The organism is Janthinobacterium sp. HH102 (assembly GCF_001758625.2).
Lineage (GTDB): Bacteria > Pseudomonadota > Gammaproteobacteria > Burkholderiales > Burkholderiaceae_D > Janthinobacterium.
Map to the genome: position 1 here is coordinate 3,132,664 of NZ_CP062062.1, position 115,343 is coordinate 3,248,006.

The 115,343-nt window shown below is 65.9% G+C and carries 89 protein-coding genes (2 of these 89 only partly in view); 45 read left to right on the top strand and 44 right to left on the bottom strand.

All coding sequences use genetic code 11. The annotated features are described in order from the left end of the window. The 4 genes from JAB4_RS14310 to JAB4_RS14325 form a co-directional block, all read left to right on the top strand. Positions 1-285 carry the 3' portion of a hypothetical protein gene (locus tag JAB4_RS14310; protein ID WP_139143613.1) on the top strand. Its footprint begins 81 nt before the window's first position, so only the last 285 of its 366 coding nucleotides appear in the window; its start codon lies off the left edge, out of view; it ends in the stop codon at positions 283-285. A 225-nt stretch (positions 286-510) separates the two neighbouring features. After that, positions 511-1,284: a hypothetical protein gene (locus tag JAB4_RS14315; protein ID WP_139142889.1), complete on the top strand. Its 774-nt coding sequence runs from the start codon at positions 511-513 to the stop codon at positions 1,282-1,284. A 176-nt stretch (positions 1,285-1,460) separates the two neighbouring features. Next, on the top strand, positions 1,461-1,856 hold the full coding sequence (locus tag JAB4_RS14320) for a hypothetical protein (protein ID WP_139143614.1): 396 nt from the start codon (positions 1,461-1,463) through the stop codon (positions 1,854-1,856). A gap of 381 nt (positions 1,857-2,237) precedes the next feature. Next, positions 2,238-2,771 (top strand): aspartyl/asparaginyl beta-hydroxylase domain-containing protein, encoded by a 534-nt coding sequence (locus JAB4_RS14325; protein ID WP_071650208.1) that lies wholly within the window; start codon positions 2,238-2,240, stop codon positions 2,769-2,771. A gap of 150 nt (positions 2,772-2,921) precedes the next feature. Here JAB4_RS14325 and JAB4_RS14330 read toward each other — a convergent pair whose 3' ends face one another. Both JAB4_RS14330 and JAB4_RS14335 read right to left on the bottom strand, forming a co-directional pair. Continuing rightward, the gene (locus tag JAB4_RS14330; protein ID WP_070221501.1) at positions 2,922-3,455 is read right to left on the bottom strand and encodes an ankyrin repeat domain-containing protein; all 534 of its coding nucleotides are present in this window, start codon (positions 3,453-3,455) and stop codon (positions 2,922-2,924) included. 39 nt (positions 3,456-3,494) lie between these two features. Beyond that, positions 3,495-4,694 (bottom strand): YbfB/YjiJ family MFS transporter, encoded by a 1,200-nt coding sequence (locus JAB4_RS14335; protein ID WP_070221500.1) that lies wholly within the window; start codon positions 4,692-4,694, stop codon positions 3,495-3,497. 307 nt (positions 4,695-5,001) lie between these two features. Between JAB4_RS14335 and JAB4_RS14340 the strand changes: the two genes are divergently transcribed. From JAB4_RS14340 to JAB4_RS14360, 5 genes are all read left to right on the top strand, one after another. Beyond that, on the top strand, positions 5,002-5,676 hold the full coding sequence (locus JAB4_RS14340) for a CsgG/HfaB family protein (protein WP_070221499.1): 675 nt from the start codon (positions 5,002-5,004) through the stop codon (positions 5,674-5,676). Positions 5,677-5,693: 17 nt separating this feature from the next. Continuing rightward, a complete protein-coding gene (locus JAB4_RS14345; protein WP_205602385.1) occupies positions 5,694-6,053 on the top strand; it encodes a DUF4810 domain-containing protein in 360 nt (119 codons plus the stop codon). Between the two features lie 47 nt (positions 6,054-6,100). Next, complete coding sequence (locus JAB4_RS14350) at positions 6,101-6,712, top strand: DUF799 domain-containing protein (RefSeq protein ID WP_227742175.1); 612 nt, start codon at positions 6,101-6,103, stop codon at positions 6,710-6,712. Between the two features lie 250 nt (positions 6,713-6,962). Beyond that, complete coding sequence (locus JAB4_RS14355; RefSeq protein WP_070221497.1) at positions 6,963-7,628, top strand: response regulator transcription factor; 666 nt, start codon at positions 6,963-6,965, stop codon at positions 7,626-7,628. Next, positions 7,622-8,932, top strand: a complete 1,311-nt coding sequence (locus tag JAB4_RS14360; RefSeq protein WP_070221496.1) for an ATP-binding protein — start codon at positions 7,622-7,624, stop codon at positions 8,930-8,932. Before JAB4_RS14355 ends, JAB4_RS14360 begins: the two co-directional genes overlap by 7 nt. Positions 8,933-8,988: 56 nt before the next feature. Here JAB4_RS14360 and JAB4_RS14365 read toward each other — a convergent pair whose 3' ends face one another. Both JAB4_RS14365 and JAB4_RS14370 read right to left on the bottom strand, forming a co-directional pair. Next, positions 8,989-9,627 (bottom strand): NAD(P)H-dependent oxidoreductase, encoded by a 639-nt coding sequence (locus JAB4_RS14365; RefSeq protein WP_070221495.1) that lies wholly within the window; start codon positions 9,625-9,627, stop codon positions 8,989-8,991. A gap of 108 nt (positions 9,628-9,735) precedes the next feature. After that, positions 9,736-10,734, bottom strand: a complete 999-nt coding sequence (locus JAB4_RS14370) for an aldo/keto reductase (RefSeq protein ID WP_070221494.1) — start codon at positions 10,732-10,734, stop codon at positions 9,736-9,738. A gap of 115 nt (positions 10,735-10,849) precedes the next feature. On the opposite strand from JAB4_RS14370, the gene JAB4_RS14375 reads away from it, so the two are divergent. Next, the gene (locus tag JAB4_RS14375) at positions 10,850-11,740 is read left to right on the top strand and encodes a LysR family transcriptional regulator (protein ID WP_070221493.1); all 891 of its coding nucleotides are present in this window, start codon (positions 10,850-10,852) and stop codon (positions 11,738-11,740) included. Here the strand turns inward: JAB4_RS14375 and JAB4_RS14380 are convergent. Beyond that, positions 11,737-12,819: an ATP-binding protein gene (locus JAB4_RS14380; protein ID WP_070221492.1), complete on the bottom strand. Its 1,083-nt coding sequence runs from the start codon at positions 12,817-12,819 to the stop codon at positions 11,737-11,739. The two genes, JAB4_RS14375 and JAB4_RS14380, sit on opposite strands and share 4 nt — an antisense overlap. Beyond that, the gene (locus JAB4_RS14385; protein ID WP_070221491.1) at positions 12,819-13,568 is read right to left on the bottom strand and encodes a response regulator; all 750 of its coding nucleotides are present in this window, start codon (positions 13,566-13,568) and stop codon (positions 12,819-12,821) included. The genes JAB4_RS14380 and JAB4_RS14385 overlap by 1 nt, the downstream gene beginning before the upstream one ends. 133 nt (positions 13,569-13,701) lie before the next feature. Here JAB4_RS14385 and JAB4_RS14390 point away from each other — a divergent pair, with 133 nt between their 5' ends. From JAB4_RS14390 to JAB4_RS14400, 3 genes are read left to right on the top strand one after another with little or no spacing between them, the layout of a single operon-like run. Further along, positions 13,702-14,859 carry an efflux RND transporter periplasmic adaptor subunit gene (locus JAB4_RS14390; protein ID WP_070221490.1) on the top strand — a complete coding sequence of 386 codons (1,158 nt, stop codon included), beginning with the start codon at positions 13,702-13,704 and terminating at the stop codon, positions 14,857-14,859. A 33-nt stretch (positions 14,860-14,892) separates the two neighbouring features. Further along, positions 14,893-18,039: an efflux RND transporter permease subunit gene (locus JAB4_RS14395; protein WP_070221489.1), complete on the top strand. Its 3,147-nt coding sequence runs from the start codon at positions 14,893-14,895 to the stop codon at positions 18,037-18,039. Next, entirely contained in the window at positions 18,039-19,412 is a 1,374-nt protein-coding gene (locus tag JAB4_RS14400) for an efflux transporter outer membrane subunit (protein ID WP_070221488.1), read from the top strand. Before JAB4_RS14395 ends, JAB4_RS14400 begins: the two co-directional genes overlap by 1 nt. Before the next feature lie 8 nt (positions 19,413-19,420). Here JAB4_RS14400 and JAB4_RS14405 read toward each other — a convergent pair whose 3' ends face one another. Continuing rightward, positions 19,421-20,107, bottom strand: a complete 687-nt coding sequence (locus tag JAB4_RS14405; protein WP_070221487.1) for a hypothetical protein — start codon at positions 20,105-20,107, stop codon at positions 19,421-19,423. 4 nt (positions 20,108-20,111) lie between these two features. Continuing rightward, positions 20,112-21,293: an MFS transporter gene (locus JAB4_RS14410; RefSeq protein WP_070300389.1), complete on the bottom strand. Its 1,182-nt coding sequence runs from the start codon at positions 21,291-21,293 to the stop codon at positions 20,112-20,114. A 136-nt stretch (positions 21,294-21,429) separates the two neighbouring features. Here JAB4_RS14410 and JAB4_RS14415 point away from each other — a divergent pair, with 136 nt between their 5' ends. Continuing rightward, positions 21,430-22,188, top strand: coding sequence for an IclR family transcriptional regulator (locus tag JAB4_RS14415; RefSeq protein WP_070224315.1), 759 nt, complete (start codon positions 21,430-21,432; stop codon positions 22,186-22,188). A gap of 200 nt (positions 22,189-22,388) precedes the next feature. Here the strand turns inward: JAB4_RS14415 and JAB4_RS14420 are convergent, their stop codons facing one another. Continuing rightward, entirely contained in the window at positions 22,389-23,864 is a 1,476-nt protein-coding gene (locus JAB4_RS14420) for a phage tail sheath C-terminal domain-containing protein (protein WP_227742157.1), read from the bottom strand. 193 nt (positions 23,865-24,057) lie between these two features. Here JAB4_RS14420 and JAB4_RS14425 point away from each other — a divergent pair, with 193 nt between their 5' ends. The 4 genes from JAB4_RS14425 (at position 24,058) to JAB4_RS14440 (ending at position 27,975) form a co-directional block, all read left to right on the top strand. Then, positions 24,058-25,338, top strand: a complete 1,281-nt coding sequence (locus tag JAB4_RS14425; protein ID WP_070224316.1) for an arsenic transporter — start codon at positions 24,058-24,060, stop codon at positions 25,336-25,338. A gap of 45 nt (positions 25,339-25,383) precedes the next feature. Next, positions 25,384-26,013 (top strand): NAD-dependent dehydratase, encoded by a 630-nt coding sequence (locus JAB4_RS14430; protein ID WP_070224343.1) that lies wholly within the window; start codon positions 25,384-25,386, stop codon positions 26,011-26,013. Between the two features lie 47 nt (positions 26,014-26,060). Then, on the top strand, positions 26,061-26,522 hold the full coding sequence (locus JAB4_RS14435; protein ID WP_070224317.1) for a GNAT family N-acetyltransferase: 462 nt from the start codon (positions 26,061-26,063) through the stop codon (positions 26,520-26,522). Between the two features lie 163 nt (positions 26,523-26,685). Further along, positions 26,686-27,975, top strand: coding sequence for a nucleotide disphospho-sugar-binding domain-containing protein (locus JAB4_RS14440; protein WP_070224318.1), 1,290 nt, complete (start codon positions 26,686-26,688; stop codon positions 27,973-27,975). Here the strand turns inward: JAB4_RS14440 and JAB4_RS14445 are convergent. From JAB4_RS14445 to JAB4_RS14475, 7 genes are all read right to left on the bottom strand, one after another. Next, on the bottom strand, positions 27,972-28,919 hold the full coding sequence (locus JAB4_RS14445; protein WP_083287111.1) for a DUF2145 domain-containing protein: 948 nt from the start codon (positions 28,917-28,919) through the stop codon (positions 27,972-27,974). The two genes, JAB4_RS14440 and JAB4_RS14445, sit on opposite strands and share 4 nt — an antisense overlap. Further along, positions 28,919-29,350 (bottom strand): hypothetical protein, encoded by a 432-nt coding sequence (locus tag JAB4_RS14450; RefSeq protein WP_070224319.1) that lies wholly within the window; start codon positions 29,348-29,350, stop codon positions 28,919-28,921. The genes JAB4_RS14445 and JAB4_RS14450 overlap by 1 nt, the downstream gene beginning before the upstream one ends. Positions 29,351-29,442: 92 nt before the next feature. After that, complete coding sequence (locus JAB4_RS14455) at positions 29,443-30,240, bottom strand: HDOD domain-containing protein (RefSeq protein WP_227741955.1); 798 nt, start codon at positions 30,238-30,240, stop codon at positions 29,443-29,445. A 150-nt stretch (positions 30,241-30,390) separates the two neighbouring features. Beyond that, a complete protein-coding gene (locus JAB4_RS14460; RefSeq protein WP_070224321.1) occupies positions 30,391-31,488 on the bottom strand; it encodes an acyl-CoA dehydrogenase in 1,098 nt (365 codons plus the stop codon). Between the two features lie 68 nt (positions 31,489-31,556). Next, the gene (gene gstA, locus JAB4_RS14465; RefSeq protein ID WP_070224322.1) at positions 31,557-32,171 is read right to left on the bottom strand and encodes a glutathione transferase GstA; all 615 of its coding nucleotides are present in this window, start codon (positions 32,169-32,171) and stop codon (positions 31,557-31,559) included. 185 nt (positions 32,172-32,356) lie between these two features. Beyond that, positions 32,357-33,076 carry an SDR family oxidoreductase gene (locus tag JAB4_RS14470; RefSeq protein ID WP_070224323.1) on the bottom strand — a complete coding sequence of 240 codons (720 nt, stop codon included), beginning with the start codon at positions 33,074-33,076 and terminating at the stop codon, positions 32,357-32,359. 60 nt (positions 33,077-33,136) lie between these two features. Beyond that, a complete protein-coding gene (locus JAB4_RS14475; RefSeq protein ID WP_070224324.1) occupies positions 33,137-34,000 on the bottom strand; it encodes a LysR substrate-binding domain-containing protein in 864 nt (287 codons plus the stop codon). A gap of 123 nt (positions 34,001-34,123) precedes the next feature. Between JAB4_RS14475 and JAB4_RS14480 the strand changes: the two genes are divergently transcribed. From JAB4_RS14480 to JAB4_RS14490, 3 genes are read left to right on the top strand one after another with little or no spacing between them, the layout of a single operon-like run. Next, positions 34,124-35,659: an MFS transporter gene (locus tag JAB4_RS14480; protein WP_227741956.1), complete on the top strand. Its 1,536-nt coding sequence runs from the start codon at positions 34,124-34,126 to the stop codon at positions 35,657-35,659. Positions 35,660-35,706: 47 nt separating this feature from the next. Continuing rightward, entirely contained in the window at positions 35,707-36,507 is an 801-nt protein-coding gene (locus JAB4_RS14485; protein ID WP_070224325.1) for a hypothetical protein, read from the top strand. Between the two features lie 28 nt (positions 36,508-36,535). Beyond that, positions 36,536-36,985, top strand: coding sequence for a VOC family protein (locus JAB4_RS14490; RefSeq protein WP_070224326.1), 450 nt, complete (start codon positions 36,536-36,538; stop codon positions 36,983-36,985). A gap of 127 nt (positions 36,986-37,112) precedes the next feature. Here JAB4_RS14490 and JAB4_RS14495 read toward each other — a convergent pair whose 3' ends face one another. Further along, the gene (locus JAB4_RS14495) at positions 37,113-37,358 is read right to left on the bottom strand and encodes a hypothetical protein (RefSeq protein WP_070224327.1); all 246 of its coding nucleotides are present in this window, start codon (positions 37,356-37,358) and stop codon (positions 37,113-37,115) included. Positions 37,359-37,419: 61 nt separating this feature from the next. Beyond that, a complete protein-coding gene (locus JAB4_RS14500; RefSeq protein ID WP_175444730.1) occupies positions 37,420-37,584 on the bottom strand; it encodes a hypothetical protein in 165 nt (54 codons plus the stop codon). A gap of 68 nt (positions 37,585-37,652) precedes the next feature. Between JAB4_RS14500 and JAB4_RS14505 the strand changes: the two genes are divergently transcribed. After that, positions 37,653-39,053 carry a PLP-dependent aminotransferase family protein gene (locus JAB4_RS14505; RefSeq protein ID WP_175444731.1) on the top strand — a complete coding sequence of 467 codons (1,401 nt, stop codon included), beginning with the start codon at positions 37,653-37,655 and terminating at the stop codon, positions 39,051-39,053. 42 nt (positions 39,054-39,095) lie between these two features. On the opposite strand, the gene JAB4_RS14510 is transcribed toward JAB4_RS14505, so the two are convergent. Further along, complete coding sequence (locus JAB4_RS14510; RefSeq protein ID WP_070224328.1) at positions 39,096-40,157, bottom strand: nitronate monooxygenase; 1,062 nt, start codon at positions 40,155-40,157, stop codon at positions 39,096-39,098. Between the two features lie 84 nt (positions 40,158-40,241). Here JAB4_RS14510 and JAB4_RS14515 point away from each other — a divergent pair, with 84 nt between their 5' ends. Continuing rightward, the gene (locus tag JAB4_RS14515; protein ID WP_275527857.1) at positions 40,242-41,120 is read left to right on the top strand and encodes a LysR substrate-binding domain-containing protein; all 879 of its coding nucleotides are present in this window, start codon (positions 40,242-40,244) and stop codon (positions 41,118-41,120) included. Beyond that, on the top strand, positions 41,117-42,247 hold the full coding sequence (locus JAB4_RS14520; RefSeq protein WP_070224330.1) for a YbfB/YjiJ family MFS transporter: 1,131 nt from the start codon (positions 41,117-41,119) through the stop codon (positions 42,245-42,247). The genes JAB4_RS14515 and JAB4_RS14520 overlap by 4 nt, the downstream gene beginning before the upstream one ends. Before the next feature lie 3 nt (positions 42,248-42,250). Here JAB4_RS14520 and JAB4_RS14525 read toward each other — a convergent pair whose 3' ends face one another. From JAB4_RS14525 to JAB4_RS14535, 3 genes are read right to left on the bottom strand one after another with little or no spacing between them, the layout of a single operon-like run. Continuing rightward, a complete protein-coding gene (locus JAB4_RS14525; RefSeq protein WP_070224331.1) occupies positions 42,251-43,297 on the bottom strand; it encodes a serine hydrolase domain-containing protein in 1,047 nt (348 codons plus the stop codon). Next, positions 43,288-44,088, bottom strand: a complete 801-nt coding sequence (locus JAB4_RS14530) for an alpha/beta hydrolase (protein ID WP_070224332.1) — start codon at positions 44,086-44,088, stop codon at positions 43,288-43,290. Before JAB4_RS14530 ends, JAB4_RS14525 begins: the two co-directional genes overlap by 10 nt. Next, positions 44,085-45,101: a M14 family zinc carboxypeptidase gene (locus JAB4_RS14535; protein ID WP_070224333.1), complete on the bottom strand. Its 1,017-nt coding sequence runs from the start codon at positions 45,099-45,101 to the stop codon at positions 44,085-44,087. The genes JAB4_RS14530 and JAB4_RS14535 overlap by 4 nt, the downstream gene beginning before the upstream one ends. Before the next feature lie 207 nt (positions 45,102-45,308). Here JAB4_RS14535 and JAB4_RS14540 point away from each other — a divergent pair, with 207 nt between their 5' ends. The 11 genes from JAB4_RS14540 to JAB4_RS14590 all read left to right on the top strand — a co-directional run bounded on the left by JAB4_RS14540 (position 45,309) and on the right by JAB4_RS14590 (position 70,313). Beyond that, complete coding sequence (locus tag JAB4_RS14540; protein WP_139143616.1) at positions 45,309-46,052, top strand: hypothetical protein; 744 nt, start codon at positions 45,309-45,311, stop codon at positions 46,050-46,052. Continuing rightward, positions 46,049-46,624 carry a sigma-70 family RNA polymerase sigma factor gene (locus JAB4_RS14545; protein ID WP_070224335.1) on the top strand — a complete coding sequence of 192 codons (576 nt, stop codon included), beginning with the start codon at positions 46,049-46,051 and terminating at the stop codon, positions 46,622-46,624. Before JAB4_RS14540 ends, JAB4_RS14545 begins: the two co-directional genes overlap by 4 nt. 8 nt (positions 46,625-46,632) lie before the next feature. Then, positions 46,633-47,607, top strand: coding sequence for a FecR domain-containing protein (locus tag JAB4_RS14550; RefSeq protein WP_083287078.1), 975 nt, complete (start codon positions 46,633-46,635; stop codon positions 47,605-47,607). A 153-nt stretch (positions 47,608-47,760) separates the two neighbouring features. Continuing rightward, complete coding sequence (locus tag JAB4_RS14555) at positions 47,761-60,384, top strand: filamentous haemagglutinin family protein (RefSeq protein WP_083287079.1); 12,624 nt, start codon at positions 47,761-47,763, stop codon at positions 60,382-60,384. Next, positions 60,381-61,106, top strand: a complete 726-nt coding sequence (locus tag JAB4_RS14560; protein WP_070224337.1) for a sigma-70 family RNA polymerase sigma factor — start codon at positions 60,381-60,383, stop codon at positions 61,104-61,106. The genes JAB4_RS14555 and JAB4_RS14560 overlap by 4 nt, the downstream gene beginning before the upstream one ends. A gap of 76 nt (positions 61,107-61,182) precedes the next feature. Next, positions 61,183-61,839: an aldehyde dehydrogenase iron-sulfur subunit PaoA gene (gene paoA, locus JAB4_RS14565; protein WP_070224338.1), complete on the top strand. Its 657-nt coding sequence runs from the start codon at positions 61,183-61,185 to the stop codon at positions 61,837-61,839. Then, positions 61,836-62,795 (top strand): xanthine dehydrogenase family protein subunit M, encoded by a 960-nt coding sequence (locus JAB4_RS14570; RefSeq protein WP_070300446.1) that lies wholly within the window; start codon positions 61,836-61,838, stop codon positions 62,793-62,795. Before paoA ends, JAB4_RS14570 begins: the two co-directional genes overlap by 4 nt. Before the next feature lie 4 nt (positions 62,796-62,799). Further along, a complete protein-coding gene (gene paoC, locus JAB4_RS14575) occupies positions 62,800-64,998 on the top strand; it encodes an aldehyde oxidoreductase molybdenum-binding subunit PaoC (RefSeq protein ID WP_070224340.1) in 2,199 nt (732 codons plus the stop codon). A 125-nt stretch (positions 64,999-65,123) separates the two neighbouring features. Then, on the top strand, positions 65,124-66,761 hold the full coding sequence (locus JAB4_RS14580; protein ID WP_227741957.1) for a response regulator: 1,638 nt from the start codon (positions 65,124-65,126) through the stop codon (positions 66,759-66,761). Beyond that, complete coding sequence (locus JAB4_RS14585) at positions 66,758-67,786, top strand: NrtA/SsuA/CpmA family ABC transporter substrate-binding protein (RefSeq protein ID WP_070300448.1); 1,029 nt, start codon at positions 66,758-66,760, stop codon at positions 67,784-67,786. Before JAB4_RS14580 ends, JAB4_RS14585 begins: the two co-directional genes overlap by 4 nt. Before the next feature lie 10 nt (positions 67,787-67,796). Further along, positions 67,797-70,313 (top strand): ATP-binding protein, encoded by a 2,517-nt coding sequence (locus JAB4_RS14590; protein ID WP_070217844.1) that lies wholly within the window; start codon positions 67,797-67,799, stop codon positions 70,311-70,313. A gap of 177 nt (positions 70,314-70,490) precedes the next feature. Here JAB4_RS14590 and JAB4_RS14595 read toward each other — a convergent pair whose 3' ends face one another. Continuing rightward, entirely contained in the window at positions 70,491-71,105 is a 615-nt protein-coding gene (locus JAB4_RS14595; protein WP_070217882.1) for a methyltransferase domain-containing protein, read from the bottom strand. Positions 71,106-71,271: 166 nt separating this feature from the next. Between JAB4_RS14595 and JAB4_RS14600 the strand changes: the two genes are divergently transcribed. The 3 genes from JAB4_RS14600 (at position 71,272) to JAB4_RS14610 (ending at position 75,238) form a co-directional block, all read left to right on the top strand. Further along, positions 71,272-71,790, top strand: coding sequence for a sigma-70 family RNA polymerase sigma factor (locus JAB4_RS14600; protein WP_070217884.1), 519 nt, complete (start codon positions 71,272-71,274; stop codon positions 71,788-71,790). Beyond that, the gene (locus JAB4_RS14605) at positions 71,787-72,761 is read left to right on the top strand and encodes a FecR domain-containing protein (RefSeq protein ID WP_070217847.1); all 975 of its coding nucleotides are present in this window, start codon (positions 71,787-71,789) and stop codon (positions 72,759-72,761) included. Before JAB4_RS14600 ends, JAB4_RS14605 begins: the two co-directional genes overlap by 4 nt. A 95-nt stretch (positions 72,762-72,856) precedes the next feature. After that, positions 72,857-75,238 (top strand): TonB-dependent receptor, encoded by a 2,382-nt coding sequence (locus tag JAB4_RS14610; protein WP_070217849.1) that lies wholly within the window; start codon positions 72,857-72,859, stop codon positions 75,236-75,238. Positions 75,239-75,289: 51 nt separating this feature from the next. Here JAB4_RS14610 and JAB4_RS14615 read toward each other — a convergent pair whose 3' ends face one another. From JAB4_RS14615 to JAB4_RS14625, 3 genes are read right to left on the bottom strand one after another with little or no spacing between them, the layout of a single operon-like run. After that, complete coding sequence (locus JAB4_RS14615) at positions 75,290-77,704, bottom strand: TonB-dependent receptor (protein ID WP_070217851.1); 2,415 nt, start codon at positions 77,702-77,704, stop codon at positions 75,290-75,292. Positions 77,705-77,756: 52 nt separating this feature from the next. Beyond that, positions 77,757-78,722: a FecR domain-containing protein gene (locus tag JAB4_RS14620; protein WP_070217853.1), complete on the bottom strand. Its 966-nt coding sequence runs from the start codon at positions 78,720-78,722 to the stop codon at positions 77,757-77,759. A gap of 1 nt (position 78,723) precedes the next feature. Continuing rightward, positions 78,724-79,236 (bottom strand): sigma-70 family RNA polymerase sigma factor, encoded by a 513-nt coding sequence (locus tag JAB4_RS14625; protein WP_070217855.1) that lies wholly within the window; start codon positions 79,234-79,236, stop codon positions 78,724-78,726. A 187-nt stretch (positions 79,237-79,423) separates the two neighbouring features. Here JAB4_RS14625 and corA point away from each other — a divergent pair, with 187 nt between their 5' ends. Together corA and JAB4_RS14635 are read left to right on the top strand one after the other, a co-directional pair. Beyond that, a complete protein-coding gene (gene corA / locus JAB4_RS14630; RefSeq protein WP_070217858.1) occupies positions 79,424-80,410 on the top strand; it encodes a magnesium/cobalt transporter CorA in 987 nt (328 codons plus the stop codon). Between the two features lie 301 nt (positions 80,411-80,711). Continuing rightward, positions 80,712-81,680 (top strand): IS1595 family transposase, encoded by a 969-nt coding sequence (locus JAB4_RS14635; protein ID WP_070217860.1) that lies wholly within the window; start codon positions 80,712-80,714, stop codon positions 81,678-81,680. Positions 81,681-81,699: 19 nt separating this feature from the next. Here JAB4_RS14635 and JAB4_RS14640 read toward each other — a convergent pair whose 3' ends face one another. Continuing rightward, complete coding sequence (locus tag JAB4_RS14640) at positions 81,700-82,368, bottom strand: alpha/beta hydrolase (RefSeq protein ID WP_070217861.1); 669 nt, start codon at positions 82,366-82,368, stop codon at positions 81,700-81,702. A 189-nt stretch (positions 82,369-82,557) separates the two neighbouring features. Here JAB4_RS14640 and JAB4_RS14645 point away from each other — a divergent pair, with 189 nt between their 5' ends. Beyond that, positions 82,558-82,935, top strand: coding sequence for a cytochrome c (locus tag JAB4_RS14645; protein ID WP_205602388.1), 378 nt, complete (start codon positions 82,558-82,560; stop codon positions 82,933-82,935). A 57-nt stretch (positions 82,936-82,992) separates the two neighbouring features. On the opposite strand, the gene JAB4_RS14650 is transcribed toward JAB4_RS14645, so the two are convergent. The 9 genes from JAB4_RS14650 to JAB4_RS14690 all read right to left on the bottom strand — a co-directional run bounded on the left by JAB4_RS14650 (position 82,993) and on the right by JAB4_RS14690 (position 94,215). Continuing rightward, positions 82,993-83,457 carry a hypothetical protein gene (locus JAB4_RS14650; RefSeq protein ID WP_070217863.1) on the bottom strand — a complete coding sequence of 155 codons (465 nt, stop codon included), beginning with the start codon at positions 83,455-83,457 and terminating at the stop codon, positions 82,993-82,995. Then, a complete protein-coding gene (locus tag JAB4_RS14655; RefSeq protein WP_070217865.1) occupies positions 83,438-84,178 on the bottom strand; it encodes a hypothetical protein in 741 nt (246 codons plus the stop codon). Before JAB4_RS14655 ends, JAB4_RS14650 begins: the two co-directional genes overlap by 20 nt. Before the next feature lie 76 nt (positions 84,179-84,254). Then, positions 84,255-85,100: a universal stress protein gene (locus tag JAB4_RS14660; RefSeq protein WP_070217867.1), complete on the bottom strand. Its 846-nt coding sequence runs from the start codon at positions 85,098-85,100 to the stop codon at positions 84,255-84,257. 24 nt (positions 85,101-85,124) lie between these two features. Beyond that, positions 85,125-86,930: an alpha/beta fold hydrolase gene (locus JAB4_RS14665; protein ID WP_083287081.1), complete on the bottom strand. Its 1,806-nt coding sequence runs from the start codon at positions 86,928-86,930 to the stop codon at positions 85,125-85,127. Between the two features lie 62 nt (positions 86,931-86,992). Continuing rightward, positions 86,993-90,487 carry a PAS domain S-box protein gene (locus tag JAB4_RS14670; RefSeq protein WP_070217869.1) on the bottom strand — a complete coding sequence of 1,165 codons (3,495 nt, stop codon included), beginning with the start codon at positions 90,485-90,487 and terminating at the stop codon, positions 86,993-86,995. Further along, positions 90,484-91,626 (bottom strand): FIST N-terminal domain-containing protein, encoded by a 1,143-nt coding sequence (locus JAB4_RS14675; protein WP_070217871.1) that lies wholly within the window; start codon positions 91,624-91,626, stop codon positions 90,484-90,486. Before JAB4_RS14675 ends, JAB4_RS14670 begins: the two co-directional genes overlap by 4 nt. Positions 91,627-91,640: 14 nt before the next feature. Continuing rightward, entirely contained in the window at positions 91,641-92,699 is a 1,059-nt protein-coding gene (locus tag JAB4_RS14680; protein WP_070217873.1) for an HD domain-containing phosphohydrolase, read from the bottom strand. Positions 92,700-92,748: 49 nt separating this feature from the next. Continuing rightward, positions 92,749-93,252: a chemotaxis protein CheW gene (locus JAB4_RS14685; protein ID WP_070217875.1), complete on the bottom strand. Its 504-nt coding sequence runs from the start codon at positions 93,250-93,252 to the stop codon at positions 92,749-92,751. Positions 93,253-93,312: 60 nt separating this feature from the next. After that, positions 93,313-94,215 carry a sensor domain-containing diguanylate cyclase gene (locus tag JAB4_RS14690; RefSeq protein ID WP_070217877.1) on the bottom strand — a complete coding sequence of 301 codons (903 nt, stop codon included), beginning with the start codon at positions 94,213-94,215 and terminating at the stop codon, positions 93,313-93,315. Between the two features lie 469 nt (positions 94,216-94,684). Between JAB4_RS14690 and JAB4_RS14695 the strand changes: the two genes are divergently transcribed. Then, on the top strand, positions 94,685-96,343 hold the full coding sequence (locus JAB4_RS14695) for a PAS domain-containing methyl-accepting chemotaxis protein (protein WP_070308426.1): 1,659 nt from the start codon (positions 94,685-94,687) through the stop codon (positions 96,341-96,343). Positions 96,344-96,383: 40 nt separating this feature from the next. Here the strand turns inward: JAB4_RS14695 and JAB4_RS14700 are convergent, their stop codons facing one another. From JAB4_RS14700 to JAB4_RS14735, 8 genes are all read right to left on the bottom strand, one after another. After that, positions 96,384-97,670: a DUF445 domain-containing protein gene (locus JAB4_RS14700; protein WP_070223664.1), complete on the bottom strand. Its 1,287-nt coding sequence runs from the start codon at positions 97,668-97,670 to the stop codon at positions 96,384-96,386. A gap of 59 nt (positions 97,671-97,729) precedes the next feature. Then, the gene (locus JAB4_RS14705) at positions 97,730-99,127 is read right to left on the bottom strand and encodes an amino acid permease (RefSeq protein WP_070223661.1); all 1,398 of its coding nucleotides are present in this window, start codon (positions 99,125-99,127) and stop codon (positions 97,730-97,732) included. A gap of 211 nt (positions 99,128-99,338) precedes the next feature. Further along, positions 99,339-101,132, bottom strand: coding sequence for an MFS transporter (locus JAB4_RS14710; RefSeq protein ID WP_070223659.1), 1,794 nt, complete (start codon positions 101,130-101,132; stop codon positions 99,339-99,341). 50 nt (positions 101,133-101,182) lie between these two features. Further along, positions 101,183-102,277, bottom strand: a complete 1,095-nt coding sequence (locus tag JAB4_RS14715; RefSeq protein WP_070223657.1) for an N-acetylglucosamine-6-phosphate deacetylase — start codon at positions 102,275-102,277, stop codon at positions 101,183-101,185. A 3-nt stretch (positions 102,278-102,280) separates the two neighbouring features. After that, the gene (locus JAB4_RS14720) at positions 102,281-103,048 is read right to left on the bottom strand and encodes a DeoR family transcriptional regulator (protein ID WP_070223655.1); all 768 of its coding nucleotides are present in this window, start codon (positions 103,046-103,048) and stop codon (positions 102,281-102,283) included. Positions 103,049-103,083: 35 nt separating this feature from the next. Next, positions 103,084-104,427, bottom strand: a complete 1,344-nt coding sequence (locus JAB4_RS14725) for a D-tagatose-bisphosphate aldolase, class II, non-catalytic subunit (protein WP_217494186.1) — start codon at positions 104,425-104,427, stop codon at positions 103,084-103,086. Further along, a complete protein-coding gene (locus JAB4_RS14730; protein WP_070223653.1) occupies positions 104,427-105,380 on the bottom strand; it encodes an ROK family protein in 954 nt (317 codons plus the stop codon). The genes JAB4_RS14725 and JAB4_RS14730 overlap by 1 nt, the downstream gene beginning before the upstream one ends. After that, positions 105,367-106,503 (bottom strand): SIS domain-containing protein, encoded by a 1,137-nt coding sequence (locus tag JAB4_RS14735; protein ID WP_070223651.1) that lies wholly within the window; start codon positions 106,501-106,503, stop codon positions 105,367-105,369. The genes JAB4_RS14730 and JAB4_RS14735 overlap by 14 nt, the downstream gene beginning before the upstream one ends. A gap of 357 nt (positions 106,504-106,860) precedes the next feature. On the opposite strand from JAB4_RS14735, the gene JAB4_RS14740 reads away from it, so the two are divergent. The 3 genes from JAB4_RS14740 to JAB4_RS14750 all read left to right on the top strand — a co-directional run. After that, on the top strand, positions 106,861-110,211 hold the full coding sequence (locus tag JAB4_RS14740; RefSeq protein WP_227741958.1) for a TIM-barrel domain-containing protein: 3,351 nt from the start codon (positions 106,861-106,863) through the stop codon (positions 110,209-110,211). 97 nt (positions 110,212-110,308) lie between these two features. Continuing rightward, a complete protein-coding gene (locus tag JAB4_RS14745) occupies positions 110,309-113,269 on the top strand; it encodes a TonB-dependent receptor (RefSeq protein ID WP_070223649.1) in 2,961 nt (986 codons plus the stop codon). Positions 113,270-113,760: 491 nt separating this feature from the next. Next, positions 113,761-115,343, top strand: partial view of a TonB-dependent receptor gene (locus JAB4_RS14750; protein ID WP_070223647.1) — the 5' portion only. It continues 1,459 nt past the right edge of the window; only the first 1,583 of its 3,042 coding nucleotides appear in the window; it begins with the start codon at positions 113,761-113,763; the stop codon falls past the right edge of the window.

The following is a 115,343-nucleotide window of genomic DNA, read 5'->3' on the forward strand; positions in this document are numbered from 1 at the left end:
TTTTTTGATGATTTCTCATTGGTGGATTTAATCAATCCAATTCATGAGGCAATATTAATTGGTGTGACTGATTCAAGAGGGGATGATTTTTTTGAAATAATTAAAAATAGAGATGGATACTTTCAAACTCTTGCAGGTTTGGGCGGCTTTAATGGTGATGAGGTATTGAGGAGGAAATTATTCCTCATAGTGTCTAGATCAATATCGGCGTGCCCATTTTCAAATCCTGACAGGGAAAAATTTTCTACTCTTTTGAAAAAATGGGAGGGTGAAATAATGAAATAATGAAAAATTGAGTTTCTCCGATGATCTAAGTATTTAGATTTGTGTGATTATGGCCCCATCCGTAGCTGGCCCCCTCTTCAAGGCTCGGCATGTTTTGAGTACACTCTTTCCTTCCGCCTAATACGGGAATCGACCGAGTCGCAGGCCGAGCTGGTGCGTCGTTACAATGTTACGCGGCAAACCGTCGGTCCTACACGCACACCAAAACCATGATAAGAGAATTCGATGACTGAGAAAGCATTTGCAATAGGACTTTATAGTTACACGACTCCAGCTCCAGGTGCTGATGGCTTGAAGGCATTCCATGATTTAGTTACGTCAATTTTCCATCGTATCGGGATTGCACCAACATATTTTGCGGCCGAAGGTTTAGGTTATAAAGGCGAGTTAACAAAAATTGGTGGAAGAGTATACACAAAGGCGCTGAAATCTGGCTTTTCTGATATTCATGTTATGTCATTGGTTGCAAATCCAGAAGGCAGCGCAGAGCCTGGTTATGATAGTTTTGCTTCGGCCTCTTTAAGTTATGTTGAAGAGATTGATGAGACGTTGTTTTGTTTGGCAATTGAAGAGCGCTTCTTGGAGTTTGGCGGCGATATTTTTGAAAGAATTTTAATGTCGTGTATTGGTCTGAGGCACTGGGATTTTGGGTATGCTCTTTCTGAATTTATTGAAAAGAAACCCGAATTCCATGTCCTGGGTCTGGACGTTGGAAAGCTGACGGCTGAGGATCGAAAGCGTTTAAATAAATGGTATGCGTCACTACCTGAAGTACGCTTCCAAAAAATTCGAGATGTGTATCCAGTAAACGTCCTAAATGATACACAATTAAATGCACAGGTTTCAGCTTCTCAGACCTTGGAAGATATTATTCGTGCAGATTCATTCTCTTCTTTGCGGCGTGTTGGCGATCGTCAGCTTTGGTTGTGGGAAGTCCAGCTAGGTGGTTTAGATGATCTTCGAAATATGCTTGCAACCGGCAGCGTATTGATCACCTAAGTAAGTGCTGATCAATTCGCTTTCGTAGCGAGTTTTGGCGCGCCAAATGGTCGACTGGCGCGTCGCTCGAGCCCGCACGGCCGGTGTCACGCACGGACTAGCTCAACCTAACCCCATCCCCCTGGATATGATGACGTCATTAAAAACAACTAAGCGATAATAAAGTGAGGAAGATTATGATTGAAATATTGCATCCAATGGAATTTGAATTGCCTTGTCCGCTACCCATTGAAATGTCCATAATATTAAATTCTGTTATAGAAAAGTATTTTGTTCATGATATAACTGCTGGTGATTATGTTAGAGCTGCTGAAGGTTTTTTCCGTTCTGTGAAAAGACGAAAAAATAATAATTATGTTGAGTATGTATTGGGGAAAACGCAGGAAATTTATGATGTGCTAATAAAAATCCAAGATTATATTAAAATTTCCAGGATTGACTATTTGCTAAAATCTGGGTTGATGATTGGTGTGTATGTTATGAAAGATAAGGGGGAAGTGGTCGGTTGCATAAAGGGATACCGTGCGGATAAAATGAATGAGGAGGAATTTATTAATTCGAATTATGAGTAGTTAAGAAAAACTAATATTTTCTTTGGTTTGGCGGTTTGGTTGGCGTGTTAATAATTAATGAAATTTGTTTTTAAAAAATTAATTGATGCATGGAGAGCTGGCAGGAGCGGGGGCGGTGTTAGGTCCACCATTCGTACACGATCTCAGCCTTGCTTATGTCTATCTGTGACAAGTTGCGCTTATTAAATACCGATACGGCTCGATTACTGTCCTGCTTAAAATGGCAGAATAGCCACTGTCTATCCACCTCTCTATATGCTTCTCTCGTTCTGGTGTTGCTGGTAGCTCATTGCATGACTATACTTCAGGGGATATTTTTCACGTTTGGAAATAAAGAGCGATAGTGCATGATTTTTTCAAAACTTACAGGGTAGGCGAATTATGTTTATAGAAGCCATTGAATTCCCTTTTCTTGCTCGTTTACAAAATGAATGGTTGGTGATCAGGGATGAGCTTGTTGCGTTAAGGGCGGCTTGTTGGACGGAGTGGCCGGAGAGGGATATTTATGACGGCGACTGGAAAGTATTTGGCCTGTATGTTTTTGGTGAGAAGAATCTCGAATTTTGTAACCTGTGTCCGCGTACAACCGAAATTATCGAGGGAATTCCTGGCATGGTGACTGCGGGTTTTTCATCAATGGCTGCTAATACTCATATAACGCCACATCGTGGCTATACGAACGATGTATTGCGCTGCCACTTGGGGTTGGTTACTCCCGAAAATTGTGCTTTGCGCGTTTCGAACCAGATACGCACATGGACGCCTGGTTCCTGTTTTGTCTTTGATGACACTCAGGAACATGAGGCATGGAATCGGAGCAATGCTACGCGCATTGTGCTTTTGCTTGATTTTAAACGTGATGAAGGCATTGATATTATTTTCCCAGAGGAAGTGTTCGCATATGGCCTGAATTAATCAGCCAGAATGGCAAGTAGCCGCGACCGTTTCAACAAGCCGGAACGCCAGGGGCGAGTCGGCCAGTTGTGCACGATCTTAGCCTTGAGGCGTGTGGTATAGCTTGTAGCTTGAGGCCAGTCGCAAAACTGTTGGCGAGATTTGCATCGGCTAAGCCGTCTGTCCCAAGCCGACCAGCCGGCCCAGCGTCTCCTGCGCATTCATGCTCTTGGCCAGCTTGACGGCAGTCATGCCGCGGCTGTCCACGGCATCGATGCGGGCGCCGTGTTGCAGCAGCAGGTCGAGGATGGCGAGGCGGTTGAACATGGCGGCCATCATCAACGGTGTCTTGCCGTCCGGGCTGGCGCCTTCCACATGCGCGCCATGCTGGAGCAGCAGTTCGGCGATCTCCAGATAGCCCTTGTAGGCCACGCCGGCCAGCGGCGTCTGGCCCTGGTCGTTGGGGACGTTGGCGTCGGCGCCAGCTGCCAGCAGCAGGCGCGACGTTTCCAGGTGGCCATGGTAGCTGGCCAGCATGATCAGGCTGTCGCCTTTTTCGTTGCGGAAGTTGACCGGCACGCCTTGGGCAAGCATGGGGCCCAGTTGCTGCGTATCGCCTTCGCGCACGAGGGCGAACAGGCTCTGGATGAATGCCAGGGTTTCGGCATCCATCGCTGCCGGGAGTTTTCGTGCATCGGCGGTCATCGTGTGCTTTCTGTGAGGTTGGGCCAGGCTTGCAGTCTACTATGCGCCCGCCGCCAGCGCTTTTTGCCGCGATGCCAATGCCGCGCCGATGAACAGGGCGATGGCCGAGGCGATCAAGCCCTGCTCCAGTCCCGCCGGGCCGTCGGCGATCCAGCCGACCACGACGGGGCCGACGATCTGGCCCAGCGCGAACACGGTCGTGTAGGCGCTGATGCCGGCCGTCCACGATTGCTGCGGCAGGTTATGCCGCACCAGCGCCGTGGTCGACGCCACCACCGACAGGAACACGGCGCCGAAGACCAGGCCGGAGAGGAAGACGACGGGCACAAAGCTCGTCAGCGCGGGCAGGATGGTGGCCACGCCCAGCACGCCATTTAATATCGCCAGCGATTCGCCGCCCCTGTAGCGGTCGAGCATGCGCGCCCAGATGCGCGACGAGGCCACCACCGCCAGGCCCAATACCGTATAGAACACGGTGATCAAGTTGGCACGCATGCCTTGCTGCTTGAGCAGGGCGATGACGAAAGTCATGTAGCCGATGTAGCCGACGCCAAACATGAAATAGCCAGCCAGGCTGGGAGAAAAGTCGCGCCAGGCGAAACGCCGCGGTGTGTCGACGGCGCGCGGCGTTTCGCCGATCGTTTTGGCCGGCAGGGCCATGAGGGCGGTGGCGGCCAGGCAGGCGAGTCCCAGGGCCAGCCACGGCCATTGCCAGGCATGCGCGGCGCCGTGGTCTTGCGCGGCGGCCAATGCCGCCGGCACCAGCAGGGCCGACAGCGCGATGCCGAAGCCCGTGCCGCCGTAGTACAAACCGATGTAGAAGCCGGCGCGCTGGCTGTGCATGGAACCGAGCCGCGCCGCCAGCACGCCGCCGGCGATGAAAATGAAGGCGCTGGCCACGCCCGCACACACGCGCTGCAGGAACAGGGCGGCCGTATCGCTGACCAGGCCCGACATCAGCATGAAGACGCTGGCCAGCACGGAACCGGCGATCAGCAGGCGCCACACGCCCAGGCGGCGCATCAGGGCCGGCGTGGCCAGCGCGCCGAGAAAATAGCCGAGCGCATTGAAGGTGTTCATGGCCCCGGCCAGCAGGTAGGACCAGCCCAGATCGTCACGCATGGGCGGCAGCAGCAAGCCATAGGAAAAGCGCGACAGGCCCAGGGCGACGGCGGCGCCCAGCGACAGCGCCAGCGCCGTGGCCAGCGGATGGGACGGGGAAGGATCGTGTGTTGGCATGGCCTCAATACCCGTTTATGTGAGAGCGTGGAGTGGGCGCCGGGCGGGGGCAATCGGCGGGCAAGGTCTGTGCGGGACAGCGGCTGTGGCGCTGACGACACGCTTTTTTACTGCCAAGTTAATGAACAGGAGCCTGGAAGTCAAGCAGGGCCGCGCCTGTCATGGCAGTCAACAATGCAAATTCTGTCATCGTTACTTTTGGAGAGAATTGTGAGACATGCAATCTCATATAATTGCAATTAGGAAATTAACTTGCCAAAATTCAATTTTGCGGGTTGCTCCTGATCCTCCATATCTTAAGGGCACTATGAACAAGAATAAACCTGGCGCGTTGTTGATGGCAGCGCTGATTGGTGCGGCGTTGGCTGGCTGCGCTTCCGAATCGTCGCAAGCCCTGGCTGTTCCCACAGTCGCCAGCGCGGCCCGACCTTACGTCGGTCCACGCACGCTGATCGCTGTCGGCAAGTTCGACAACCGCTCCAACTTCATGCGCGGCATCTTTTCCGATGGTGTCGATCGTCTGGGCAGCCAGTCGAAGACAATTCTGATTTCACACCTGCAAACATCCAACCGCTTCAATGTCCTCGACCGCGACAACATGGCCGAGCTCAAGCAGGAAGCTGACTTCAAGAAGCAGGGCCAGAACATCAAGGGCGCGGACTTTGTCGTCACGGGCGACGTGACCGAATTCGGCCGCAAGGAAGTGGGCGACAAGCAATTGTTCGGCATCATGGGCCGCGGCAAGACACAAGTGGCATATGCCAAGGTCACCTTGAACGTCGTCAATATCGCCACCTCGGAAGTCGTGTACTCGGCCGGCGGCGCCGGCGAATACAGCCTGTCGAACCGCGAAGTGCTGGGTTTTGGCGGCACCGCCAGCTATGACGCCACCCTCAACGGCAAAGTCCTGGATCTGGCCATGCGCGAAGCGGTCGAGCGCCTGGTGGCTGGCGTCGAAGCGGGCGCATTGCGCAAACAATAAGGTATTCCATGAAAACAATGATGAACAAGGGCGCAGCCCTGCTGGCCATGCTCGCCTGTGCCGCCCTGACCGGTTGCGCCACGCAATCGAAGACCCTGTACCAATGGGAAGGCTACCAGCCGCAAGTGTACGAATACCTGAAGGGCGAAAGCCCGGAGCAGCAGATGGCCGCCATGGAAAAAGACCTGCAAGTGATCGCTGCCAAGGGCAATCATGCGCCGCCGGGCTTCCATGCCCACCTGGGCATGCTGTACTCGATCGCCGGCAAGCCGGAGCAGGTCGCCGCGCAGTTCGAAGACGAGAAAAAACTGTTCCCGGAATCGACGCCGTACATGGACTTCCTGTTGGGTAAATTGAAAAAAGGCGAGAAATTATGATGTCGCGCATGTTGAAAATGGCCCTGTGCCTGGGTCCCGCCATCTTCATGGTCGGTTGCGCCACCAAGCAGGCGGCATACGATTACACCGCCTTCAAGGCGGCCAAGCCCCGCTCGATCGTGGTCTTGCCGCCGTTGAACAACTCGCCGGAAGTCAATGCCGGCAACAGCGTCTACGCGCAAGTGACCTATCCGCTGGCCGAAGCGGGCTACTACGTGCTGCCGGTGGCCGTGGTCGGTGAAACCTTCAAGCAGAACGGCTTGACGAACGCGGCCGATATCCACGGCGTCGATGCCAAGAAGCTCAACGAGATCTTTGGCGCCGATGCGGGCCTGTACGTGACGATTTCCAAATACGGCACGACGTACGCCGTGATCGACAGCGTGACGGTGGTGGCGGTCGATGCCAAGCTGGTCGACCTGAAGACGGGCGCCTTGTTGTGGCAGGGCGCCGCCAGCGCATCGAGCAATGAAGGCAACAACAGCGGTGGCGGCGGCCTGATCGGCGCCCTGGTGACGGCGGCGGTCAAGCAGATCATCAACACCAGCACCGATGCCAGCCATCCTATCGCCGGCACGGCGAATGCGCGCCTGCTGTCGGCCGGCGTGCCGAACGGCTTGCTGTACGGCCCGCGTTCGGAACGCTACCTGGCGCAGTAAGCGTCCTGCCGCACCCGCACGGGGCCTGCATCCGCCAGGGCCTGTCGCAGGCCTGCCAGGCCCGTGTCGAAAGGCATGCCTGGCAGCGCCGAACCGTTCGTCCACGATCATCACATCCCGGCCTGCGCGATGCGCACCCGGACATGACGCAGCCCGCAGTCCGCGGAGCCTGTGAGACTTCGACTGGCGCAAGCCCACTTTCCCCAGCCACGTTAAGATAGCGGTATTTTCAAGACTGCGAGGGGACCAGGTGCGCGTGTTGCTGGTGGAAGACGATCCGATGATCGGGGAAAGCCTGGTCGAGGGCTTGCGCGGCGAGTGCTATGCCGTGGACTGGGTGCGCGACGGCCACGATGCGGAGCTGGCGCTGGCCGGCTTCGCCTACGATTTGATGCTGCTGGACCTGGGCTTGCCCGGCAAGCAGGGCATGGACGTGCTGCGCGCCATGCGCGCGCGGGGCGCCGAGTTGCCCGTGCTGATCATCACGGCGCGCGACGGCACGCCGGCCCGCGTGGAAGGACTCGACAGCGGCGCCGACGATTACCTGGTCAAACCATTCGACCTCGACGAGCTGCTGGCGCGCATCCGCGCATTGCTGCGGCGCCGGGTCAGCCGTTCGCGCTCCGTCATCGAGCATGGCGCGCTGATCCTGGACCTGGCCAGCCACGACGTCACGTTCGAGGGCGAGCAGATCAAGCTGCCGCCGCGCGAGTTTTCCGTGCTGCGCGCCTTGCTCGACCATCCGGGCAAGGTGGTGTCGAAGCGCCAGCTGAGCGAAAAGCTGTACGGCTGGGATTGCGAAGTGGAAAGCAATACCGTCGACGTGTACGTGTACCAGCTGCGCAAGAAGCTGGGCGCGGATGCCATCCAGACCGTGCGCGGCGTGGGCTACAAGATGCGGGTGGCATCTTGCTGACCATCCGCCGCCAATTACTGCTCGGCTTGCTGGCCGCCACCTTGCTGTGCGTGCTCGGTGCCGGCATTTCGCTGTTCCGCTCGCTGCTGGAAGAAACCAATGAACTGGCCGACTTGCAGCTGCGCCAGCTGGCCGTGGCCTTGCCCGACGAGTTCGAGCCGCAGGCGGGCCTGGCCGCCGCGCAGGAGCCGGAAGAGGCGTTCGTGCTGCAGGCGTGGGACGAGGAGGGCCAGCCATTGCCCGTCCTGCAGGGCCAGCCGGCATTGCCGCGCTATGCGCTGGCCGGCTTTGCCGATGTCACATTGCACGGCGAGGACTGGCGCCTGTACGGCGAGACGCGGCGCGGCCGCTACGTGCAGGTGGCGCAGGCGCAGGCCGTGCGCGACCAGCTGGCCTGGCAGATGACCATGCGCGCCGGCGCGCCCCTGCTGGTGTTCGCCCTGATCCTGGCGCTGCTGATCGTCGCCGTGGTGGGGCGCGCGCTGGCGCCGCTGCACCGGCTGGCCGAATCCGTGGCCGGCCGTTCGCCGGAAGCGCTCACGCCGCTGGCGGCCGACGACATGCCGCCCGAACTGCGGCCCGTGGCGCTGGCGCTGAACAGCTTGATGGGCCAGTTCGAGGCGGCGCTGACGGCGCAGCGCACCTTTGTTGCCGATGCCGCGCATGAATTGCGTTCGCCGCTGACGGCGCTGAAACTGCAGCTGCAGGTGGCCGAGCGGGCCGGCAGCGAGGAAGAACGCCGCGTGGCGCTGGCGCGGCTGCATGAAAGGCTGGACCGCAGCACGCACCTGGTGCGCCAGCTATTGAGCCTGGCGCGCCATGAAACGGCGCTCACGGCCAGTCAGCTGCACACGGTGGACCTGGGGCAGTTGCTGGAAGCGGCCGTGGCCGACCACAGCGCGCTGGCCGACAGCCGCGCGATCGACCTGGGCGTGGTGGAAACGCTGCCGGCCCCGGTGCTGGTACAGGCCGATCCCGACGGCTTGCAGGTCTTGCTGAATAACCTGATCGACAACGCCTTGCGCTACACGCAGCAGGGCGGCCGGGTCGATCTGCAGGCGGCGCTGGAAGAGGGCAGGCCCCTGCTGCGCGTCTCCGACAACGGCCCCGGCGTGCCGCGCCAGCACCATGCACGGCTGTTCGACCGCTTCTTCCGCCCCGACGGCAACGACGCCTGGGGCTGCGGCCTGGGCCTGTCCATCGTGCGCCACATCGCCGAGCACCACCAGGCGGACATTGCGCTGGCCGACGGCGAGGCGGGGCGGGGCTTGCAGGTGACGGTGCGCTTTCCGCAAGCGGCCTGAACGAAAAAAAGCGGATGCCGGCGAGGGCATCCGCTTTTCAGTCACGCGCGAGGCGCTTAGGCCAGCTCGGTGATGAATTGCTCGCGCGCGGGGCGCACTTTTTTCAGGTCCACCAGCCAGTCGCCCTCGTCGGCGCGGTAGCCCAGCGGCAGCATGACGACGGAGCGCAAGCCTTTTTCACGCAGCTTCAGGATCTCGTCGACCTTGGCCGGATCAAAACCTTCCATCGGCGTCGAATCGACTTTTTCCTGCGCCGCGGCGATCAGGGCCGTGCCCACGCCGATATACGCCTGGCGCGCCGCGTGCTGGTAGTTGGTCTCGGCATCGCGCTGCGGATACGTGGCCAGGATCTGCTGGCGGTACGCTTCCCAGCCTTCATTCTTGAAGCCGCGCACGGTGTTGACCAGGTCAAAGCGGGCGTTGATGCGTTCGACAGTGTAATTGTCCCAGGCGGCAAACACCAGCAGGTGCGAGGCGTCCGTCACTTGCGACTGGTTCCACGCGTGCGGCTTGATCTGCTCGCGCAGGGCCGGATTCGTCACGACGAACACTTCGTAAGGATGCAGTCCGCTGGAGCTGGCCGTCAGGCGCACGGCTTCCAGGATGCGCTCGACCTTGTCTTGCGGCACCGTTTTCGTCGGGTCCATTTTCTTGGTGGCGTAACGCCATTGCAGTGTTTCGAGCAAATCGGACATGTGAATCCCTTTCAGAGTGAATAGTTCAGATTGGAAATGATAGCGGATTCAGCCATTTCAAGTGCGGCCCCTCAAAGAGAGTTGTATAGATGAGCTGTCTCTTGCCCTTTACAACCCCACCATGGCCAGCTCCACTGCCGGGTAGCGCGCGCCTTGCACGCTGGCGGGCGCGATGGCGGCGCCGATGGCGGCCAGCTCGGCGCCGCTCAGGGTGAGTTGCGCTGCGGCCACGTTCTCTTCCAGGTGGGCCAGGCTGCGGGCGCCGGGAATCGGCACGATGTCGTCGCCTTGCGCCAGCAGCCAGGCCAGGGCCAGCTGGGCCGCCGTGGCGCCGCGCGCCGCCGCCAGGCGCTGCAGCTCGGCAACCATGTGCGCGTTGGCCGCCATCGCCGGCGGCTGGAAGCGGGGCAGGCTGTGGCGGTAATCGTCTGGCGCCAGCGCGGCGCTGGATGCGAGCCGTCCCGTCAGGAAACCCCGGCCCAGCGGGCTGTAGGGCACGAAGCCGATGCCGAGCGCGCGGCAGGCGGGCAGCACGTCCGCTTCCACGTCGCGGCTCCACAGCGAGTATTCGGACTGCACGGCCGCAATCGGATGCACGGCGTGGGCGCGGCGCAGGGTGGCGGCCGACACTTCCGACAGCCCCAGGTGGCGCACCTTGCCCGCCCGTACCAGTTCGGCCATGGCGCCGACCACGTCTTCGATGGGCACGGCCGGGTCCACGCGGTGCTGGTACAGCAGGTCGATGCACTCGATGCCGAGCCGGGACAGCGATCCTTCCACCGCCTGGCGAATATGTTCGGGGCGGCTGTCGACACCGGCCATGCGTTCGACGCCCTGGCCGTGCGGCAATATCTTGAAGCCGAACTTGGTAGCGATGCTGACTTTGCCGCGCAGCTGTTTCAGGGCGCGGCCTACCAAGTCCTCGTTGGCGTAGGGGCCGTAGACTTCCGCCGTATCGATCAGGGTCACGCCCAGCTCCACGGCCCGGTGCAGCACGCGCAGCGAGGCGGCCTCGTCGGCGCCGCCATAGGCAAAGCTCATGCCCATGCAGCCCAGGCCGATGGGGGCGACGCGCAAGCCGGAGTGGCCCAGTGTTCTTTGTTCCATTTTTCACTCCTCTTCAAAAAAAGATGCAAGGAGTATGGATGAAGCAACAGCATGCGATAAGATGGCTAATCCTGTATGCATTACTGAATTTTTCTCATGAATTTTTTCCTCGACAATGGCTGACCTCAACGAATTGACGGCCTTTGCCGCCGTCGCCCGCCTGCGCAGCTTCCGCAAGGCGGCATTGGAGCGGGGCGTGTCCGCCTCCGCCCTCAGCCACGCATTGCGCGCGCTGGAAGAGCGCCTGGGCGTGCGCCTGCTGAACCGCACCACGCGCAGCGTCACGCCGACGGAGGCGGGGCAGCAGCTGCTGGCGCGGCTGGCGCCGGCCATGCGCGAAATCGACGATGCCTTGCAAGACTTGAGCGCCCTGCAGGATGTGCCCGCAGGCACGCTGCGCCTGAACGTGCCCCGTCCCGCCGCCCGGCTGCTGCTCGCGCCCATGCTGGCCGGTTTTGTCGCGCGCTATCCGCGCGTGCAGGTCGAAGTGGTCACCGATGACGGCATGATCGATATCGTGCGCGACGGTTTTGACGCGGGCATCCGCTTCGGCGAACAGGTGGCGGCCGACATGATCGCCGTGCCCGTGGGCGCGCCGCAGCCGTTCGTGGTGGTGGCGTCGCCCGCCTACCTGGCGGCGCATGGCGCACCGGGCACGCCGCGCGACTTGCTGGCGCACGCCTGCATAGGCCGGCGTTTTCCCAGCGGGCGCCAGTATGCGTGGGAGTTCGGGCAGGATGGGGAAGCCGTCAGCATCGCCGTCGGCGGTCCGCTGGTGTTCGACGACGACGAGCTGATGCTGCGCGCGGCCCGCGATGGGGCGGGACTGGCCTATGTGTACGAAGCCGACGCGCGCGCCGATATCGCGGCGGGGCGCCTGGCGTGCGTGCTGGAAGACTGCCTGCCGCCGCCGTCCCGTTACTTCCTGTACTACCCGAGCCGGCGGCAGATGCCTGCCGTGCTGCGCGCCTTTGTCGACATGGTTCGCGCCGACGGTCTTGCTTAGGCGGCCGGCGGCGCGCCGTGCTCGACCGGCCACTTGACGGTAAACACGCTGCCGCCCGCCTTGCCGCGCGTGCAGGCCGCGCTGCCGCCGTGCGCGCGCGCGATGGCTTCGACCACGGCCAGGCCCAGGCCGCTGCCCGCGTTCAGGTCGCCGCCGTCGCTGTCGCCGCGGCGAAACGCTTCGAACACGTGCGGCGCCAGTTCCTTTGCAATGCCGGGGCCCGCATCCTCGACGCTCAGGTAGTACTGGCCGGCCTGCACGCGGGTGCGCACGCGCAGCAGGCCCGGATGCGCATAGCGGCGCGCGTTGTCGAGCAGGGCCAGCACGATTTGCCGGATGCGCGCCGCGTCGCAGCAGACGGGATGGTCGGACAGGTGCAGCTGCAGCGTAAAGCCGGCCGCCTCCATCTCCTGCGCCAGCAGGCGGCGCACTTCCTCGATTTCCAGGGTCAGGTCCGTCCACGCCATGCGCAGCTGCATGTGGCCGCTGTCGGCCAGGCTCAGGGTGCGCAAATCCTCGATCAGGCGGCCCAGATCCTCGACTTGCGCCAGCAGGCTGGAAAACGGCACTTCCTCGGGTTTGAAGACGCCATCGACGACGCCCTGCAAGGTGCCGCGCAGGATGGTCACGGGCGTGCGCAATTCGTGCGCGATGGCCGCATTCCACGTTTCGCTTTCCTTGGCGCCCCGCTGCAGGCGCTCGGCCATGCTGTTGAAGTCATCGACCAGCATGGCCGTCTCGCCCAGGCTGCGGTCGCCCGCGAAGGCGCGCGCGGACAGGTCGCCGTGGGCCACGCGGCGCACGCTGTCCATCACGGAATTGATCGGTTTTAAGATGCGCGCGGCCAGCTTGAAGGCGAAAAAGGCGGCCAGCCCCAGGCCGAAAATGGTGATGGCAAAGATCCACAGCCATTCGACGGTGCTGGGCGACCAGTCGTCGGGCTCGGACAGCATGCCGGGATCGATCTTGAAGGCGACGGCGAAGAAGATCCACGAGCCGATCCAGATGATCAGGATGCTGCACACCATCAGCACGGACATCGACAGCACGATCTGCCGGTTCAGGCCAGTGAAGCGCATCAGAGCTCGCTTTCCAGGCGGTAGCCCACGCCGCGCAGGCTGGCCGGCATGTTCATCACGCCCGCTTCCTCGAGCTTCTTGCGCAGCTTGCTGACGTGGCTGTCCACCGTGCGTTCCATCGAATTGCTTTCGGGCATGCACGACTCCAGCAATTCCAGGCGGCTGCAGACGCGGCGCGGCGTGCGCGCCAAGTGCGCCAGCAGGCGAAATTCCGTCAACGTCAGGCTCAAGGGCACGGGCGCGCCGTCGCGCAGCACGCTGGCCACGTACGTTTCCTGGTCGATCTCGATGGGGCCGCAGCGCAGGCGCTGGCCGCCGACCGGGTGGTGGCGCACGCGCGAACGGCGCAGCACGGCCGCCACGCGGGCCACCACTTCGGCCGGATTGAAGGGCTTGATGATGTAGTCGTCGGCGCCCACGCGCAGGGCGGCCAGCTTGTCGGCATCCTGGTCGCGGGCTGTGAGCATGATGACGGGCGTCTCGCCGCGCCGCCGCACTTCGGCCAGCACGGCCCAGCCGTCGACGCGGGGCATTTGCACGTCGAGCAGCAGCAGGTCCGGCGCCAGCGCCAGGTGCTGCTGCAGCGCTTCCTGGCCATCGAGGGCGAAGGCCGTGCGGTAGCCGTCGCGCTCCAGATAACCGGCGAGGATGCGGGCGATTTGCGGTTCATCTTCGGCGATCAGGATGAGGGCGGAAGGGGGCGTGGTGGCAAGAAAAGAGGGCTGGCTGGCGCTGTGATGATAGTTCATTGAAATAGTCTAGCATTCTTCTTTCTCTCCATCGAATCTCCACATTTCTTTGACGAAATATCCACCTTGGCCTTTTATGCTGCGCTTATCTGTCGACCGGACCGCCGGTTGGGATCTGCCATAGAGAAAGACCATGCATCCGAGCCACTTCACCAAGAAAAACATGTTGATCGCCGCGGCACTGCTCAGCCTTGCCGCCTGTTCCAAACCCGCGCCGGACGAGGCGGCCGCGCCGCCCGCCGCCGTCACCGTGCTCAAGCTGCAAGCGGCGCCCGTCGTCCTCAGCGACGAATTGCCGGGCCGGGTGGCCGCCTTCCGCACGGCCGATATCCGCCCGCAGGTGGGCGGCATCGTGCTGCGCCGCCAGTTCAAGCAGGGCGCCGACGTGACAGCGGGACAGAAGCTGTTCCAGCTGAACCCGGCGCCATTCCAGGCGGACGTCGATTCGGCCGCCGCCGCCCTGCAGCACGCGGTGGCCACGGCGAACCGCGCCAGCAGCCAGGCAGACAGGCTGAAACCGCTGGTGGAAGCGGACGCCATCAGCCGCCAGGCGTATGACGACGCCGTGGCCCAGCGCGAGCAAGCCGTGGCCACCGTGGCGCAGGCGCGCGCGACCCTGGCGCGCCGGCGCCTGGACCTGGCCTTTGCCAGCATCGAGGCGCCGATTGCCGGGCGCATCGGTTCCGAACTGGTGACCGAAGGCGCGCTCGTAGGCGTGGCCGATGCTGCGCCGATGGCGCGCATCCAGCAGATCGACAAGGTGTATGTCGACGTGCGCCAGCCGGCCGCCGCGCTGGCCGCGCTGCAAGCCTCGGGTACGGGCGGTGCCGACAAGCTGCCCGTGACCATTCTGGGCGCCGACGGCCAGCCGCATCCCGTCACGGGCCGCATCCTGTTCTCGGGCATCAGCGTCGATGCGGGCACGGGCGACGCCGTCATCCGCGTGCTGGTCGACAATCCGCAGCGCCAGCTCTTGCCCGGCATGTTCGTGCGCGCCCGCATCGCCCGCGCCGTGCAGGCCAACGGCGTGCTGCTGCCGCAGCAAGCCGTCTTGCGCAGCAGCGGCGGCCAGGCGCAGGCCTGGGTGCTGGACGGCACGAACAAAGCCAGCCTGAAACCGATCGCCGTGGGCGACGTGGTCGAGCACCAGTATGTAGTCAGCGGCGGCCTGAAGGCGGGCGACACCGTCGTCATCGAAGGCCAGGAACGGCTGCAGCCGGGCGCCACCGCCGCGCCGCAGCCATGGAAGCCGGCCGTCGTGGCAGCCGCAGCTGCCGCCAAAGCGCATTGATGCGCCATTTGAATCCAATGAAAGTCTAACGACATGCCTCAATTTTTCATCAACCGCCCCGTCTTTGCGTGGGTGGTGGCGGTCTTCATCGTCCTGTTCGGACTGATCGCCATACCGCAATTGCCGATTGCGCGTTTTCCTTCCGTGGCGCCGCCCAGCGTCAGCATCAGCGCCGTGTATCCGGGTGCCACGCCGCAAACCATGAACGATTCCGTGGTGGGCTTGATCGAACGCGAACTGTCGGGCGTCAAGCACCTGCTGTATTTCGAGTCGTCCACCGACACCTCGGGTTCGGCCTCGATCACCGTCACCTTCCAGCCGGGCACCGACCCGGAAATGGCGCAGGTGGACGTGCAAAACCGCCTGAAGGCCATCGAGCCGCGCCTGCCGCAAGCCGTGCGGCAGAACGGCTTGACGGTGGAATCGGCGTCGTCGGGCTTTTTGATGATCGTCAGCCTGATCTCCGAGAATGGCCAGCATGACGAAGTGGCGCTGGGCGACTACCTGGCGCGCAACGTGACGGAAGAACTGCGCCGCATTCCCGGCGTGGGCAAGGTGCAGCTGTTCGGCTCCGAGCGGGCCATGCGCATCTGGGTCGACCCGGCCAAGCTGGTGTCGTACAACATCGCCATGGGCGAGCTGACGGCCGCCATCGCGCAGCAAAATGCGCAGATCGCACCGGGCCGCCTCGGCGATTCGCCCGCCGTGCACGGCCAGCGCGTGACGATTCCGCTGACGGTGCAGGGCCAGCTGCAAACCCCGGCCGAATTTGCCGCCATCGTGCTGCGCGCGAATGCGGATGGCTCGAAAGTGACCATCGGCGACGTGGCGAAAGTGTCGCTGGGGGCGCAAAGCTTCAATTTCAGCATCCGCGAAAACGGCCAAGCCGCGTCGGGCGCCGCCATCATGCTGTCGCCCGGTGCCAACGCCGTGCAGACGGCGGCCGCCGTGCGTGCGCGCATGGCCGAACTGGCGCACACCATGCCGGCCGGGATCAAGTACTCGGTGCCGTTCGATACGGCGCCGTTCGTGAAGATATCGATCGAAAAGGTGATCGTCACCTTGCTGGAGGCGATGGTGCTGGTCTTCCTCGTCATGTATCTGTTCCTGCAAAAGATACGCTACACCCTGATTCCGGCCATCGTCGCGCCGATCGCCCTGATGGGCACTTTTACCGTGATGCTGATGGCCGGCTATTCCGTCAACGTGCTGACCATGTTCGGCATGGTGCTGGCCATCGGCATCATCGTCGATGACGCCATCGTCGTGGTGGAAGCGGTCGAGCGCCTGATGGCGACCGAGGGCCTGTCGCCGAAGGAAGCGACGTCGAAGGCGATGCGCGAAATCACGGGTGCCGTGGTCGGCATCACCCTGGTGCTGACGGCCGTGTTCATCCCGATGGCCCTGGCCAGCGGTTCCGTGGGCGCCATCTACCGCCAGTTCACCCTGGCCATGGCCGTGTCGATCCTGTTCTCGGCGTTTCTGGCCTTGACCCTGACGCCGGCCCTGTGCGCCACGATGTTGAAACCGATCGGACCGCATGACCATGATAAAAAAGGCTTTTTCCTGTGGTTCGACCGCCAGTTTGAGCGCATGACGGCGCGCTACGAAAAAGGCGTGGTGGCGATGCTGAAACGCGCCGGCCGCTCGATGGTGCTGTACGGCGCCATCGTCGCGGCGCTGGGCGTGGCCTTCATGCAGCTGCCGTCGGCCTTCCTGCCCGAGGAAGACCAGGGCTACTTCATCACCTCGATCCAGCTGCCGTCCGACGCCACCATGGAGCGCACGCTCGATGTCGTCAAGCTGTACGAGCAGCACGTGGCCACGCGTCCCGGCATCGAAGTGAACCAGTCGATCCTTGGCTTCAGCTTTTCCGGCGCGGGACCGAACGCGGGCCTGGCCTTCACCATGCTGAAAGACTGGAAACAGCGCAACGGCGCCACGGCGCAGGAAGAAGTGGCGCTGGCGCAGGCGGCCATGTCGCAGGCGAAGGAGGGCGTGATCATGAGCCTGATGCCGCCCGCCATCGATGAACTGGGCAACTCGTCCGGCTTTTCGATGCGCCTGCAAGACCGCGCCAGCCAGGGCATCGCGGCCCTGCAGGCGGCGCAGAATCAGCTGCTGGGCCTGGCCGCGCAAAGCAGCAAGGTGGCGGGCGTGTATCCGGACGGCTTGCCGCCCGGCGCCAGCGTGCGCCTCGATATCGACCGCACCAAGGCCGAAGCGCTGGGCGTATCGTTTACGGCGATTGCCGACATGCTGACGGCGGCCATGGGTTCGACCTATGTCAACGATTTTCCGAACGCGGGCCGCATGCAGCAGGTGATCATCCAGGCCGACGCGCCGTCGCGCATGCAGCTCAACGACGTGCTGGCCTTGCGCATCCGCAATAACGCGGGCGGCATGGTGGCCCTGGGCGAACTCGTGCGCCCCGTGTGGAGCGAGTCGCCGCTGCAGCTGGTGCGCTACCAGGGCTACCCATCGGCGCGCATTTCCGGCAGCGCGGCGCCCGGCGTGTCCAGCGGCGACGCCATGCTGGAAATGGAGCGGCTCGTGAAGCAGTTGCCGCCGGGCTTCGCGCTGGCGTGGACGGGCCAGTCGCTGCAAGAGAAGGAATCGGCGTCGCAGGCGCCCATGCTGATGGCGCTGTCGATGCTGGTGGTCTTCCTCGTGCTGGCGGCCCTGTATGAAAGCTGGTCGATTCCCGTCTCCGTGATGCTGGTGGTGCCGCTGGGTTTACTGGGCGCCGTGCTGGCCGTGATGTTGCGCGGCATGCCGAACGACGTGTTCTTCAAGGTGGGCATGATCACCATCATCGGCCTGTCGGCGAAGAATGCGATTCTGATCGTCGAGTATGCGCGCCAGTTGCAGGCGCAGGGCAAGGGGCTGGTCGAGGCGACGGTGGAAGCGGCGCGCCTGCGCCTGCGCCCGATTTTGATGACGTCATTGGCGTTCGCGCTGGGCGTGGTGCCGCTGATGCTGGCCACGGGCGCCAGCGCCGAGACGCAGCACGCGATCGGCACGGGCGTGTTCGGCGGCATGATCACCGCCACCGTGCTGGCCGTATTTTTCGTGCCCGTGTTCTTTGTCGTGGTGCTGGGCGCCGTCGACAAGATGGGCACGTACTTCAACAAACGCAGTGATCGCATCGCCGTCAAGGCGGTGGAAGGAGAGTTGTAATGCGTTTATTTTTTCTCACGCCCCTGGCCGCGCTGGCCTTGTCGGCGTGTTCCCTGACGCCGCCTCTGGTCAAGCCGGCGGCACCGATACCAGCCAGCTATGCAGAGATTGCCGCGCCAGCCGCGGCCGACACTGCGGCCGACCTGGGCTGGCGCCAGATGCTGCTCGATACGCGGCTGCAGCGCCTCGTCGATATCGCGCTGGAAAACAACCGCGACTTGCGCGTGGCTTCGCTCAACGTGGAAGCCGTGCGGGCGCAGTACCAGATCCAGGATGCGGGCCGCTATCCGGCCATCGGCGCGAATGCGGGCGGCGTGCGCCAGCGCGGCGCCGACGCTGTGACACAGAATCAGTTCACTGCTGGCATCGCCATGAGCGCGTTCGAGATCGACTTGTTCGGCCGTCTGCGCTCGCTGTCGGACGCCGCGTTTGCCCGCTATCTGGCCACGCAGCAGGGCCAGCGCGCCGCGCATATGGCCCTGATCGGCGCCGTGGCCGACGCCTACCTGGAGCAGCGCCTGGCCGAGGAACAGCTGGCGCTGGCCCGGCAAACCCTGCTTGACTGGCGCCAGGCGCTGCTCCTGACGCAGCGCCTGCACGGCGCGCAGCAGGGCAGCGGCCTGGACGTGGCGCAAGCCGAAGGGCAGGCGGCCACGGCGGAAGCGGACGTGCAGGCGCGCGAACGGGCCAGTCTACTTTCGCGCAATAACCTGGAATTGCTGCTCGGTGCGCCGCTGCCGACGGACTTGCCCGCAAGCCGGCCGCTCGATGGCCAGCCCGTGCTGACGCAGCTGCCGCCCGGCCTGCCGTCGGACTTGCTGGCGCGCCGTCCCGATATTTTGCAAGCCGAGTACGCGCTGGCGGCGGCGAATGCGGAAATCGGCGCCGCCCGCGCCGCCTTCTTCCCCCGCCTGTCGTTGACGGCGTCGCTGGGCTTTGCCAGCCCGGAACTGGGCGACCTGTTCCGCGGCAGCGCGCGCAGCTGGTCGTTCGCGCCGCAAGTGACGCAGCCGCTGTTCCAGGGCGGCCAGCTGCGCGCGGAACTGCAGCTGTCGCGGTTGCGCAAGGACGTGGCCGTGCTGCAGTACGAACAGGCGATCCAGGCGGCGTTCCGCGAGGTGCGCGACGGCCTGGCCGGCAGCGCCACGTTTGCGCAGCAGATCGCCGCGCAGGAGCGCGTGGTGGCGGCGGCGCGGCAGCGCCAGCGCCTGTCGCAGCTGCGCTACGACGCGGGCCAGGACAGCCGCCTGGAATTGCTCGACGCGCAGCGCCAGTCGTATGCGGCCCAGCAAGCCCTGCTCGACGCGCGGCGCGACCAGTTCAAGTCGGCCGTGGCGCTGTACAAGGCGCTGGGTGGCGGCCTCGAGGAGTAAACCTCCGTCTACCAGGGCAGCGCCACGGGCACGCTGTCGCGGTGCTTCGCCTGGTAGTGGGAACGCAGGAATTGCGCCAGGAAGGTGAATTCGTTGTAGCAATGCATGAGCAGGGCGCGGGCGAATGCATCGGGGAAGAGGGCGGCGATCTCTTGCGGGCTGTGGCCGGCGTCCGGCAAGTCCTGGCCCATGTAGAAATGGCTGCGCAAGGTCATGCCCCAGGCCGTGTCGCGGCCCATGTGCAGCAGGCGCCCGCCAAGGACGGCGCCGTCCGCGGTGCGGGGCGGCGCATAGCTCATGCCCACCCTGGCGCATACGGCGGCAGAAATGCGGCCCTCGGCCCGCGCCGCCTCGTATTGCCGTCCCTCGAAGAATTCACGGGGATCGCGGAACTGGATGGCCAGCTGTTCGGCCGGCATGCCGCTGAAAAATTCTTCCGCCAGATGGATGGAGCCGATGTGCGTCTCGGCGCTGCCTTCAGCCCAGCCGCTGGCCAGATGGTCGACCGGGTGCCACATCAGGTAGCGTTCCGTGTCGGGCCGCGAGCGGAACCACCATTCAAACATCTCGCCAGTGCAATTTGGCAAGTCGGTGCGGCACGCCACGTGCAGCACGCCGCTGGGCAGCCGTTCGAAGCCCGTTTCCACCGCCAGGGGAGCGGGGTGCAGCAGGGCGTGGACGTCGTTGAGATCCATGGTCTTACCTTTCAGTGTGGGTGGTGGAAACAGCGGTGGTGCCTGCCGGGCGGCGGCGCAGCAGCGGGGCGGCCGCCACGGCCGCGCCCAGCAGGGCCAGCGCGGCCGTGGCGGCAAACATCGTGGCGTGGCTGCCGGGCAGATACGTCATGAAGGAAGAGAGAAATTGCCCGCCGAAGATGGCCATCGACAGATAGGCGAGGTTGCGGTTGCGGCTGGGCAAGTGGCTGCGCTCGACCGTCATGTGCGTGCACAGGGGCACGGACAGGCCAAAGCCCATCCCCAGCGCCACGGCGCCGGCCAGCAGCATGGGCAGCGCGGCGGCGCCCGCAAACAGCAGGTGTGCCAGCGCATAACAGGCGAAGGCGGCGCCCAGGGTACTGTGTTCATGCAGGCGCCGGACCACCTTGGGCATCAGCCAGGCGGCCGCCACGGCCACCAGCGACACGAAGGACAGCAAATACCCGGCCCGGTCCTCGCTCCAGCCCAGCTGCTGCAGGCGCAGGGGCAGGATGATGATGGCGGCGAAAAATACCGTCATGGAGAGCGCCGCCAGCGCATGGACGAGGAGCAGGGCGCGCGACGGGCCGGGCGCTGGCGGCGCGCCATCCATGCCGGCATCCCCGGCAGGGGCAGGTGCCGGCACGCAGCGCCAGGCGCATGCCAGCAGCACCCACGAAGCCAGATACAGCAGGAAGGGATAGCGCCAGCCCGCCGTGGCCAGCAGACCGCCCAGGGCGAGGAACAGCACGCCGCCCAGTTCGATCGTCATGCCTTGCCTGGCGATCATGCGCAGCCTTGCCTGGCCGCTGAACAAGGCCGAGATCAGCCCCGTGCCCGATGCCATCACCAGCGCCGTCGGCGCGCCCAGCAGGAAACGGTTGGCGAACACGGCAACGTGCCCATGCAGGAACATGCCCGACGCCCCCAGCAAACCGTACAGGAACAGCCCCGCCAGCAGGCTGCGGTGCAGTCCCAGGCGCTGCATGAGCATGGCGGCGAAAGGACCGGCCAGCACCACGCCCAGCGAGGGCAGCGTGACGAGCCAGCTGGCGGCGTCGGCCACGCCGAGGCGCGCGGCGATGGACGGCAATCCCGGGACCAGCACGCATCCCACCATGATGGTCAGGCTGGCAACGGAAAGGAGCGTGCACGTTGCTGTCTTCGATATACTGCGGCTGGACATGCGCCTCCCCCGGTGCTTGCGTTAAAAAAACCGTTAATCGGAACACTGTTCCGAATGATGGAACAATTATAGGGCCATGTACAATGCCGGTCAATGCCGTCACGGCAGCTATCGTCATGCACAATTGGGTAAAGAAATGAGTGAAGAAAACGAAGGCAATAGCGGCAAGCAAGTCATTGCGCGCGCGGCGGCGGTGCTGCGCGCGCTGGAAAACCAGACGGGCGGCCTGAGCCTGGCGCAGATCGCCAAGGGCGCGGACTTGCCGCGCACCACGGTGCACCGCATCGTCGCCGCGCTGGAAGCCCAGCAACTGGTCAGTTCCGGCGCCGGCGGGGTGAAGCTGGGGCCGGCCATCGCGCGTCTGGCGGCGTCGGCGCATACGGACGTGGTGGCGGTCCTGCGGCCGTATGCGGAAGCGTTGGGCCGGCGCACGCGCGAAACGGTGGACGTGTGCGTGTACCGCGGCCTGCATGCGGTGTCGGTGGACCAGTACTGTTCCGACCATGAACTGCGCGTCGTGTCGGCCGTGGGAACGGCCTACCCGATCCACTGCACCGCGCATGGCAAGGCCTTGCTGGCGCAGATGCCGGAAGACGCGCTGGCCCGGCTGTTCGGCGAACGCCTGGAAGCGCGCACGGACCAGACCATCACGGCGCTTGCGCAACTGCTGCCGCACCTGGAACAGGTACGCGCGCAGGGCTACGCCGTCGATATGGAAGAGCACGCGCCGGGCGTGTGCGGCATCGGCGTGGCCCTGAACACGGGGACGAGCGAGCGCTACGCGCTGTCGCTGGGCGTGCCGGCCCTGCGTTTCCACGCCCAGCGGGAACAGCTGCTGTCGGCGCTATTGCAGTGCAAGGCGGAAGTTGAAGCCGTGCTCGGCGTCAAGCCGTAAAAGCGCCGATCGGGCGCTTGCGCGCCAGGCTCAGCCCGCTTGCTGCACGTGGTCGCTCCAGAGGATTTCCCTAAAGTTCAGCTTGAACTGACCGGACGGCATGTCGTCGGGATGGCTTTCCAGCTCGATTTCGCTGACTGACAGATATCGCCATCGCCCTCAAGTGAGCGGGGTAAGCCCGGCAGGCTGCACCCGTTGCCTCACGACTTCTGCATTTGCTGCTGGAAGGTGAGTTCGATGAACTCGTCCGGGCGGCTGATGGCGACCAGGACGGTGACCCGCAAGATGCCTTCCAGGATGTCGTCGGGCGTCATGGTTTCACCCAGGCCGACGTGTACGCTGAAGGCATCGTCCGGTGTGGCGCCCGCCAGGCCGCCGCGCTTCCAGATGCCGGTCAGGAAGTTAAGGGCCATGCTCTTGATCGTGAGCCAGGTGCTGGCCACGTTCGGCTCGAACACATACGCCTTGATCGCCAGGCGCAGCGACTCCTCGAGCATGATCATGGTGCGGCGCACGTTGATGTAGCGCCAGTCGAGGCTGTTGCCGTCGAGGGTGCGCGCGCTCCACACCAGGGTGCCTTCGCCTTCGAAGCTGCGGATGGCGTTGACCGACTTGCCGCTGCTGCTCACGTTGAGGTCTTCCTGGTCCTCGTGCGTGATGTTGACGGCCGGCGCGCTCACTGCCACCAGGCCGATGTTGGCCGGCGCCTTCCACACGCCGCGCGCGTTGTCAGTCATGGTGTACAGGCCTGCCATCGCGGCGCCTGGCGGCAGCAGATTGAGTTGGCCGTGCATGGCCAGCAGTAGTTGCCGGTACAGGGGACTCACGTCGCGCAGTGCACGATCGATGGCGGCGATGCGGCCGGCCTGACCGTTTTCTGAAGACTGCGCGATGGCCATTTGCTCGAACAGGGCCGACACTTGCCGCTGCCCGCCGGCGTCCAGCGGCTGCAGCAGCACGTCTTGCAGCGCACCCCACTGGCTACGGCGGATGTGGGTGAAATTGAGTTCCTCCAGCGAAACGACCGTGGCCTGTACCCACGGATAGTAGGCGGCGCCAAAGGCCAGCGAGTCGCTGCCGATAGCATCCCGGAAAGCGGTCACGGGTCCATCCGTCAACGGCGCCGTGCCATGGTGGATGTCGAGGATGGCGAAGCGGTTCCGCATCTGTTGGCCGCAATGCATGAGCATGTGCCGTTGCAGCGCATGGCAGTCGTCCAACGCCAGCAGCATGGCGTCGGGCACGGCCAGCAGCGTCGCGCCCGGCTCCCGCAGCAGCGCATCGATGCCGGCGCACAATGCGCCGATGTCCGGCGTGTCATGATAATCGCCGACGGAGACGATATGGCAGGCGCCGCCGCCATTCATGAAGAAGAGCAGTATGCTGTGATACAGCAGGAACCGGCCGGCGGCCTGGCGCAGCGTGCACGACGCGCCAGCCGCGCGGCCCGCCTCCAGCATGAATTCGGGCACGGGCGCGCCGCCGAAGCAGGCTTCAAATTCCGCCATCGAGCTGATGCGCGACGGCTGCTTGCGCAGGGACCGGCCGTCGTGGCTGGCGCTGGCGGTGTAGCCGACAAAGCCCGGCACGGCCGTCGCCACTTCGACGACGGCATTGGGAAACGCGTTTTGTTCCACGATATACACGCCGGGAGTCTTGTATTGCGCCATGTGCATGCTTTCCTGGTTGGTCAGAGGGAGCGGGGCTGCATCGGGTCACGCATCTGGTCACGCATCGGGCCACGCATTGGGCCAGTATAGCCAGTGATAGCACGGGCATGGGCATTTCTCGCTTTACATTTATTTGATAATTCCAGTATTATTGAAATATTGAATATTTATTCGCGCTTTTTCCTGGACCACTGCCCCCATGCTCACCGCCTTCCTGATCTTTCTCGCCACCTTAACCCTTGTCATCTGGCAGCCGCGCGGCCTGGGCATCGGCTGGAGCGCCGTTATCGGCGCTGGCGTCGCCTTGCTGGCCGGCGTGATCCACTGGGGCGACATCCCCGTCGTCTGGCATATCGTGTGGAACGCCACCGGCACGTTTGTTGCCGTGATCATCATCAGCCTGCTGCTGGACGCGGCCGGCTTCTTCGAGTGGGCGGCGCTGCACGTGGCGCGCTGGGGCGGCGGCAGCGGGCGCAAGTTGTTTACCTTGCTGGTCTTGCTGGGTGCGCTGGTGTCCGCCGTGTTCGCCAACGACGGCGCCGCGCTGATATTGACGCCCATCGTCATCGCCATGCTGCGGGCATTGAAGTTTTCCGCCAAAGCCACCCTGGCCTACGTGATGGCGGCCGGTTTCATCGCCGACACGGCCAGCCTGCCGCTGGTGGTGTCGAATCTGGTCAATATCGTCTCGGCCGACTATTTCAAGATCGGCTTTGCCGAGTACGCGTCCGTGATGGTGCCCGTCAACGTCGTCGCCGTGGGCGCCACCTTGGCGGCCTTGCTGATCTTTTTCCGCCAGGATATCCCGTGCGACTATGACGTGGCGCAGCTGAAGCGCCCGGGCGCCGCCATCCGCGACTTGCCCACCTTCCGCGCCGGCTGGCTGGTGCTGGCGCTGCTGCTGGTAGGATTTTTTTCGCAAGAAGCCCTGGGCGTGCCCATCAGCCTGATCGCCGCCGTCGGAGCCGCGCTGCTGCTGGGCGTGGCGGGCAAGGGGCACGTGATTTCCACGCGCCACGTGCTGCGCCATGCGCCATGGCAAATCGTCGTTTTTTCGCTGGGCATGTATCTGGTCGTGTACGGCTTGCGCAACGCGGGCTTGACGGCGTACCTGACGGGACTGCTGAACCATAGTGCCCAGTACGGCGTGTGGGGCGCGGCCATGGGCACGGGCGTATTGACGGCCTTGTTGTCGTCCGTGATGAATAACCTGCCGACGGTGCTGGTGGGCGCGCTGGCCATCGACCCGACGACGGCGCAGGGCGCCGTGCGCGAAGCGATGATTTACGCGAACGTCATCGGCAGCGACCTGGGACCGAAGATCACGCCCATCGGCAGCCTGGCTACCTTGCTGTGGCTGCATGTGCTCGACAGCAAGAATATCCACATTTCCTGGGGATATTACTTCCGCGTCGGCATCGTGCTGACCGTGCCCGTGCTGCTGGCGACCCTGGCGGCGCTGGCGCTGCGCCTGTCCTGAGTTCCGTGTATGGTGGTGGCTGACAGCAACTTTAACGGGAAAGCCATGAAATTATTGCTTGTGGGCGCCACCGGCCTCGTGGGCCGCGAAGTGCTGCGCCTGGCGCTCAGTGACGCGCGCGTCAGCCAGGTCGTCGCCCCCGTGCGCAAGCCCTTGCCCGCGCATCCCAAACTCGATGCGCCGCTCGTCGATTTCGACCGCTTGCCGCCCGGCGCGCCGTGGTGGCAGATGGATGCCGTCATCTGCACCCTGGGCACGACCATGAAGGTGGCCGGTACGCGGCAAGCATTTTCGCGCGTGGACCACGACTATCCGCTGGCCGTGGCGCGCCTGGCGCTGGCGGCCGGCACGCGCGCGTACGCGCTCAATTCCGCCGCCGGCGCCAATCCCGGCTCGCGCATCTTCTACAACCGCGTCAAGGGCGAACTGGAACGCGACCTGGAGCAGCTGGGCTTCATGTCGCTCACCTGCGTGCGGCCCGGGCTGATCGGCGGCGAGCGCGCCGTGGCGCGCACGGGCGAGGGCGCCGCCTTGCGCCTGCTGCGCGTGCTGGGCCCCGTGCTGCCGCGCCGCTGGCGCATCAATCCCGCGCCGCACATCGCCGGCGCCCTGCTGGAAGCGGCGCTGGCCGCCGCGCCGGGCGTGCATGTCGTCGGTTCGGAACAGCTGGCCTGAACGCGCAGCCCGTATAATCGGCGTTCATGTTCTTTTGAGTACGCAAAATGCAAACAGTACGTCCTTACCGCGCCGGCGACCGCGACGCCTGCCTGGCTCTTTTCGACGGCAATACGCCGCGCTTTTTCGACCCGTCCGAGCGCGCGGCCTTCGTCGCCTGGCTGGAAGCATCAACGCAGCCGTATCTGGTCATCGAACGTGAGGTCGAGGGAACAACGCGCATCGTCGCCTGCGGCGGCCATGCCATCGAGGCGGGCGGCACGGTCGCCAGCCTGTGCTGGGGCATGGTGGCGCAGGACGTGCACGGCCAGGGACTGGGCCGCGCGCTGACGCAGGCGCGCCTGGACGCCATCCGCGCCGCGCCGCAAGTGGCCGGGGTGAGCATGAACACCAGCCAGCACACGCAGGGCTTTTATGCGCGCTTCGGCTTCGTGCCGGTCAAGGTGACGTCCGATGGCTTCGGACCCGGCATCGACCAGTGGGACATGATGTTGCAACTGCCGGCGTAGCCATTGCAGACAGCCATGGCGTCAAGTGGTGCTCAGATATTGATTGAAATGCCAACCTTCATCGCCTACCATCGTTGGATGTTTCAACTAGGAAAGATTCCCATGCAACCTACGTTCTTGTCCGATTTTGCACCGCACAGCTTCGCCAGACACGGAGGCCACCATGGCGGATGACCGCCACCCGACGGCGCCGCTCGTCATCGTCGCCAGCAACGGCACCGGCGGCGACATGCAACCGTTTATCGCGCTGGCGCAGGGCTTGCGGCAACGGGGGCGGCGCGTGCTGCTGCTGGTGCCGGGCTGGCAGGAAGCGGCTGCGCAGGCGTCAAGGCTGTCGTATCGCACCTTCGGCACGCAGGAAGAGGGGCAGGCCATGCTGGGCGACCCGGGCCTGTGGGATGAGCGCAAGGGCTGGGGCGTCGTGTGGCGCGGCCTCGTGCCGTACCTGGGCGCCGTGCGCGACGTCGTGCAAGGCTTGCCGGACGGTGAAGAGTGCGTGGTGCTGTGCCATCCCTTCCTCGTGCCGATGGCCGCCCTGGCACGCTCGGTACGCCCGGACCTGCGCATCGTCGCGGCCTATCTGGCGCCATCGAACCTGTGCAGCAGCCATGATTTCCTGGCGGCCGGCTCGCTGCGCATTCCCGCCTGGGTGCCGCTCGCCTGGCGCCAGGCCCTGTGGCGGATGATCCACCGCGGCATGGTCGACCCGGTGCTGCTGCCTGGCCTGAACGGCGCGCGCGCGCAGCACGGACTGCCGCCCGAAGCGCATTTTTTTGCGCACATGCTGGCCGCGCCCGATGCCTCGCTGGGGCTGTTTCCCGCCTGGTTCGCCGCCCCGCAGGCGGACTGGCCGCCGCATTTCGTGCAAGCCGGTTTCTCCGGCGCCGCCCCGCATGGCGCCGCGGCGCTGCCGCCGGAGCTGGAACGCTTTCTGGGCGAGGGCGAGCCGCCCATCGTCTTTACGCCCGGGACCGGGCACCAGCACGCGCAGCGCTATTTCAGCATCGCCCTGGACGTGTTGCGGCGGCTGGGGCGGCGCGGCTTGTTCCTCACGTCCCATGCGGCGCAGGTGCCGCAGCACTTGCCCCCCAGTGTCATGTGGCAGGCGTACGCGCCGTTCGCGGCCCTGCTGCCGCGCGTGGCGGCCGTGGTGCACCATGGCGGCATCGGCACCAGCGCGGATGCCTTCCGCGCGGGCATCCCGCAACTGATCGTGCCGTTCGCCTACGACCAGTTCGACAACGGCTGGCGGATCAAGCGGCTCGGCGTGGGGGATGTCTTGCTGGCCAGGCGTTTGTCGGCCGGGCGCATGCGGCGCCAGCTGGCGCGTTTGCTGGCCGCGCCCGAGGTTCAATTGGCGTGCGGCGAGGTGGCCCGCCGGATGGGGCAGGGGCCGCAGCCGGCGCACCTGCTCGATCAGGTCGAAGCGGCGTTGGCCGCCCGGACTGCTTAGGGCGTGTTGTGCGGCGTATCGTCGAGGGCGATGACGCGGTCGTTCGGGCCGGGCACGCAGCCGTCGGCGACCGGTTCCCAGCCCCGGTGCACCACCACCTGTTTGCCATCGTGGCAGATTTCCACGCGCTCGCTGGCGGGCAGGCGCTGGCGCGCGAACGCTTCCAGGCTGGCCGGCAGGCTCACTGCCAGCCGCATCGTGCCGATGGCTTCGGGCGGATGGTCGTCCATGTGCACCAGGGGCACGAAGATGGAACCGAGCATCAGCCAGCGGGCGCCCACGTCGACGGCGGCGGGGTTGTAAGGCGCGGCGCGCAGCCAGTCCTGGGCCCGCGCGCGCAAGTCGCTGCCCGCGGCCAGCTCCCCCCAGGCGGCGGCCAGCATTTCCGCCACCCACTGATTGCAGTTCTGGTATTTCAAATTGAAGGCATACGCGTTGGCGCTGTAGCGGCCTGCCAGCAGTTCTTGCACGCGCACGGGGTCGAGCAGGGCGCGGCGCAGGGGCGGCACGGTTTCGGCCGGCAGTTTCACGAGCGAGATGTAGCCGAGCGATGGATTGGCCGTGCCCATGGCGAAACCGGCCGTGCCCTGGTCGAAGATGCGCGGACGGCCCTCGTCGCAGGCGTAGTACAGCTGGCGGGCGGACCAGCCGCTGTCGTTGTCGTGGCGCCAGGCCAGCGCCGCGTGCGAATAGCGGATGCCGAAGCGGGCCAGGTCCAGGCCGGAGCGGCTGATCAGGGCCACGCTGCCTTCGCTGGCGGCCAGTTCCTCGCGCACGACGGCGGCAAAGCGCAGCAGCCGGTCCTGTTCCGTGGCCGTGAGTTCCTGCGCGCGGTCGCAAAAGCGCGACGAGGCCAGCGAGGTACCCGCCTGGGCGGCGCCAGCGCTGAAGATGGCGCAAACGCCCAGCAGCAGCAGTGCCGGGCGGTGCGGGAGAAAACGAATCAAAGGCTGACGGGACGCGTGGCCAGTTCGCCGTACCAGTCGTCGGCCAGCACGAGGAAGAAGGCGGCGCGCGTGTCGTTGCGCGAGAATTCGATGCCGTAGGCGCGGTTTTGCGCATGCACCATGTCGCCTTGCGCCAGCTGCTGTTTGTCGAGCGCCGCCTGCGGCAAGTCCAGCACCAGCGGCGTGGCTGTGGCCTCGGCCTGCATGGTCAAGCGCGTCATGCCGTCGCGGCCCGGCACGGCGGCCACGTCGATGATGCGGTAGGGGCCATTGGCCACCTTGTTGTCGCGCGAGGAGCTGTTGCTCGAACCGTTGAGCGAATCGGATATGCTGCCGCTCGACTGGGAGCCGGCGCTGGAGGCCGAGGAAACGAAACTGTCGGCGTTGGCGTTGCACGCCATGGTCAGAGCTGCGGCCAGGCCGAGCATGCGTAGGGAGGTAGTCAAGGCAGTTTTCCAGTGCACGTCAATGAAAGCGGGCCGGGTCCGTCCGGGCCTGCGCCATCATAGCAGATCGGCCGTCAGCTGAGCAGCACCTTGATCAGGGCCTTCGCTTCGGCCGACGGCTGCGTGCGCAGCGCCTGCAGCACGGGGTCGTGCTCCAGGTAGGCCTGCAGCGGCGCGCTGATGGTGACGTAAGCCTGCGGCAGCGGCGAAGGCACGGGCGCCAGCGCCTTGGCCAGCAGCAGGGTGTCGCGCAAGCCTTCGGGCGGCAACATGATGGTCGAGCCGGGCAAGGCGTTGACGGCATCGGCCACCGACAGCGGCACGCCCAGCTGGCGCATCAGCGCGCGGCCGATCACTTCCAGCGTGGAGGCCATCTGCGTTTCCAGCTCGGCGTACAGGCCCGGGGTCTTGTCGGCCTGGGCCAGCAAATAAAATCCGGCTACTTCATGCACGATACCGGCGAACAGCGCCGTATCGGCATCCGTCTGCGTGACGGCGCCTGCCAGCGCATGCGCCAGCGCCGCCACATGCACTGTGTGCGCCCACAGCTGGGTGGCGCGGGCGCGCAAGGCTTCGTCGCGGATGCCCGCGTTCAGCTGGCGGATGACGGCCGCCGTCGCCAGCGCATACAGGTTGCGGTGGCCCAGCCGCTCGACGGCGGCGCGCACGCTGGTGATGGCGGGCGTGTGGCCGGACGCGAACATGGCCGAATTGGCCAGCGCCACGGCGCGCGCCGACAAGGTGGGTTCGCACAGCAGCAGCCGGCTGATGTCGGCCGAGTGGCAATCCGGGTTGGCCAGTTCCTTTTGCAGGAGCAGGGCCGTGTTGATACTGGTGGGAAAGGCCAGGGTTTCCGTTTCGGCGCTGGCCAAAAGTTGCGCAAGGCTGCTGAGCGTGTTGACGTGCATGGATAAGAGGGAGCGAGAAGTAGCAATGTCCCCATATTATCAGGCAATCCGGCTGGCATGGCGTTCGCATGCCCAACCGGCCATGCCCGCCATCGGGAGCTGCGTTCCAGCGCCTTATGGCAGCAGCAAGGAGTGCTGGCTGGCCGTATGGAAATCGCGCCACACGCGGTTGATGGCGCTGTCTTCGCGGGCCGCGTACAGGCCGCAGTATGGATACAGGCCGTCGACTGCCGCGCGGCAGGCGGCGACCAGGGCCAGCGCACGCTCTTGCACGGCCTGCATGGCGTCCGCATCGAGCGTTGCGCCGGCGGCCACCGTTGCCCAGCTGTCATCGAGCACGGCATAAAAGCGCGCGCGGGCGGCGATGAATGCGTCTTGCTTGTCTTGCAACATGGATATTACTTCCGGCACCTCCAGCAGCGGCAGGCCGGCGCGCGCGTGGCGGCGGTGGCGCATGCATTCTTCGGCCAATTCCATGAAATGCGCGGCCATGCCGGCCACGTTGGCGGCCAGGGTCACGTAGGCGAGCGAATAAAACGGGTAGCGGTACAGGGGGCCGTCGGCCGTCGCGGCTGCGGGACTGATGGTGAAACCGTGTTCCTTGCCGAGCCACTGGCCGTCGATGCGGTAGCTGTGCGAGGCGCTGGCGCGCATGCCGATGCAGTTCCACGAGGGCACCAGCCGCACCAGCGCGGCGGGCACGAGAAAGGCGCGGATGCGCGGCTGGCCTTGTTCGTCGAGCAGGGGCTGGCCAGCGCGCCGCAGCCGGGCGTTCAGGGTGAAGTGGGTGGCCATGGGCGCGCCGCTGGCGTAGTCCCAGCTGCCCGTGATGCGGTAGCCGTCGCCTTCTTCCTCCGCGTCCCCGGTGGCCGCGCCGCTGCCGCCCAGGCAGGCGCGCGGCGTGCCGATGATGGCGCGCGCCATGTCGGGCGCCAGAAAGCCCGCGAACCAGCCGGCGCCCGCGCACAGGGTCAGCACCCAGCCCATGCTGCCGTCGACGGCGGCCACGGCTTCTTCCAGGCGCACCACTTGTGGCAGGGGCAGTTCGGCGCCGCCCGCGCTGCGCGGCGCCAGCATCGTCAGCCAGCCGCGCCGGTGCAGCAAGGCTTGCTGCACTGGATGCAGCAAGCGGGCGGTATCGGCCGCCTGGGCGTGGCGCGCGATGCGGCGCGCGTCGCGCTCGGAAAGAGTAGTAATGGCAGCGTGCGGCATGGGCAAAGTCCGGCAATGGCGAAGGCGGGCATTTTCGCACAGAGCCGGGCGTGCCGCGACACGGCCGTTCAAGCGGCCTTGCTCAATCCTTCCGCTTCCCAAGCAGCCTTGACGCTGTCGCGCTGGGACACTCGGCCCAGGAAGGCTTGCAGATTTGCCAGCGCGGACAAGTCCACGCCCACGTTCGGCGCCCAGCCCGTGATGACGAACAGGTAGGCGTCGGCGACCGTGAACGTGGCGCCGGTCAGATAGGACCGGCCTTCCAGGCGGCTGTCCACCCACTTGAATTTTTTGCCCAATTGCTCGATGAACAAGGCCTTGGTGGCGGCATCGAAGCGGGGATCGAACAGGGGACTGAACGATTTGTGCAGCTCGGACGTGATGTAGTTCTGCCATTCCAGCACCTGGTAGCGGGCCAGGCTGCCCACGGGCGGCAGCAGGTCCTGCCTGCCGGCCTGTTCGGCGATGTACTGGGCGATGACGGGGCCTTCGCTCAAGGTCGTCCCATCGTCGAGCGCCAGCAGCGGCACCTGGCCTTTCGGGTTGAGTTCATAGTAATTGCCGCCTTCCTGCGTGCGGTGCTGGCCCAGGTCGACCTTGGCCAGGGTGAATGGCATGCCCGTTTCGCGCAAAATAATGTGCGGTGCTTGCGAGCAGGCGCCCGGCGAGTAAAAGAGTTTCATGGCGATCCTATCCTCGAACAGGTTGGGAAGACGCCACTATAGTCCTGCGGGAGCCGCCGGTAAATGCGTGTTCGTGCGGTGGCTGGTCACGCCCGGCGAACGATTGCGCTGGCTCAAAGCCCGGGATAGCGCAAGGGGGCAAGCAGCAAGAAAAACGCGCACGCCATGCTGCTGGTGCGGATGGCTCACGCGCGCCCGCCGAGGCTGCCTCCGCCATCCACTGCCAAGACCTGGCCTGTCACGTAACTGGCTTGCTCCGATAGCAGGAAGCCGGCGGCGGCAGCGACTTCATCCGGCTGTCCCAGCCGCCGCATCGGTATCGTGGCAAGCACCTGGCGTTCCATTTCGCTGCCGACGGGGCGCGTCTTGCGGAACAGCGCCGTTTCCACGGGGCCTGGGGCGATTGCATTGACCGTCACGCCGTACTGGGCCAACTCCAGCGCCCAGGTTCTCGTGCAGCCGACCAGGGCGCTTTTGGCGGCGGAATAGGCGGTGCGGTCTACGCTGCCGTAGACTGCGCGGCTGCAGATATTCACGATGCGGCCATAGCGGCGCTGCTTCATCGCATCCACGAACTGCTGTGTCACCTGGATGGCGGCGCGCACGTTCAGGTCGAACACGCTCTGCAAGGTGGCAAAGTCGATTTGACCCAGCGGCTGGGGCGAGGCAATGCCCGCATTGTTGACGATGCCATCGATATCAAACTGTTTTTCCAGCGCCTTGAGAACCTGCGCCGTCTGCGCCAGATCGGCCAGATCGCAGGCCACCAAGGTGCCCGGAAAGTCGACGCCCGCAACGTGCCGCGCGATGCCGATCACCCGATGGCCTTGCTGATGCAGCAGGGTGCAGATGGCATGGCCGATGCCGCGTGTCGCGCCGGTGACGAGGAAAGTACGAGATGTCATGGGGAGGAGGTCCTTTGGCCTGGAAATGTCTGCCTGCGAAGGCTACACTTTTTTGCAAAGTCACGTCGCCGCAGCGGCCGACCATTCGCGCAGCAATTGCCCGAACGCTTCGGCCGCCGCCGTGCTGCCGGCGGCGCGCCAGACGAGCTGGAACTGGGCAGCGGGCAAGGCGGGCAAGCCATGCTGGCCATCGATGACGACCATGCCCGCTTCCAGGTCGCCTTGCGGCAGGGCCGTGACGGCCAGCCCAGCCAGCACGGCGGCGCGTAGTCCCTGCTGGCTGGGCGAGGTGAACGCCACGCGCCAGTCGAGCCCGGCGCCATCGAGGGCGTCGACGCCCACTTGCCGGTGCAGGCACGGCGCCGGTGAAAACGCCAACGGCAGGGGCAGCGCGCCGTCGTGGTGGTGGAAATCGTGCGCCGCGGCCCAGACGAAGCGCGTGCGGCGCAGCACGGCCGTCTCATCGCCGCTATCGGCCGGGGCCATGACGACGGCCAGGTCCAGCGCATCGGCGGCGACGAGTTGCTGCAAGTCAAGATAGGTGCCCACCGTGACATCGAGCCGCACGGCGGGAAACAGGTGCGCGAATTGCGCCAGCAGGGCGGGCAGGCGCGCGCCCATGAAATTTTCCGGCACGCCAAAGCGCACGGCGCCCGCGATCGAGGAACGCTGGAAGCGCCGCGACAGGGCATCCTGGGCCGCCAGGATCTGCCGCGCGTGGCGCAGAAAATCCTCGCCGTCTTCCGTCAGGCGCAGGCTGCGCGTCGTGCGCTGCAGCAGCGCCGTGCCAGCCTGCTGTTCCAGGCGGCGGATCTGGTGGCTGACGGCGGACTGGCTCAGGTGCAGCCGTTCGGCGGCGCGTGTAAAGCCGCCCGTGTCCGCTACGGCAAGCAAAGCGCGCAGCAGGGCGGTATCGAAGTCCATGGCGTCTAGTTCCTGTGATTCATGATGAAAATGAATGAATTGTACAAAATTTTATCATTTCCCTCATGAGTCGAGGCTTTCTAGAATGGCGGCTCGCGGTGCGCCGTCCCCACGCGCGCCTCCATGACTACCGACATCAAGGCTTCGATGCACCTGACTACTTCGCAACAAAATACACTGACCCTGGCCGCCGTCTGCCTGGCCTCGCTCATGTTCGGCCTGGAAATTTCCAGCGTGCCCGTCATCCTGCCCACCCTGGAAACGCTGCTGCATGGCGACTTCAAGGATTTGCAGTGGATCATGAACGCCTACACGCTGGCTTGCACCACGGTGCTGATGGCCACGGGCACCCTGGCCGACCGCTACGGCCGCAAGCGCTTGCTGCTCGCCAGTCTGGCGCTGTTCGGCGTCAGTTCACTGGTCTGCGGCTGGGCCGGCAGCACGGGTGTGCTGATCGCCGCGCGCGCGCTGCAGGGCGCGGCCGGCGGCGCCATGCTGATCTGCCAGGTGGCCGTGCTGTCGCGGCAGTTCCCGGCCGGCGCCGCGCGCGGCAGGGCGTTTGGTGCCTGGGGCATCGTCTTTGGCATCGGCCTGGGTTTTGGCCCCATCATCGGCGCGGCCATCGTCGCGCTGTCAAACTGGCAATGGGTATTTCTCGTGCACGGGCCGCTGGCCGTCGTCGCGCTGCTGCTGGCGGGCCTGGGCGTGACGGAATCGCGTGACCCGCAGCGGCGCAATCTGGACGTGGCGGGCATCGCCACCTTGTCGCTGGGCGTGTTCAGCCTGGCCTGGTGCATCACGCAGGGGCCGGCGCTGGGTGTCACGGACCCGCGCACCGTGGGCAGCCTGGCCGTGGCGCTCGTCAGCCTGGTGCTGTTTGCCGCCATCGAACGGCGCCAGCCCGAACCGATGGTCGATTTTGCCGTCTTCCGCATCCGCCGCTTCTCGGGCGCCTTGCTCGGCTCGGCGGGCATGAACTGCAGTTTCTGGCCGTTCATGATCTATCTGCCCCTGTACGTGCAGCATGGCCTCGGCTACAGCAGCCTGGGCACGGGCCTGACCCTGCTGGCCTACACCTTGCCCACCTTGCTCATGCCGCCGCTGGCCGAGCGGCTGGCGCTGCGCTACCGCGCCGACCTGGTGATCCCTGCCGGCATGCTGGCCATCGGCGCGGGTTTCCTGTTGATGCTGTGGGGCAGCCATGCGGACGCCGCCAGCTGGCTGACGATCCTGCCCGGCTGCCTCCTGGCGGGCACGGGCCTGGGCTTGACGAATACGCCCGTCACCAATACGACGACGGGCGCCGTGTCCGGCGAACGGGCCGGCATGGCGTCCAGCATCGACATCAGCGCGCGCATGGTCAGCCTGTCCATCAATATCGCGCTGATGGGTTTTATTCTCGTCGAAGGCATCCAGTCCGCCTTGCGGCCCCGTCTGCCTGGCGGACTGGACGCGGCCACCGTGCGCGCCATGGCTGAGGACTTGTCGGCAGGCAAGGGTGCCGGCGCGCTGCCGGCCGGCGTGGCCCAGCTTGCGCTGGCGCAAGGCTTTGGCGCCGTGATGCTGTACGGCGGCGTGGCCGCCTGCCTGTTCGCCGTGGCCAGCTGGCTGGTGTTTGGCGCCGGGAGGGTGAGTGCGCCAAGTGCGGGAAGGCTATAATCGGGGCACGTTGACAAGTGTTGCTCAACGTCATTACGAGGCTGCCCATGCATAAACTGATTTCCGAACTCACCCGCCTGTACCTGTTCGAGGAACAGCAGCACTACGTCGATGCGCAGGGCGGCGTCCAGCCTTTGACGCCGGCCGTGCTGGCACGCCACCTGTCGGGCGAGCAGACGGTGGCCGTGCAACTCGTGACCGAGAGCGGCCTGACGCGCGCGCTGGTGCTGGAGTTTGGCGGCAAGGGCGGCGGCGAGGCGCACTGGAGCGCGCTGTGCATGATCGCCAATGCCGTGCAGCACGAGCTGGACTTGCCGGCGCCCGCCGTCAGTATCTCGGGCGCGGCGTTCCAGTTATGGCTGTCTCTGGCCACGCCCGTGCCCGTTGCCCAGGCGCGCCAGTTCGTGCAGCTGTTGCGCTCGACCTTTTTGCCTGCGTCGACCGACATCCTCGCCGTCGCGCCGCCAGACTACGTAGCGCAGGTGGCGCTGCCGCCCGCCTTGCAGCCGTCGGGCAAGTGGGCCGCCTTCATTCATCCCAGCATGGGCGCCGCCTTCGTCGACGAGCCGGGCCTGGACATGCCGCCGCCGCCCGCCGCCCAGCTGGGTTTCCTGGAAAGCTTGCGCAGCATCACTCCGGCACAATTCGCGCAGGCGCTGGCGAAGCTGCAGGGACATGCGGGGCTGGCTGATGCCGTGCCCGTTCTCGCGCCCGTCGCCGCGCCATTACCGGCGGTACAGCCCGTTACGCAGCCAGGCTTGCTGCTGCAGGACGCTACACTGGAGGACATCGTGCGCTGGCTGCATGCGCGCAATATCGAGCCGACGTTCCGGCACAGGTTGCCGTAGCGGGGCTCTTAGACACCCAGGAGGCAATATGACAGTCAAGCGCATGGACAACGTCGGCATCGTCGTGGAAGACATCGATGCCGCCATTGAATTTTTCACCGAACTTGGTCTCGTTCTCGAAGGGCGCGCCCCAATTGAAGGCGACTGGGCCGATGGCGTCACCGGTCTGCGCGGCATGCGCGTGGAGATTGCCATGATGCGTACGCCGGACGGTCACAGCCGTCTCGAGTTATCCCGTTTCCTCGCGCCGGCCGTGGTCGCCGATCACCGCGACGCCCCAGTGAACGCTCTCGGTTACCTGCGTGTCATGTTTACCGTCGAGGATATCGACGATACGCTCGTCCGGCTCGTCCAACGCGGCGCGAAGCTGGTCGGCGAAGTCGTCCGGTACGAGCACATGTATCGGCTCTGCTACATCCGTGGTCCCGAAGGCATCCTCATCGGACTTGCCGAACAGCTCCCGCAGCAGACGTCCTGAGGGAAGCCGCCGGACGTAGAAAACCAAAGGCTCGCCGTCCAATCGCTTGCTGAGGCAGGCCTGCGCGAAACGCCGCGGCGGGAAATTGCTGCCGCATCGCTGCATATCGGCCGGCGCCTTTCTGTCATCAGGGCATGGTCATGTCCAGACCGACCATGCTGACGACGAAGAAGGTGACGATCCCGAGTGCCAGGAGCAATAGCGCGAAGATGGCGACCACCTTGCCGCTCGCGCGCAGCACCGCGCGATTCTGCTTCGCCTTGTCCTTATCCTTCTTGCCTTGATCGTAATGCCACTTGATGGCGAAGAACATGCCGGTGGCGAGCACGAGTGCCTTGAATGTCACGAAGACTATAGGGGTCCAATCGATCATTTTGCGTATTTCCAGTCTATTACTTGATTACTTGACACTATCTGTCGTGAGGCGCACTGCCTCAAATTGCTGCTTCAGCAGCTTCTGTTCCAACTTTTTCTTCCACTATTCCCCCAGGCATCCTGTTTGACTCTTTCATTATAGCCAGCTCTGAAATAACGACGGTATCGAGCGCAGCGATGTGCCGCATGCGGATGAGTGAGGAAAAAACGTCTGCGACTGCCATGCAAGGATGGTGTTGCTGCACGTTATGAGGCATACTACCTTAAAACAATCTCCATACATTGAGACAAAATGTCCCAGTTAAAAACCATACAAGATGAAAATTTGACGGGCTGGTTGCCGCGATTGGCCGGGAACAAGGGGCCCCGTTTTTTGCAAATTGCGGATGCCTTGCAGGTGGCGGTGGCAGACGGCTCGCTGACAGCGGGCGACCGTCTGCCGACGCAGCGCCAGTTGGCGGCACAGCTGGGCGTCGACCTGACGACGATTACGCGCGCCTACGACGAAGCCAGACGCCGCAACTTGCTGGAGGGGCGCGGCGCGCGCGGCACGTATGTCGCGGCGCCGAAAGTCGAATTGACCGCTATCCTCGACCTGAGCATGAATACGCCGCCACCGCCGGAGGGCGTGGACTTCGACGACATGTTGCGACAAGGTTTGTCTCAAGTACTGATGCGCGCCGATAATGAGTTGCTGATGACCTATCACTTGGGCGGGGGAAGCGACTCCGACCGCAAGGCCGGAGCAAGATGGCTGGAACCGATGTTCGGACCTCTGGATTCAAGGCAGGTGGTTGTCTGTCCCGGTGCGCAAGCGGCAATCGCCGCATTGATCCTTGCGCTGACGGAGCCTGGCGATGTGATCCTGGCAGAGCCGACGAGTTATCCGGGCTTGCGTGCCGCTGCGGCCCAGTTCGGCCGGCACGTCATCACGGTGGGCGCGGACAAACACGGGATGCTGCCAGAGCTGCTTGAGGAAGCGTGCCGCCAGCACCAGCCCGCGCTGGTCTACCTCAATCCGACATTGCAGAACCCGACCGCCATCACCATGCCGGAACGCCGGCGCAGGGAGCTGGCCGGCATTGCGCAGCGCTGCGATGTACGCATCGTCGAGGACGATCCCTACTGGCTTCTTGCCGATGCCCCGCCGCCGCCCGTTGCCGCGTTTGCCCCGGCACAGGTGCTCTACATCTCGACGCTGTCGAAATGCCTGACGCCCGGCTTGCGTGTCGCCTTCGTGCTGATACGCGACCCGGCGGAGCGCGAGCGTTTCCTGGTCGCGCTAAGATCATTTGCGCTGATGGTCGCTCCTCTGACGGCGGCCCTGGCCACGCAGTGGATACTCGACGGCTCGGCCGACAGATTGATGGAAGGCGTACGCAAGGAGGCGCGCCTGCGCCACCGGATGGCGCGCGATGTGCTGGCGGGACGCTACAGCGGCGCCGGAGACGGTCTGCATGTATGGCTCGAGTTGCCCGCGTATTGGAACTCCTCTCAGCTTGCGCTCGCAGCCGCCAGCTACGGCATCGCCGTCACGCCGGCGGAGGCGTTCGCAACGGGCAGCGCATCGGTGAACGCCATTCGCATCTCTTTGGGCAGCATCAAGGACCGTGGACGCTTGCAGGCCGGTCTTCAGCGGCTGTCTCACCTGCTTGCGCGGCGGCCCGAGTCATTCAGCGCTGCCGTGGTGTGACTGGCCGGGATGCGCCTCCGTATTGCCAGAAGCATCCCGGCATCAGGCCGCCATTTCCCTTGCCAGTGCCGACACCAGTTCCTCCGCCCCCATTTCCCGCGCCAGCGGCGCGCCTTGGCCGGCCCATTGCGCGGCGAAGTCGCTGTCGCCGTGCCGGCTGGCCAAGGCGTTCAATTGTTTGGCGGCATCGTAGGCGACGGGATAGTCGGCGGGCGGCGGGCTGCCCGGCGCTTCGCCGTGCTCGATCAGCCGGTTCGCCATGCCGCGCGCCAGTCGGCCCGAGAGCACGCTGGTCAACCGCGTGCTTGCGGCCCGTTCGCTTTGCAGGTTGGCGCGGTAGCCCGCATTGGCCGATGATTCCGGGCACAGCACGAACGCCGTGCCCAGCTGGGCCGCTGCGGCGCCCAGGTCCAGCGCGGCGCGGACGCCTTGTCCATCCATGATGCCGCCGGCCGCGATCAGGGGGAGAGCAGTGCGGCCGGCCAGCAGGCGCAGCAGCACGCTGGTACTGTGGCGCTCGTCCGGCGCTTGCGGGTCGAACGCGCCCCGATGTCCGCCCGCTTCCACGCCTTGCGCCACGATGGCGTCGACGCCGGCCTGTTCGATCAGCGCCGCCTCGCGCAGATTGGTGGCCGTGGCCATCGTGTAGACGCCGGCCTGGCGCAGGGCGGCGATCTGCTGCTGCGCCGGCAAGCCGAAATGGAAGCTGACGACGGCGGGGCGCAGCTCCAGCAGCAGGGCAAACGCTGCCTCATTGCCGAGAAAGGTTTGATAGATCTCGTCGAGTTCCGTAGGCACGGCCGCGCCCAGTTCCGCGAACAGGGGCGCCAGATGGGCCAGCCAGTCCGCCTCGCGCCGCGCATCCCTGACCGCCGGCGCATGGCAGAACACATTCACGTTGAAGGGGCGGTCCGTCAGCGCGCGCGTGTCGGCCATCATCTGGCGCGCCTGCGCCACGGTGCCGGCGCCGATGGCCAGCGAACCGAGGCCGCCCGCGTTCGAGACGGCGGCCGCCATGCGCGGCGTGGAGACGCCCGCCATCGGCGCCTGGATGATGGGGTACTGCAAGCCGAGACGGTCGAGGAAGCGCTGGGACGTGCTCATGATGTTTCCTTCATGAAATTGAGGATATTGTGCAATATTCTTATTTGAAGAATATAATAGCATGATAATTCTTGAATTGAGAACATGATGGACATGGAATCCCTGACGATTTTTTGCGCCGTGGCCAGTGAACTGAGCGTCACCCAGGCCGCAGCCAGGCTGGGCCGCGCGCCGTCCAGCGTCACCACGCGCATCCAGCAGCTGGAAGCCGACATGGGCGCGGAATTGTTCGTGCGCGCCAATAAACGCATGGCCCTGACGGCGGCGGGCGAGCGCTTTCTCGAGTATGCGCAGCGTTTGCTGGCGCTGGCGGAAGAAGCGCGGCATGTCGTCACGGGCGGGCGCGACGGCGGCACCCTGCGCTTGGGCAGCATGGAAAGCACGGCGGCCAGCCGCCTGCCGGCGCTGCTGGCCGCGTATCACGCCCGCTATCCGGACACGCGCCTGGCGCTGAGCACGGGGCCGTCGCGCCCCCTGATCGAGCAAGTGCGCACGGGTTTGCTCGACTGCGCTTTCGTCGCCTTGCCGCCAGCGTTCGGCGCCGCCGCCGCGCTGGAAGAGCTGGGGCTGGCATCGACCGCCGTGTGGCGCGAGGAACTGTGTTTGCTGTTGCCGGCCAGCGAAGGGCAGGCGCGCCGTGCCGCGGACGTGCGCACGCGCTCGCTGGCGGCCTTTCCGCAGGGCTGCACCTACCGCGGCATCGCCGAAGAGCTGCTGGGCGTGGCAGGTTCGACCGATTGGCGCGTGCAGGAGCTGAGTTCGTATCACACCATGATCGCCTGCGTGGCGGCCGGCGCCTGCGTGACCGTGCTGCCGGCCAGCGTGCTGGCGCTGTCCGATGCGCCGGCCACCTTGACAACGCTGTCCGCCGGGCAAGCCGACACGGTGCTCGTGTGGAGAGTCGGATTCGACGTGCCCGCCTTTCAGCATTTGCTGGTGCAACTGGGCGAGGCGGCGCCGTGAGCGGGGCGGCCAGGCTGCGCGCGGCCATCGCCGCGGCGGTCATTCTCGCCATCGGCATGGGCTTCGGCCGCTTCGCCTTCACGGCCATCTATCCGCAGATGGTCGAGGAAGGCGTCTTGAGCTTGCGCGAAGGCAGCCTGGCCGCCTCGGCCAACTATGCCGGTTACTTGCTGGGCGCCATCCTGGCCATGCGCGCGCGGACCCGCAGCGCGCACCGGCTGTGCCTGTGGTCGGCGGCCGGCACGGCGCTGTGCCTGGGCGTGCTGGCCGTGCCGATGCCCGTCTGGCTCATCGTGGCGGTGCGGGGCGGGGCGGGCGTCTTCAGCGCCCTGGCCATGGTGGCCGCTTCCTTGTGGCTGCTGGAACAGCGCCGGCATGGCCGCGGCGCGCCGCTGCTGTACGCGGGCGTGGGCGCCGGCATCGCCGTCTCGGCCGAATTGCTGGTGCTGGCCTCGCAGCTGGGCTGGCACAGCGCGGGCATGTGGCTGCTGCTGGCCGGCGTCGCCGCGCTGGCGGGGCTGGCGGCCGCGCCCGCGATTGCCGCTGGCGGACTGGCGACGCTGGACGCGCCAGCGCAAAGGGCAACTCCGGCGCTGGCGTCCGTGGCGCCGTGGCCGCTGGTGCTGATCTACGGCTTGGCGGGACTTGGCTACATCGTCACGGCCACGTATTTGCCCGTGCTGGTCGGCGCGGCCTTGCCCGGCTTGAATTCCGCCCACGTGTGGGCCGTGTTCGGCCTCGGGGCGGCGCCCTCGTGTTTCCTGTGGCACCGGCTGCACGAGCGCCTGGGCACGCGCCAGGCGCTCAGGCTGAACCTGCTGCTGCAGGCGCTGGGCGTGGCCTTGCCCGTGCTGGCGCCCTCGGCCGCCGGCTACCTGCTCAGCGCCATCCTCGTCGGCGGCACGTTCGTCGGCACGGTCACGATCGCCATGCCGGCCGCGCAGCGGGCCGCCGTCAAGGCGGGCACCAGCATGATGGCCGGCATGACGGTGGTGTATGGCGTGGGCCAGATCATCGGCCCCGTGCTGGCGGGCAGCCTGTATGCGCAGTCGCACAGTTTTAATAGTTCGCTGCTGGCGGCAGCCGGCGCGCTGCTGCTGGCCATCATCGTGAGCTTGCGGCTATAAAGTTCAAAGACCGAAGGCGCGGCGCATGAAAGCGTGCCGCAGCGCGTTGACCCGGGCGGAATCGCGCGTGTAGTACAGTTTATTGGTCAGCAGCACCGCATAGCGGCCGCGCCGGGGACTGATCCACAGGGCCGTGCCCGTGAAACCCTGGTGGCACCAGATGTCGTCCTGCGGCCAGCTGCCTGCCGCCGGGTGCCAGAACAGGCCGCGCGACGGGCTCAAGGAACCCGTTTGCACCGTCAGCGAATCACGCACCCAGCCGGCGTCGAACACCTCGCCATGCCGGTCCTGCGCCAGCATCGCCTGCAGGAAGCGCTGCAGGTCGGGCACATTCGAAAACAGCCCGGAAATGCCGCATACGCCGCCCAGCAGCCGCGTCGAAAAATCATGCGTCACGCCGGCAAGATGGGCGCCCGCCTGCTCGCAATACTCGGTCGGCGCGACCAGCTTGCCATGCGCAGCCGGCAGCGGGCCAAAGCGCGTGGCGGCCATGCCCAGCGGCCGCAGCACATGTTGTTCCAGGGCCTGGTCCAGGGGCATGCCCAGCAGCCGCTCGATGACCAGGCCGAGGATCAGGGCCGCGCGGTCCGTGTAGTCGACCGCCTGGCCTGGTATGCCTTCCAGCGGCTCGCGCAGCACGCCGCGCACGATATCGTCGTACACCTCGCCATAGCTGGCGCGCAGGCGGGCGCGCAGCGGCAGGCCGGCCGTATGCGTGAGCAGCTGGAAAATCGTGACGGGCGCCAGCGCATAACCGTGCGTGCCGGGCAGCACGTCGGCCAGGCGGGTGTCCAGGCCCAGGCGTTCCTGCTTCAGCAGCCGGCCCGTCAGCGACCAGACGCTGATGATCTTGGTCAGCGACGCGATGTCGAACAGGGTATCGACCTGCATCGCGGCACTGGCGGAATCGGGCGTGAGCCGCCCGGCCGCGCCCGCCACGCCGTCGTCGACGGTGCCCACGGCCCAGGCCGCACCCGGGAAAATCCGCTCCTGCACTCCGGCCTCCGCCAGCGCCGCCAGTTGCTCCGTACTGCTGCTTGTTATCTGCATGATGATTGTGCCGTCCTGCCGTGGTCTGTCACTTCTTCCCCCAGCCAGCGCGCCACCGATTGCGCCAGCCATTCGCCTTCGTCGAGCGGCAAGTCGTGGCCCGCGTCGCCGTGGATCAGGCAATCGGCTTGCCAGGCGCGCGCCAGGCGTTGCGAGCAGCGGTGGTCGACCAATTGATCTTGCGCGCCGGCCATCACCAGCACGGGCATCGCCGGGGGAATCGCCGGGGCGCGGTAGCGGGCGGCCGACAGCAGCTGGCGCAGCGCATTGCAGCGGCTGACCGGATATTCCTGCTGGTAACTGAGCCATTCGGCCAGCAGCGCAGGGGTGCCATGGGCGTGCCTGCGGCTCGTCAGGCGCAGGATCAGCGCTTCCTGGCTGCGTGCATCGCCGGCCAGCAGTTGGCGCAGCAGGGCGCCGTAGTTTTGCCAGCGCAGGCGCCGGTAAAACGGATTGAACGGCCGCATGCTCGTGTTGACGAGCACGCAGCGTGCGATTTCCTGCGGATAGCGGCTTGCCCATTCGACGGCCACCATGCCGCCCAGGGACAGGGCCAGCAAGTGGTATGGCGCGGGGATGCCGCGCGCCAGCAAGTGCTGGCGGCAGTCTTCCACCATGGCGGCCACGCGGGTGGCGCTGTCTTCGTCGTGGCGCGTGCCGTTGCCGGGCAGGTCGGGCGTGACGATGCGGGCGCCGGGCAGGGCGCGCGCCAGGGTGGCGGGGAAGCTGCCCCAGTGGCGCTGTTCGCGCATCAGGCCGCGCAGCAAGACCCAGGTAGGCGATCCGCTCATGATTCGTACCATTGCGCCAGGGCGCGCCGGCGCTGCGCCTTGCGCAGCAAGCCTTCCGGCATCCAGCGGCCGTGGCTGCTGGCGGCGCGCATGAGGAAATCGAACCACACCAGGTGCCGCCGCAGCACGCGCTGCAGGCGGTGCGCGGCCGTGGGGTTGAAGATGCTGACCCGGTTGAACAGCTGGCGCGGATTTTTCTTGACCCACAGCCACGAGCCCATTTCCAGGGTCAGGGGCAGGAACACGCGGCCCGTGTAGCTGGTGCCGTTCAGGTAGAGATAGTCCCACAGGTCGCCATGCGTGCGGTATTGCCGGCTTTGCGGCTCGAACACATAGTTGTGGTTGGGGTAGCTCTGGCTGAACAGCTCTTCCAGCGCGCCGATCTCGGCCAGGTGTTCGATCGGCACCTTGGTATGCGCATGGGGAAACCAGATGCGGTCGCGCAAGCCGAAGCCGGAATGGCAATCGAGGGCGATGCTGAACTGGCGCGACAGCAGTTCGCGTTCGACGAGGTCGCACACGGCCTGGCTTTCCAGCTCCATCGGCCCTCCGGCCGCGCCCCGGTACCAGGGCAGGCGGGGGCTGTAGCGCTGGCCGCCCAGCATGAACGGCACTTTTTCGCGCGCACTCAGCGGCGCGTTGCGCATCAGGTCCACGCCGCGCGGATTGCTGCGCGTGGCTTGCCACATGCCGCCCGGATTGACCAGCGGCATGAACACGAGGCGCATGGTTTCCAGCTGCTGGTGCAAGGTGGCGTCCCAGCGCAGGCGCGCAACCAGGCTTTCCAAAAAGGACAGCAGCACTTGCGTGCCGATGCGTTCGAGGCCGTGGATGCCGCCGAAAAAGCCCAGCACGGGCACGTCGGGGCTGGGATTGCCCATGGCGATCGAATACACGGGAAATGCGCGTCCATCGATGGCGATGCTGCAGGGCGCGGCCACTTCCAGGTGACTGCCGCCCTCGTCGATGAGGCGCTTCAGCATGACCAGCTCGGGCAGATTCTTTTCGATCATCAGGCGTCTGAAAGGGAAAGTAGCAGCCAGTGTAGCCGAAATCATTGCCGCGTCCGATGTCCCGCATGGCGAAATTTATTGGTGATAAGCATGTCACGAAGCCGTCATGTTTGCTGTGTAGTCTGTTGCAGTTGACGCAAGGATTGTTCATTGTAAACACCCCGGGCGTCCGCTTTACTCCTCACACGATAGCGACACGATAGCGATATGACAGGCAGCCCGGCATCCGTTCATGTGCTTGCGCTGGCCGGATACCTGGTACTGCTGGGTTTCCTGGCCGCGGTGGGGCCCGTGCGGGCGCAGCCGGCCGACGGCGCCGTCTTGCAGTTCGATATCGCCGCGCAACACCTCGGCGACGCGCTGGACCTGTACAGCCGCCGCACGGGCATCGCCGTGCTGATCGACCAGCGTTACGCGCAGCGCCAGTCGGCCGCCGTGCGCGGCCCCTATGCGGCGGGCGCGGCCCTGCAAGTCTTGCTGGAGGGCACGGGGCTGCAATCGCGCCTGTCCGACGCGCAAGCCGTCATCGTGTATGCCCCGGCCGCAGCTTCGGCGCTAGCCGCAGCGGACCTGCCGCCGGCCGCCATGCTGGCCGCCGCCGACATCCCGGGCGCCACGCAGGGCGGCGGCGACCACGCGGCCTATGTGGGCCGGCTGCAGCACGTGCTGCTGGGATTGCTGTGCCGCGCCGCGCAGACGCGCCCCGGCGGCTACCGCCTGGCGCTGCAGCTGTATCTGAACCGCGCCGGCGTCGTCGACCGCGTGCACCTGCTCGACAGCACGGGCTTGCGCGCGCGCGACACGGCGATTGCGCGCGTGGTGCTGGGCATGCGCGTGGGCGCGGCGCCGCTGCCGTCGATGCCGCAGCCCGTTTCCATCCTGCTGCTGCCGCAAGGGCCGGGCAGTGAAGTCGATTGCGCCGCTGGTGTGCAAGGAATCTCTGCGCCATGAGCCTGCCCGACCTGCGCACCAGGCTCAAAGGCCACCTCAGTTCGCGCTACGCCGTGCTGCGCTGGCGCCTCGAACGCGTGGTCGGCTGCAAGCACCATGCGGCCGATGCGCTGCAGGAAACCTGGCTGCGCCTCGAGGCGATGGTGGCGCCCGGTCCCGCCGCCGCGCCCGTCCATAATCCCGACGCCTATCTGCTGCGCATGGCGGCCAATATCGCCACCGATGCCTACCGCCGCGACCGCATCATCGTCACCGAGCGCGAACGCGAGGAGCTGATGCACATGGCCGACGAACCCGGCGACGACATCAGCGACCCGGCGCGCATCGTCTCGGCGCGGCTCGACGTGCAGGCGCTGGACGCGGCCTTGGCGGGCCTGTCGCCGCGCCGCCGCGCCATCCTGACGGCGGCGCGCATCGACGGCATGCTCAATGCGGAAATCGCCGAGCGCTTCGGCATTTCCGTGGCGATGGTGAAGAAAGAATTGCAGGCCGCCATGCAACACTGTAAAACGTGCATGGCCGACGCCGATGCGGCCCAGCGCAGCGATGTGTCGGGCCGCCGTAAATATTGATGAATCCCATGACCGCTTCCGACCGCGATCCACGCGACCTTGTTGAACATGACGACACTGCCATCGGCCGGGAAGCCGCCGCCTGGTGGGCACGCCTGCGTGCCGACGATTTCACGCAGGCCGACGCCGACGCCTTGCGCGCCTGGTGCGCGCGCAGCCGCGCGCATGCGCGCGCCTGGCGCGAACTCAGGCAGGTGTGGCAGGCGCTCGATCCCGCCTTGACCCGCGCCGCCGCCGCGCCGCCGCGGGCAAACGTGCTGGCGTTCCCGCTCCGTCCAGGGCGGCGCGCTTTTCTCGGCGGCGCGCTGGCGGCCGGCGTGGCCGTGCTGGCCCTGCGCCCGCCGCTGGGCGCCTGGCCGTCGCTGCAGGAGCTTGGCGCCGACTACCGCACGGGCACGGGCGAGCAGCGGCAACTGGCCCTGTCGCAGCAGATGACGGTGCAGATGAATACGCAGACGCGCATCGATGTGCGGGCGCCCGAGTCGATCGAACTGCTGGGCGGGGAAGCGGAAATCCTCGCCAGCGGCGCGCGCCAGCCCGTGTCGGTGGTGGCGGGCGCGGGGCGTTTATTGGCGCAGTCGGCCCGCTTCAATGTGCGCCACACGGGCGACGCCGTCTGCGTGACTTGCCTGGCGGGCGCCGTCGAGGTGGTCTGGCAGCAGCGGCGCCAGACTCTTGATGCAGGACAGCAACTGGTGTACGACGACGGGGGCGCGCAGGCGGCCACGGCCGCACCAAAGGGCGAAGCGAGCGCCTGGCGCACGGGTGCGTTGTCGTTTGCCGGCCAGCCGCTGTCCCAGGTCGTCGATGAAATCAACCGCTACCGGCCCGGCCGCGTGCTGCTGCGCAATCCCGAACTGGGCCGCCGCCTCGTGCGCATGCGCTTTTCCATCCGCCAGATGGATGGCGCGCTGGCGATGATACGCGACTTGACGGGAGCAGAAATGATCAGTTTGCCGGGCGGCATCGTCTTGCTGAGCTGATCTCGGCGGATGCCGGATGCCCCGGCGGCACGCGTATCAAAATATTTTTCAAAAAACATTATCCCTTCCGCCGCCCAGCTACGTCATGGAGGCATGGACGCTTGCGCTAACGCCAGGCTCCGTTCCCATCCCACTAGCCAGGAAACCATTGCCATGACCAAGCTTCACACTGCCCAGCGCCCAGTCCCAACCGTTGACACGGGCGCGCAGCGTACTTCCACGCTGGGCAGCCGCCTGCGGCTCACGCCGCTTGCTTACGCACTGACCACCATGCTGATGGCGGGCGCCTTCAGCACGCCGGCGCGGGCGCAGCAGGCGTTCAGCGGCGGCTGGTTCGCGGCCAAGGGGGCGGCGCAGAATACGGCTGCCACCTCGGGCCGATTGCCGAATGGCCAGCCGCTGCCCTTGGGCAGCCGGCCCGAGGGCCAGCAACAGCAGGCCAATCAGCAGTTGCAACGCTCGCTCAACAACCTGAACCTGGCCGCGCGCGCCATCGCCGCGCAGCAAGCGGCCCAGGCGCAGGCGCGCCAGAGTGCCGCCGGCGGCGCCAGCGCGCCGAACGGCGTGGCGCAGGGCGGCTTGCAGGTCGACACCAACAGCCTGACGGCCGGCTGGCTCCATGCCCAGGCGCCCGTGCAGACGGTGGCGAACGGCAAGACGGCCGTGGTGGTGCAGCAGACGGCGGACAAGGCCATCCTGAACTGGGAAACATTTAATGTGGGCAAGGATACGACCCTGACCTTCCAGCAGCAAAAGGACTGGGCCGTGCTGAACCGGGTCAACGATCCGCAAGCGCGTCCCAGCCAGATCCAGGGGCAGATCAAGGCCGACGGCACGGTGCTGCTCGTCAACCGCAACGGCATCGTGTTTACCGGCACGAGCCAGGTCGACACGCGCAGCCTGGTGGCGGCCGCGGCCCGCATCAGCGATACGCAATTCCAGAAAAACGGCATCTACAGCGCCGGCACGGCCGGCGCCACGACATTTACTGACGCGGCCGGCAAGGTACAGGTACAGGCGGGCGCGCGCCTGGCCAGCAATGCGCCCAAGGGCAGCACGGAAGGCGGCGGTTACGTGATGCTGCTGGGCAAGGAAGTGCACCAGGCGGGCGAGATCGCCACGCCCAAGGGCCAGGCCCTGCTGGCCGCCGGCGACAGTTTTACCATTAAAAAAGGCGTGGGCACGGATGGCAATCCGCTGTCGACCACGCGCGGCAGCGAAGTCACGCCGCAGTTCGCGGCCGGCAGCACGGCGGGCAAGGTCGTCAACACGGGCCTGATCCAGGCGCGCGAAGGCGACGTTACCCTGGCGGGGCGCGACGTGCGCCAGGAAGGCGTCGTGCTCGCCTCCACCACGGCCGCCACGCGCGGCACCGTGCACTTGAACGCGCTGGGCAGCGACGCGGCCGTCACCGTGGGACGGGGCGCCACCACGGCCATCGTCATCGAGGACGACGGCAAGACGACGGCGCTCGACAGCCAGCGCGACGCCATGCGCGGCCCGGCCGCGACGTCCACAGAAAACATCGTTGCCGTCAGCGACCGCCGCGACCAGTCGCGCATCGAGATCGGCAGCGCCGGCACGGTGGAATTCCTCGGCGACTCGCTGACCCTGGCCACGGGCGGCCAGATCGCCGTCAACGCGGCCAGCCGAAGCCTGCTGCGCGACGGCGCCCAGCTCGATGTCTCCGGCGCCGTGGGCGTCAAGGTGGCCATGGAGGCGAACAATGTCGAGATCAACGTGCAGGGCAACGAGCAGCGCGACGCGCCCGTCAACCGCGACGGCAAGGCCTTGCTCAACAGCAGTATCTGGGTCGACCGCCGCAAGCTGGTGTTCGTACCGAAGGGCACGAACGGCTACGACAGCGACCGCTGGTACACGGCCGGCGGCTTGCTGGAAGTGGCCGGCTACCTGGGCACGCAGGGCCATTCCGTCAGCGAGTGGATGGCGCAGGGCGGCACCGTCAGCTTCGGCGGCAAGGATGTCGTCACGCAGCTTGGTTCTGCCATCAACCTGTCGGGCGGCACCCTGGACGTGCAGACGGGCGCGCTGCGCCAGACCTGGCTCAAAGGCGTGGACGGCAAGTTGCATGAGGCGGGCAGCGCGCCGGCCGACTTGCCGTACGCGGGCGTATACAAGGGTTATGAGGAAGAACATGCGCGCTGGGGCAAGGATGCCAGCGCGTTCTACGCCAATCCATTGATCGCCGCGCAACAGCGCCTGGAAAACGGCTACACGGTGGGCCGCGACGCGGGCAAGCTGGTGGTCGCCACCGGTTCGGCCGTGCTGGAAGGGGGCATCGCGGGCGAGGTCTTCCAGGGCGAGCGCCAGACCCAGGCGCCGCAGGCCCTGCTCGACGGCTACCAGCAGTCGCAGTTCGCCGCCGCGCAGCGGGGGCAGCTGATCGTCGGCCAGTACCAGCCGATGTTCGACAAGCGCACGGGCGTGCTGCAGCACGCATTGTCGGCCGTCATGGACGAGGTGCGCCTGACGCGCGTGCAGGACGGCATCGCCGCCGGCCTCGACGTGGCCGACGTGCTCGCGTCAGAGCGCCAAGGCAAGCTGCTGCTCGATACCAACTTGCTCAACAGCCAGCAACTGGGCGCCATCCGCCTCGCCGCGAAAGGCGCGATCACGGTCGACAGCGCGCTGCAGGTGGCCGACGGCGGCAACATCACCCTGTTCGGCAAGGACGTGGCGATCAACGCCAGCCTGCGCAGCCATGGCGGCAGCATTGCGGCCGGTAATGTGCTGAATCAGCTCGGCGCGCTGGGCATGAACGACACGGTCGTCAATCCGGGCGGGCCCGTGGGCAAGCTGGTGCTGGCCGATGGCGTGAGCCTCGATACCAGCGGTCTGCTCAGCAACGTGCTGCGCGATCCGCTGGCCGCCGCCGGCCTGCCGTATATCAACGGCGGCAATGTGTCGCTGCGGGCGAATGGCGACGTGCGCGTCGGCAGCGGCAGCCTGATCGACGCCGGCTCGGGCGCGGCCATCCTGTCGCAGGCGAAACAGCAGGGCGGCAAGGGCGGCAACGTGAGCCTGGCCAGCTACGGAACGACATCGGACCTGGTGCTGGGCGAAGGCGCGCAAGTGCGCGGCCATGGCGTGCAAGGCGGCGGCAAGCTGGAATTACAGGCAAACAAGATTTTGATCGGCAAAACTGAAAAACCCGAGGCCGGCACCCTGCAACTGGGCGGCGACTTTTTTGAGCAGGGTTTTTCCAGTTACAGCCTGGTCGGCAAGCAGGGCTTGACGGTTGCGGACGGCACGCAAGTCGACGTGCGCATGCCCGTGCTGCGCGTGGTGGACAATGAAAAACTGGCCCTGTGGACGCCGGAACAGGTCACGGAAAACCCGCTCAAGGGCACCTTGACCCAGCGCAAGGGCGCCAGCCTGGCCCTGCAGGTGGGCGATATCCAGTCCGGCGCGGCCGACATGGCCGGCGCCGAGTTGCTGATAGACAAGGGCGCCGTGGTGAGCGTCGATGCGGGCCAGTCCATCAAGCTGGCCAGCGTGGGCCAGTTGACGGTGGACGGGCGCCTGAACGCGTGGGGCGGCAAGATCAGCCTGGGCGGCGTGGGCGTGGACGTGAACGTGTCCGAAGCGGTGGAAGCGGCCGGCCATGGCCGTTCCATCTGGATCGGCGACAATGCCGTGCTCGACGTGGCGTCGCGCGCCGTCACGGCCACCGATGCGCAGGGCCGGCGCTACGGCAAGGTGGCGGACGGCGGCAGCATCGTCGTCGGCGGCGAAATCGACCATGCGCAGGGCAGCACGTCGGCGGCCAGCCTGTTCGTCGTCGTGCGCGACGGCGCCGTGCTCGACGCGTCCGGCGCGCATGCGGTGCTGGACGTCAATGGCGCGGCTGTCGACGTGGCCAGCGCGGGCGGCAGCATCGCGCTGGCGTCGAACAACGGCTTGTACCTCGACGGCCAGCTGCTGGCCAAGGCGGGCGGTGCGGGCGCGGCGGGCGGCAGCCTGTCCGTGGCCACGGGCACCCCGGTCTACCTGAAAACGCTGGCAACGGACAAGGTGCTGCAGGGGCGCCAGCTGATCCTCTCGCAGCGCCAGCTTGCCAGCGACCTGGCCGCAGGCATCGGTGCGCAGGACGGCCAGCAGGCGCTCCAGTACGGCCATGGCCGTTACTCGGTCGAGCAGGTGCAGGCGGGCGGCTTCGGCAACCTGGCCCTGCTGGGCGCCGCCTCCTTCGATGGCGACGTGTCGCTGACGCTGCAGCAAAGCTTCCAGCTGTATGGCGCGCCCGTGCTGGCGCCAGGCAGCAAGGCCGGCGCGAAGGTCGGCATCGCGGCACCGTACGTGCGCCTGGCCAGCGTCAAGCCGGCGGGACGCGATTTCTATGTCACGCCGGGTACGGCGGGCCAAGCGCCGATGGCCGGCCAGGTCAGCATAGCTGGCGACCTGATCGACGTGCGCGGCCTGGTCGACATTCGGGCGGACGAGGTGCGCCTGACGAGCCGCGGCGACGTGCGCTTTCTGCTGTCGCCGCTGGGCTGGGACGGCAACCAGCCGACGACGGTGCTGTCCACGCCGGGCGACATGACCCTCAGCGCGGCCCAGCTGTACCCGGAAACGGGCGCCGGCGCCGCCGTGCGGGCCGGCTATGGTATCGTCAACGGCAAGATTGGCTACGATCCGGCCCACAGCCTGAACATCGCCCGCAGCACGGCTGACGTGCCGCTCATGCCGTATTCCGCTTTCGGCTCGCTGGAACTGGCCGCCGCGCACATCGAGCAGGGCGGCGTCGTGCGCGCGCCGCTGGGGCGCCTGGCCATCGGCGCGGCCGGCTATGAGAACGACAGGAGCCTGACCGTTAACTTGTTGCCAGGTAGTATCACCTCCGTCAGCGGCGCCGGCCTGGTCATGCCGTATGGCGGCACCGTCGATGGCCAGACCTGGAACGTCAACGGCAAGCCGGCCACCTTGATGGGCGTGGGCGGCATCAATGTGCAGGGCGGCCTGCGCATCGGCGTGGACATCGCCGGCGTGGCCGTGGACGTGCGGCCGGGCGCGCTGCTCGACCTGTCGGGCGGCGGCGAACTGACGGGTGCAGGTTTCATTTCCGGGCGCGGCGGCTCCACCGACGCGCGCACCCATCCGCTGGTGCAGGTGGGCCCGAATGGCGGCTTCATCCTGCCGGGCCTGGCAACCAACCCCGTGTACGCCATCGTGCCGGGCGCGCAAGCGCCGCAGGCGCCGTCGGGCGGCGACAAGGGCGCCGCCGATGCGGCCATCGGCCGGCAGGTGACGATAGGCAGCGGCGTGCCGGGTCTGCCCGCCGGCACCTACACCCTGATGCCGTCGACCTATGCCTTGCTGCCGGGCGCTTTCCGCGTGGAACTGAACGGCCTGGCGGGGCAAGGCAGCGCCGGCTCGCTGGCGCAGCCGCTGCGCAACGGTTCCTGGGCCGCGCCCGGCACCCTGTCGATCGCCGGCACGGACATCCGCGCGCCGCTGGCCAGCCAGCTGATACTCACGCCGGCCAAGGTCTTGCGCACGTATTCGCAATACAACGAAACCGGCTATGCGGCGTTCGCGCTGGCCGATGCGAAAACGCGCGGCATTCCCCGCGCACTGCTGCCTGCCGACGCGAAAACGCTCAAGCTGACCCTGGCGCAAGGCGGCGGCCCGGACACGTTCCAGTTCAAGGGCACGGGCAAATTCTCCACGGCCGAGGGCGGCTACGGCGGCACCGTGGTGCTGGGGTCGAGCAATGTCACCGACGGCGACATTGAAATCCTCGCCGACGGCGCGCCGGCCGCCAGCGGCGCCGGGCTGGTCAGTGTGCGTGCTTCAAGCCTGAACAATATCGGCGCGGCCCGTATTGTGGTAGGCAATGCACCGTCCGTGGAATATGGCCAGGGCGGCAACTACGTGAACTTCGGTTTCAACACGGCGCGCGCCATCTACCTGCGCGCGGGCGCCATCCTGTCGGCGCCGGAAGTGTTCCTCGTTGCCCAAGACCCGAGTAATTATCTGCTGGGCGACGGCTTGATCGATATCGCGCCCGGCGCCGGCATCAGCACTGTGGGGCGCGGCAAGGCCGCGTACGACGCCAACGACGGCTTTATCTACCAAAAAGGCCGCGCGGACGTGCACATGCTGGCCGCCTCGAACGGCTTGCTCAACGTGGCACCCGTCAGCGGCACGGCGCGCGGCGGCATCCGCATCGGCGTGTGCGGCGACGCCTGCACCGACAAAGGAACAGCGAGCCTGTACTCGGAAGGCACCTTGCTGTTGTCGACGAACGGCAGTTTCGCACTGGACGACACGGCCCGCTACGGCACGCGCAACCTGAGCCTGGCCGTGGGCGCCATCAACATGGGCAGCAGCGAGGCGCTGGCGGCGGCCCAGGCCAACGGCACGCGCTCGAGCGGCCTGGCCATGAACCAGGGCGTGCTGGACCGCCTGCTGCGCGGCGACACCAGCACCGGCGCGCCAGCCCTGCAGGCGCTGATGCTGAACGCGGCCGACAGCGTCAATTTCTATGGCGACGTGGTGCTCGACACCTACGACAAGGGCACGGGCAAATCCACCTTGGACCGCCTGGTGCTGACCACGCCGGCCATGTATGGACAGGGCGGCGCCAACACCGTGGCGACCATCCGCACTGCCAACCTGATCTGGGGCGGTGCCCTGTCGCCGGCCGGCAATGTCATCACGCATGGCGCCGGCACGGGCAGCGGCACCCTGAACCTGGAAGCGGAACGCATCGATTTCGGCTTCGGCCCGTTCACGCAGCCGGCCGGCGTCGCCTCGTTCGACCGCCTGGCCCTGGGTTTTGGCTCCGTCAACCTGAAGGCGTCGGGCCAGGTAACGGCCAACCACAAGGGCAGCCTGTCCGTCTACCAGGCGCAGGGCGCATATGAAACGGGCAAGGGTTTCCAGTACAGCGGCGGCAACCTCAATATCAGCACGCCGCTGCTGACGGGCGAGGCCGGTTCCGCGCACAGCTACACGTCGGGCGGCGCGCTGAAGGTAGCGGCGCCGGCCGGTACGGCGCCAGCGGCTCCCGTCAAGAATAACGCTGCGCTGGGCGCGCAGCTGGCGCTGAACGGCGACAGCGTGAGCGTGGCGACGGCCGTGGTGCTGCCGAGCGGCAAGCTGACCATCAACGCGCAGCACGACATCGCCGTGGCCGACGGCGCGCGCATCGACATGGCGGGTCGCAAGAGCACCTTCTTCGACGTGGACAAATACAGCTGGGGCGGCGACGTGATCCTGGACAGCCGCGCCGGCGATATCGGCCAGGGCGCTGGCAGCGTGATCGACCTGTCGGCCGAGAACAACCGCGCCGGCAGCCTGAAGGCCGTGGCCCTCGATGGCGCGGCCGGCATGGTGGATTTGCAGGGCAAGATACTGGGCGGCGCCAGCGGCAGCTACGACGCGGGCGGCACCATGGTCCCGTACAAGAAGGGCAGCGTGGACGTGCGCGCGCAAACCCTGGGCGCAGGCGGCGCGCCGGACAGCCGGTTCGCGTTGCTGAACACGCGCCTGAACGAAGGCGGCGTGACGGGTGCGCGCAGCTTCCAGCTGAAGCAGGGCGACTTGACCATCGGCAATGAGCTGAAGGCGGGCGAAGTGCAGGTATCGCTCGACAACGGCCGCCTGACGGTGGCCGGCACGATCGACGCCAGCGGCGAGCGCGTGGGCAGCATCCGCCTGGCCGGCAAGCATGGTCTCACCCTGGCAGGCAACGCCGTGCTCGACGCGCATGGCACGCTGTTGCGCGTCGACAGCTACGGCAAGATCATCGACAGCCCGAACCGGGCCATGGTCGAACTGAACGCGGGCGAGGGCGTGCTGGACCTGGCCGGCGGCGCGCAGATCGACGTGCGCCATGCCACGGCAGCCGTGGCCGGCAAGGGCAAGGGCGAATACGACGGCGCCGCGCGCGGCACGGTGGAACTGAGCGCGCCGCGCCTGGGCAGCGGCGGTTCCCGCACGGATGCGGACGCGGCCACCTTCGGCGACATCGCCATTGCGGCCGGCGGCGGTTTGACGATACGCGGCGCGAAATCGATCGCCGTCAACGCCATGCAGCGCTACGACGATGCGGCCTATGCCGCGGACCTGTCGGCCAGCGGCCGCCCCTACCAGGTGATCAACCAGGCATATCTCGACAGCAAGCATGCGGACAGCACGGCCTTCATTGACGCGGCGCTGGCCAACACGAACTTGCGCAATATCAAGCTGGCGGGCCTGGCCACGGCCGCGTATGCCGATGCGCTGCATCTGCGTCCCGGCGTCGATATCGTCAGCAAGACGCCGGACGGCGACCTGGTGGTGCAGGGCGACCTGGATTTGTCAGGCATGCGCTACGCCAGCCTCAATCCGCGCTTTCAAGCAACAAATGTGCGCGGGTCGGGCGAGGTGGGCAACCTGCTGCTGCGCGCCGGCGGCGACTTGAGCATCTACGGCAGCATCAACGACGGTTTCGCGCCGCCGCCCGCCACCAAGGATGACGGCGGCTGGGTCCTGCTGCCGGGGCGCGACATCAATGGCAGCGACGTCATCGTCCCGGGCCAGGGCGTGACCCTGGCCGACGGCACCTTGTTCCCGGGCGGGATCGCGCTCAATTACGACGTGCCCGTCAAGGGTTTCAATCTGCTGGCCAATACGCGCCTGCCCGTGGCCGTCGTGCTGGACCAGGCCATGACGGTGCGGGCGGGCACCGTGCTGGCCGCCGCCGTGCGCGACAGCGACGGCAATATTGTCCACGCGGCCGGCACCTTGCTGACGACGCAACAAGTGTTTACGCCCGGCATGCGCCTCGATGCGGGCAGCGTGCTGGCGCAAGCGGTCAAGGTGCGCGCCATGAGCTGGCCCAAGGGCGTGCCGCTGCCGGGCGTGGCTGGCGAACGCAGCGTTTTCGTACTTGATGGCAACCTGGCGCTGGCCGTGGGCGCATTGATCCCGTCCGGCACCGACGTCAAGCTGATGCCCGATGTGAAGTCGATTCAGCTGCGCCCGGAAGTGGCGGGCAGCCAGGGCAAGCTGTGGGCGATCGCGCCCATGCTGGCCGAAGGCTCGCAAGCCTGGGGCATGCGCCTGGTGGCCGGTGCCGACCTCGATGCGGCTGACACGCGCAGCGTGCAGGCGCACCCAAGCCACGGCACCCTGCGCCTGGCCGACAGCCATTACGGCATGTATGGCATCCTCGTGCCGCCGAAAGGCGTGCAGTACTGGAGCGAAGCGGCTGCGGAACTGGGCGTCGAAGGCATCGTGGCGGGCGAAGTCATCACCGAGGAATTCACCAGTCAGTTCGGCCAGACTGTGGCGGAGCTCTGCGCCAGCGACCCGTCCCTGTGCGTGCTGAAGGTGGCCTACGTGTGGACCAAGGCCGGCGCGGAAGAGTTTGCGGATGACAACGTGAAGGCGGGCGACCTGCTCGACCCCGTGGCGCTCAAGTGGCCGACGGTTTGCGAGGAAAAGCCCACCTGGTGCGGCACGGCCAACGCCACGTTCGACTACAAGGCCTCGAGCCTGCGCCACAGCGTGCTGCGCACGGGCACGGGCGACCTGGACCTGGTCAGCGGCGGCGACCTGCGCCTGGATAGCCTGTATGGCGTGTACACGGCAGGCATGTCGTCCGTGGCGACGTCGGCCGGCGATCCGTACAACCAGGCGCGCGGCCGCAATGCCGACGGCAAGGTGCTGAGCAATCCTGACGGTGCGCACGAACACCTGGTCGACGGCGGCGCCGACAGCGTGTACCGCGCCTGGTACCCGGACCAGGGCGGCAACCTGCTGCTGAACGTGGCGGGCAACCTGACGGGCTCGCTGATGACGGGCAGCAGCGCGATCAATCTGCGTCCCGTCGGTTCGGACAGCGGCCACGACAGCGCGGCCGTCGGCAACTGGCTGTGGCGCCAGGGCAGCGGCGCGGTCGCCACGGGTGGCCAGGCGCAGCCGGCGGCGTGGTGGATCAACTTCGGCAGCTATGTGGGCGATGCCAGCGGCAACAAGGGCGCCGACAAGCTGCTGGGCTTTACGGGCTTCGGTACCTTGGGCGGCGGCAACGTGCGCGCCGACGTGGCCGGCGACGCGGGCGTGCAGGCGCTGCTGTCCGGCAGCAGTTTTGACAACAATATCAATACCCGTTCGCAGGGCCTGCTGCTGGCCGTGGGCGGCACGGGCCGCGTGCAGGCCGATGGCAGCCTGCTGCTGACGGGCGGCGGCGACCTCGATCTGCGCGTTGGCGGCGCCCTCAATCCGGCCGGCACGGCAGGCCTCAACCACATGAATGGCGCGCTGGTCGATGTGCGCGGCCACGCGGCCACGTCGGCCACGCAACTGGGCAGCGTGGCGCTGGAATACGGCTCGCAGCCTACCCAGCACGTGCCGCTGGAAACGCGCGCCTACGATGCCTTCACCGCGACGCGCGCCGCGCCGAAGGGCGGCATGACCCTGGTGCCGGGCGACGCCACCTTCACGGTGGCGACCCTGGGCGACCAGGTGTTGCAGGACGTGGCCGACCCCGGCCGCGTGCCTTTGCTCAGCGCATCCCCGTTCACCAGCGCCGCGGGCGAGGCGGGCGTCGGCTACAGCTGGTTCAGCCTGTGGACGCCGCGCACGGCGCTCGACCTGTTCTCCGCCGGCGGCAATATGACGCCGTTGACGGCACCGGTCGGCACGGCCACCGACCTGGCCATCGTTTACCCGTCCATCGTGCGCGTCGCGGCGCCGAATGGCAGTTTGTACTACGGCAAGGCAACCGCCAGCTGGAATAGCGCCAACAGCTATGCCGAGCCGCTGGTGCTGGCGCCATCGCCGAATGCCCAGCTGGAGTGGCTGGCCGGCGATTCCATCTATGCGGGCGGCTATGCCGTCAGCCAGTCCGGCGCCGGCGCGGACAGCATGGCGACGCCGTTCAAGCCAGCCTTCGTGGGCTGGAGCGCGAATGCGGCCGACTCTAATCCCGTGACGGGCAACATTTCCAGCACGGGCGCTCCGGCGACGCGCTCGAACTTCCCGCTGTTCGCCTTCGGCCCCGATTCCGCCGCCGGGCGCGCCAACAGCGGCACGCAAGCGGCCCGCATCTATGCCGTGAAGGGCGATTTGATCGGCGTCAATAGCGGCCGCATGGTCGCGTTCTACGACGCCAGGCATGCGGGCACCACCTGGTATGAGGGGGCGCAACCGGTGTGGATGAAGGCGGGCCGCGATATCGTCAGCAGCGGTACGGCATTGCTTGAGGGTATAGACGGTAGCGAGAACACGAGCGGCATGATATTCAGGAATTACAGCAACCTGTTCGTGCACAACAATGCGTTTGACGTCTCGGTGGTCTCGGCCGGACGCGATATCCTGAACAGCTCCTTCAACGTGGCCGGCCCCGGCACGCTCGACATCAGCGCGGGACGCAACATATTGATGCAGGACAAGGGCAGCGTCGTCAGCCTCGGTCCCGTCGTCGCCGGAGATAAACGCCCGGGCGCCGGCATCGCCATGCAGGCGGGCGTGGGCGCGGCCGGTCTCGATTACCTGCGCTTCGTCAAGCCGTATCTTGACCCGGCCAACGTGGCGCAGACGGGCGTGCCGCTGGCCGAGCAGGCCGGCAAGGTGGTGAAGTCGTACGCGACCGAATTGACGACCTGGCTGAATGAACGCTACGGCTTCAAGGGCACGGCTGCCGAGGCGCAGGCCTTTTATCTGGCCTTGCCCGAGCCGCAGCAGCGCGTCTTTGCCCGCGACGTATATTTCGCGGAACTGAAGGCGGGCGGGCGCGAATTCAACGATGCGGACAGCGCCCGCTACGGCAGCTTCCTGCGCAGCCGCAATGCCATCGCGGCCCTGGCGCCGGCCAAGGACGCCAGCGGCAAGGCCATCGATTATGCGGGCGACATCGTCATGTACCGCGGGCTCTACGCCAAGCGGAACGACGGCGAGCAGCGCTGGGACTATTTCCCCCGCAGCGGCTACGTGCACACCAACTTCGGCGGCGACATCCAGCTGTTGACGCCTGGCGGCAAGCAGGTGTTCGGCATCGAAGGCGAGGCGCCGCCGTCGACCTCGGGCGTCATCACCAAGGGCGGCGGCAATATCGAGTTGTTCTCACACGGCAGCATCCTGCTGGGCCAGAGCCGCGTCATGACGACGTTTGGCGGCGATATCCTCGGCTGGTCGTCGGAGGGCGACATCAACGCGGGGCGCGGCTCGAAGTCGACCATCGTCTACACGCCGCCCAAGCGCGTGTATGACAACTGGGGCAATGTGACCCTGTCGTCCGACGTGCCGAGCACGGGCGCCGGCATCGCCACCCTGGCGCCGATCGCGGAAGTGCCGGCCGGCGACGTGGACTTGCTGGCGCCGCTGGGCACCATCGACGCGGGCGAGGCGGGCATCCGCGTCTCGGGCAGCGTCAACCTGGCCGCGCTGACGGTAGTGAACGCGGCGAACATCCAGGTTAAAGGCGAATCGAAGGGCATGCCGACGGTGGCGTCCGTCAACGTGGCCGCCATGACGAACGCCAGTGCGGCCGCCACGCAGGCGACGGCCGCCGCGCAGGACGTGGTGCAGCGCGAGCGCGCCGCCACCCGTGCCGCGCAGCCGTCCGTGTTCACGGTGCGCGTGCTGGGCTTTGGCAACGACGCACCGCCCGACAGCGCGCAAGCGGCGCCGCAGGATGGCGCGCGCACCGAGGCGGCCGACTACAACCCGCGCAGCGCCGTGCGCGTACTGGGCCTGGGTACGCTGCCGGAATCGGCCACGCGCCAGCTGACGGCGCAAGAGCGCAGCAGGTTGTCGCCATGATGGCCGGCATGGCTGGCGCCTTGCCCTTGCGCATGACAGGTGCCATGCGGCAGGCAGGCATGGCCTGGTACCGGCCTGCCATCCGGCCCCGCATGCAGGCGGCCAACGATATGGCGCCCGTGCCAACGCCGGCGCCGGGGCAGGGCGCCCGGCTGCAGGCGGTGTTGGAAAGCAATTACGCGGCCCTGCACCGGCGCCTGGCGCGCCACCTGGGCTGCGCCGAGCTGGCCAGTGACAGCCTGCACGACGCATGGCTGCGCCTGGGCGCGCTGACGGCCGGGGACGGTGCGGCCCTGGCGCACAGCCCCGTCGCCTATGTGTTTCGCGTGGCGTGCAACGCGGCCATGGACAGTCTGCGGCGCAATCGCGCCTGGCTGTATGCGGACGAGGAGGATGGCGTCGCCGGCCTCGTCGATTTCCTCGCCGATACGGCGGCGGGACCGGAGCGCCTGGCCGAGCTGCATGCCGACGTGCGCCGGCTGGCGCAAGCCGTCGACTTGCTGCCGCGGCGCCACCGGCAGGTGCTCGAAGCGCTGCGCGTGGATGAGCTGACCCGCCAGGAAGTGGCCGAGCGGCACGACATGTCGCTGCGCAACGTCGATACGGCCTTGCGCCAGGCGCTCGACCATTGCGCCCGCCACACGGGCTACGCGGCGCAGGGCGGCGTCGGCACGACCCGGCGCAGCTTGAGGCTGAACGTTCGTTCGCGTACAGACGCTTAGGCATCCGGCCGTCAGACTGCTGCTTCGGGCCTGCATGCGCCCACCCAGCCAGTCCACAGCCAGGAGGAAGCGCGAGATGACAGATTGTAATCACATCAATGCCGGCAGGCGCGGCTTGCTGATCGCCGGTGCGCTGTCGGCCACGGCGGTGGCCGTGCCCGGCGTGACGGGGGCGGCCGAAGCGGCCCATGGCGCGGCCCAATCCGGACAGGCGCCGCCCGTCCTGATGAAGGTCGGCCTGAACGTCAACGGCCGGCGCCACAGCCTGGAACTCGACACGCGCACCACCTTGCTCGACGCCTTGCGCGAACATTTGCAACTGACGGGAACCAAAAAGGGCTGCGACCACGGCCAGTGCGGCGCCTGCACCGTCATGCTCGACGGCCAGCGCATCAATGCCTGTCTGACCCTGGCCGTGATGCATGACGGCGCGAAAGTCACCACTATCGAGGGGCTGGGCACGCCGGAGAAACTGCATCCGATGCAGGCCGCCTTCATCGCGCATGACGGTTATCAATGCGGCTACTGCACCCCGGGGCAGGTCTGTTCGGCCGTCGCCGCGCTGGGCGAGATCCGCCAGGGCATCCCCAGCCACGTCAGCGCGGACCTGAACGCGGCCCCGCAAGCGACGCCCGAAGAATTGCGCGAACGCATGAGCGGCAATATTTGCCGCTGCGGCGCCTATTCCAACATCATCGAAGCCATCACCGAGGTGGCGGGGAGGCCCGCATGAGAGTGTTCAGCTATCAAAAGCCCGCCACGCCGGCCGAAGCGGCGGCCGCCGCCTTGACTACGCCGGGCGCCCGCTTCATCGCGGGCGGCACGAATCTGCTCGATCTGATGAAACTGGAAATCGAGACGCCCGCGCATTTGATCGACGTCAATGGCCTCGCGCTGGACAAGGTGGAGACGACGAAGGACGGCGGCTTGCGCATCGGCGCCCTCGTGCGCAACACGGCCCTGGCCGCGCACGCCACGGTGCGGCGCGACTATGCCGTGCTGTCGCGCGCCTTGCTGGCCGGCGCCTCGGCGCAATTGCGCAACAAGGCGACGACGGCCGGCAACCTGCTGCAGCGCACGCGCTGCCCGTATTTCTATGACACGAACCAGGCGTGCAACAAGCGCGTGCCGGGCAGCGGCTGCTCGGCCATAGCCGGCTTCAGCCGGCCGCTGGCCATCCTGGGCGGCAGCGAGGCGTGCATCGCCACGCACCCGAGCGACATGGCCGTCGCCATGCGCGTGCTCGACGCCGGCATCGACACGGTGCGGGCCGACGGCAGCACGCGCAGCATCCCCATCGCCGACTTTTACCGCTTGCCGGGCAGTACGCCGCAGCTGGAAACGGTGCTGCAGCCGGGCGAATTGATCACCAGCGTGACCTTGCCCCGGCCTATCGGCGGCACGCACGTCTACCGCAAGGTGCGCGACCGCGCCTCGTACGCGTTCGCGCTGGTGTCTGTCGCGGCGATCATCTTGCCCGATGGCACCGGCAGGCTGGCCCTGGGCGGCGTCGCGCCGCAGCCGTGGCGGCTTGCCGCCGCCGAGCAGGCCATGCCCGCTGGCGCGGCCGCCGTGAGCGAACGCCTGCTGGCCGGCGCCAGGCCGACGGCCGATAACGGCTTCAAGCTGATCCTGGCGCAGCGCACCGTGGCGTCCGTCCTGGCGCAAGCACCAGCGAAGAAAGGCTAGAGCGATGAAATTCACGACACCTGCGACCACCAATCCCATCGACCAGCTGAAGGTCGTGGGGCGCCCTACGGACCGCATCGACGGCCCCCTGAAAACCACGGGTACGGCGCCGTACGCGTATGAGCAGAACAAGGCCGCGCCGCATGCCGCCTACGGTCACGTCGTCGGCGCGGCGATTGCCAAGGGGCGCATCGCTTCGATCGACACCAGCGCCGCGCGCCGCGCGCCCGGCGTGCTGGCCGTGGTGACGGCGGAATCGGCGGGCAAGCTGGGCAAAGGCAAGATGAACACGGCGAAGCTGCTGGGCGGGCCGGACATCGAGCATTACCACCAGGCCATCGCGCTGGTGGTGGCGGAAACGTTCGAGCAAGCGCGTTCGGCCGCGCAGTTGCTCGATGTCAAGTATATCGAGCAGCCGGGCGCCTTCGATTTGGCCAAAGCAAAGGGCACGGCGGCCAAGCCGAAGGACGGCAAGCCCGACAGCAAGACGGGCAACTTCGCCGGCGCCTTTGCGAATGCGCCAGTGCGGCTGGACGCGACCTATACGACGCCTGACCAGTCGCACGCCATGATGGAGCCGCACGCCTCGATTGCCGCCTGGGAGGGGGATAAATTGACGGTGTGGACGGCGAACCAGATGGTGGACTGGGGCCGGGGCGATCTGGCCCGCACCCTGGGAATGCCGAAGGACAAGCTGCGCATCGTCTCGCCCTACATCGGCGGCGGTTTCGGCGGCAAGCTGTTCGTGCGCGCCGAAGCGCTGTTGGCGGCCCTGGGGGCCCGGGCGGCGCAGCGTCCCGTCAAGGTCGCCCTGACGCGGCCCATGATGATCAACAACACGACGCACCGGCCCGCCACCATCCAGCGCCTGCGCCTCGGCGCCACGCGCGACGGCAAGATCACGGCCATCGGCCATGAATCGTGGTCCGGCGACCTGAAGGGCGGTCAGCCGGAAACGGCCGTGATGCAGACGCGCCTGCTGTACGCGGGGGCCAACCGCATGACGGCCATGCGCCTGGCCGTGCTCGACTTGCCAGAAGGCAACGCCATGCGCGCGCCGGGCGAGGCGCCGGGGCTGATGGCGCTGGAAATCGCCATGGACGAGCTGGCGGAGAAATTGAACATGGACCCCATCGTCGTGCGCATCCTGAACGACACCAAGGTGGACCCGGAAAAACCGGGCCGGCCGTTTTCCCAGCGCCGCCTGATCGACTGCCTGCGCACGGGCGCCGTGGAATTCGGCTGGAAAGAGAGAGCAGCGCAGCCGGGCATGCGGCGCGACGGCCGCTGGCTCGTGGGCATGGGCGTGGCGGCCGCTTTCCGCAACAACCTCGTCATGCAGTCCGCCGCCAGGGTGCGTCTCGATGGCAACGGCATCGTGACCGTCGAGACCGACATGACGGATATCGGCACGGGCAGCTATACGATCATCGCGCAGACGGCGGCGGAAATGCTGGGCGTGACCTTGAACCGGGTCGTCGTGCGTCTGGGCGACTCGGATTTTCCCGTCTCGGCCGGTTCGGGCGGGCAGTGGGGCGGCAACAGCTCGACGGCCGGCGTGTACGCTGCCTGCGTGCGCCTGCGTCAGGCCATCGCCGGCAAGCTGGGCTTTGATGAAAAGGAGGCGCGCTTTTCCGATGGGCAAGTCAGCCAGGGCGAACGCAGCGTGCCGCTCGCCGCCGCCGCCGCCCATGGCGACGTCGTCGCGGAAGACCATATGGAATACGGCGAGCTCGATAAAAAATTCCAGCAATCGACGTTCGGCGCGCATTTCGTCGAAGTGGGCGTGGACAGCGACACGGGCGAAGTACGCGTGCGCCGCATGCTGGCCGTGTGCGCGGCCGGCCGCATCCTGAACCCGAAATCGGCGCGCAGCCAGGTGATCGGCGCCATGACCATGGGCGTGGGCGCGGCCCTGATGGAGGAACTGGTGGTCGACCGGCGCCGCGGCTTCTTCGTCAACCACGACCTGGCCGGCTACGAAGTGCCCGTGCACGCCGACATCCCGCACCAGGACGTGATCTTCCTCGATGAAACGGACCCCATGTCCTCGCCCATGAAAGCCAAGGGCGTGGGCGAGCTGGGCATCTGCGGCGTGGCGGCGGCCGTCGCCAACGCCGTCTACAACGCGACGGGCGTGCGCGTGCGCGACTATCCGCTGACCCTCGACAAGTTGCTGCGCGGACTGCCCGTCATGAGCTGACATCTGCCCGGCGCCGGCGCGCGCGTGACAAAGCGTGTATTTTTGGTAATTTCCAGATGCTATGCTCGGAACGCATGCTGCGGGGCAAGTTCCCTCTCCGCAAGGCCATGCCGCCAGGAGAATGCATGAACAGATCATCAATGCCGCCCCGGATACTGATCGTCGATGACGAGCTGGCGCACGTGCGCGCCCTGTGCGACACCTTGCGCGGCCAGGCGTACGACACGACGGGGCTCGCTTCGGGCGAGGCGGCGCTGGCCCTGCTGGCCGTCGAATCGTTCGACCTGCTGCTGGTCGACCTGATGATGCCGGGCATGAACGGCATCGCCGTGGTGGAAGCGGCGCGCAAGATCGATCCGGACCTGGCCTGCATCATCATGACGGGCGAAGGCACGATCGCCTCGGCCGTGCAAGCGATGAAGGCGGGCGCGCTCGATTACGTCGTCAAGCCGTTCAAGGTGTCGGGCATCCTGCTGATACTGGCGCGGGCGCTGGAGACGCGCCAGCTGCGCATCGCCAATGCGCGCCTGGAACTGCTGCTGCGCCAGCACACGGCCGAACTCGACGCCATGAACCGGGATTTGCGGCTGGCCCGCGAAGTGGCCGAGCGGGCGAACGAGGAAAAGACCAATTTCCTGGCCAGCATGAGCCACGAGCTGCGCACGCCGCTCAACGCCATCCTCGGCTTTTCGCAGATGCTCACGTCCGACTCCATCCCCTCGACGGCACAGGAAAAGAAAACCTTTGCCTCGCACATCTTCGGCGCCGGCCGGCATTTGCTGACCTTGATCAACGATATCCTCGACATCGCCAAAATCGAGTCGGGCAATATGGCGCTGTCGATGGAGTCCGTGGGCCTGGCCGGCATTTACCACGAATGCTGGCAAATGATGGAGCCGCTGGCGCGCAAGCGCGGCATCACCTTGACGTTCGTCGAAGCGGGCAGCGTGCACGTGCTGGCCGACCGCACGCGCCTCAAGCAGGTGCTGCTCAACCTGCTGTCGAACGCCGTCAAGTACAACCGCGATCAGGGCGAGATCCACGTCGATTGCCAGCCCGTCGATGCACGGCAGCTGCGCCTGTCCGTGCGCGACACGGGCGGCGGGCTGAGCGCCGCGCAGCTGGAGGTGCTGTTCCAGCCCTTCAACCGCCTGGGACGCGATGGGCGCGACGAGGAGGGCACGGGACTGGGGCTGGTGGTCAGCAAGCGCCTGGCCGAAGCCATGCAGGCGACCATAGGCGTGACCAGCACGCCCGGGCGCGGCAGCACTTTCTGGCTCGATATCGACAGTTGCCCCGCGCGCTACCCGCTGCAGGAAAGCCCGCGCCTGTCGGCCCTTGCCCGGCCCGCTGAATCGATGCCCCTGCCGGAGCGCAAGACGCTGCTGTATGTGGAAGACAATCCCCTGAACGTGACCCTGGTGGCGGGCTTGGTGCATTTTCGCCCCGATCTCGACCTGCTGTCTGCCGGCGACGGGCAGACGGGCCTGGACATGGCGCGCCGCCACCTGCCGCAGCTGATACTGATGGATTGCGACTTGCCCGACATCAGCGGCACGCAAGTCATGCAGCTGCTGCGTGCCGATGCCCGCACCGCACACATTCCCGTCATCGCGCTGACGGCCGTGGCCGGACCCGGCGATATCCGCCAGGGGCTGGCGGCGGGCTTTTTCCGCTATCTGACCAAGCCGATCGACGTGGCGGCGTTTTCCGAGGCCGTCAACAGCGCGCTGGAGTCGGCCACGGCGCAGTGCAACGCATGAACGGCCCGGCGCCGGCGCGGCGGACGGTCTGGCTGGCGGCCGCACTGCCGCTGCTGGCGCTGGCCGCCGTGGCCGTCTGGCGGCTCGCTGCCCGTCCCGCGCCGCCGTCCGGCCCCGTGGAAGTGCTGCGCCTGGCCGTGAATGCGGAGTATGTGGGCAGCTGCCCCGTGCTGGCCGCGCACGCGCAGGGCGATTTCGCGCGCGAAGGCATCGACGCGCTGGTGCAGCCGTATTCGTCGGGCAAGGCCTCGCTGGAAGCCGTGCTGCAGGGCAAGGCCGACCTGAGCACGGTGTCGGATATTCCCGTGGTGCTGGCCAGCCTGCAGAACCAGTCCGTCGTCATCATCGCCAGCATCTTCGAGGCCGAGCGCGACCACGGCATCGTGGGGCGCCTGGACCGCGGCGTGTCCACGCCCGCGAGCCTGAAGGGCAAGCGCATCGGCGTCACGTTGGGCACATCCGGCCAGTTCACGCTCGAGGCCTTTTTGAACCGCCAGAAGCTGCTGCCCGCCGAAGTCAGCGTGCGCAATTACGCGCCGGACCAGCTGGCCGGGGCGCTGGCGCGGGGCGAGGTCAATGCGGCGGCAGGCTGGGAACCGTTCCTGACGGGCATGACGCACGCCATTGCCGGCAATGCGGCCATCTTCTATGGCGAAGACGTGTATGCGGGCCTGTTCAACGTGGCCGGCACGGGCGGCTATGTGCGCAGCCACCCGGCGACGATGCGCAAGGTGCTGCGCGCACTGATCGCCGGCGCGCGCTTTTGCCGGGACGAGCCCGATGCCGCGCGCGCGCTGTTTGCCAAGGCGTCGGCCAGCGAGGCGCAGCGCCTGCAGGCGGCCTGGCACGGTTATCAGTTCGGCATCGTGCTCGACCAGCGCTTGCTGCTGGCGCTCGAAGACGAGGCGCGCTGGGCCATCAAGAACCGCCTGGCCGGGAACGGCGAGATGCCGAACTTCCTCGATGCCGTCTACCTGGACGGCCTGGAAGCCGTGGCGCCGTCTGCCGTGACGGTCATCCATTGAGAAGGCCACCGTGAAAATCGTCACGCGCTTCAAGCTGGCAGAACTGTTTTGCGTGCTGCTCGTGGCCATCATCGTCGCCGTGCTGTTCTCCACCAGCATGGCGATGCAGCGCGAACTGGCGAAGAACAAGGCGGCGGCCGATATCCTGCAAGCCGTCACGTCGCTGCGCTACCTGTCGATCGAATATGCGCTGCACCATGGCGCGCGCACGCGGGCACAGTGGCAGCTGCGCAGCGAGTCGCTGTCCACCGGCTTGCTGGCCACGCCGGCCTTCGCCGCCGGCGAGGAGCGCGCGCTGCTGCGGGAATTGCGGCGCGACCTGGCAAGCGTGGACGGCCTGTTCGAGCTGTTTGTCGCCAATCACCGCGAGCTGGGTCAGGACCCGCAGCGGCGCGAGGTGCTGGGCGAGCTGGAGTCGCGCCTGTCCGGCCAGATCATGGGCAAGGTGCAGGGTATGATCGCCGATGCGATGCGGCTGTCCGCATTGAGCCGGCAAGGCGTGCTGGACGCCCAGCAGCAGGCCAACGTGGCCGTGATACTGTTCGGCGGCATGATCATCGTGCTGGTGGCCGGTTTGATCTATTTCACCATGACCAGCGTCACGGGGCCGCTGGAGAAGCTGCGCCAGGGCACCCTGATCGTCGGCGAAGGCAAGCTCGATTTTGCGCTCGGCGTGCATACCAGGAATGAAATCGGCGACCTCGCACGCGCCTTCGACGGCATGACGGAAAAGCTGCGCCGCACCACCGTCTCGCGCGACGAACTGGCGCAGGCGAATGCGGCCCTGGAAACGCAGATACAGGAACGTCAGCTGGCCGAGCGCAAGGTGCATGAACAGCTTGAGCGCCTGAACCTGCTGCAGCAGATCACGCGCTCGATCGGCGAGCGGCAGGATTTGCGCAGCATTTTCCAGGTGGTGGTGCGCAGCCTGGAAGAGCAGCTGCCCATCGATTTCAGCTGCATTTGCCTGTATGAACCGTCCGAACACGCGCTGCAGGTGATGTGCGTGGGCGTGCGCAGCGAGGCGCTGGCGCTATCGTTCATGATGGGCGAACACGCGCACATTCCCATCGACGAGAATGGCCTGTCGAGCTGCGTGCGCGGCAAGCTCGTGTATGAAGCCGACATCGCCGACGTGGCGTTCCCGTTTCCGCAGCGCCTGGCGCAAGGGGGGCTGCGCGCCCTCGTCATGGCCCCGCTGCCGGCCGAAAACACGGTCTTCGGCATCCTCATCGTGGCGCGCCGCGCCGCGCACAGCTTTACCAGCGGCGAGTGCGAATTCCTCAGCCAGCTGAGCGAACACGTGGCGCTGGCCGCCAACCAGGCGCGGCTCTACGGCGCGCTGCAGCGCGCGTATGACGATTTGCGCCAGACGCAGCAGTCGGTAATGCAGCAGGAGCGCCTGCGCGCGCTGGGGCAGATGGCCAGCGGCATCGCGCACGATATCAATAACGCCATTTCCCCCGTGGCCCTGTACACGGAATCGCTGCTGGAGACGGAAACCAATCTCAGTCCGCAGGGCCGGCATTGCCTGGAAGTGATCGAACGCGCCATCGACGACGTGGCAGCCACTGTGGCGCGCATGCGCGAATTCTACCGCCAGCGCGAACCGCAACTGGCGCTCTCGCCCATCGACGCGAACCTGGTGGTGCAGCAGGTGCTGGACCTGACGCGCGCGCGCTGGAGCGACATGCCGCAGCAGCGCGGCATCGTCATCGCCCTGCACACGGAGCTGGCGCACGGCCTGCCCATGCTGCCGGGCAGCGCGGGCGAGCTGCGCGAAGCGCTGACGAACCTGGTCTTCAACGCCGTCGACGCCATGCCGGAAGGCGGCACCCTGAGCGTGCGCACCAGCTGCGCCGACGTGGCGGGCGAGGCGGCGCGGCAGGTGCGCATCGAAGTAGCCGACACGGGCATTGGCATGGACGACAATACGCGCCGCCGCTGCCTGGAACCGTTTTTTACCACCAAGGGCGAGCGTGGCACGGGTCTGGGCCTGGCCATGGTGTACGGCATGATGGAGCGCCATGGCGCCAGCATCGACATCGTCACGGCACCGGGGCAGGGCACGGCGGTGCGCCTGGTTTTTCCCGCCTGCGCCGCCGACGAGGGGCAGCAAGCGCCCGACATGGCCCATCTTGTGCCGCCGCGCCTGCGCATCCTCGTGGTGGACGACGACCCGATGGTGCTCAAGTCCCTGCGCGACATCCTAGAAATCGATGGCCACGAGGTGGTGTCGGCCGATGGGGGCCAGGCCGGCATCGATAGCTTCCTGGCCGCGCGCGACAGGCACGAGGATTTTGCCGTGGTCATCACGGACCTGGGCATGCCCCACGTGGACGGGCGCAAGGTGGCCAGCGCCGTGCGCCAGTGCTCGCCGGCCACGCCCATCATCATGCTCACGGGCTGGGGTCAGCGCCTGGCCGCCGACAGCGACTATCCCGAGCACGTCAACTGCGTGCTGGGCAAGCCGCCCCGGCTGAAGGAATTGCGGCGTGCCCTGAATGCGGTCATGTCGACGGTTTAGAGCCTATCCCAGTAGGGAGCGTCTTCTGCTGGCAGTTCATCAGGAGTGCGGACAAGGCGTGAGGAGGACGCGTGGCGAGCCACGCGACGACGATCAACGCAGTCCCCGCTTCCGAGGGGCGCCAGCAGGGGATGTATTCATCTACTGGGATAGGCTCTTAGCCTGCTGCGGCCTCCGTCACCGCTCGAAGACCAGCCAGGACCAGCTGACTCCCGCCTGGCGATTCTGCTGCTGAACGGATGGCGCCTGCGCACTCAGAACGACTGCGAGATGGTGGCGTGCCGCAAGGTCTATCGTTTCACTGGCAGAGACGTCAAAGATGCGCCGGTTCTCCGGGGCGGGGCCATGCCTGAGCGACATGACGAGCAGCGCGCCGGGCTTGAGCAACTGGCTGATGTTTTCCATCGCCGCGCTTCTTTCTTCCGCTGCAAGATGCATCCAGACGGCAGTGAGGAAAACCAGGTCGAACCTGGTTTCGCGCGCCGTCATCACTGACAGCGCGGGCAGGCTGTCGTCCACCCACTCGATATCGGGCGAGGCATGCGCCTGTATGCCCGCTTCCCGGAACGCGGCGACGGGCTCCACTGCCACCACCTTGTGCCCCAGGCTCGCCAGCCACGCCGAATCGGCGCCTGTGCCGGCACCGATGTCGAGCACGGCGCCTGCCCGGCGTGGCAGCAGGTGGCTGACCACTTTGTATTTATCAGCGGCGATCACGCCGGCATACCGGGTGATCAGCTGTCCGGCATTGTCGGCATATCCTTCGGTGCCCGGGACTGGGGATGCATGCATGCGATGGCGAGTGTCCAATGGGATGGAGGTCAAATCAACACCCTGCGCGCGGCGCGTGCGATCGGTGGTGTTGCCTGCGTAGGACAACTTTAGCAAAATTGCGCGACATCTTCCAGTCCCTGCCATATAATGAGAATCATTATCATTTATGTCGCCGGATCCGCTCTTGTCTGCCTTTTCTTTTCCCCCGAATGACGCCGCCTTGGCCGCCAGCCTCTTTACGGGCCACCAGGGCTGGCTGCTGCAGCGCTTGCTGTTGCGCTTGCGTAATCGGGCGGAAGCCGAGGATGTGGTGTCGGAAACCTTTGTGCGCGTGCTGCATGCGGGAAGATTGTCCGCCATCCGCGAGCCGCGCGCCTACCTGACGACGGTAGCGAAAAGCATCTTGCTGCAGCAGTGGCGGCGGCGCGATATCGAGCAGGCGTATCTGGAGACCCTGGCGCTGCTGCCCGATGCCGTCCAGCCGTCGCCGGAGGAACGCGCCGTGCTGCTCGAAGCGCTGGAACGCCTGTCGCGCGCGCTCGAGACCCTGTCCGCCAAGGCCCGCAGCGCTTTTCTGATGAGTCAGCTCGACGGCTTGACGTATGCGCAGATCGCCGCCCGCCTGGGCGTGTCGGCCAGCATGGTGCGCCAGTACATGGCGCAGGGCTTGCGCTGCTGCCTGGCGGTGGCGGACGCGGCATGAGCGTTGCTTCGTCCGTCCAGGATGCCGCCATCGGCTGGCTGGTCGAACTCAGCTCGGGCGAAGCGGACGAAGGACAACGCCAGGCCTTCGCCCGCTGGCTGGCCGCCGATGCGCGCCATGCGGCCGCTTGGCGTACGTTGGGGCAGGCTGTCGAGCACAGCGTCGGCCCGCTGCAGGCAGCGGGCGGGGCGGCGGCCGTCGGGCACACCCTGGCGCGCGCCGCGCGGCACGATGACCAGCGGCGCCAATGGCTGCAGGGCGTCCTGTGCCTGGCGGGCGCGGCGTTCGGCGGCGCCTGGCTGCTGCGCGGCAGCCCGTTTTTGCCGGACTGGAGCGCGGACCTGCACACGGCCACGGCCCGGCGGGGCCGCTACACGCTGGCTGATGGCAGCGTGCTGACCCTCGACGCCCGCTCCTCGGCCGATACGGATGTCCGTCATGAACACCGGCAAGTCGCCTTGCGCCAGGGCCAGTTGCTGGCGCGCGTGGCACCTGTTGCCAACGCGCCGTTCGTGCTGCGCAGCGCGCATGGCACGGTGACGGCGCTGGGCGGCGAGCTGATGCTGCGGCGCGAAGCGCGCGGCACCGTGGCGCTGGCCGTGCGGGGCGATCTCGACGTGCGTCCGGCCGGCAAAGGCCTGGCGCGCGTGCTGCGCCAGGGCCAGGCGGCGCGGTTTGACGAGGATCGATTGACCCTGCTGCCCGGCATGGCGGCTGGGCAGGCGACGGCGTGGGAGCAGGGCATGCTGGTGGCTGTCGATGAGCGGCTGGGCGACGTGGTGGCCGCCTTGCGCCCGTACCGCCACGGCTACATCGACATCACGGCGCAGGCGGCGGCGCTGCGCGTGTCCGGCAATTATTCGCTCGACGACAGCGGCGCCACCCTGCTGGCCCTGGCCGAAACCCTGCCCTTGACCTTGCGCCAGGGCCCTGGGGGCTGGTGGACGGGACTCGACCTGAAGACAAGCTGACATATTTTTTGCGCCGGCACTGTCACTTTCGGCGCGCCGCGACTCATACCTGGTGTAGCCCCACTTTTCCTTCACCATCAAGATAGAGTCCCAGCATGCCACCATTGTTGATGCGCCAGATTCCCCTGGCTGTAATGTTACTTTCCTGCGCCGCGCCCACCGTCCTGGCGCAGACGCCACCGGCCCACGTCGCGTCGGCCACCATGCGCTACGATGTGCCGGCGCAGCCCCTCAATGCCAGCCTGATCGCCATTGCCAGCCGTGGCGGCGTGCGCATTTCCATCGATGCGGACCTGGCGCGCGGCGCCAGCGGAGCGGCCGTGCAGGGCGATTTCACGGCGGAGCAAGCCTTGCGCCGCGCCTTGCAGGGCACGCGGCTGGCCCTGCTGAAGACGGACAGCGGCGTGTATACCGTGCAAAGCGCCGCGCAAGCCGCGCCGCAGGCCGCCGCCCAGCTGGAGGTGACCATGCCGGAAGTGGTCATCACCACCAACTACCTGGGCCAGGTGACGGAGGACACGGGTTCCTACACGACGGGCGCCGTCAGCACGGCGAACCGCCTGGTGCTGTCGCCGCGCGAGACGCCGCACGCGGTCAGCGTGGTGACGCGCCAGCAGATGGATGATTTCGGCCTGGTGCAGCTGAGCGAGGTGCTCAATCACACGCCGGGCGTGTATGTGCAGCACATCGACAGCGAGCGCACGATTTATTATGCGCGCGGCTTTTCGCTCGACAATTTCAGCTACGACGGCTTGCCGTGGACGCGCGACGCCTCGCTGAACCTGGGCGAATCGCTGGCCAATATGGATCTGTACGACCGGGTCGAGGTGCTGAAGGGCGCGAATGCGCTGATGAGCGGTGCCGGCACGCCGGGCGCCACCGTCAACCTGATCCGCAAGAAACCCACGCGCGAATTGCGCGCGCTGGCCGACCTGTCGGCCGGATCGTGGAGCAATTACCGCGGCATGGCGGACGTGGGCGGTCCCCTGAACGCCAGCGGCAGCGTGCGCGCGCGCGCCGTCGCGTCCTACCAGGACAAGCACTCGTTCGTCGACCGCTACCAGCGCCGCTCCGAACTGGCGTACGGCACGCTGGAGGCGGATCTGTCGCCGCGCACCTTGCTGACCGTGGGCGCCGACTACCAGCACACGGTGCCGCGCAATAGCGACTGGGGCGGCGCACCGCTCTTCGACGCGGACGGCAAGCGTTTCACCATGCCCCGCTCGTTCAACGGCGCGCCCACCTGGAGCACGCAGCAGACGGAGGCCAAATCCGTCTTCGCTTCGCTCGAGCACACCTTCGACAATGGCTGGCTGGCCAATTTGCGCCTGATCCACCAGGCCAACGCCCTGTATGCGCCCGTCGCCTACCTTGACGGTTTTCCGAAGGCGGACGGCAGCGGCACGGCCGTCACGGCGCGCCAGTACAACAGCGATGCCACCAGCAATGGCCTGGACGTGTACGCCAAGGGCCCGTTTTCCCTGCTGGGCCGCACGCATGAACTGGTGGTGGGCGCGAACGCCTACCGCAAGCAATCGGACGACGTCTTCAGTCCGTATACCTTCATCAAGGTCGACAATATCTATACTTACCGTGGCGTCGTGCCGGAGCCGCAGTGGGAACTGGACACGGCCCGCGAAGTCATCCGCCAGAAGGCCGTGTACGCGACGGGCCGCTTTTCGCTGCCGCAAGGCGTGCACGTGATTCTGGGCGGCCGCCTGTCGTCCTACGTCAACCCCACGGCCGATATCGACGAGTCGTCCATCTTCACGCCGTATGCGGGCCTGACGTGGGACTTCGCGCCGAATTTGACGGCGTTTGCCAGCTATAGCGACATCTTCAGTCCGCAAAACAGCCGCGACGTCGACAACAGGACCCTGGACCCCGTGCTGGGCAAGAATATCGAGGCGGGCGTAAAGGGCGTGTTCCTCAACGGCCGCCTGAACGCCAGCGCGGCCGCCTTCGAGGTGCGGCAGGACAACTTCGCCGAGTCCGTCGATGCGGTCAACAAGGTGACGGGCATGGACGCCTACCGCGCCGTCGACGGCGTGCGTTCGCGCGGCGTGGAACTGGAAGTGTCGGGTCAGCTGATGCCGGGCTGGCAGCTGCAGGCCGGCTACACGCACAAGGTGGCGCGCGATGCGGGCGGCAAGGTCAATACCCTGGCGCCCGAAGACCAGCTGAGCCTGTACAGCACCTGGCAGCCGATACCGCGCCTGACCGTGGGCGGCGGCGCCCGCTGGCAATCGCGCACCTGGCAGCAGACCCGGGCCGTGCGTGGCGGCTTGACCACTGTGCACCAGGGCTCGTATGCCGTGTTCGATGCCATGGCACGCTACCAGCTATCCGGCCGCCTGGCCCTGTCGTTCAACCTCAACAACCTGACCGACCGCGCTTACTATGGCATCAGCACGGGCCGCAGAGTCAGTTACGGCGACCCGCGCAATGCGATGCTGAGCCTGAATTACAGCTATTGACGTGATTGATGTAGAGCAAGCCGGGCGCATGCCGCCCGGCTTGTGCGCGTACTAAAAACGGTACGTCAACGTCCCCCGCACACTGCGCGGCGCGCCATACGTGCCTTGCGCATAGGTGTTGATGTTGATGTATTTCTTGTCGAGCACGTTTTCCACGTTCAGCTGGGCCGTCAGCTGGCGTGACAGCTGGTACGTGGCCATCAGGCTGACCGTGCTGTAGGCTTGCTGCGTGACGCGCTCCTTGCCGTTCGGGCCCGCATCGTCAAAGTAGAACTTGCTTTGCCAGTTGACGCCGCCGCCCACGGTGAGGCCGGGCTGGACTTTCCAGGTGGTGAACAATCGCGCCGTCGAGCGGGGCGACAGGGTGTTGATATCCTGCTGTTCACTGTCCTTGGCGCGGAAGTGGCTGGCGCTGGCCGTCACGTTCCAGCCTGGCGCCAGGCGGCCCGACAATTCCGCCTCGATGCCGCGGCTGGTGGCGCCGCGCGCCGCGTAATACGCTTGCGTGGTGGTGCCGGGGACCCGGTGTGCGCCGTCCGGCTGGGCCAGCTTGTCCTGCTTGATCTCGAAGAGGCCGATGGAGCCGTTGGCCTGGCCGCCGGCCAATTCCCCCTTCACGCCCACTTCCATGCTCTGGCCCGTCAGCGGGTCCAGCCAGGCGCCTGCGCGGTCCTGGTTTTCCTGCGGGCGGAAGATGTCCGTGTAGCTGGCATACATCGAATACGTGTCGTTCAGGTCCACCACCAGGCCCGCGTAGGGCACGAACTTGCTTTTGGCGAAGGCAAAGCGGGCGCTGCCGTCAAAGCCGATGCGGTCCTTGTCCCAGCGGCTCAGGCGTCCGCCGACGATCAGTCTGGTGCTGTCGGCCAGGTTCAGGCGCGCCGCGCCATACGCGCCGTATTGTTTCGTCGTGTATTTTTCCGACAGCACGGGCTCGCCCCAGGCCGGCTGCGTGTAGCTGCCATCCCAGGCGAGGAAATTGCCGATCGGTTCGGGATCGAGCGCTTCCTTGACGCTGAATTCGGCGTGCTGCACGGTGTAATTGGCGCCCACGATGGCTTCATGTTCGCGTCCGCCCAGGGTAAATGGCCCGGACAGTTTCACGTCGGCGCTGCTCTGGTCGCGCGAGCCGATGTAGCGGTTCGGGTAGCCCAGCATGCCCAGGCCCGTGGTGCGGTCGGGCCGCTCGGCCAGGAACAGCAGCGGCGTGTCTTCCGTGTGCTTGCTGTACATGGCTTGCGCCTGCGCCTTCCAGCCCTGGCCCAGCGCGTGTTCCAAGGTGGCGTGCACGTTGGTCTGCTCGGTGGCCCAGGCGGCCCAGCGGGGCGCCGTGGTGACGGAACGGTCGAAATCGGTGCGCGAACCGTCGCTGTACCACAGGGGGAAGCCACCCCAGTTGCTGCCTTTCGGGTCGTTCTTCTGGTAGCTGGCGCCCACCATGATCACGCTGCCGGGCGCCAGGTCCGCCTCGGCGGTGGCGTAGACGAGCTGGCGCTGGTTCGAATAGCCATTCGTAAACGACTTGCGGTCTTGCCAGGCGCCAGCGATCCTGCCGCGCACGGAGCCGTCTGCGTTCAGCGGCGCGGCCAGGTCGACGGTACCCCGGTAATCGCTCCAGGAGCCGGCCGCCAGCGACCATTGCCCCTCGAACTGCCTGGCGCTGGCCCGCTTGCGCACCAGGTTGATCGAGGCGGACGGGTAGCCGGCGCCCGTCAGCAAGCCCGTGGCGCCCCGCGTCACTTCCACGCGGTCGTAGATCAGCGAATCCATTTCCGATTCGCCGCCCGAATACTGCACCTTATACGTGGTGGGCACGCCGTCGTACTGGAAATTGTCGACGTCGAAGCCGCGCGCGGAAAAGGTGCTGCGCTCCGTGTCGAACTGGTTGACGGCGATGCCGGGCGTATTGCGCAGCACGTCGCGCACCGTCAGCAAGTCCTGGTCATCCATGCGCTGGCGCGTGATGACGCTGACCGATTGCGGCGTTTCGCGCAAGGACAGCACCAGTCCGGTGGCGCTGGCCGTGGCTGGCGTCGTGTACGAATGCGTCCCTTCCGTGCTGGTGCTGCGCTCGGCCGTGGCGCGCACGGCGATGCCGGGCAGGGTGGTTGCCTCGCTGGCGGACGGCAGCCTGCGCACGGCGTAGTGGCCGCCGCCCTGGTCGACCGCAATGAGGCCGCTGCCGTCGAGCAGGCGGGCAAAGCCGTCGGACACCTGGTAATTGCCGCTCAAGCCCCGGCTGTTCAAGCCGGCGTACAGGCTGGCGGCGCCGGAAATGCTGACGCCCGCCTCGGCCGCAAAGGCGGACAGGGCGGTACTGAGGGGACCGGCTGCCACCTGGTAGTGGCGCGCGGGCGCTTCCTGATGCTGGGCGAATGCGGGCGGCGTCAGGGCCAGGCTGCCCAACAAGGCCAGGGTCATACTGGTGTTGCGGTAGTGCTTCATTGCTTGTTTCCCTTCGTTCATGTGTTGGTCCTGTGTGGATTGACGGGGCACATGCGCGAAAGGGACATTTTTTTTAAAATATTGATGCGGGTTCGATGGAAATCCACCAGCGGCTGTGGCGCTGCACGCGGATGGGCAGCGATGCTTGTAATAGTGATAATAATTGATCCGTATCATGCAATTGGTACACGCCCGACACGCGCAGCCGCGCCACGGCCGGGTCGCAGCGCACCACGCCGTGGCGGTAGCGGCTCAGCTGCGCCAGCACGTCGGCCAGCGGCGTGTCGTCCGCGTACAGCAATCCCTTGGTCCACGTGGACGCATGCGGCGCCAGCGGCTGCTGTGCGCTGGCCGCCGCTTCGTCGAAGCTGGCTTGCCAGCCCGCCTGCACGATGACGGGCAAGCCTTTCGCGGGCCGCACTTCGACGGCGCCCTGCGAAACGGCCACCTGGGTGCGCGCGCCGAACAGGCTGTCTTCCTGGCGCACCGTGAAGCGCGTGCCGAGGGCACGGATGCTGCCGTTGCTGGTGCGCACGATGAACGGACGCTGGCGCGGATCGGGGCTGGTCGCCACGTGCAGTTCGCCGGCGCGCAGCTGGACCAGGCGCAGCGCGTCGCTGAAACCGAGGTCGGCGGCGCTGGCCGTGTTCAGGCTCAAGGCGCTGCCATCGGGCAAGGTGAGATGGCGGATTTCGCCCGTTGCCGTGCGCAGGTCCGCCGTCCATGCCTGCCACGGCGGCACTTTCAGCATGGCCCAGCCGCCTGGCCCGGCGGCGATCAGCAGGGCCAGGGTTTTCAGGGCGGCGCGGCGCGGCGCGCCGGACGGACGGTCGAGCACCGGCATGGCCAGCGGCGGGGGCAGCATGCCGAAGGTGCGGCAGACTTGCTCGGCCCGCTGCCAGGCAGTTTCATGGTCGGGGTGGGCGGCGCGCCAGCGGGCCAGGCCCTGCTGCGCATCAGCGTCCAGTTCGCCTCCTTGCAGGCGCATCATCCAGTGCGCCGCCACGCGCGCGGCGCGCGCATCGAGGGTTGCGCCCATGTCAGGCCAGCAGCAGGATGCATTGCTCGAACGCCTGCACCATATAGCGCTTGACGGTGCGCTCGCTGATGTTCAGGCGCGCGGCGATGTCCGCATACGCCATGCCTTCCAGCTGCGACAGCAAAAAGGCCGTGCGCACCTTCGTGCCCAGGCCATCGAGCATGGCATCGATCTGGTGCAGCGTTTCCAGGATCAGCAAACGCTCCTCCGCCGATGGCGCGGCGGGTGCGGGCAGCTGCGCCAGGGTGGCCAGCCAGGCTTGCTCCAGCGACTGGCGGCGGTAGTGGTCGATGAGCAGGCGCCGCGCCACGGTGGTCAGGTAGGCGCGCGGTTCGCGCAGAGTGGCGGCAGGTTCGCCAGGCGTGGCCAGCAGCTTGACGAAGGTATCCTGCGCCAGGTCGGCCGCATGATCGGTGCAGGACAATTTGCCGCGCAGCCAGCGCAGCAGCCAGGGATGGTGCTGGCCATACAGCAGTGCGACAGGATCGGCGGCAGGGGATACGGCATACGTCACGGCACACTCCAGTTGGCGCGGAAGTCCCGTGCCGCTGGCGCATGCAGGCCCTTCTTAAATGCGAATGGTTCTCATTTTACATTGACGCGCCCGAATGTCAATGCGCTGGCTCAGTTGGCATGGCCATCATGGCATTTCCGCTATACTGGCCCCCCAATAATATTGCCGCCACCAGCCGAAAATCACCATGGACCTCAGTACCCACGCCGCCGTCGTCAATTGCGAAGCGTATCGCGACGGCAGGAAGATCGCCCACTTCGACATCGACAAGGTGGGCGACTTTCTTGGCGACCCCGATTGTTTCGTCTGGATCGGCATGGCCAGCCCCGACGCCACGGCCATGCAGGCGCTGCAATCGGCCTTCGGCTTGCACGAACTGGCCGTCGAGGATGCGCAGGGCGCGCATGAGCGGCCCAAGCTGGAAGAGTACGGCGACACGCTGTTCATGGTGATGCACACGGCCACTCTGGACGGCGACGCCATCGTCTACGGCGAAACCCACGTCTTTCTCGGCCCCCGCTTCATCATCACGGTGCGCCACGGCCCTTCGGCCGGCTATGCGAAGCTGCGCGAGCGCAAGGAAAGCGTGCCCGAGAAGCTGGCCAGCGGCCCCGGCTACGTGCTGTATTCCATCATCGATTTCATCGTCGACCAGTACCAGCCGTGCATCGACCATTTGCAGGCCCGCTTCCAGCACTATGAATTGCAGCTGTTTAAGCCCAGCCTGAGCGAAGACAAGCTGCAGGATTTCTACCAGCTCAAGACGGAGCTGCTCAAGCTCGATGCGGCCGTCAATCCCCTGCACGACATCTGCACCCAGCTGATCCGTTTTCATGGCGACATCGTGCCCAAGGAAAACCGCATCTATTACCGCGACATCCTCGACCACGTCAAACGCGTCACGCACACGGCGGGGCAGATGCGCGAGCTGGTCAATTCGGCCATGCAGGTGGCGCTGGGGCAGATTTCGATCCGCCAGAACGAGGTCGTCAAGCGCCTGGCCGCCTGGGCCGCCATCCTGGCCGTGCCCACCATGGTCTTCAGCCTGTACGGCATGAACTTCGAATTCATGCCGGAACTGAAGTGGCGCGGCAGCTATCCGGCCGTGATCGTCGTCATCATCGCCGGCTGCTGCTGGCTGCACCGGCGCCTGAAGCGCGAAGGGTGGCTGTAGCGGCAGAAGGCCGGCATGCAAATATTGGAGAGTTTTGCCGCGCAATCAGCTGCTACGATGAAGTGGCATGGCAATGCGGTTGACGGCAGGTGGCTGAACCTCCTTGGCGTGGATAGCGGTCCGGCCGGCGCTGTACCCCAGAGCTGCCGGTGCGGACCACATTGCCTGTCCGGCGCCAAAGGCTCCTGGTTTTCAGGAGCCTTTTTTTTTGGAGCTCTGTCCCCGACAAATAGGGGAACTCAAGGAATCTTCCCCAGCCCCGGCTGTCTGACTGTGTATCGCAGACAAACGGGAACCATCCATGCAGCCAGCCGAATGGAAAACCTTCATCGCCCAGTTCGCCGTACTGAACCGTCGCCAGCGTCAGGCGAGCACTGCTCTGCTGCGCGGGGCAGGATCGCAGAACGCCGCCGTGGCACTGATCGAAAGCGTGGCCCGGCAGCGGTTACACTGTCCCGCCTGCAACAGCAGCCATGCGCATCGGCACGGTCATGCGCACGGACTGCAGCGCTACCGTTGCGTGCCGTGCGGGCGCACCTTCAATGCGCTCACCGGCACACCGCTGGCCCGCTTGCGCCACAAGACCTTGTGGCTCGACTACGCCGACTGCCTGCTCGAATCGGCTTCCGTGCGCAAGGCGGCAAGCCAGCTGGGCGTGCACCGCAACACCGCCTTTCGCTGGCGCCACCGGTTTTTAAGCCTGGCCAAGACGGACCGGCCCCATTGCCTGCATGGCATCGCCGAAGCGGACGAGCTGTATGTGCTGGAGTCAGAAAAGGGCGCGCGGCATCTGACGCGTCCGGCGCGCCGCCGTGGCGGCCATGCCCACAAGCGCGGCATTTCCAGTGAACAAGTCTGTATCCTGGTGGCGCGCGACCGCACGGGACAAACCCGCGATTTCGTCGCGGGAAAAGGGGCGCTGACGAAGGCGCAGCTGCATGCCTGCCTGCCACCGGTGATCGACAAGGACATCTTGCTGATGACCGACGACCACGCTGCCTATCGCGCCTTTGCCAAGGAAGCGGGAATCAGCCACCAGGCCGTCAATGTGCGTGCCGGCATCCGCGTGCAGGGCGCCGCGCATGTACAGAACGTCAATGCATATCACAGCCGCCTGCGGGCATGGCTACGCTCCTTTCACGGCGTGGCGACGCGCTATCTGCCGAATTACCTGGGCTGGCGCTGGATACTGGACGCCGGGCGCATCCGCTCCCCGGAAACATTATTGAAGGCAACATTGGGCGAGTTTCCACATTTGACGGTGACATAGCCTTTTTTGCCCGTGCCGCCTATGCCTGCGCCACCGCGCTTGCCGCCTCCAGGATCAGCGCCGCCACCTCCACGGGACGCGAGGCCAGCGACGCATGGCTGGCGTTGAGCGTGATGACTTTGCGCGCTTGCAGGCGCACCGCCATGCGCTCCTGGTTGACGGGGGAAATCATGCGGTCGGCGCTGGAAACCTGGTACCAGCTGGGCTTATGCTTCCAGGCCGGGTCGTTGACGGTGTCGCCGAAGGTGCTGGCCAGCGGTGCCTTCTGCACCACGCCCAGCACGGCGCCTTCTTCCGCGTCGAGGTCCTGGCAAAAGCTGTCATGGTATTGCTCGGGTTTGACCCACAGATAGCCGTCGCTGTCGCCTTCCAGATTGGCCGCACCCAGGGGCGGGTGTTCCTGCGTGATGCTGCCCGGGCTTTCGCCCGCATCGGGGGCGAAGGCGGCGATGTACACGAGGCCCGCCACATTCGGCGCATTGCCGGCCACGCTGATGACGGCGCCGCCATAGGAGTGTCCTACCAGCAACACCGGGCCATTTACTTGCGCCACCATCTTGCGCGTGCGCTCGGCGTCGTCGGCCAGCGAGGTCAAGGGAAGTTCGACGGCGCGGATGGCCGTGTGGCCCTGCCGGCGCAATTCGACGATGACGCGGCTCCAGTGGGTGGCGCCGACGGGGTGCGACACAGGCCGCGCGGCCCGTCAACAGGCGGCCGCGCAGTGTCCAGCCTGGCTATTCTAGGCCGTTCCCCGGCTGCAAGCATCGCTTGTCGAATGAGCAATCCCGGTTAAAATATGATCTGGAGCGTTGCAGCGGCACTCACCGGGTTTGCCCTGCACCAGCTCCGGTTGATATCAATAACAAACTACATGACAATGAAATTAGTATTCACCGCTACGCTGGGCCTTTTATCGCTGCTTCGCACATCGTCTTCCTTCGCGGAGAATGTGAATGGAAAAAATCTCTACATGCAGCGATGCGCCGTGTGCCACGGAGCCGAAATCAGAGGAACAGGGCCGTTGGCGAATAAAAGCAATCCCCGTACCCCCGATCTGACCACCTCCGCTTTCAAGAAACGGCTCAATGATTATCCCGGCGTGATCGTCTCGTCGGTCATCCTTCGTCCGAATGGCGACCTGATTCCGAAAACCTTGAAAGAAAATGGCGTCAAGATTGCGCCGCACGCCTGGAGCGTGCAGGATTTTCGCGATCTGAATCAATACATGAGCGGCGTGATTTTAAAAAACCGGTGATGCGGCGATGAGCGGCGGGCATGGCAATCCGGAGCCATTCCGAATTGTCGACATGGCCTATTCTTTTGCCGCGGTTGCCCACGTCGTATCCGCAAATTTGCTGGCATGCGCCTTGGTCATGTCGGCAATCTTCAACGCCGTTATTTTAAACACCATGCCTGCTGGCGAGAAAGTGAATATCAAGGCCACGCCACAGCCTTCCTGCGAACTTGAGTATCCCTCATATAGTGTGGGGTCGGCCGAGTTCATCACTTTTTTTTCGCCACGAAAATAGCCGTCCACATACACCAGGACGTCTTTGCGTTCTTCCGCCAGGTAGGTCGCGAAGAACGGCGCTCCGAGCACGGCAATGATGTCATTGGAATTCCTGGCATTTTTCGGCAATTCAAAGCCCTTCAAGGGCCTGCCGACGGTGGTTTCTTCACATGCGCTGGTCGTTGCCGCATACGTATGCGGCACAACGACGCTCAATGCGCCGATGAGTGCCAGCGACAGTTGCCATTTATTTTTTTGAAAGACCATATAGCCGCATTCCCTTGTCAAAAGCTTGTTGTACATCGTGCATGCCGGACGTCGCCAGTTCATAGCCGCTTGACATGGCGTGCCTGCGCTGCTCGGGCGTACCATGATGGTCGCGATCGTTGAAGTTGGTATCGCCCATGGCGAAAAATTCCTGCTTTAATTCTTCATACGCAATTTTCATTCGTTGGCCTTTCATCCCCATGTACCAGCCGGCCAGAAAGTCCGCGTGTAGCTCCGATGGCGTGACGGGGGATGGAAATATCAGGCCCTGTTTGAATTGCAATACGTGGGCCCACTCATGTGCGATGACGCCGCCCATTGCCCCTTCCCACACTTCAGGGAATTTTTGCGGAATTTTTTTGTCCTCGACCGGGTTCAAGGTCCCGCTCATGCGGTGCAGCATGCGGATCCCGAACATGACGCGATAGACGTCATGGCCCGGAGAGGCATAGGCATTCGCACCATCCAGATCGTTAATAAAACCAAAGTCCGCGCGAACGCCAAATGTGCTGGCGAGTTCTTCGATTTCATTCTTCACCCCTGAATCGACGCGAAACAGGCCACTTTCTTCCATTTTAAGGCGGTTTTCCCACATGGCGCCGCCTTTTGTCGCGCTGACAAAGCAGCCAGTATCAAGGTGATTGCCGGGGCTTGCAGAACTGGCGCCAGTGCTTGCGGCCAAAGCCAAGGCCAGGTGGAAAGTCAAATAGTGTCTGAACATGCGTTCGCCAAGTTTGTTATTGATTGCCAATCATATTACATGATCAGTTCATGATGAAAAATTACCGCACTGCGCCCTAGTGCGACACCAGCACCGGTAACGTCATCTCTTGCAGCACCGTGCGCGTGACGCCGCCCAGCAGCGCCTCGCGCAGGCGCATGTGGCCGTAGCAGCCCATCACGACCAGGTCGCAGTGCCGCTGGGCCGCCATGGCCAGCAGGGCCGTGCCCACGTCCTGGCCCGGCGGCGTGTCGTGCTGCAGCACCTCGACGTTGACGCCGTGGCGCGCCAGGTACAAGGCCAGGTCGGCGCCCGGCTGCTCGCCGTGCGCGGCCGGCTGGGCGTGCGAATTGACGACGGCCAGGGTCACTTGCCGGGCCCGCTGCAGCAGCGGCAGCGCATCGGTGATGGCGCGCAGCGCTTCGGCGCTGCCGTTCCAGGCCAGCAGCGGATGCTGCGCGATGGCCGCTGGCGCGGCGCAAGGCGCGTGCGGCACCATCAGCACGGGCCGGCCGCAATGGAGCATCAGGTATTCGGCCGTGCCGGCGATGACGCGCGACGGCGTATCCTGCGCATCCGTCTGGCCCAGGATCAGCAGGTCGCAATAGCGCGCCTGCAGCAGCAGCGCGCCTTGCGCATCGTCGTCGACGAAGCGCGTTTCGTAGGTGCCCAGGCCTTCCTCGCGGGCAATGCGCTCGAAGTCGTGCAATGCCTCGCTGGCCTGGGTGCGCAGCGCCTGCATCTGCGCCGGTGCAAACTGCAGCGCGTTGACGCCGCCGCCATAAGCGTAGCGCGAAATGCCGCTCATGGCCGAGCCGATCAGGTGCGCGCCTTCGGCAACGGCCAGGCGCACGGCCAGGCGGATGCGCTGGGCGCAATGGCGGGAATTGTCGACGTGGACCAGCAGGGTGGTGTAGGGCATGGCGTTTTCCTCGGTTGTTGGTTGTCAGGTCTGCAGCACGTAACTGCCCGGCGCATCGCCCAGGTCGGGTCCCATGGCCGGCGGCGCCGCTTGCGCGCCCGGGCGTTCTGCCAGCCAGGCTTGCCAGGCGGGCCACCACGAACCGTCATGGTGCGCCACCTCGCGCTGCCAGCTGTCCGCGTCGATGTAGGGCGCGTCGTGGCGGTGCGTGGCCAGCTGGTAGCTGCGGTGCGGCTGGCCCGGCGGCGAGACCACGCCCGCATTGTGGCCGCCCGAGGTGAGCAAAAAAGTGACGTCCGTGTCGGTCAGCAGCTGCAGCTTGTAGACGGAGCGCCACGGCGCCACGTGGTCCGTCAGTGTGCCGACGGCGAAGACGGGCGCCTTGATGTCGGGCAGGGCGATGTGGCGGCCCGCCGTGCGGTAGCGCCCTTCGGCCAGGTCGTTGTGCAGGAACAGACGGCGCAGGTATTCCGAATGCATGCGGCAGGGCATGCGCGTGGCATCCGCATTCCAGGCCATCAGGTCGCTGTCCTGTTCGTCGAGGCCAAGCAGATAATGGCGCAGCTGGCGCGACCAGATCAGGTCGTTCGAGCGCAGCAGCTGGAAGGCGCCCGCCATCTGTTTCGTATCGAGATAACCCTGCTTCCACATGGCCGCTTCCAGGAAACTGACCTGGCTCTCGTCGATGAACAGCGACAGTTCGCCCGGTTCCTTGAAGTCCACTTGCGAGGCCAGCATGGTCAGGCTGGCCAGGCGCATATCGCCGTCGCGCGCCATTGTCGCGGCGGCGATCGCCAGCAGGGTGCCGCCCAGGCAATAGCCGGCCGCGTGCACCTGCGGCGCGCCCGTGATGCGGATGACGGCGTCGAGCGCCTCCATCACGCCCAGCTGACGGTAGTCTTCCAGCGACAGCTCGCGGTCTTCTTCCAGCGGATTTTTCCAGGAAATCATGAACACCGTGTGGCCCTGGCCCACCAGGTAGCGCACCAGCGAATTGTGCGGCGACAGGTCGAGAATATAGAACTTCATGATCCATGCCGGCACGAACAGCAGGGGCGTCGCATGCACCCGGGCGGTCGCGGGCGCGTATTGGATCAATTCGATCAAGTCGTTGCGGTAGACCACCTTGCCCGGCGTGACGGCCACGTTCACGCCCACTTTATACGTGCGCCGGTCGGGCGCATGCGCGCCCATGGCGGCGCGCTGCCAGTCCTCGGCCGCGTGGATCATGCCGCGCGTCAGGTTGGCGCCGCCGCTTGCCAGGGTGGCTTGCTGCACCACGGGATTGGTCAGCAGGAAGTTCGACGGCGCCAGCATGTCGAGCCACTGGCGCACGGTGAACGTGACGACATCCTCGTGGTGCGGCGCGACGCCGCGCACGCCCGTGGTGGCGCGGTGCCACCATTGCTGCTGCAGCAGGAAGCCCTGGTAGACCAGGTTGTAGGGCCAGCGCCGCCAGGCCGGGTCTTCGAAGCGCCGGTCCTGCGGCAGCGGCGCGATGCACGGCGGCTCGGCGGCGCCGCCAGCGATGGCCGATTGCATGGCGTACTGTTGCCAGCGGCCGATCTTCTTCCACGCTTCCTGCAGCAGGGCTTGCTGCTTTGATGGCGCCAGCGCCAGATGGCTGAGCCAGTCGGCATAGGCGTTGCCCAGCGCGGCCGGCGAAATACCGCCCGTAAACTTGCCCAGCCAGGCATTCAGCAGCAGGTCCAGGGTGGCGCCTTCCGGCGCGCTTTCCGGGTAGTCGGGCGCCGGTACGCCTTGCCAGGCGCTGCCCAGGCGCTCATGTTCCACGTTGTGCTGCGCATCGCTCGGCTGCGTCTTGCTCATCCACGGCTCCTGTCATTTTTTTACAGGATAGCAAGAGCTTGTTTAAAAAATTATGATCTACATCAAGTTTGGCCGGATGCGTGCAGCATATGGCTTGCCGCCTGGATGGCCGCCTCCGTTTCCTGCACAAACAGGCGCAACTGCTCTTCCAGCGCATCGAGGCGCGCCAGCAACGCGCCCTGCGGCGCCTTGGCCGCTTCGCGCTCGATGGCGGCGGCGATGGCGACGGCCGGCGCGGCGCGGAAGTTGGCCAGCAGGCCGGCCAGGGTGTGGGCTTGCCGGCTCACGGTGGCCCGGTCGCCTTCCCGCATGGCCGCCCGCAAGGCATCCAGCTGCGCCGGCAGGGCGGTCAGGAACGATGCGCCGATGATGCCGATCACGTCGGCATCGGCCTCGGCCAGCGCGGCCCCGTAGACGAAGCGCGGCGTGTGCTTGTTTATTTGCAGCACATGCTGCTCGATCAGACTGTGGAAGGCGGCCGCGCGGAACGGCTTGGACAGGTAGTCATCCATGCCGCCGGCGATGCAGCGTTCGCGGTCGCCTTCGAAGGCGCTGGCCGTCATGGCGATGATGACGCTTCTCGGCATGCCTTGCGCTTCGCGCGCGCGTATCTGCGCGGTGGCTTCGAAACCGCCCATTTCCGGCATTTGCAGGTCCATCAGGATCATGTCGAAATGGCCGGCGGCCTGGCAATCGAGGGCGATGCGGCCGTTGGCCGCATGCGTGACGCGGTGGCCCGCGTTCGACAGCAGCACGGTGGCCAGTTCGCGGTTCATGGCGTTGTCCTCGACGAGCAGGATGTCCAGGCCGGGCGTGCCTTCGCTTACGGTCTGGCGCGTCGCCACGGGCGCGGCGCTGGGCATGCCGCGGCAGGTGCCCAGCACGCTCATGGTGACGGCCAGCAATTCCTCTGGACTGGCAGGCTTGAGCAGGTAGCCGTCGATGCCCAGTTCGCGGCAGCGCGCCGCGTCGCCCAGGCTGCCGCAGGACGACAGCACGACGACGGGCACCTGGCTCCAGTGGGGCAGGGAGGACAGCGCCGATGCCGTGTCGAAGCCATTCATGCCGGGCATGGCGAAGTCCATGATGATGCAGTCCGCCGGCAAGGCGCCGCGGCAGTGCTCCAGCGCCGCCTCGCCGGACTCGCAGGCCGTGACCATGGCGCCGCTGTGCTCGAAGATCCGGCGCAGGATGGTCAGGCTGCTGGGATTGTCGTCGACCACCAGGATGGCGCGTCCCGCCAGCGAGGCACCGGGCGACGGCAAGGACTGCTGTTCGCCGATGGGCAAGGCCAGGTCCACGGTGAAGCAGCTGCCCTTGCCCAGTTCGCTCGACAGGCCGATGCGGCCTCCCATCATCGTCACCAGGCGGCGCGTGATCGACAGGCCCAGGCCCGTGCCGCCGAAGCGCCGCGTGGTCGAACCGTCTTCCTGCTGGAAGGCGTCGAAGACGGCCTCCTGCATGTCGGCGGCGATGCCGATGCCGGTGTCGCGCACGCACAGGCGCAGGCGGGCCATGCCGTCGCCGCTGGCGCGCAGCCTGGCGCTGACGACCACCTCGCCCTGCGGCGTGAACTTGATGGCGTTGCCCGCCAGGTTGGTCAGTACCTGGCGCAGCCGGCCCGGGTCGCCGAGCAGGGTGTGCGGCAGCGCGGGATCGACGTCGAGCAGCAGTTCCAGGCCGCTGGTCTGCGCCCGCATGGCGTGGGCGCGCATGGTTTCCTGCAGCAACCGGTGCAGGTCGAAGGGGATGCTTTCCAGGGTCAGCATGCCCGCCTCGATCTTCGAGAAATCGAGGATGTCGTTGATGATGCACAGCAGGGCGTCGGCCGAGGCCTTGACGATTTCCAGGTACTTGCGCTGGTGGGCATCGAGGTCGGAATCGAGCACCAGGTCCGTCATGCCCAGGATGCCGTTCATCGGCGTGCGGATCTCGTGGCTCATGTTGGCCAGAAATTCGCTCTTCGAGCGGCTGGCCGATTCGGCCACTTCCTTGGCCAGCAGCAGCGCGCGCTCGGCCGCCTTCTGACTGGAAATGTCGACGATGGTGCCCACCAGACCGTGCAGGCTGCCGTCGGACTTCAGCAGGGCCGCCTTGCTGCACAGGACATCGACCTGCCGCGTGCCGACGATCACCCGGTCTTCATATGTGTGGTTGCCCCGGTCCTGCAGCAGCGCCACGTCGTGCTGCCGCGCTTGCTGCGCCTGCTGCTGCGGCAGGATGTCCGCCACCGTCAGGCCCGCGATGCGCGCCTGGTCGAGATGGAAGAAGGCGCAAAAGGCGCGGTTGGCGCGCAGGTAGCGGCCGTGCACGTCCTTCAGGTACAAGGGGATGGGAATGGTCTCGATCAGCGCATCGACGAAGTTGAGGTTGTGCCGCAGCTCGCGCGCCGCCTGGCGCCGCTCCGTGATGTCCGTCAGGCTGCCGGTGATGCCGGCCAGCTGCCCCAGGCCATCGCGTTCGGCGCGCGCGCACACGTCGATCCAGCGCACGTCGCCGTCGCGGGTGACATAGCGCGCTTCATGGCGCATGCTGTCCACCTGGCCGCCCAACAGCTGGGCCAGGCCGGCCGCGGCGCGCTCGCGGTCGCGCGCATCGACGAATTGCAGGATATGCTTGCCCAGGCTGTCGGCGGCGTCGAAGCCGGTGATGGTGTGCCAGGCGGGATTGAGGAAGGTCCAGGCGCCGCGCAAATCCGTGCGGAAGACCACCTCATTGAGGCTGTTGACGACGTTGCGGTATTCGCGCTCGCTTTTCGCGATGGTCTCGGCCATGCGCTTGCTGTCGCTGATTTCCGTGCGGATGGCGATGTACTGGTATGGCTTGCCGGCCGCGTCGAGGAAGGGCACGATGGTGGCGTCCACCCAGTATTGCCCGCCATCCTTGGCGTGGTTGCAGATTTCGCCATGCCAGACCCGGCCGGCCGTAATGGTTTGCCACATCTGCGCAAAGAAGGCGTCCGTATGCGTGTGCGAGTTGATCAGGCGGTGCGTCTGGCCGACCAGCTCTTCGCGCGCGAAGCCGCTGATGGCGCAGAATTTGTCGTTGACGTAGATGATGACGCCGGCCGTATCGGTGACGCTGATAATGGCGTGCTGGTCCATCGCAAAGCGCTGGTTCTGCAGTTCGATGCGGCGCAGCTCCTGCTGCGCCACCAGTTCGGCCAGCAGCACCGACAGGCCCTCGATATCGCCTTCCTGCGGCAGGTGCAGGCCGGATTCGTCGTTGTCGAGCAGGCGCACGGCCGCCACGCGCAGCGACTGGATCACGCGGTTGCGGCTGGCCAGTTCCGTACGCAGCAGGTCATTCGTCATGCTCAGTTCATTCGAACTCAGTTCCAGGCTGCGCGAGCGCAAGTCCAGGTCGCGTTCGGACTGATCGTAGGCGCCGTCGATGCGCTGCAGCAGGGCTGGCAAGCCGGCCAGGAAACCGGCCAGTTCACGCGGCGTGTCCGCTTTCCCGCACAGTGCCTGCGCCTGTTCCAGCAAGGCGGCGCAGGCGCTTTCCGAGTCGATATCGCAGACGCGGTTCAATTGGCGGGCGAGGGTGCGGTTCATGCTTCGCTCAACACAGTCACGGTCATCGTCTGGTTGTGCAGCTGGCATGCGCCATGCGGCTGGGCGATGCCGATTTCGCCGTTGGAGTAAAAACCGGCGATACAGGACGCGCCGCCCAGCAGGTCGGCCACCGCTTCGACCTCTTCCTCGGCCCGGTCGCCCATCACCAGCTTGCGGCCCACGCAGCTGACCAGCAGGGCCAGCTGGTCGCCCTGCGCATCGGCATGGGGCACGACGCCGCGCGCGGCCGTCTCGGCCCCGTCGATCAGCCGGTTGGTACTGGAATGCATGAGCTTCAGGTAGCCGTCGGCGAGGATGTCGCCGGCCAGGGTCAGCGAACCCTGTTCTTCGTCGACGGCGAGGATGGTGCGGAAGACATTGCTTTTTTCATGCGCGGCCGTGAGCATTTCAAACGGGAACAGCAGGCCCGACGCGGGCAGATCGCGCGCATGGTCGCCCAGGTACAGCTTGTAGATGTCGAGCGCCCGCGCGCCATCGAGGCCATACAGCACGTTGTCGACGCAGCGCGTCACCTTGCGCGCGGGGCCGAACGCTTCCCAGCCCGCATGGCTGCCGTAGCCGAGGCGGATATGCTCGCCGTACAGGCCGACGGCGACGATGGTATTGTCGGCCGCGCCGCGCGGACCCAGGGTCCAGGTCTGGCGAAAGGCGCCGCCGTCCGCCGCCAGCCCGCCCGACACCGTCACGCCCGGCGGCAGGTTCGCCTGCAGGCCGGCGATGAGGGCGCTGCCGTTGATGGCCACGCCCGTGCCCAGCATGAAGACGGCCGTCAGACCGTCCTGCGGCAGCGCCTGCGCCAGGCGCTCGCCCGCCTCGTGCGAGTCCGCCATGTCGCAGATGATGGCGTCGGCAATCGCCACCGTCGTGCGGGCGAAGCGGATGGCCGTGATGACGCAGCTGTCGTCGTAGACGCGCTTGCCGGCGATCTCGCCAGCCGTGGAGCAGCCGGCGATGACGGCGCCGGGCAGCTGGCGGCGCAGCGCCGCGTTCAGGCCGGGCGTGGCAAAGTAGGGGCAGGCGCCGAACACCAGCACCAGGTCGGGCGCCATCGCGGCCAGGGGCGCCAGGGCGGCATCGAAGTCGGCATGGTTTTTCAGGATCAGTTGTTGCACGCGCATGGCGGGCTCCTCGCTTACAGTGGGTGGGCGTGTTGCGGGACGGGGTCAGGCAGGCTGTCGCGGATGGCCAGCACCTCGTCCCAGGCGCCCAGGAAGGCGTCGAGGCAACGCGGGCAGAAATGGCTGCCCCTGTTTTGCTCCAGGTACTGGCGCGCCTGAGCCAACGGCCAGGCCGGCTTGTACGGGCGCTCCGAACTCAGCGCGTCGAAGACGTCGGCCACGGCGACGATGCGCGCCGACAGCGGTATCTGCTCCTCCGCCAGGCCGTCCGGATAGCCGCTGCCGTCGTATTTTTCGTGGTGGCCGCAGGCGATTTCCTCGGCCAGGCGGATCAGCGGCGAGTCGCTGCCGGCAAGGATATGGCCGCCGATTTTCGCGTGCTGGCGCATGATGGCCATCTCATCGGGGTCCAGCCGCCCCGGCTTGAGCAGGATATGGTCGGGCGTGGCCAGCTTGCCCACGTCGTGCATGGGCGCCGCCTTGAGCAGCAGGTCCTGCCATTGTGCGTCGAGGCCCAGCTCCCTGGCGATCAGCGCCGAGTAGCGCGCCATGCGCATGATGTGGGCGCCCGTTTCGGGGTCGCGGAATTCGGCCGCCCGCGCCAGGCGCGTGACCAGTTCCATCTCCCTGGCCGTGACGTTGGCGATCGCCTGTTCCACTTCGTGTTCGAGCAGCTTGGCGCGGTCGGCCAGCATGGTTTGCGCCGTGCGCAGGGCCAGCAGGTTGCGCACGCGCAGGCTGAACTCGATGGTGTCGACGGGCTTGGTGAGAAACTCCGTCACGCCCAGCGAAAAAGCCTGCTTGCGCACTGCGTGGTCGTTTTCGGTGGTCACCATGATGATGGGGATGTCGGCCATGCTCGGCATCTTGCGGAAAATGCTGAGGAACTCGTTGCCCGACAGGCTGGGCATCCGGTAGTCGAGCAAGACAAGGTCCGGCACATGCGACTCGCACCAGTACAGCGCATCGACGGGATCGTTCATGCAGACGGGTTCGATGCTGCTGGCCTTGCCCGCCAGGGTCGCCAGCAGGCTCAGGTTGGTGTCGTTGTCATCGACGATCAGGATGCTCATGGTGTCTCCGGCGGGGCGGGTTCGGGTGGTGGCGTGGCTGGTGGCTGGCTCAGGCCGCCAGTTTTCCGCCGGCGTGCATGCCCATGCCCGCCAGCAGGCTGTCGATGTCGAGCACGATCAGCATGCGCTCGTCGAGGGCGCCGATGGCCGTCACGTGGCCGGCCATGGCTGAACCGTGCAGCTGCGGCGGCGGCTTGATCTGCGCCGGCGCCAGCGGCACCACGTCGGCCACGCGGTCGACCACGATGCCGGTGGCGCCATGCGCGAAGATCAGGATGATCACCACGGTCGAGGCGTCGTACGCGGGTTCGGCCTGGCCCAGCGCGATGCGCAGGTCGACCAGCGGCACGATGCTGCCGCGCAGGTGGATGAACCCCTTGAGGAAGGCGGGTGCGTTGGCGATGCGGGTGACGGCGCCGTAGCCGCGGATTTCCTGCACCAGGCCGATGTCGATCGCATATTCTTCCTTGCCGAGTCCGAAGACCAGCAATTCCCGGGCATCCGCTTGCGCCAGCTGGCTCGCTGCTGCGGCATGTGTCGTGATGGTTTCCATGTGCTTGCTCCTGTCAGGTGCTGCGTGATGCATGAAACTGCGAAGGGTGTCGGGCGGGATTCAAGCCTGCTCGACGCGGTTGCGGCCATTGTTCTTGGCCTGGTACAGCGCGGCATCGGCTTGCATGAAGGCCGCCTTCCAGTCGCCGTTGTCGGGCAGCGGCGCCATTCCGATGCTGATCGTCACCGGAATGGACAGCTTGCCGAACTCGAAACGCGTCTCTTCCACGGCGCGGCGTATGCGCTCGGCCACCTGGCAGGCCATGCTCATGTTCGTATGCGGGAACAGGAAACCGAATTCCTCGCCTCCCACGCGGGCGACGACGTCCGAGGCCCGCGCCTGGAACTGGAACACGGCGGCGATGGTTTGCAGGACGGCATCGCCGGCGGCATGGCCATGCTGATCGTTGACGAGTTTGAAGAAGTCGATGTCGGCGATGCCGATGGCCAGTGGGGTGTGGGCGCGTCTGGCACGCGCGGCCGCGCGCACGGCTTCGACCTCGAAGGCGCGGCGGTTGGGCAGATGGGTCAGCGGGTCGCTCAGGGCGATGCGCTGCAACTGCTGCCAACGGGCCGCATTCTGCTGTTCGAGCGCGCGCTCGCGGCGCTGGTCGATGAAAAAGGCGCCCATGTAGTTTTCGTCGCCGAGCTTGCCCAGGTCCATGGCCTTGAGCACGATGGGCAGCATGGAGCCGTCGTGGTGGCGAATGGCGAAATGGCGTTTGTGCCCGAGTACCCTGGACTTCTTTTCGCCGGCCAGATAGGCGCCGATCTGCGCGCCATGCTGCTCGCGCACGGCATCCGGCAGCAGCGCCTCGATCTGCTGGCCCGCCAGGCTGCCCTGCGCATAGCCGCTCAGCGCATACATGGCGTCGTTCGCATACTGGATGCGTGAAGCGGTGTCGATGATGACGGCAGCGTCTTCTGCGGCGTCGAGCAAGCGCAAGGCCAGGACTTTATTCATGCGTATCTCCATTGGTGCGGATTTCCCGAGTGGCGAAAGGCACGATGTCGTCGCATCGTTTTCGTTTCCCCATGTCAATCATCATACCTCAAATAAAATAGAATGCAATGAATTTCATGATTTTAATGATTTGTGTTTGCCGCACAACTGCCGTCTTGTTTGCAATATTACCTCGCAACGTTGTGTTTTCCCTCTGTCCGAGACGAAAATCTATCCATTTGTCATCATTTCAAAAGTGATAAATTCGTTTATATTTTTCATTTAAATGTTGTAATTGGTTAAATCATGGGGCAAAATGAATTTGATCTAAATCAAAAAGATGGCAAATAGAGGCAAGTTGTTGGCAAGGCGCCTCTCGCCACTTGTCAGGATCTGTGCAGGAAAGAGCAGTGTTGTTCAGGCCAGGGCGCGAGCCCGCTTCTTTTCGGGTGGCGCCGCCATTCGCTTGTGTAGGACAGGGGAGACAGAAATGCGTACAAATATGCCGGTAACGAACAAGGAATATGTGCTTCATGACGGTCAGACGGTGGTATCGAAGACTGACCTGAAGGGCAACATCACCTATGTCAACCAGGATTTCATCGATATCAGCGGCTTTTCGGCCGAGGAGCTGATCGGCGCGCCGCAAAACATCGTGCGCCATCCGGATATGCCGGCCGAGGCCTTCGCCGACTTCTGGCGCACCATCAAGAGCGGCAAGGCGTGGACGGGCATGGTCAAGAACCGCTGCAAGAATGGCGATTACTACTGGGTGGAAGCGAATGCCGCGCCGATGCTGGAAAATGGCCAGATGGTGGGCTACACCTCGATCCGCGTCAAGCCCAGCCGGGAACAGGTGGCCGCTGCCGAGCAGGCATACCAGGCCATCAAGCAAGGCGGCACGACGCTGGAAGTGCGCGAGGGCGTGGCCGTGCACCGCTCGCTCCTGCGGCGCCTGAATCCGCTGGCGCAATTGACGCTGCGCGCCCGGATGTCTCTCGTGTTCGGCTCGCTGGCGCTGCTGTTCGTTGCCGCGCCGGCCATCTCCTATGTGGCGTCGGGACACGCCGGCATGCCGATGCTGTTCAGCACTCTCTGCGGCGTGGTGTCGTGCGCGGCCGGCGGCTACACCGTGCAGCGCGCGGCCGTGGTGCCGCTGGAGCGCATGCGCGGCGATATCGAGCGCATGAGCGCGGGCGACCTGTCGGGCAACATCAGCGCCAGCGGCAACGACGAACTGACGGCGGTGGCGCAGGCGCTGCGCGTCCTGCAGACGAACGTCAAGCTGCTGGTCGGGCAAATCAAGGAATCGACGGGCGTGGTGGGCCGCGGCGCGGAGGAAATCGCCGCAGGCAATGCGAACCTGTCGCGGCGCACGGAGTCGCAGGCCAGCGCGCTGGAAGAGACGGCGTCGTCCATGGAAGAACTGACCGGCACGGTCAGGCAGAATGCCGACAATGCGCGCGAGGCGAACCGCCTCGTCAATACCGCCTCCGAGACCGCGCACAAGGGCGAACAAGCCATGTCGCAGGTGATTGCCACCATGGGTTCAATCCAGGACAGCTCGCGCAAGATCGTCGACATCATCGGCGTGATCGACGGCATCGCCTTCCAGACGAATATCCTGGCGCTGAATGCGGCCGTCGAGGCGGCGCGGGCCGGGGAACAGGGGCGCGGCTTTGCCGTGGTGGCGTCCGAGGTGCGCAGCCTGGCGCACCGCTCGGCGCAGGCGGCCAAGGAAATCAAAGTGCTGATCGGCGATTCGGTGGACAAGGTGGGGGCGGGCAGCCGGCTGGTGCAGGATGCCGGCAAGACGATGGGCGATATCGAGCAGTCGGTGCGCCAGGTGGCCGGCTACATGGCGGACATTACGGCGGCCAGCCAGGAGCAGAGCGAGGGTATCGAACAAATCAACCAGGCCATCACGCAGATGGACGACGTGACGCAGCAAAATGCGGCCCTGGTCGAGCAGGCCGCCGCCGCCGCGGCCGGCATGCAGCAGCAGGCCGTGCAACTGGCGACGCTGGTCGATTCCTTCCAGCTGGTGCGCAGTGTGGCGGCCGGCGCGGCGGCCCGGCCGGCAGCCCGGGCTGCCGCGCCGCGCAAGCAGTTATCAGTGACGAGCCTGCTGAAACCGCAGCTGGCGTGATGCCGCGCCAGGCGCTGGCGCTGGCGCTGGAAAAGCCCGCTTACACCGCCTGGCTGGCGGCGTAGATCAGCAGGCCGGCCAGGCCGCCCACGATGGTGCCGTTGATGCGGATGAACTGCAGGTCGCGCCCGATGGCCAGTTCGATGCGCTCGCTCATTTCTTCCTTGCTCCACAAGTCCAGGCGGGCGGCGATGAAGGCGCCCACCTCGCCCCGGTAGCGTCGTACCAGCGCGCCGCTGCCGGCGACGATGGCGCCGTTCAGCCATGCCCGGGCATGCTCGTCCTTGCCCAGCACCTGACCCGTGTTGCGCGCCAGGCTGGCGACGGCTTGCGCCAGCACGGGCGCGTCGGCGTGCAGGTCGGCCAGCAGGCGCGCGCGGATGGCGTCCCACAGCTCGCCCAGCATCGCTTGCACCGTATCGCTGGCGATCAGCTGCAGCTGGTAGCGGCGCACCGTGTCCTGCCACTGCGGATCGGCCTTCAGGTGCAGCGCGCTGTCGGCGATCCAGCCGGCGATGCGCTGGCGCAGCGGGTGAGCCGGGTCGATGCGCACGGCGAGCGCGAATTTTTGCAGCGAAGCGATCATGCGCGGCTCGTACGCCTTCACGGCCTTTTTCACCAGCGTGTTCTCGATCTGGAAGGCGCCCAGCACAAAGTCGCCGATGGCGGCGTGGTGCGCCTCGTCGTCCAGGTAGGCGGCGCCCCGGTCGAGCAGGAAGTCCAGCAGCTGCTGCGGCTTGCCGTCGGCGATCAGTGCGTCGATGCAGTCGGCCGCCACGTCCGATACATTCAATTGACCGAGGTAGGCGCTGGCCTGCTCGCGCAGCAGCTGCCCCAGCTTGTCGTGGTCGGCCATCGCCAGCAGCTGTTTCACCACGCCCGCGCTGGCCATGCCCAGCTGCCGCGCATGGACCTCGTCACTGAGCCAGGCGCCCAGGCGGGCAGCGGGATCGGCTTGCACGATGCGCTCGGCGATGCCTTGCTCGGTAATGAAATGGTTTTCCACGAAGGCGCCCAGGCTGCGCCCGATATCCGCCTTGCTGTTCGGGATGATGGCCGTATGCCACAGGGGAATGCCGAGCGGGTGGCGGAACAGGGCGACGACGGCGAACCAGTCGGCGATCGCGCCCACCATCGATGCTTCGGCGAATGCCTCCACATAGCCCCATGCGGGATGGCCGCCCCGTTGCGAGCGGGCAACGGCGAAGACCAGCGCGGCCAGCAGCAGCAGGCCGGCGGCCAGCCACTGCATGTTGCGCAGGCGCGCGCGCTTGAGCTGGTCCGTGCTCTGGTCCAGCTGGGCGATAAGGTCGGGGGAAGGTTGCATGGATGGCGGTCTGCACAGTTGCGTGACCGCCATCTTACTGCGATGGCGCAGTGACGCGCTTACTGTTGCGGATGCAGCAGCGAACGGCGGCGCGCGTAGCCGAAATAGATGGCCAGGCCGATCACCAGCCAGATGGAAAAGGCCATCCAGGTGACCCAGCTGAGGAAGGTCATCAGGCCTACGCACAGGATCACGGCCAGCGCCGGCACGAACGGCACGCCGGGGCAACGGAAGGCGCGCGGCAGGTCGGGACGCTTCTTGCGCAGCACCACCACGGCGACGGAGACCATGGTGAAGGCGGCCAGGGTGCCGATGTTGATCAGCTCGGCGAGGATGTTGAGCGGAATCGTGGCGGCGATCAGGCCGAAGACGATGCCGACCAGCCAGGTGGCGAAGAACGGCGTGTGGAAGCGCGGGTGCACGGTCGACAGGCGCTTGGGCAGCAAGCCGTCGCGCGACATGGCGAAGATGATGCGCGTCTGACCGAAGGCCATCACGAGGATCACGGTGGTCATGCCGAGGATGGCGCCCAGATCGACGAAGCCGGCGATCCAGTTTTCGCCCGCATATTGCAGGGCCAGGGAGACGGGATGGTCGACGCCGAGGAATTTCTGGTACGGCACGATGCCCGTCATGATGGCCGACACCACCACGTACAGCACGGCGCACACGGCCAGTGAACCGATGATCCCGATAGGCAGGTCGCGCGACGGTTTCTTGACTTCCTCGGCGGCCGAGGTGACGGCGTCAAAGCCGATGAAGGCGAAGAAGACGAGGGCGGCGGCGCTCAGCATGCCGTGGTAGCCGAACGGCATGTAGGGTTGCCAGTTGGCCGGCTGCACGTGGCGCGCGCCGAAGATGATGAACAGCAGCACCACGCCCACCTTGATGGCCACCATGATGTTGTTCAGGCGCGCCGATTCGCGCACGCCCCAGCCCAGCATGGCCGTCAGCAGCAGCATGATGACGAGGGCCGGCAGGTTGATGAAGGTCGTCACGCCGGGCAGGGCGCCCGGTGCGGCCGTCAGGGCCACGGGCAAGGTGATGCCAAAGCCCGACAGCAGCGACTGGAAATAGCCGGACCAGCCGACGGAGACGGCGGCCGCGGCCAGGCCGTATTCGAGCAGCAAGTCCCAGCCTATCATCCAGGCCGCCAGCTCGCCCAGGGTGGCATAGCTGTAGGTATAGATGGAGCCGGCCACTGGCACGGTGGAGGCGAATTCCGCATAGCACAGGGCGGCGAAGCAGCAGGCGACGGCCGCCACGACGAAGGACAGCGACAGGGCGGGGCCGGCCGTCAGCGCGCCCGTGCCGGTGAGTACGAAAATACCGGTGCCGACGATGGCGCCGATGCCCATGAGCACAAGGTCGAACGGCCCCAGCACCTTGGCCAGACCTCCCGGCTTCTTGCTGTGGGCAATCATGTCATCCAAATTCTTGGTTCTAAATAAGCTCACTGTGTCTCCTGGTGGTTTTTGTCATGGCGCCATTGCCGCCTCGTGAGTAGCACGACGCAGCCAGATTCTAGCCCACGCGCCCGTGATTCTAGAAGGAAAACCGTACGCTACCGTGCGCGCCAGCCCTGTCAACTTGCCCGGCAGGCAAAAAAACAGCCCCGGACGGTGGGCCGGGGCTGGAAAGGAGACTGCTACAGTTGGTTACTCGGGCTTACTTGGAAAAGTGCGCCTCGATCTCTTCCAGGGTCTTGCCCTTGGTCTCCGGCAACAAAAACGCGGCCGCCAGGAAATACAGCACGGTGCAGCCGGCGCCGAAGAAGAACAGGGTCGAATAACCGTGCAAGCCCACGGTCGGCAGGAAGATGGCGGCGATCACGGTCGAGACGAACTGGTTGACCAGCAGGGCGATGCTCATGCCGTTCGAGCGGATGCGGGTCGGCATCAGCTCGGACAGGGCCAGCCACACGCACACGCCCGGTCCCACGGCAAAGCTGGAGACGAACACGCAGATGGCGATCGCCACCAGCCAGCCGTGCGTGGACGGGGGCACGGGGCCCAGGCTGGCCTTTTCGATGCGCAGCGGCGCCTCGCGTCCGGCGGCCGGGTCGGCGAACGGGTTCAGGTGCAGCTTGCGGAAGAACACGCCGATCACGCTGTCGGCCTGTACGGCGTCTTCGCGGGCGATCGTCACCTGGCGCAGTACGGGGTCGTCGCTGCGCAGGCTTTTCACGTTGGTGAACGGACCGTAGGCGTAGGCGATGGTCAGCTGCTGCGGCGTGCCGTCGGCGGCCGCGCCCAGGGCCGTCAAGGTGGCCGCATCGAGGTGCACGGCCAGGCCGTCGTTTTGCACCTGGGCGGCGATGGCGGGGCGCACGTCGGCCAGGTTGGCTTCGGCGCCGCGGAACAGCAAGCCGGCCGCCAGCAGCGAGACGACGATGCCGCCCGTGCCCAGCATCAGCAGGAACTTGCGGCCCTTGCGGTCGACCAGCAGCACGGCCACCACCGTCATCACGGCGTTCAGCACTTTCAGCAAGACGTCCGCCATATTGGCCGAGGCGCCCGACAGGCCCGCCTGGTTCAGGATATTGACGACATAGGCGAGGATGGAATTGATGCCCGTCGCCTGCGTGCAGGCGAGGATCAGGCAGGCCAGCAGGAAGGGCAGCACGTAGCGGCGGCTCAAGAGCGGGTCTTTTGCCCTGGCATTGCCGCTGGCCTTGGCCGCGTTCTCGGGCGTATCGAGCATTTCGCGCAGTTCCAGGTCGGCGGCGGCGGGCAGGCGCGTGCGCAGCAGCGACTGGCGCGCCTGTTCGACGCGGCCGCGGCGCGCCAGCCAGCGCGGCGACTCGGCCAGCAGCAGGGCGCCGATGGTGAATACGAGGCCAGGCGCCAGGCAGACCCAGAAGATGCTGCGCCAGGCGTGGTCCTTGGCGGCGAAGATGGCGGCGATGCGGCCCGCTTCCGGCAACGACTGCGCCGCCTGCGTGGCCGTTTCCACCGTCTGCGCCTGCAGCAGGCCGATCAGGGCGGCCGCTACCAGGCCGATGGTCAGCAGCAGCTGGAACAGGGCGGCACCGCGCCCACGCTGTTGCGCGGGCAGGCATTCGGCCAGGTACAGGGGCACGACGACGCCGATCAAGCCGCCGCTGATGCCTTGCAGCAGGCGGCCTAGCAGCAGCGGCGTGTAGCCGTCGGCCAGGGCGATCAGCGGGATGCTGGCGCTGAACAGGGCGCCGGCCAGGAACATCACCCAGCGCCGGCCCAGGATGTCGGCCAGGGCGCCGGCGAACAGCGACGACAGCACCGAACCCAGGAGCACGGCGGCGACGATAAAGCTCAGCTGCTGGGCCGTCAGTTTCCAGGCCACCGAGGCCGTCGATTCCAGGTAGGGCAGGGCGCCGGCGATGATGCCGATGTCTATGCCGTACAGCAATCCCCCCATGCCGGCAATAAATAGCAGGTAGCGCATGGCCCACACGGGGCCCTTGTGTGACGTGTCGTGCATGGTAACTCCGGGACGGGGTTGAGGTTGGGGGCTGGTTCTAGAGACGGAATCTAGCGGGTGGAAAGATCGATGGCCGCGCCTTCGACGAAGACGGACACGGGCTGTAGTGTGGAATCGAGGACGACGATATCGGCCCAGGCGCCCGGTGCCAAACGGCCCCGTTCGGATTCGCCCAGGTAATCGGCCGGGTACAGCGACAGGCGGTTCGAGGCGTCGGCCAGGTCCAGGCCCAGGTCGACGAAATTGCGCAGGGCCTGGTCCATGGTCAGCACGCTGCCGGCCAGCGAGCCCGTGGCCAGGCGCACGCAGCCCATGCATTTGTAGACGCGCTGCGTGCCCAGGCCGTATTCGCCATCGGGCATGCCGGTGGCCGAAGTGGCGTCCGTCACGCCGTACAGGCGCGGGATGGCGCGCAGGGCCGCGCGCAGGGCGCCCTTGGCCACATGCTGCAGGTCGGGGATGATTTCCGCGTATTCGGCATGCGCCAGCGCCGCGCCCACCATGCCGGGGTCGTAGTGCGTCATGCCCGTCATGCCGTTGTACAGGTGGGTGAAGCCCGAGACGCCGGCCTTGAGCGCCGCCACGCCTTCGTCATACGTGCCGGCGCTGTGGCCGATCTGCACGCGGATGCCCATCGCCGCCAGCTGCGGGATCAGTTCCAGGTGACCGGGAATTTCCGGCGCCATGGTCAAGACCTTGATCGGGGCGATGGCATGGAAGCGCTGCACCAGCGCCAGGCTCGCCTGCACCACGTCGGGCGGCTGCGCGCCCAGGCGGTGCAGGTTCAAAAACGGTCCTTCCAGGTGCACGCCCAGCATGCGCGCGCCGTTGGCGGGACGTTCGGCGATAACGCCGGCCAGTCCTTGCAGCGCGCGCACGATCGACGGCTCCTTGGCCGTCAGTGTGGTGCCCAGCAGGGCCGTGGTGCCGTGGCGCGCATGCACCTGCGCCACCGTGGCGCCCGCGTTTGCGCCCTCCATGATGTCGACGCCGGCCGCGCCATGCACGTGCAGGTCGATGAAGCCGGGCAGGATGGTGAGCGCGCTGTCGGCGGCAGGGTCTTCCTGTATCTGGACGATGCGCTGGTCAAAAGTGATGGTGCCCGTGATCCAGCCAGATGGGGTAAGGATTCTGCCGCTCAGCATGTGTTATTCCGCTATAAAAAGTTCGATGCCCAGCTTGTGCAGCCCTTCGCGGTATTCCTGGCTGATGCTGGCATCGGTGATGACGGTATCGACGCGGTCCAGCTGCACGATGCGGTGCAGGCTGACGCGGCCGAACTTGGAGGCGTCCGTGAGGACGATGATTTTCTTGGCCCGTTCCACCATCTTGTGGTTCAGGCTTGCTTCCGCTTCGTGGTGGGTGGTGACGCCGAACTGCAGGTCGAAACCGTCCACGCCCAGGAACAGCTTGTCGAAGCTGTAGGCCTGCAAGCAGGTTTCGGCCTGGCTGCCCTGGATCGACAGCGACTGCTTGCGCAGCAGGCCGCCCGTGAGGATCAGGTCCACGCCGGGCGCGTCGGCCAGTTCCCACGCGATGTTCAGGCCATTCGTGGCCACCGTCACGCCCGTCGCGTCGCGCAGATGGCGCGCCAGCGAGATGGTGGTGGTGCCCGAGTCGATGATGATGTTGTCGCCCGGTTCCACCAGCCGCGCCGCATAGGCGCCGATGCGCTCCTTCTGCTCGTGGTTGATGGCATCCTTCTGGCGTATCGTATGCTCGGGCGGCGGCGTGCGCGTCAGGGTCGCGCCGCCGTGGCTGCGCGTGGCCATGCCTTGCGCTTCCAGCGCATTCAAGTCGCTGCGGATGGTGACCGCGGACACGCCGAGCTTTTCCACCAGATCGGTCACCTGCACCGAGCCCTGCTGGGCAAGCATTTGGAGGATGGATTCACGGCGTTGGCTGGTATTTCGCATGGTGGCGGGCTCAGTAAAAAATGAAAATACCGAGCTTAACAGATTGCCGCTTCGGCAATGACGGCCACTGCCGCATTGCGGTTGCAGGCGCGCGCATATTGCGCCAGCAAGCTGCCGATCTTGTGCTCGATCAAGGCTGGCGCTTCCGCTTTCAGGCTGCCCTGCACCACGGCCAGATACTGTTCCGGCAAATGCTGGCTCAGCAGCGGCAGTGGAATCGCCACGGCATCGAGGTTGGCCAGCAGCTTGCCGACGGCGGCCGCCACTTCCGGCTCGCCCCAGTAATAGCGGCAACGGTCGCTCAAGCCGTAGCGGCGCATCAATCGCTGTTCTTCCGGCGTGCCCAGGTAATGCTTGATCCAGTTTTTCGGCTTGGCCACCATCACGTCGTCGAGCACCTGCATCAGCTGCGAGGTGGCGTGCGCCGGCAGCAGTTCTTCCTCGATCTGGCACAGGGCGAACAGTGCCTCGCGCAGGGCGAAGGTGGCGGCCGGGCCCACTTTCAGGATGGCGAAATGGTCGCGCACCATGGCGTGCAGGGCCGATTCGCGCTGGTAGTCGGTCGAGTGGGCTTCGAACACGAGGCCAGGCTGCTCGGCGACAAAGGCCGACAGTTCGGCGGCGGCCTGCGCATCGTAGTGCTGGATGCTGCTCTGGTCGAAATCGACGCCCGGCTGCACCACCATGGCGATGACGCGGCGCCAGGCGTCGTGCAGGCCGTTGTCGAGGAAGGCGCGGCAATGCACGTCGAGGGTGCGGCGCGCGGCCTGCGGGCTGGTGACGGCGCCGGCCTGCGCCAAGGACGCTTCGCCGCCGGGAACCGGCACTTCCGTGCCGATCACGTAGACGGGCGGCGCGAAGCCGGCCGCTGCGGCCGCCGCTTCGGCGACGATGCACAGGCGCGCCGAACGGGCGGCCACGGTTTCATCGTCGAGCTGCAGGGGATCATCGGCACAGCGCATGCTGCAATCGAGGTGGATTTTATGGAAGCCGGCCGACGCATACGCGGCGATCAGGGTCTCGGCGTGGGCCATGGCGGTGGCCGCGTCGAGGTGCTGCCAGGCGTTCGGACCCAGATGGTCGCCGCCCAGCACCAGGCGCTCGGTCGGGAAACCCTGTTCCCGGGCCAGTGCCAGCATGGTGTCGCGGAAAACGTTTGGTGTCATGCCCGTGTAGCCGCCGAACTGGTCGACCTGGTTCGAGGTCGCTTCGACCAGCAGCACGGTGTCGTACTCGCTGGCCACGCGCATGGCGGCGCGCAGCACGCTCGGGTGGCTGCAGCAGACGGCGTACAGGCCCACGCGCTCGCCGCGGCGGTGCGCCTTGATCACTTGCTGGATGGGCGACAGGGTAAAAGTCGGGTTTTCCGCTTGCTTCATCATGTTGACGCCTTTATATGTTGTCGTATCAAAAGGGCCGCGCCGCGCGCGCCGCCGGCGTCGCCAAAGCGGGGCGGCAGGATGGGCGGCACGTGCACGCCGGGGAACAGGTGGCGCTTCACGGCGGCCGGCAGCTTGTCGTACAGGTGCGGCAATTTGGACAGGCCGCCACCGAGCACGATGACGTGCGGGTCGTAGGCCAGCACCAGGCCGGCCAGGGCGTGGCCCAGCAAGTCGAGGTGCACGGCCACCGTGCGTTCGGCCACGGCGTCGCCCATGTTGGCGCGTGCCACGATGGCCAGCGGTTCGGCGCCATCGCCGCCAAAGTGCGCGTGAAGTTTGCTCATGGCGGGGCCGGAAACGTAGCGTTCCAGGCAGCCCGCCTTGCCGCACGGGCAGGCGTAATCGATCAGGCCATGCTGCGTCAGCAGGGTGGCGGGCAGGCTCCAGTGACCCCATTCGCCGGCCACGCCGTTAAAGCCGCGCAGCAGCTGGCCGCCCACGCAATAGCCGCCGCCGGCGCCCGTGCCGAGGATGGCGCCGAACATGCTGGCGGCATGGTCGGCCGCGCCGCCTTGCGCTTCCGACAGGGCGAAACACTGGCAATCGTTGCCGATGGCGACAGGGCGCTGCAAGGCTTGCTGCAGGGTTTGCGCCACCAGGCGGCCGTTCAGGGCCGGCACGTTGGAGCTCAGTTGCCGGCCGCTGGCGCTGTCGATCACACCGGGTAAACCGATGCCGACAGGCGCCGTCGTGCCCAGTGCCGCGTCGCCGCGCGCCACCAGGTCGACGATCGCCTGCACGAAGGCGCTAAAATCGTCGCCCGGCGTGGCGACTCTCTCGCGGAACATTTCGGTCAGTGCGCCGTCGCGGTCGGCAAAGGCGACCAGCTCCATCTTGCTGCCGCCGATGTCGATGCCGTGGTAGCCGGCCGTGTGATTAGAATTGGTCATGGCCATAGATGGTGACGCCCTGCACGACACGGTTGACGATGCCGCCGGCGAATGGATTGTCGGGGCGCAATTGCAGCAGCGCGGACTGGTGCAGCGCATATTGCTGGGCCATCAGCAGCCACAGCGGGGCCAGCCAGGCGTCGGGCCAGGCCGGCGCGTCGGCCGACAGGTCGCCGCCGATGCCTACCGTCAGGCACGTCTGCGCCACGCTGTCGCGCTGCAGCTCCTTGAGCAAATCATATTCGTACTGGCGCGCCAGTGGCTTGCTGCTGCGCAGCAGGATCACCAGGGACTCCGTGGTGACGGCCGATTTCGGGCCATGGCGGAAACCCAGCGGAGTATTTGCCATCGCCATCACGCGGCCGCCCGTCAATTCCAGGATTTTCAGGGCCGCTTCCTTGGCCAGCGCTTCCAGCGGGCCGCTGCCCAGGTAGACCACGCGCTGCACGGGTGTCGAGCCCAGGTCCGCCACGGGGGCAGACCAGTCGCGCAGGGCGTCTTCGCCCAGCTGCGCCAGGGTCTCCAGGCGCGCCACGTCGACGTCCTTGCCCAGTACCGACAGGGCCGCCAGCAGCATGCTGCTAAAGCTGCTGGTCATGGCGAAGCCGCGGTCGCAGCTGCCTTCCGGCATCAGCAGGTTATACGTATTGCTGTCGTTGGCGCCCTGGCGCGCCAGCTTGCCGTCGGCGTTGCAGGTGATGTTCAGGAAGCGCGCGCCGGGCACGACCTGGCGCAGCAGCTCCACGGCCGCCAGGCTTTCCGGGCTGTCGCCGCTGCGGGCAAACGAGACGAGCAGGGTGGGCGCATCCGCTTCCAGGTACAGCTCGTGGTGCGTCAGCAGGGTGGTGGTGGCGATGGCGCGGATCTGCGCGGGCCAGGCGGCATTCAGGGTGTCGACGGCGATTTCGCCCACATACGCCGAGCTGCCGGCACCCGTCAGGATCACGCGCTGCTGTGGATGGGACAGCGCATCGCCCAGAAAGGCGGCCAGGCTGGCTTGCTCGCTGCGCAAAATGCCGGCCAGCGCGCGCCAGATGGCGGGCTGATGGGCGATTTCCTCGGCCGTGTGCAGGCCGCCGATGTCGCGCCAGGTTTGAATGTCACGCTGAAGAAGGGTAGTCATGAGAGGTCAGTAAAGTGTTTGTTGGAGAAAGCATAAATACTAAATTTCGAAAAGTCAAATACGAAAGTAAAACGAAAGTAAATAGTTGTGTGGCTTGCGAAATAATGGCGTCGAACTGGTGCTTTTCTGGACATCAATCATGTTGCGCTGCCGCATGAAACCCAGTCGTGCCGCCGCCTGTCGCTGAAATGCCACGATAACGAAAGTATGTTTTGTGACATTTTGGTGAAACGTAAGAAAAATGCGCCAATTCTGGGCATTTTATTAATAAATCGGTCCAGGAACTTTCTTTTGATTGACGATATTTATTTTTCTTCTTAAAGTATTTCCATCACTTCGATTTCTGAAAGCCCGCAGATGAAACCTCTCCCGCTTCCCCGCCGCGCCCTTGCCGCCTGCGTTCTCGCCGCCGTTGCCACCCTGGCCGCTCCTGGCCTGCAAGCCGCGCCTATCGGCAATCTGCAGTCGCTCTCCGCCGTGCATGCGGCCGACGTGGCCAAGGGCGAGGCGCTGGGCTGGGATCTGCGCAGCGACACGGGCATGCAGCTGCGTATCAGCCTGCCGCAGGCGGACGTGTTGCGCATCCAGGCGGGCGGCAAGGGGGGCTTGACGGGTCCCGGCGACAAGGCCGCGCCCATCGTCGTGGGCCAGCCCGCCGCACAAGTGGCATACGAGATCAGCGAGCATCCCGACCATATCCTGATCAGCACCGAAGCCCTGAACCTGCGCATCGACCGCAAACCCTTGCGCCTTACCTTGTACCGCATGGGCGATGCGGTGCCGCTGTGGCGCGAAGTGCAGCCGCTGTCGCTCGACGACAAGCAGGGCGTGCAGGTGCTATCGAGCTTGCCGGGCGAGCGCTACTTCGGCGGCGGGCAGCAAAATGGGCGCTTCGAATTCAAGGGCAAGCAGGTGCCCGTGTCGTATTCGGGCGGCTGGGAAGAGGGCGACCGGCCGAATCCCGCGCCATTCCTCATGAGTTCACGGGGCTGGGGCATGCTGCGCAATACCTGGTCCGACGGGCACTACGATTTGCGCGACAAGGAACAGATCTCGCTGCAGCACGCGGAAGGGCGCTTCGATGCGTATTTCTTCGTCGGCAAGGACTTGCGCGACGTCGTCGCCCGCTACACGGACTTGACGGGCCGCGCGCGCATGCTGCCCCGCTGGGCGCTCGAATACGGCGACGCCGATTGCTACAACGATGGCGACAACGTGAAAAAGCCCGGTTCCGTGCCCAAAGGCTGGAGCGACGGCCCCACCGGCAAGACGCCGGACGTGGTGGAAACCGTGGCGCGCCAGTACCGCGAACACGACATGCCGGGCGGCTGGATCTTGCCCAACGACGGCTATGGCTGCGGCTACACGAACTTGCCGGAAACGGTGAAGGGCCTGGCCGGCTATGGCTTCCGCACGGGCCTGTGGACGGAAAACGGCGTCGACAAGATCGCCTGGGAAGTGGGCCAGGCGGGCAGCCGCGTGCAAAAGCTGGACGTGGCGTGGACGGGCAAGGGCTACCAGTTCGCCATGGATGCGAACAAATCGGCCTACGACGGCATCCTGAACAACTCCGACAGCCGCCCGTTTTTGTGGACGGTGATGGGCTGGGCCGGCATCCAGCGCTACGCCGTGGCGTGGACGGGCGACCAGAGCGCCAGCTGGGACTACATCCGCTGGCACATTCCGACCCTGATCGGCTCGGGCCTGTCCGGCCAGGCGTATGCCTCGGGCGACGTCGACGCCATCTTCGGCGGCAGCCCGGAAACCTATCTGCGCGACTTGCAGTGGAAGAGTTTTACGCCCGTCCTGATGGGCATGTCCGGCTGGGCCGCGGCCGAGCGCAAGCATCCGTGGTGGTTCGAGCAACCGTACCGCGACATCAACCGCCGCTATCTGAAGCTCAAGATGCGTTTGACGCCGTATATGTATACCCTGGTGCGCGAAGCGGAGCAATCGGGCGCGCCGCTGGTGCGCGGCCTGATGTGGGATTATCCGCAAGACCCGGCCGCCTACACGGAAGCCTATAAATACCAGTTCCTGCTGGGGCGCGACGTGCTGGTGGCGCCCGTCTACCGCAGCCAGGCCGTCAGCGGCGGCTGGCGCAAGGGCATCCACCTGCCGCAAGGCACGTGGTACGACTACTGGGATGGCCGCCAAGCCACGGCGGACGCGAAAGGGCGCGACCTCGATCTCCAGGTCACGCTGGACAAGCTGCCCGTGTTCGTGCGTGCCGGCGCCATCCTGCCCATGTATCCGGAAATGCTGTACGACGGCCAGAAACCGAAGGACCAGCTGACCCTCGATATCTACCCGCACGGCGATTCCGAATACACCCTGTATGAAGACGATGGCAACACGCGCCAGTACCAGGGCGGCGCCTTCAGCCAGCAAGTCATCCGCATGCGCCAGACGGGCGGCGACGTGCAGGTCGACATCGGTGCCGTCGATGGCAAGTACCAGGGCCAGGAAGCGCGCCGCGGCTATGCGCTGCGCATGCTGGCGGGCCAGCGACCTGCCGCCGTCAAGGCGGGCGAACGGCTGCTCGCGGCAGCCGCCGACCGTGCCGCCTACGACAAGGCGCTTGATGCCTGGTATTTCGACGCGGCAGACCGGCAAGGCACCCTGCACGTGAAAGTGGCGGCGCAGGACATCCGCCAGCCCTTGACCATGCAGGTGGCCGGCGCGCTGGCCGTGGCGCGTATCGATGCCGACCTCCCCGTCGCCCCCGTGCCGGGCCGCGCCTTGCCGGCCGACGCCATGCAGGTGGTGTCGCGTCCTGCGGAAGAAAGCGGCTATCCGCTGGAAAACGCCTTCGACGGCAAGCCGGAGACCTGGTTCCGCACCGTGCGCAGCCCGTCCGTGAAAAGCGGTCCGCATGAATGGGTGATCGGCTTTACGGAGCGCCGCCTGGTCGATGGCATCGAACTGGCGCCGCGCAACGACCAGCACTGGAAGCATGGCCAGGTTCGGGATTACGAAATCTACATCGGCGACAACAACGGCGAGTGGGGCGCGCCGCTTGCGCGGGGCACCCTCAAGCTGGAACAGGGCGTGCAGACGATCAATTTCCCCGCCACCGCCGGACGTTTGCTGCGCTTCCGCGTCATGAGCACGCAAAATCCGGAAGGCGATGGCGCCGCGTCCACCGACCCGATGGTGACGGCGGCGCAAACGGGCCCGGTGGCGCGCGCGTTCGACGCGGCGCTGGCGACCGACGTGGCGCCCGTGACCTTGTCCGAATTCCGCGTGCTCGAGCACCGCGTGGCCGAAGGAGAAGAGGTACAGCGCTATCTGTCGGACCTGGCGCTGCCGAAGACTGTCGCGAAAGACCGGCCGGCCGGCAAGGCCGCCGAGATGCGCATGAACGGGCTGTGGTTCCGCAAGGGCCTCGGCGTGGGACCCGCCAGCCGCATCGACTTGCAGCTGGCGGGCAACTGGAATCTGCTGCGCGCCGACCTGGGCGTGGACGATAGCTGCCGCAGCGCGGGCGGCTTGCAATTCCAGGTCTGGAGCGGCGAGCGGCTGCTGTACGACAGCGGCCTGGTCACGGCTCCCGGGGTGGTCAAACCCGAAATCGACGTGCGCGGCCTGAGCCAGCTCAGTTTGCGCACCCTGGGCGCGCGCGGCGCCCACCCGGCCCAGGTCTGCGGCAACTGGGCCAACGCCGTCCTGACCGGCACGGAGGGCGCGACGGTCAAGCCGCGCTAACTACTTCAATTATTTCACCAAAACGAGCCCCTCTTCGGACCGGGGAGGGGCTCTTGCAGCCTGACGAAAACAAATCACTTATAAAAGGGAGATGGGAATGCACTTGAAAAAACTGATGTCCGCCATGGTGGCGGTCGGACTTGGCTCAACCGCGTTGGCGTCGACGGCGCTGGCAGCGGAGGAGGAGAAACTGGCGCGCGTCGAAGTGACGGGTTCCAGCCTGAAGCGCATCAACGCGGAAACGGCGTCGCCCGTGCAGGTGATCAATGCCAAGCAGATCGAAAACATGGGCGCGCTCACCTTGCTGCAGGTGCTGGACAACCTGCCTGCCGCCCGTCCTGCGCAGCAGGATTTCCGTTCGATGTTCACCGGCTCCGATGGCGGCTCGCAGGCGAACTTGCGCGGCATGGGCGCGCAGGGCACGCTGGTGCTGCTCAATGGCCGCCGCCTGTCGTTCTATGGCGCGCCGGCCGGTTTCCAGACCATGTTCGTCAATATCGACGCCATTCCCGCCGCCGCCATCGAGCGCATGGAAATCCTCACCGATGGTGCGTCGGCCGTGTATGGCTCCGATGCCGTCGCCGGCGTCATCAACGTGATCACCAAGAAGTCGTATCAGGGCCTCGAGGCGCGCGCCAACGGCGAGTTTTCGCCCAGCGTGAAAGCGTACGGCGAGCGCCAGGCCAGCGTGCTGTATGGCGTGGGCGACCTGGCCAGCGACGGCTACAACGTCTACGGTTCCGTCAACGTCTACCAGCGCGACCGCATCGCGCTGGCCGATACCTGGCAGAAGCGCCCCTCGTATTTTTATGTGAACAATCCCAATTTCATCCCGAACATGCGCGTGGGCGTGGGCAGCGAGCCGGGCGTGATGAATCCGGGGACCTTCTTTGTCTTCGACAAGGCCAACAACAATGCCCGCACCCAGCGCGCCGCACCCGGCTGCAACAACAGCATCACCGAAGCGTCGGGCACGCGCTGCGTGTGGAATGCGCTGCCCAACCAGCTCGATACGGGTCCCACTTCGGAGCGCGCCACGGCCTACTTGAGCGGCCGGCTGAAGCTGGGCGGCGACATGGAAGCGTTCGCGGAAGGTGCGTTCACCCACATCAAGATGCGCGGCGAGAATGGCCCGTCCAGCTTCAACAGCGGCAGCACGAACAACTGGTTCGCGCGCAATACGGGCACTACCCTCAATACCTTCGCCACGCCTTTCCTGAGTCCCAACAACGTCTACCTGAAGGGCAAGCTCGATGCCGACATGGTGGCCAAGATGGGCGGCGCGGCCGGTTTGAATTACCTGCTGCAGGATGCCACGGGCCACTTCGGCCAGAAGAATGTCGATGAAAACTACCGCGCGCTCGTCGGCCTGCGCGGCAGCATCGGCGGCGGCTGGGATTTTGAAACGGCGCTCAGCGTGGCGGGCAGCCATTCCACGCTGTTCCAGACGGCGAACCTGAATATCAATGGCTTCAAGCAGGCGTTCGGCCCGTTCACGAAAGATCCCGTCAGCGGCCGCACGTATATCTCCGACAATCCCGCCTACAAGTTCGGCGAAATCAGCGAAGCCAATGCGGCGCTGCTGCGCGCCGCCTATCCGACCTTCGCCATCGAATCCTGGACCAAATTGATGACCTGGGACGCCAAGCTGGAAGGCACGCTGTTCAAGCTGGGCGAGCGCGAAGTGCGCGCCGCCGTGGGCACCAACGTCATGCGCGAGAGCTTCCTCACGCCCGGCAACGCGGATGCGGCCAATGGCCTGATCACGCAGCAGGGCGGTTCCTGGTTCGATGGCAAGCGCACCATCGCCGCCGTGTTTGGCGAAGTGGTGGTGCCGCTCAGCGACACCCTGGAAGTCAACGCGGCCGCGCGCCTGGACAAATACCCGCATTTCTCGGCCAACCTGGCGCCCAAGCTGGGCGTGATCTGGCGCGCGCGGCCCGACCTGATGCTGCGCGGGACGTATTCGGAAGGCTTTCGCGCGCCCAACCTGGCTGAATCGGGCTCGGGCGGCGTCTTTGCCCAGGTGGGCGGCATCCGCGACACGGTGCGCTGCGATGAAACGAATGCCATGGCGCGCGCCCTGATGAAGTCCAGGGTGGCGACGGATGCGGACCTGGGCAAGAGCCTGCTCAATTCGAACTGCTCGACGACGGTAGGCGGCCTGACGCCGCCGAACCAGAACCTGCGTCCGGAAAAGGCCAAAATTTCCACCGTGGGCCTGGTCCTGCAGCCGGCCAAGGACGTGAGCATCTCCATCGATTACTGGTTCATCAACCGCCGCGACGAGATCGTGCGCCAGGACTTCAACGAACTGTTTACGGAACTGGTGGACAAGTACGGCCCGACCCTGGCAGGTACATCGAGCGCCATCCGCAACGACCTGACGGACACGGACCGGGGCAATATGGCGGCGGTGGCGGCCATGTGCGCCAATCCCGCCAATGCGGGCGTGTGCGCGGGCGGCGTGCCGGGCTACTCGGTGGGCAACCTGGGCGGCTTGATCAACTCGTATTCGAACCGCGGCCGCACCCTGATGGACGGCGTGGACATCGACGCGCGCACGCGCTTTACGCTCGGCGACTGGGGCAAGCTGAGTACCGGCATCGCCGCCACCATCCGCAAGCGCGACACCCACGACAGCGAAGACGGCAGCGACATCAAGGGCAATACCGTCGGCTACTACGATTCGCCGCGCTACCGCGCGACAGTCAACGCCGACTGGAGCTACCGCAATTTCGTCAGCAGCGTCTTCATCAACTATTCCGGCAAGACGCGCTGGGCCTACGGTCCGTGGGACAAGGACAACACGCCGGAAAATTGCACCGCCGCCTCGGTATCGCTGCCGGCCGGCCAGTGCAAGGGCGCGCCGTCGTACACCACGGTGAACCTGGCCTTCAGCTGGAAGCCGCTCAAGAACCTGGACGTGGGCTTGAATGTGAAGAACGCGTTCAACAAGCAGCCGTACTACGACCCGAACGGCTGGGAAGGCTACAACCATAGCCAGGACCTGTTCGGCCGCCAGTTTGCCCTGTCGGCCAGCTACAAGTTCTTTTAAGACGTGACGCCGCCCCGGCCTGCCAGCGGGCCGGGGCGTTGTCATGAAAAGAAAAAGACAATATTCCGAAATGCACAATACGAAAGATAAACGTAAGTGAAAGGGGATTGCCATGGCTACTTTCGCGTTTTTCCATCAGGATTGCCGTGCGGAATGTCCCCTGCGGGCCGCCTTATTGCCGATGCGTGTATCCGCCACGCCACGATAACGAAAGTTATATGCCGCATCACGGATTGAATCGAAAGATAAAACGTCTTTATTTACTGAATTTAGCGATAAATTTGCGCTGTAACTTTCTTTTTGTTGACGATACTTATTTTTCTTTTTAAAGTAATCCCAAGAAAACGAAAATCAGCCGATACGGACTGATTTCCCGGAAGGAACGGCTGCCTGGCTCTACCTTCCGACGCTCACCATAAGAATTGCATCCCCCCGACTTCGCCCTGGAGCGGGGAGGGCGCGTATAACCCTCGATATAGACGGAGAGACACATGCATACCACCCGACTCAAATTGCGCGACATCAGCCGCGCCGCCGCGATCGTGATTGCCCTGGCGGCCGGCGTGCCAGGCCAGGCCTGGGCACAGTCGAACGCCACCAGCACCATCTTCGGCGAAGTGAGCGCGCCCGCCGGCGCCACCGTGGTGCTGGAAAACCTGGCGACGGGCGTGCAGCGCACCTTGACGCCGGATACGTCGGGCCGCTATGTGGCCAACTCCATGCCGCCGGGCCGCTACGCGGTGCGCGTGCTGCGCGCCGGGTCGGTCGAAGCGTCGCAGGAAGTCGAAGCCCTGATCGGCGCGGGCGCCGAAGCGAACTTCGGTCCGGCCGGCGCGGCCGGCCCCGTGGGCCAGGAGCAGACCGTCGTCGTGAAGGCGTCGCGCAATCCGATCGACGTGTCGAACACGAACAATGGCGTGATCTTCACGGCCAAGGAATTGAAAGCGCTGCCGGTCGGCAATGACGTGGCCTCCATCGTGCAGCTGACGCCGGGCGTGTCGCGCGGCACCAATAGCGTGTACGGCAATGCGCCATCGATCGGCGGCTCGGGCCAGTCGGAAAACGCGTTCTACGTCAACGGCTTCCCCATCACCAACATCCTGACCCAGGTGGGCGCGTCGGAACTGCCGTTTGGCGCGATCTCCAACCTGCAGGTGCTGTCGGGCGGCTATGGTTCGGAATTCGGCCGCTCCACGGGCGGCGTGATCAATATCACCACCAAGAGCGGCGGCAACAAGGTCGAATTCGGCGGCAAGGTCTCCATCATTCCCCGTTCGCTGAAAGGCGAGCCGGAAAACACGTATTACCCGAACACGGGCGCCAATCCCAAGACGGACGGCAATCTGCTGTACTGGAACCGCGACAACGGCAGCACCAGCAAGGTGGTGGGCCTGTACGGCAGCGGTCCCCTGATCAAGAACAAGCTGTTCGCCTTCGTGGCGCTGGAACAGACGCGCACCGACAGCCAGGCCGTCGCCGCCACCGCCGACTCGGGCACGGCCCTGGCGCGCGGCTGGAGCACGAGCCAGAGCAAGGTGGACCGCATGACGGCCAAGCTCGATTTCAACCTGACGGACGACCATCACTTCGAATATACCAAGCTGTATGACCGCACGAAGACGGACAGCCAGGCGTATGGCTACAGCTACGCCACGCATGCGAGCAACGGCGTACAGGCAGGCAAGGGCGAGACGACGGTCAACTGCTGCGGCTCGTCGGCCGCGCCGGGCGCCAACATCGACATTTTCAAATATACGGGCTACCTGACGGACAACCTGACCGTGACGGCCATGATGGGCGAATCGCGCACCTCGCACACGCGCACGCCGAATGGCTACAATCCGCTGCTGGCGCAAACGTCGTCGAACGCATCGACCCAGGTGCCGGGCCTGAGCTATGCCAATCCGCAGACGGTGACGGGCACCCTGGTCGACCCGTCGTCGGAAGACCGCCAGAAAGCCAAGCGACTCGATCTCGAATACAAGCTGGGCAAGCATTCGCTGCGCGGCGGCATCGACCGCATCGACGTGGAATCGAAAGTGGGCCTGAGCCTGGCCGGCGGCTACCGCTGGAG

Coding starts and splice junctions, on each gene's coding strand:
- JAB4_RS14410 (WP_070300389.1), bottom strand. CDS start 21,293: ATGTCCAGCCGCAGTATATCGAAGACAGCAACGTGCACGCTCCTTTCC.
- JAB4_RS14540 (WP_139143616.1), top strand. CDS start 45,309: ATGACAGGCAGCCCGGCATCCGTTCATGTGCTTGCGCTGGCCGGATAC.
- JAB4_RS14500 (WP_175444730.1), bottom strand. CDS start 37,584: ATGGCAGTCGCAGACGTTTTTTCCTCACTCATCCGCATGCGGCACATC.
- JAB4_RS14505 (WP_175444731.1), top strand. CDS start 37,653: ATGTCCCAGTTAAAAACCATACAAGATGAAAATTTGACGGGCTGGTTG.
- JAB4_RS14555 (WP_083287079.1), top strand. CDS start 47,761: ATGACCAAGCTTCACACTGCCCAGCGCCCAGTCCCAACCGTTGACACG.
- JAB4_RS14490 (WP_070224326.1), top strand. CDS start 36,536: ATGACAGTCAAGCGCATGGACAACGTCGGCATCGTCGTGGAAGACATC.
- JAB4_RS14680 (WP_070217873.1), bottom strand. CDS start 92,699: ATGAGCATCCTGATCGTCGATGACAACGACACCAACCTGAGCCTGCTG.
- paoC (WP_070224340.1), top strand. CDS start 62,800: ATGAAATTCACGACACCTGCGACCACCAATCCCATCGACCAGCTGAAG.
- JAB4_RS14595 (WP_070217882.1), bottom strand. CDS start 71,105: ATGCATGCATCCCCAGTCCCGGGCACCGAAGGATATGCCGACAATGCC.
- JAB4_RS14390 (WP_070221490.1), top strand. CDS start 13,702: ATGCATCCGAGCCACTTCACCAAGAAAAACATGTTGATCGCCGCGGCA.
- JAB4_RS14745 (WP_070223649.1), top strand. CDS start 110,309: ATGCACTTGAAAAAACTGATGTCCGCCATGGTGGCGGTCGGACTTGGC.
- JAB4_RS14650 (WP_070217863.1), bottom strand. CDS start 83,457: ATGGTCTTTCAAAAAAATAAATGGCAACTGTCGCTGGCACTCATCGGC.
- JAB4_RS14325 (WP_071650208.1), top strand. CDS start 2,238: ATGTTTATAGAAGCCATTGAATTCCCTTTTCTTGCTCGTTTACAAAAT.
- JAB4_RS14435 (WP_070224317.1), top strand. CDS start 26,061: ATGCAAACAGTACGTCCTTACCGCGCCGGCGACCGCGACGCCTGCCTG.
- JAB4_RS14370 (WP_070221494.1), bottom strand. CDS start 10,734: ATGGAACAAAGAACACTGGGCCACTCCGGCTTGCGCGTCGCCCCCATC.
- JAB4_RS14695 (WP_070308426.1), top strand. CDS start 94,685: ATGCGTACAAATATGCCGGTAACGAACAAGGAATATGTGCTTCATGAC.
- JAB4_RS14740 (WP_227741958.1), top strand. CDS start 106,861: ATGAAACCTCTCCCGCTTCCCCGCCGCGCCCTTGCCGCCTGCGTTCTC.
- JAB4_RS14560 (WP_070224337.1), top strand. CDS start 60,381: ATGATGGCCGGCATGGCTGGCGCCTTGCCCTTGCGCATGACAGGTGCC.
- JAB4_RS14710 (WP_070223659.1), bottom strand. CDS start 101,132: ATGCACGACACGTCACACAAGGGCCCCGTGTGGGCCATGCGCTACCTG.
- JAB4_RS14655 (WP_070217865.1), bottom strand. CDS start 84,178: ATGTTCAGACACTATTTGACTTTCCACCTGGCCTTGGCTTTGGCCGCA.
- JAB4_RS14725 (WP_217494186.1), bottom strand. CDS start 104,427: ATGAAGCAAGCGGAAAACCCGACTTTTACCCTGTCGCCCATCCAGCAA.
- JAB4_RS14645 (WP_205602388.1), top strand. CDS start 82,558: ATGAAATTAGTATTCACCGCTACGCTGGGCCTTTTATCGCTGCTTCGC.
- JAB4_RS14605 (WP_070217847.1), top strand. CDS start 71,787: ATGAGCGTTGCTTCGTCCGTCCAGGATGCCGCCATCGGCTGGCTGGTC.
- JAB4_RS14675 (WP_070217871.1), bottom strand. CDS start 91,626: ATGCGCGTGCAACAACTGATCCTGAAAAACCATGCCGACTTCGATGCC.
- JAB4_RS14480 (WP_227741956.1), top strand. CDS start 34,124: ATGACTACCGACATCAAGGCTTCGATGCACCTGACTACTTCGCAACAA.
- JAB4_RS14335 (WP_070221500.1), bottom strand. CDS start 4,694: ATGCCAACACACGATCCTTCCCCGTCCCATCCGCTGGCCACGGCGCTG.
- JAB4_RS14730 (WP_070223653.1), bottom strand. CDS start 105,380: ATGACCAATTCTAATCACACGGCCGGCTACCACGGCATCGACATCGGC.
- JAB4_RS14715 (WP_070223657.1), bottom strand. CDS start 102,277: ATGCTGAGCGGCAGAATCCTTACCCCATCTGGCTGGATCACGGGCACC.
- JAB4_RS14415 (WP_070224315.1), top strand. CDS start 21,430: ATGAGTGAAGAAAACGAAGGCAATAGCGGCAAGCAAGTCATTGCGCGC.
- JAB4_RS14440 (WP_070224318.1), top strand. CDS start 26,686: ATGGCGGATGACCGCCACCCGACGGCGCCGCTCGTCATCGTCGCCAGC.
- JAB4_RS14510 (WP_070224328.1), bottom strand. CDS start 40,157: ATGAGCACGTCCCAGCGCTTCCTCGACCGTCTCGGCTTGCAGTACCCC.
- JAB4_RS14365 (WP_070221495.1), bottom strand. CDS start 9,627: ATGTCCGATTTGCTCGAAACACTGCAATGGCGTTACGCCACCAAGAAA.
- JAB4_RS14585 (WP_070300448.1), top strand. CDS start 66,758: ATGAACGGCCCGGCGCCGGCGCGGCGGACGGTCTGGCTGGCGGCCGCA.
- JAB4_RS14525 (WP_070224331.1), bottom strand. CDS start 43,297: ATGCAGATAACAAGCAGCAGTACGGAGCAACTGGCGGCGCTGGCGGAG.
- JAB4_RS14315 (WP_139142889.1), top strand. CDS start 511: ATGACTGAGAAAGCATTTGCAATAGGACTTTATAGTTACACGACTCCA.
- JAB4_RS14670 (WP_070217869.1), bottom strand. CDS start 90,487: ATGAACCGCACCCTCGCCCGCCAATTGAACCGCGTCTGCGATATCGAC.
- JAB4_RS14530 (WP_070224332.1), bottom strand. CDS start 44,088: ATGAGCGGATCGCCTACCTGGGTCTTGCTGCGCGGCCTGATGCGCGAA.
- JAB4_RS14450 (WP_070224319.1), bottom strand. CDS start 29,350: ATGCTCGGCCTGGCCGCAGCTCTGACCATGGCGTGCAACGCCAACGCC.
- JAB4_RS14720 (WP_070223655.1), bottom strand. CDS start 103,048: ATGCGAAATACCAGCCAACGCCGTGAATCCATCCTCCAAATGCTTGCC.
- JAB4_RS14330 (WP_070221501.1), bottom strand. CDS start 3,455: ATGACCGCCGATGCACGAAAACTCCCGGCAGCGATGGATGCCGAAACC.
- JAB4_RS14495 (WP_070224327.1), bottom strand. CDS start 37,358: ATGATCGATTGGACCCCTATAGTCTTCGTGACATTCAAGGCACTCGTG.
- JAB4_RS14340 (WP_070221499.1), top strand. CDS start 5,002: ATGAACAAGAATAAACCTGGCGCGTTGTTGATGGCAGCGCTGATTGGT.
- JAB4_RS14610 (WP_070217849.1), top strand. CDS start 72,857: ATGCCACCATTGTTGATGCGCCAGATTCCCCTGGCTGTAATGTTACTT.
- JAB4_RS14320 (WP_139143614.1), top strand. CDS start 1,461: ATGATTGAAATATTGCATCCAATGGAATTTGAATTGCCTTGTCCGCTA.
- corA (WP_070217858.1), top strand. CDS start 79,424: ATGGACCTCAGTACCCACGCCGCCGTCGTCAATTGCGAAGCGTATCGC.
- JAB4_RS14570 (WP_070300446.1), top strand. CDS start 61,836: ATGAGAGTGTTCAGCTATCAAAAGCCCGCCACGCCGGCCGAAGCGGCG.
- JAB4_RS14425 (WP_070224316.1), top strand. CDS start 24,058: ATGCTCACCGCCTTCCTGATCTTTCTCGCCACCTTAACCCTTGTCATC.
- JAB4_RS14635 (WP_070217860.1), top strand. CDS start 80,712: ATGCAGCCAGCCGAATGGAAAACCTTCATCGCCCAGTTCGCCGTACTG.
- gstA (WP_070224322.1), bottom strand. CDS start 32,171: ATGAAACTCTTTTACTCGCCGGGCGCCTGCTCGCAAGCACCGCACATT.
- JAB4_RS14660 (WP_070217867.1), bottom strand. CDS start 85,100: ATGCCCTACACCACCCTGCTGGTCCACGTCGACAATTCCCGCCATTGC.
- JAB4_RS14665 (WP_083287081.1), bottom strand. CDS start 86,930: ATGAGCAAGACGCAGCCGAGCGATGCGCAGCACAACGTGGAACATGAG.
- JAB4_RS14460 (WP_070224321.1), bottom strand. CDS start 31,488: ATGCCGCACGCTGCCATTACTACTCTTTCCGAGCGCGACGCGCGCCGC.
- JAB4_RS14400 (WP_070221488.1), top strand. CDS start 18,039: ATGCGTTTATTTTTTCTCACGCCCCTGGCCGCGCTGGCCTTGTCGGCG.
- JAB4_RS14620 (WP_070217853.1), bottom strand. CDS start 78,722: ATGGGCGCAACCCTCGATGCGCGCGCCGCGCGCGTGGCGGCGCACTGG.
- JAB4_RS14545 (WP_070224335.1), top strand. CDS start 46,049: ATGAGCCTGCCCGACCTGCGCACCAGGCTCAAAGGCCACCTCAGTTCG.
- JAB4_RS14350 (WP_227742175.1), top strand. CDS start 6,101: ATGGTCGGTTGCGCCACCAAGCAGGCGGCATACGATTACACCGCCTTC.
- JAB4_RS14685 (WP_070217875.1), bottom strand. CDS start 93,252: ATGGAAACCATCACGACACATGCCGCAGCAGCGAGCCAGCTGGCGCAA.
- JAB4_RS14385 (WP_070221491.1), bottom strand. CDS start 13,568: ATGAACTATCATCACAGCGCCAGCCAGCCCTCTTTTCTTGCCACCACG.
- JAB4_RS14395 (WP_070221489.1), top strand. CDS start 14,893: ATGCCTCAATTTTTCATCAACCGCCCCGTCTTTGCGTGGGTGGTGGCG.
- JAB4_RS14535 (WP_070224333.1), bottom strand. CDS start 45,101: ATGATCGAAAAGAATCTGCCCGAGCTGGTCATGCTGAAGCGCCTCATC.
- JAB4_RS14700 (WP_070223664.1), bottom strand. CDS start 97,670: ATGCAACCTTCCCCCGACCTTATCGCCCAGCTGGACCAGAGCACGGAC.
- JAB4_RS14580 (WP_227741957.1), top strand. CDS start 65,124: ATGAACAGATCATCAATGCCGCCCCGGATACTGATCGTCGATGACGAG.
- JAB4_RS14550 (WP_083287078.1), top strand. CDS start 46,633: ATGACCGCTTCCGACCGCGATCCACGCGACCTTGTTGAACATGACGAC.
- JAB4_RS14420 (WP_227742157.1), bottom strand. CDS start 23,864: ATGCACATGGCGCAATACAAGACTCCCGGCGTGTATATCGTGGAACAA.
- JAB4_RS14485 (WP_070224325.1), top strand. CDS start 35,707: ATGCATAAACTGATTTCCGAACTCACCCGCCTGTACCTGTTCGAGGAA.
- JAB4_RS14375 (WP_070221493.1), top strand. CDS start 10,850: ATGGCTGACCTCAACGAATTGACGGCCTTTGCCGCCGTCGCCCGCCTG.
- JAB4_RS14430 (WP_070224343.1), top strand. CDS start 25,384: ATGAAATTATTGCTTGTGGGCGCCACCGGCCTCGTGGGCCGCGAAGTG.
- JAB4_RS14475 (WP_070224324.1), bottom strand. CDS start 34,000: ATGGACTTCGATACCGCCCTGCTGCGCGCTTTGCTTGCCGTAGCGGAC.
- JAB4_RS14345 (WP_205602385.1), top strand. CDS start 5,694: ATGATGAACAAGGGCGCAGCCCTGCTGGCCATGCTCGCCTGTGCCGCC.
- JAB4_RS14515 (WP_275527857.1), top strand. CDS start 40,242: ATGATGGACATGGAATCCCTGACGATTTTTTGCGCCGTGGCCAGTGAA.
- JAB4_RS14690 (WP_070217877.1), bottom strand. CDS start 94,215: ATGAATAAAGTCCTGGCCTTGCGCTTGCTCGACGCCGCAGAAGACGCT.
- JAB4_RS14615 (WP_070217851.1), bottom strand. CDS start 77,704: ATGAACGAAGGGAAACAAGCAATGAAGCACTACCGCAACACCAGTATG.
- JAB4_RS14380 (WP_070221492.1), bottom strand. CDS start 12,819: ATGCGCTTCACTGGCCTGAACCGGCAGATCGTGCTGTCGATGTCCGTG.
- paoA (WP_070224338.1), top strand. CDS start 61,183: ATGACAGATTGTAATCACATCAATGCCGGCAGGCGCGGCTTGCTGATC.
- JAB4_RS14405 (WP_070221487.1), bottom strand. CDS start 20,107: ATGGATCTCAACGACGTCCACGCCCTGCTGCACCCCGCTCCCCTGGCG.
- JAB4_RS14470 (WP_070224323.1), bottom strand. CDS start 33,076: ATGACATCTCGTACTTTCCTCGTCACCGGCGCGACACGCGGCATCGGC.
- JAB4_RS14735 (WP_070223651.1), bottom strand. CDS start 106,503: ATGACTACCCTTCTTCAGCGTGACATTCAAACCTGGCGCGACATCGGC.